Consider the following 115,343-nt stretch of genomic DNA (forward strand, 5'->3'; position numbering starts at 1 on the left):
ATTCCGGCCAAAGTCAACGATGGAGCTCAACAGCTCATGCCACGAATTCATGGAGGTTGGGAGGCCCCACCGGGCCATGTGTTCCGGCATGTGGGACTCGAACTCATCTTGAAACTCCGTCAACCGCATCTCGACCGGGAGTGGGGCAAACACCGTGTTGAGCAGATCCGAATACCGGGTGATAAAGTCCCGGCGAAACTCCAGATTTGACAGCATGCGTCTCAACAGCAGGGTCGCTTCCGGAGTATTCTTTGCCTCCGGAACGTCGGCCGCCGGGCCAGTGACAACCGTCGAGTTGATGTTCGCGAGGCCTGTATTGAACTGGAGCATGTCACGGTTTGGACCTGCAAAGCTCCTGTAGTTCATGCCTTTGTCCAGATCGCGCAGAAACCATCGCCAGCGGCCGTCCGCAAGCGGGTTCGCAGGATCCACTGTTCGGGAGCGCCAGAAACGGATGTTTGGACCGCCAGGCTGGTCCGTATTCGCAACGTAACTCTGCGCAATGTAGTAATCCCTGAAATCCTCAACATCCATCCGGGACCTGACCCAGTCGTATCGCCCCGGGGCATTCAGATCCTCGGTGGAGAGATAATCAATCAACTCCAGATAATGAGTGTTTGTTCCAGTAACCACGGTGCTGATGGACTCAAGGATGTCCGCCTGCTCCACACCAAACTGGACCCTCAAATAGTTGTCATCATAGCGGTCCCGGAACTGCTGAATCCCCCAGTACTCGCCGTTGATGAACACTATTGCCGAACGATGGTGCTGAATGGAGATATCAGTCACTCCCTTGAGCAGCGACTGCGCAAAGGCGTCGCGGAACGCCACCCCACCCCAGTCTGTGCCTCCCGAGCGCAAAATCAGACGCTCATGGGTGTTGTTGCGATGCCCGGGAAACAAGGGATATGTAATGGCATCCGGTCCATATTGGGAGCGGGCATAAAGCCGGAGCGACTTGAGTCGAGCATTCCTGCTGAACGCGCCATGGATCCGGATGCCAAGTTCTTGATGAAAACCCAAGCTGCCGTTCTCGAAATACTCGATATGCGCCGCCCGTTCCCAAGCGATACCCTCCCGCCGGTAATTGGGAGGAATAAATATTCCGCGCGCCGGATCGAAAAGGGATTCGTAATCCGTCATGATGGACACGAGAGGAAGTTCGTACCGTGAAATCCCGTCCGGATCCACAACGTAGGTACCCGAGGTCGCTTTGCTGGGCACATGATTCACCTTGAATGCCCTCACCCGGAACGTGTTGATCTTGTATGTCTCCGCCTCGGGAGGGCCATCCCATCCCCATTTGCCCGGCGATCCCGGACTTTCATTCGAGGCCGTTGGGATATGCGCCCAAAGGTTGGGTTCGCCTGCCCGGCTCTGGAACAGCACCGGGGCGGCCAGAACCGGAGAGTTCTCGGTGGGTTCGTCCCCGTTGGTGGTGTAGCGCAGCGTGGCTCCGTCATAACCCTCCAGAATGGCACCCACCGGGACCGGCCCGGTGTAATACCCCGGTGTTGCCGTCAGTCGCGGGGCCGGCACCACCCCCACATACCCCGGCCCGGTGTTGGGCGCCCTTGGAGTCGCCGGCTGCAGGTAGCGCAACTCCGCCCCCCCCGCTCCCAGCCGCCCGTAGGAAACATCCCGCGGCAGTGCCGGCACCACCATCTGGTCCACCAAGCCGCCTCCGGGGGCGCTGAGCACCAACGTCTCCCCGTCGGCACTGATCTTGAAGTTGGTGTGCAATACGAGCCTAGTTGACGGCTCCCGCAAATCCTTCCCCGAGGCGAAAACCACCAGATGCTCCCCCCCCAGCATCACCGCCTCGGGAAACACCCACTTGTAGGGCTGGGATGCATTATCGCTCAGGCCGTAGCCGGTCAGTCGCACCGGCACCGAATTCGGATTATATATCTCGATCCAATCCTCTGGCTCTCCCTCGAAGTCCCACAGCGTCTCCACCGTCGCCGACATCGCCTCATTGATCCGCAGCGGTTGGGCTGCGACCAGCGGGATCCATCGCCCATGCACCGTGAGGTTGTCGAAGCGGTGACTTCCGCCCGTGCCGCCGGAACCGGTCTGGAACGTGATCCGGATCCCAAACAGCGGATTGTTGTCCACCGCGGCAATGCCCGAGAAATCGAGTGAAACCACCACCGGGGTGGCGTCCGGCACGGTCACCGTCTGGAACGGCACGTAGGTGACTCCATCCGTGGTGTACGCGATCTGTTGCACCCCGGCCGAAACCCCCACCCGGCGGGTCTCGTACCGCACCTGCACCCCGCGAAATCCCGTCGTCGGCAGCCTCCCCCTCACTGTGTACTGCAGCGGATTGTCCACGCGCAAATGCGTGCGGGCGCCGTCGGTGCCCGGGGCATTGGCTGCGACAAATCCCTGGCCGGATCCCGAGCGGAAGTCCGTGGTTGACGCCGGGGTGATCTCCAGGGTCCCTGGCAACGCCGGGGCGGTGAATGTCGGTGCCAGAAGGCTCGCGGGCACCGCGCTCACATCGTTGAAATTCCAAAAGTGCAGCAGGGTCCAGTGCACCGACGTCACCGTCACGGTGAAGCTCCCCGAATCGCTCAAAGGTGGTTCCCCACCATCCGTGACCTTCACGGTCACCGGGTATTCTCCCGGCCCCTGCGCCTCCGTCGGCGTCCAGCTCAGCAATCCCTGCGGTGTCACGGTCATGCCCTCCGGTCCACTGACCAGTTCAAAACTCAGCGCCTGCGCCGGCAGATCCCCATCGGTTGCTCCCAGGGACAAGATCAGCGGCGTGAGGATCTCCACGCTCTGATCGCCCACCGCCCCCAGCACCGGCGCGGTGTTCCCGGCCTCCACCCGCACCTCCAGACGTCCCAGCGTGCTCAGCGACGGCACAAACCCGTCCCGCACCCGCACCAGAACCCCCTGCGTCGTCCCCGCCAGCTCTGCCGGAGGCGTCCATTCCAGCAGCCCCCCCGCGCTCAGCGCCATTCCCGCCGGCCCCTTCACCAGCTCAAACTGCAGCTCCGATGAGGGACCATCGGCATCCGTCCCCTCCAGAATTACCGCCAGCGCCTCCCCTGCCCACCCGTTCACCAACCCCGGCGGCACCAACTCCGGCCGTGCCCCAACCGCTTCCCCGGGCAGCGTCCGTCCCTCCAGCGTCAGGTTGTCAAAGCGGTTGTTCCCGCCCGTGCCCCCGCCGCCCTGCTCCACGGCGATCCGGATTCCAAAGTGCGGATTGTCCGACACCCCGGCCACCGCACTGAAATCCAGCCGCACCACGGCCGGAGCCGCATCCGCCACCGTCACCGTCTGGAAGGCCTGGTAGTGCTCCCCGTCCGTCGTGTAGCTCACCTCCTGCGTTCCCGCCCCCTGTCCCGACCGGCGCGTCTCATACTGCACCACCACCGAATCCAATCCCGTCGTCGGCAATCCCGCCTTCAACACCGCCCCGACCGGATTGTTCACCCGAAGGTGGGTTCCCGCCCCGGCATCCCCCTGCGCATTGATCCCCGCAAACCCCTGGCCGCTGTCCGCCACAATCGCCGTGGTCGGCCCCGGCTCCACCTCCAGGCCCATGGCCCCCGCCCCCCACTGCGCCTCCAGCAGGCCCTCCACCTCGTTGAAACTCCAATATTGCCGCACCACCCGCTCCCCCACTGGTTCCCCCAAGTCCTCAACCCCGTGGACGGTCAGGTTGTCCAACCGCTGGTTGCCCTCGACGCCCCCGGCACCCTGTTGAAACGTGATTCGAAGTCCAAAGTCCGGATTATCCCGCGCCCCACCAATCCCCGAGAAATCCAGGGTGACCACCGCCGGATTGGCATCCGCAACGACCACCGTTTGAAACTCCGCGTAGTCCGTCCCGTTGGTGGTGTACTCCACCTTTTGAAGCCCCGCACCCTGTCCCGATCGGCGTGTCTCGTACCGAACCGCAACGTCGCGGTATCCCGAAGTCGGCAGCGCCGCCACCACCGTGTAGAGCAGCGGGAAGTTGATCCGCAGGTGGTTTCCAGAGCCGTCCAGGCCGATCGCATTGGCCCCGCTGAAGCCCTGCCCTGTTCCCGCCACGACGTCCGTTGTCGAAGCCGGGGTCACCGTCAGGCTCGCCGGGTGCTCCGCCAAGGTTGAGGAGACGTCCAGCAATCCCGTCCCGTTGAAGTTCCAGTGGTGCAGCAGGGTCGCGGCATGCACGGTGCCCGCCATCCACAGGACCACGAGGCACGCCCATCGCATGAGGGCCCGACTGGGGACTTGGATCGGCTGCTGGGAGAATGCGTGAACGCAAGCGGATGAGGAGAGCATGGCTTCGCCAGATGTTTGGGAATCGCGGCGAAACCGTTGCCACCAACCAGGAATTCACTTCCTGCAGGGGCAAACCAGACAAGGATCCGGCACGCGAAACCCGAGTCTGGTACACACGCGAGTCCCGCTTCTCAAGCGCAAACTCACTCCTGCATTAATAGTTAACCACGCACCAAGTTGCATGCCACCTTCCGGAGGCGACGCCGCAGATTATACGTACACGTATCGGATGGCGTACAATGCGTCGGTATCCGCCATCTTCCGAGCGTACGAGGATCGTTCCGCTCAACGATCGAGCCGGTTCCAGTAGTCGCGGTCCGCGGCGAGGAAGTGACCGTTCACCATGTAGGAACCGCCGAGGATGTTCTTGAGAGGAAATCCGGTGGGAATGGTCTGGTTGAACCGCACGTTCAAGTAGAAGCGGCCCCAGGCAAAATCGGGGTCCGAGATGAACCGCGATTGCATCGGCTGGTCGGCCCAGAACGGCGAGAGATAGACCGCGCGTACGGGGCGCCTCGCCTCGGAGAACACAAAGAAGTCCTCGCGCCGGTTGTTGATGTTCGCCTCGGCGGTGTCCTCAACCCGCAGCGTCGCCCACAGGCAGTCCCGGGGGCCATACCAGGCAACCGCCCACGGAACGTCGCTCATGAAGAGGGTGTCCGGCGGTGTAAAGTTGGCGAACTCGCGGATGACGCCCGGCCGGTACGGCGGGTCCACAAGGGCCACCGAGCGCGGCGGCATGCAGCTGAGCAGAAACGGGATGCTCAGGGCCAGCAGGACCACGTTCAGCGTGAGCGTCCGGAACAGCAGGGCGGGCCACTCGATCTGATCCAGGAGCATCACCACCAATCCGGCGCCAAACACGAAGGCCAGCGGCGCCAGCGTGACCAGCAGGTTTTCCCCGGTGACCGGTCCGAACGCTCCGGTGACGGACGTCCGCACTGCCGCCTGAACCACGGTCAGCAACGCCAGCGACGCCACCACGAACCATCGGATCCGGTTGCGGGTCGGGTCGTGGAACGGCACCAGCAGTCCGACCAGGAAGAAGGCGGCCAGCCAGCTGCCGCCGAGCCGGGGAATCTCGTCGCGCAGGATGGCACCCGTGTTTTGGATCAGTTTGCGAACCGGAGCCAGCCGCTCGTTGGGATCCATCTGGGGGTGCTGCGAACGCTCCAACCGGTCGCCCGGGAACGCCGCGGTGTCCGCCAGCACGGCATAAATCGCCGTGCCGAAGGGATTCCCGCTCAGGCGCCAGGTCCGCACCAGCCACGGGGCCGCCATCATGGCCATCGTCAACACCACGGTGAGGGCCAGCGGGACGCGCCAGCGTCCGCCCCGCCATAGGAAGAACCCGACCACCGGAACCGCCAGCCAGCCAAAGGCGTAACGGGTCATGAAGGCAATGCCGGTCAGCAGCCCCGCCGCAAGGGCAAACCCTTCCAGCCGCCCCCCCCGAGGGGACGGCTGGGAGGCCTCATGATCCAAGCCCACCAGCACGTGGGCCAGCATGAGCACCAAGGCCATCAGCAGAACGGTCGGCAGCCCGGCATTGGCAAACTGCCAGAAGGTCTCCGTGACAAGAGTCGCCCCCGCGGCAAGGAAGCCCACCGTGTTGTCGAACAGCCGGCGTCCCAGGCTCCCGGCCAGCAGGACCACCCCGGCGAGCAGGACGAGATTGGCGGCGCTGATGGCCGTCTCCGCGTAGGGACGGCGAAAGAACGGGTCCGCAGGAAGGCCATAACGGTAGGACTCGGGAAGCGCCCGGAGCACGCCGGCCACCAGGGCAGGGAACACCGGGGGATTCTCGATGTCCGGATGCGGCTGCGTGAGCACGGATCGCGGGTCGCCGCCCGCGGTGACGGCCCTCGACTGGAGGAGGCTCAGGCTGAGCGGACGGAGGAAGCCGGTGACGTAACCCCGGCCCTCGGCGAGGTTTCGCCCGAGCTGCGCCATGTCCATGGCATCCGGGGCGGAAAAATTCCGCGCCTCGCTCACCTGATAGCGGATGCCGAGGAGCAGGACGACCACCAGGGCCACGAGCCGGCGCAGCCAGACCTGGCCCGATCCAACCTCCAGATAGTGGACCAGCGTTTGAATTCCGTGCCGCGGCGGTGGGGGGTTCATCTTGAAGGGGAGCAGCCTGCCCCGGACCGGGCGCCGAGGGAAGGTGTTCCACACCTCCCCGGGGGCCCCCCGATGGGTCCGGCGGACGGCGCGGATTCAATCGGAGGTGAAGCCCTCCAGTGAGAACTCGTGCAGGCGGCGATGCAGGGTTCGGCGGCTGATGCCGAGCTTCTTTGCCGCCAGGGACCGGTTGCCATTCGTCTCCTGCAAGGCGTGGATCAGCAGCTGCCGCTCGGCATCCTTCAGGGTGAGCTTCCCACCCGCCAACTGCTCGCGGGTCCGCTGCTCGGTGTAGTCCGCCTGCGGCATCCGCACCGCTGCGGGGAGGTCCCGGGGGGCGACGAGGGACTCGCGGCAGAGCACGACGGCATGCTCCACCGCCGCCCGCAGCTCCCGCACGTTGCCGGGCCAGTGATAGCGCAGGAGCAGGTTCATGGCGTCGGTGCTGAAGCCCGTCACCGCCTTGCCATTCTCGGAGGCGAACTCCTTCAGGAACGCGCCCGCAAGGGCCGGGATGTCCACGACCCGCTCCCGCAGCGGCGGCAGGGGGATCGGGACCACCGCAAGGCGGTAATAAAGGTCTTCCCGGAACCGCCCCGCCTTCACCAGTGCCTGAAGGTCCTTGTTCGTGGCGGCGATGAGGCGGACGTCGGCGGTGAGCGTCTTGTTGGATCCCAGGCGTTCGTAGGTGCGCTCGCCGAGGAATCTCAGGATCTTCACCTGGGTGGCCGGGTCGAGCTCCCCGATCTCGTCGAGGAAAAGCGTCCCGCCCTGGGCCTGCTCAATGCGGCCGATGCGCCGTTCGTGGGCTCCGGTATAGGCGCCCCGCTCGGCGCCGAACAGCTCGCTCTCCAGCAGCGTGGCCGGAAGTGCCGCGCAGTTGGTGGTGATCATCGGCCCGCGGGCCCGCGGGCTGTTCTGGTGGATCGCCTTGGCCACGAGCTCCTTGCCGGTGCCGCTCTCTCCCGTGATGAGGACCGTGGCCCGGGTCGGCGCAACCGCCCGGAGCGTCTCGAAGACCTGCTGCATCGCCGGCGATTCGCCCAGGATCTGGCTGATCCCAAACTTCTGGTCCAGTCGCTGGTGCAACTGGGTGTTCTCGCTCTCCAGGGTCTGCCGTTTCAGGGCGCGCTGAATGCGCAGCTCCAGTTCGTCAATTTGCAGCCGGCCCTTTGAGATGTAGTCGTCGGCCCCCGCCTTCATCGCCTCCACCGCCAGATCCTCGGAGCCGTAGGCGGTCATCAGGATGCACACCGGCGAACGCGGCAGGGCCTTCGCCCGTCGGATCAACTGGAGCCCGTCGTCTCCCGCCATCCGCAGGTCGGTGAGCAGCACGGCGAAGGCCTCGCGCTCCAGCAGTTGAAGCGCCGACGCGGCGTCCTCGGCGACATAGACATCGAACTTCTCCTCGAGCGCCGCCCGCAAGCCCTCGCGGGTGGGCTTTTCATCGTCAACAATGAGGAGGGTCGGTGAGGTCATGCAGGAGCGGACGCCGAAGTCTGGAAGCGCCGGTTCAAAGATCAAGAGCCCGGAGGACTGTCCCCCGCCGCCGGAAGCGCCAGGGCCCCGCGCCGGAGCCGCGGCAGCCGCAGCTTGAAGGTCGAGCCCCGCCCGGCCGCACTCTCCACATCAATCCGGCCGCCGTGGTCGCGGAGGATGCGCTGGACGGTCATCAGCCCCAGCCCGGAGCCGCGTTCCTTGGTGGTGTAGAACGGCTCGAACAGACGACCCAACTGGTCGGCGGCGATTCCCGCACCCGTGTCGGTCACCGCAATCCACACGTCCTCGGAGGTGCCCCCGGTCGCCAGTGTCAGGGTGCCCCCCCGGGTCATGGCCTGCATGGAGTTCTTCACGAGATTCAGGAGCGCCTGCTTGATCTGCGCCGGATCCATCCGCACCTCCGGCAGGCCCCGGCCGAGGCGGGTGACCACCTCCAGACCCCGGTTTGCCAGCTCGGGACCGAGCAGCGCCATCGTCTGCTGCACCACGTCGTTGACCCGGCCGTCGCGAAACTGGGGCGTCGAGGGACGCATCGCCTGAAGAAAATCCGTCAGGATGTAATCGAGCCGGCCCACCTCCCCCTTGGCCACGTCCAAAAACTCCTGGAGACGGTCTGCCACGCGCTCGGCAGACGGCCCGGCGCCGCTCAGCTTGCGGACCTCGCGCTCCATGAGCTGGAGATGGATGTGGAGTGCGTTGAGCGGATTGCCGATCTCGTGGGCCACGCTGGCCGCCATGAGGGTCAGCGCGTGCCCGCGCTCAGCCTCAACCGCCTCCCGGGTCCGGTGCCGGTGCTCGGTGGCGTCGTGCAGCACGAGCACCACCCCGGCTTCGGGATCGTCCTCGATCGGTGCCGCATAAAGCCGGAGAAACCGCGGACGCGGAAACTGGATCTCCAGCTCGCGACGCACCACGCGGCCGCCGGCGACCGGCCGGAGCAGGGCGGGATCCAACTCGGGCAGCACCTGCTCCAGCGGCCGGCCTGCCGTCCCGTCGGCGGCGACACTCATCAACCGGGCGGCCGCCTGGTTCAGGTACGCCACGTTCCCCACGCGGTCGAGGACCACGATGCCATCCTCAATGGTGTTGAAGAGCGTGCCCAGCATCGCCCGTTCGCGCTGGAGTCGCTGGACGACGCTCTGCACCCCCTCGGGATCCAGCCGGTTGAGCCGGTTGAGGACCTTGTCGAGGAATCCCGACTTGGGACCTGCGGACCGCTTCAGAGCCATTTTTTGCGGCGAAAGTAGAGAAAGGTGAGCACCGTGCTGATGAGCGTGATCAGAATCGCGTACAGGTAGCCGTAGCGCCACTTCAGCTCCGGCATGCTGGCCTCGAAATTCATGCCGTACCAGGTGCCCACCAGCATGAGCGGGGTGGTGATCACGGTGATCATGGTCAGCAGCTTGACCACCTCGCTGGTCTGATTGGACGAGATGTTGAGGTAGATCTGCAGGATGTTCGACAGGGAGTCGGCGTAGTTCTGGGCGAGCTCGCTGATCCGGTAGAGGCCGTCGTAGACGTTGCGGTAGTAGGGCACCAGGTGGGCCCGGACGAGCTTGAACTCGCCCCGCGCGAACCGGGCCATGACTTCGCGCTGCGGGCCGATGATCTGCTTCAGGTGGATCAGCTCCTTTTTGAGGCGCAATATCGTCTCGATCACCGCGGGGTCCGGCTGCCGCAGCACGCTGTCCTCCACCTCCGCGATCTGCAGGCTCAATTGCTCGAGCGCCGGCTTGTAGTTGTCCACCAGCGAGTCCAGCAGGGCATGGGCCACCCGGTCGGGCGCGCGGGCCACATGAACCGTGCTTCGCAAACAGCGTTCCTCCGTTTCCTGAATGCAGCGCAGCGGGACCATGTGATAGGTCACCAGGAAATTGCGTCCGAGGAAGAAGTTGAGTTCCCGCGTGTCAAACAGCCCGTTTTGACGGTTGAAGTCCACGGCATGGATGACCAGGAACAGGTACGGTGCAAACCGGTCGTCCTCCTTCGGTTCGTAGCTCTCGACCTTGGGCGAGGGACTCTCCCCGAGACAGTCCTCAACCGACAGCGGATGGAAGTGGAAGACCCCCTCGAGGACCTGCCGCGCCTCGTCCGGCGACGCCGCCTCGATATCCACCCAGAGGAAGAGATTGGTGTCTGCAAGCAGCGTGGGCATCAGGAACATCTCGATGTCCCGCGAATGAAGCCTCCCGGTGGTGGTGAAGGAAAAGGAGCGGATCATGGCCCGGGAACAGGTTAGGAGAGTGCGACCGGGAAGGAAGCCGGAAGAACAGACCGGAATCGCCTTCCAGTGAGCGCGATCGCGGAACGCGCAGCCCTCCACCGGGCCCCGGGGCGCCATTGCCCGGGAGAGACCGCTCCGTTTGCGGCGACCGCGCCTGGCGTCGGCCGGACCACCAGGCCCGAATTTTGAAAAATCCTCCGTGATTCCGCACCCGGATTCCGCGAGCCTCCCCGAAATGCCTTTCTCCGGGCTGGGACTCGATCCCAGGATCCTTCAGGCCGTCCGAGAGGCCGGCTACACCGAGCCGACCCCGATCCAGTTGGCGGCCATTCCACCGGCGCTCGAGGGCGCCGATCTCATCGGCATCGCCCAAACCGGCACGGGCAAAACGGCGGCGTTCACCCTGCCCATCCTCCATCGCCTGGCCAACGCGGGCCCCGGCCCGGGCCGACCGGGAACGCGAACCCTGATCCTGGCACCCACCCGGGAGCTCGCGGTCCAGATCGAGGAAAACATCCGCATTTACGGCAAGCATCTGCCCTTCCGGACGGCCACGGTCTTCGGCGGGGTGGGCGAGGGACCTCAGAAGGCGGCCTTGAGGTCCGGACGGCCCATCATCGTCGCCTGTCCGGGACGGCTTCTGGACCTGATGGGCCAGGGCTGCGGCCATTTGGGCGACGTGGAACATCTGGTCCTGGACGAAGCGGACCGGATGCTCGACATGGGCTTCCTGCCATCCATCCGCCGCATCCTCGCGGCGCTGCCGAAACGACGTCAGACCCTGCTCTTCTCGGCGACCCTGTCCGCCGAGATCGAACAGATCAGCCGCGAGTTCCAGCATCACCCGCGGAAGATCCAGATCGGGAGGCGATCCAACCCGGCGGAGACGGTGACCCAGTTCGTGTACGAGGTGCCGTCCCACCTCAAGCCGGCGCTGCTGCTCCATCTGCTCCGGGACCCCGGATACAACATGGTGCTGGTGTTCTCCCGGATGAAGCACGGCGCCGATCGGATCGCGCGCCGCCTCGAGCAGGGGGGCATTGCGACCGCCACCCTGCACTCCAACCGCTCCCAGAGCCAGCGGCTGCGGGCCCTTGCCGACTTCAAGTCCGGAGCAGCGCGCGTCCTTGTGGCCACCGACATCGCCGCCCGGGGGATTGATGTGGACGGCATCTCACACGTGGTGAACTACGACTTCCCGATGCACCCGGAGGATTACGTCCACCGGATTGGTCGCACCGGTCGTGCCCTGGCGATCGGGGATGCCGTGAGCTTTGTGACCCCGGAGGATCAGACCGCGCTGCGGCAACTGGAGCGCTTCATCGGCCGCGGCATCGTGCGCAAGCGGGCCGAGGGCTTCGACATCAACCGCCCTCCGGAGCGCCCCACCGACCGCCAACCGCCGCCCCCGCATTCGCAAGGAGCCCGCAGCGCACCCCGGCCGCCATCCCGCAGTCCATCCCGTTTCCAGAGGTTTCGCCCAGGAACCCGGCGATAGCGGGGGATTTCGCGCTCGCCACATCCCCGCAGCCGGGCTACTGCCGATGGGAATGCATCCCGCCCCATGAACGGCTCGCCGTGTTCCCCACGATTCGAAGGGATGTGATTGCACCGATGATCACCAGCGCCCCATTCGGTCCCGAACTTGTGGAGGCCGGCGCATGAACAGCGGTGGCATCCTGCGGTGGTGGACACTTGCGGCCGTCCTTGCAGGCTCCGCCCAGACGGCACCAGATTTTGCCCGGGAAGTGCACCCGATCCTCCAACGCAGTTGCTTCGGCTGCCACGGACCCGAACGGCAAAAGAGCGGGTACCGGCTCGACATCCGGGAGACGGCCCTCAGGGGCGGCGACAGCGGGATCCCCGCCATCGTGGCGCACGCAGCAGATCGCAGCCCGCTGATCCGCTACGTGAGTGGCGACGACGAGGGACATCCGATGCCGCCCGCGAAAAGTGACGTCCCACCGCTGACGCCCGGGGAAGTCGCCACGCTGCGCGCCTGGATTGATGCCGGACCCGCCTGGCCGGAGGAACTGGCCGGCACGCCGCCCAAGACCCCGCCCCACTGGTCCCTGCAACCCCTGATCCGGCCCGACGTTCCGGTTGGCGGCCACAACCCGATTGACGGGTTCATCCGCGCCGCCCTGGCCACCCGCTCCCTGGAGGCCTCGTCTGAAGCCGACCGCCGGACCCTCATCCGGCGGGTCACCTACGATCTCACGGGGCTGCCGCCCAGTCCGGATGCGGTGGACGCCTTCGTTTCGGATCCCGATCCGAAGGCCTACGAAACCCTGGTCAACCGCCTGCTGGCGTCACCCCGGCATGGAGAACACTGGGCGCGTCATTGGCTGGATGCGGTCCACTATGCCGACACCCACGGAAACGACCACGACCACGCGCGACCCAACGCGTGGCCCTATCGCGACTACGTCATCCGCGCGTTCAATGAAGACCGGCCCTACACACGGTTCGTGCAGGAGCAGGTGGCGGGCGATGCGTTGTTCCCCGACGACCCCCAGGCCACGGTGGCCCTGGGATTCCTGGCGGCAGGTCCTTGGGATGACACGCTGATGGTCGGTGTGCGTGAGGACACCTACGATCACCAACTCGCCCGGGTCCTGGATCGTGATGACATGGTGACCACGGTCATGAGCACCTTCCAGAGCCTCACCGTCCATTGCGCCCGGTGTCACCACCACAAGTTCGATCCCGTTTCGCAACGGGAGTATTACGCGCTTCAGGCCGTGTTTGCAGGCGTGGATCGCGCCGATCGTCCGTTCGATACCGACGGCACGATCCATCGGCGACGGCGCGGACTGTTGTCCCGCAAGGCCTCGCTGGAGCGGCGGGACCCGGAGGCGATGCAAGCCCTCGTCGCGCCGGAGACCCGGCGCAAGGTGGCGGCCCTCGGGGAATCCACCGCGAAACGAGAGGCGTCGTGGGAACCGCTCGACGTCCTGAGCGTCACGAGTGCCAGCGGCGCCGAAACCACGTTCGCCTTGCAGCCCGACGGCTCATGGAGGGTGAACGGTGCTCTGCCGGAAAAGGACACCTTCATCATCACCGCCCGGACCCACCGGACGGATATCCGGGCCCTGCGTCTCGAGGCGCTGCCGGATGACTCCCTGCCGGGACGCGGCCCCGGCCGGTATGATCCCGCGGGCAATTTCCATCTGACAGAATTCCGTGCAGAGGCGCTGCCGTCGGGGGACGCCTCCCGGGGGGCGACACGCCTCGCGTTTTCACGGGCCACCGCCGACCACTCCGACCGCGGGGATGTCATCGCCCATGCGATTGATGGCAGGCCCGAAACCTTCTGGAGCATCCATCCCCGCTATGGAGAACCCCACGAGGCGGTCTTCGAGCTGGAGCAACCTCTCGGTTACGAAACCGGAACCACGCTGATTCTCCGGCTGGAGCAGGCGGGGACGTCCGGCCATCAGTTGGGACGGTTCCGCGTGACCTTTTGCACCGGGAACCTTCCCGAGGACCAGCGTCCTCCCTTGCCAGCTTCCCTGGGCGTCCGGTTTCGCAAACCGGAAGCAGAGCGGACGAAGGAAGAGCAACAAGCGCTGGCGCAGCAGGTTCTCCTGGACGAGATCGAGCGGGAACTCGCCACCCTTCCGGCGCCGCAGATGGTGTACGCCGTCACCCGGGATTTTCCGCCCCGGGGCAGCTTCAAGCCTGCGCCAACACCCCGCCCGATTCATCTGCTCCACCGCGGGGATCTGAACCAGCCGGGGGAGCGGGTCGGTCCGGGCGCGCTCTCCTGTGTGCCGGGCCTGCCGGGTGAACTGGCGGTGGCCGAAGGGGCGGAGGAGTCCAACCGCCGGGCCGCGCTGGCCCTCTGGCTGACCGATGGGCGGAACCTCCTGACCTGGCGCAGCATCGTCAACCGGGTCTGGTACCACCACTTCGGCCGCGGCCTGTGCGACACTCCAAACGATTTCGGCCGGATGGGGGGCACTCCAAGTCACCCGGAATTGCTCGACTGGCTGGCGGTCTGGTTTCGCGACGAAGCCCAGGGCTCCCTCAAGGCATTGCATCGGCTCATCGTCACCAGTGACACGTATCGCCAGGGGGCCGCCCACCGTTCCGATGCCGCCGAAGTGGATCCCGACAACCGTCTGCTGTGGCGCATGCATCCGGGCCGACTGACCGCCGAACAGATCCGGGACAGCCTGCTGCAGTTCAGCGGCCAGCTCGATCTGACGACGGGTGGACCGGCCGTGGTGCAGTTCGTGCATCGTGGGAAGGCGACCTTCGAGCCCGACGGCGGCGCGCCCGCGTTCCTCGACTACGACACCTTTCCCCCGGATGCGCCGGAGAATCGCCGGCGCGCCATCTATCGCTTCGTCTTTCGCACCGTTCCCGATCCGCTCATGGATGCCCTCGATGCTCCCGATGGCGGCACGTTGACACCAGTCCGGAGCGTTTCGACCACCGCGCTTCAGGCCCTCGCCCTGCTCAACAATCCGTTCGTCATCCGACAGTGCGAACACCTGGCTGCGCGTCTGACCGGCGTGGACAACGGTCCGGACGAACAGACCGCCGCCGCCTTCCGTCTGATCCTGCAGCGCCCGCCCACCCCGGAGGAACATGCGCGACTGACCGCGTATGCCCGGCAGCACGGCCTTGCCAACGCGTGCCAGATGCTCCTGAACAGCAACGAGTTTCTCCACCTCGACTGAGCGATGCACCCGGCCCACAACCGACGCGCGTTTCTGAACCGGCTGGGCAACGGCCTCGGAGGCATCGCGCTGACCTCGCTCTGGCAACGCGAGGCGGAGGCGGCGACGGAACCGCGGCATCGGCCGGCTGCGAAACGCGTCATCCAGCTCTTCATGAACGGGGGCGCGAGCCAGTGCGACCTCTTTGATTTCAAACCGCAGCTGATCGCCTCTCACGGGAAGCCCTTTGATCCCGGAACCGGGGCACGAGTCGAAGCCAGCATCAGCATCCCGGGCGCGGTGATGAAGAGTCCCTTCGAATGGGCGCAATACGGGGAGTCCGGTCGCTGGGTGAGCAGTGCGCTGCCCCATCTGGCGAAACAGGTGGACCACTTGGCGTTTCTCATGGCGATGCAGTCGGCGTCGAACGTCCATGGACCGGCGGCCTATCTGCAGACCAGCGGCTTTTTGCTGCCGGGATTCCCCTGTGCGGGTGCCTGGATTTCGTACGCGCTGGGCAGCCTCGCCGACAACGTTCCCGCCTTCGTCGTTCTGCCCGATGTGCGCGGCCTGCCGTACAACGGACGCAGCGCGTTCACCTCCGGCTTCCTCCCGGCCAACCACCAGGGAACCGTCATCCAGGCCACCGCGGCGCACCCCATCACCCACCTCCGGCCCCCGGCGGACGCGACACACATCACCCCGGCCAGCCGGGCCGACGGACTGGCCCTGCTCCGCCAGATGAACCTCGGCCATGCCGCCGTGCATCCCGGCGATTCCCGACTCAACGCACGTATCGAAAGCTACGAGCTTGCGGCACGTCTCCAGCTCTCCGCTCCGGAACTGCTCGATCTGACCGGCGAGACGGCCGCCACGAAGCGGCTCTACGGTCTGGACCAACCGGAAACCGCCGACTTCGGACACCGCTGTTTGCTGGCCCGGCGCCTGGTGGAACGTGGCGTTCGCTTCGTCCAGGTGTGGAGCGGACAGGGCGGCGGCTCCGACAACTGGGACAATCATACGAACATCGCCAGCGAACTGAGCGTCGCCGCACGGCGGATGGATCAGCCGGCGGCGGCGTTGCTTATGGATCTTGGGGCGCGGGGCCTGCTGGACGACACGCTGCTGGTCTGGACCACCGAGTTTGGCCGGATGCCCTTCAGTCAGGGCAGCGTGGGTCGCGACCACAATGGCGGAACATTCGTCTCCTGGCTTGCCGGGGCCGGGGTTCGGCCCGGTGTGGCTTACGGCCAGAGCGACGAATGGTCCTGGAAAGCCGTCGAGGGCGTAACCACCGCCCATGATTTTCACGCCACCCTCCTCCACCTCCTCGGACTCGACCACGAACAGCTCACCTGGCGTCACAGCGGCATTGACCGGCGCCTGACCGACGTCCACGGGCAGGTCATCCGCGAGATTCTCGCGTAGACCTCATGGCACATTCCGATCAGCCATTCGCCATTTCCTTGACCAATTTTCCGGGGTTCTTGGCGCAGTCCCGCGGGGAACATCCCTCGACCGGCCGCCAGGTGCACCGGGCCGGGCGCGCATTCGGCCGCCGTCCCGCAACCTCACCGATCGCCTTGCCCTGAACAGCCCGTTCACCCCGAAACCACGATCCCGCAACCATGTCCGTTCAACTCATCCCCGCCCGTCCCGAGCACCTCGACGATCTCGCCCGGATCTGCCACCGCGCCTTCAACACGCTCCACGAGCGACACCGCGTCCACGCCGATGTTCCCAATGAGGAGCTTGGAAGGCTCATCATCGGCGGCGTCCTCCATCGCCAGGACTACACGGGCGTGGCCGCGGTCACGGACGGCCGCCTCATCGGCTCGAACTTCCTCCTGCTGGCCGATGAGGTGTGCGGGGTCGGACCCATCACCGTGGATCCGACGGTGCAGTCCCGGGGCGTCGGCCGCAGCCTGATGCAATGGGTCATCGAGGAGGCGCGGCGTCGGCGCGGCCCCGATGCCGATGTCCGCCTCTTCCAGGAAGCCATCAACACCACGTCCCTCTCCCTCTACTCACGCCTCGGCTTCCGGTGGCGGGACACCGCCGCGCTCATGCTGCCCCGACCCGCAGCCGCAGACGATCCCTCGTTCCGCCCTGTCACCGCCGGCGATCTTCCCGAAATCGCGGCGCTTTCGGGCCGGCGCTACGTATCCTCGCGCGCCAGCGATGCCGCGGCCCTGATCGCCGCCGGCCTTCCGGGATTTGTCCGCGAGCGCGACGGCCAGATCGTCGCCTACCAGATCGCCACACTCTTCGGCCATGGCTCCGCGGACTCCGTGATGGATCTGCTCGCCATCGCCAGCCATACCGCGCGGCACGTTCCAGAGCCGATGTCAGCCGTCATCGTTCCGATAAGCCATCCCGAGCTGTTTCACGCCGCGCTCGCCGCGGGCTTCCGTACCGTCAAGCTCCTCAACCTCATGTCACTCGGCACCTTCCGCCCCCCGCCCGGCCCAACGTTCCCCTCCATCCAGTGCTGACTCGCACGGGACCAACCCTCCTCGACTGCCGGTGAACGCGCGGATTCCGCACAGGAGAAGACTGAGAACCTGCTGGAAAGGAGCCGGGGGTCGCCGCTATTTTCGCCAAAGGGGTTCAAGCCATGGCCACGCCGTCGCCAGATCTTGCAACGGACGCACCAAGGATCTTCGCCACCACACTCTGGGGCATGGTGCGGTCGGCAGGCGAGGGACACGATGCCTCCACGCGTCCGGCACTGGAGGATCTATGCCGGGTGTATTGGCGTCCGATTTACATCTATGTCCGGCGCAAGGGGCATGGCCCGGAAGATGCCCAGGACCTCACCCAGCAGTTCCTTTCCCAACTGATCACCGGCGACCAACTGCGGCAGGCCGACCCGGCAAAAGGCCGGTTCCGGACGTTCCTGCTGTCCCGGCTCGACTCCTTTCTCGCACGGGAATGGCAACGTGCCCGTCGCCAGAAGCGCGGCGGACAGTTCACCTTCATTCCGCTGAACACGACGCATGTGGACGACCACCTTGCCCGGCAGTCGGCCCGCGCCGACGACGCCGGGACCTCCTACCTCCGGGAGTGGGCGCTCACCTTGCTGAAGCAGGCACTGGACGCCTTGCGGCAAGAATACGAGATGGCCGGCAAACGCGAGTTCTTCCAGGCCGCCCGAAGCCTCCTGTCCGGGCAGGAGGCACCGGCTTATCCCGGTCTCAGCCGGCAGTTGAAAATGTCCGAAGGTGCGCTGCGGGTGGCGGTGCACCGGCTGCGGCGGCGCTACGGAGAACTGCTGCGCGTGGAAGTCACCCGAACGGTGGCCTCGCCGCGCGAGGTGGATGAGGAGATGCGGTGTCTGATGCGGGCGTTGGGCGAACCGTGACTTCCGTGTCCCCGGCCCGCTTCCGCGCCCTGTGGAGGAACATCCGCCACGCTTTGGAAAACAGTCCCGGTTGGCAGGCTCGAACCCCGCGGCTTGATGGAGAGCACTCAACAGTGTCCGGCGTGCGGCTCGCCGATTTCGGGCTGGCTGGAGGGCAACTGTCCCTCCTGCCTGATCCGGCTCGGAGTCCGCAATAACCCGGCGGAACGCGATGACTGTCCGCCGGAGGACCTGCCCCGGCGCTGGGGACGGTACGAACTGCTCGCCGAGATCGCCCGTGGCGGCATGGGGGTGGTTTATCGCGCGCGACAACCGGGCTTGAACCGGCTGGTGGCGTTGAAGGTCCTGATCGGGGGAACTCTCGCGGGCTCCAGACTTCGCGCCCGTTTCCGTCGGGAAGCCGGGGCCGCGGCCGGGCTGAGGCATCCCCACATCGTGGCCGTTCACGAAGCAGGCGAATTCGAAGGTCAGCCCTATTTCTCGATGGAGTTGATCGCCGGCCGCAGCCTGGCCGAATTGACACGCGATCAGCCGCTGCCCGGCCGGGAGGCGGCCCGGTTGCTCCGGCTCATCGCCGCCGCGGTGCATTTTGCACATGAGCAGGGCGTGCTGCATCGCGACCTCAAGCCCTCCAACATCCTGGTGGACGACGCCGGCATCCCCCACATCACCGATTTCGGCCTTGCCAAGCGATTCGACGCACCACCATCCGGCGGGCCCGCCGATCCGACCGGGGAGACGTCCCTGGTTGGCCTGACGGAGGGTGACCTGACCCAGACGGGCCAGGTGATCGGCACACCCAATTACATGCCGCCGGAACAGGCGGATCCCCGGTTGGGGCCGGCCACGCGGGCCAGCGACGTCTATTCCCTGGGCGCAATCCTGTACCACGCGCTCACGGGGCGGGCGCCCTTCATGGCCGCCAGTGTGCCCGCCACGCTGCGGCAGGTGATCGAGGATGAGGTGATGCCGCCCCGCCGGCTGAACCCGGGCGTGCCACGCGACCTGGAAACCATCTGTCTGAAATGCCTGGAAAAGGAGCCGCTCCGCCGTTACCCGACCGCCCGCGATCTCGAAGAGGATTTGAACCGGGTGCTGGCCGGCAAGCGGGTTGTCGCGCGACCCATGAACGCGCCCGCGCGGCTGGCGCGCTGGTGCCGGCGCCGGCCCGCCCTCGCCGGAATCCTGTCGGTGCTGGCCCTGCTCCTCCTGACGGTGGCCGTTGGTTCTCCGCTGGCGGTCTGGCGCATTGATCGCGAACGCCGGCAGGCGGAGGCGGCCCGGTTGGAGGAATCCCGCATGCGAATGCGGGCCGAGATGGCCGAACTGGAAACGGAGCAGCAACTCTACGCCGCGCTGGTGGGGCAGGCTCGCGGCCTGGTGCGCAGCGGCGAAATCGGTCAGCGGGTGCTCACCCTGGATGCGCTCCGACGGGCCGCGGCAATTTCCAATTCGGTGGAGCTGCGCCCGATCGCTCTGGCAGCGCTGGCTCTCCCCGACCTTCGCCCCGGGCGGCAGCTGCCCTTCGACTCCCGCGTGACCGGCCGGCAGCTGGATCCGGACTTCTTGCGCTTCGCCATCTGCCGGGATCGGGGACCGGTGGAGATTCACGCCGTGGAGGGCGGGCATCTGACGGCCTCGTTACCGGCCGCCGAGGCGCTGACGGCGGACCTGATGCTATGGAGTCCTGACGGTGGTTACCTTGCGGTGAAACGCGACCGTGACGCGGGTGGGGCCGAGGCCGACCTGGAGGTGTGGCACGTTGCATCCATCCAACGCGTGTTGCATGCCCGGGCCGCGCTCACCGGCAACGCGCTGTCGTTTCACCCTCGCCACCCCCGCCTCATGGCCGGTGATGAGCGGGGCCGTATCCGGCTGTGGAACGTGGAACATGGTACGGTCATCGGCGAATTCCGGCTTCCCGGGCCGGCGGACCCCGCGTCGCTGCGATTCTCACCGGACGGCGATCGTTTCGCGGTCGCCTACGAGACGGGCGGGGAGGCGTTTGTTTCCATCCATGATTCCATCTCGGGGAAACCGCTCCTGACCGTTCCGCGTCCGGCCTACGTCGGGGTGGTTGCATGGCATCCGGGCGGCCATCTGCTGGCCATCCCGGATTTTGCGGGCACCGTCTGGCTGCTGGACGTGTCCACCGGGGAGCTCCTGGAGCTGGGCCGGCATCAGGCCCAGGCGGTCGAGGCGGCCTTCAGCCCATCGGGGGAGCTCCTCATCACCGGCGGGTGGGAGAACGAACTGATTTGCTGGGATCTGCGCGGCCGGCGACGCGCCCTGACCCTCGGGGTCAACTCCTTCCGTATCCAGTTCCGTCGGGATGGCCGGCAATGCGCCCTGCGCACCCCGCAGGGCATTTCCCTGTTCGAATTCCTGACCCGGACGGAATGTCGCGAACTGGCGGACCCGCTGGGCCGGGGACTTTGGTGGGCCGCCTTCTCCCCCGATGGACGCTGGTTGGCGGCGGATGGCGACCTGCACCTGGGCGTCTGGGATCTGGCCCAGCCCGGCCCGGCCGCACGGGCACCCGGGGACCAGACGCATGTGCCGGCATTTTCGGCGGACAGCGATGAGCTCTTCGCCTGGTGGGAAGGGACGCTGAATCGTTGGCGAGTCCAGCCGGGTCCGCCCGGAGGTCCGCCCCAACTGGAACCGCTGCCCGTGATTCACAGTCCGGATTTGCTCACCGTCAACGTGCTCTCAAACCATCTGGTGTTGACCGGACGGGACGACACCCGGGTGATCAGACGCAACGGCGGGGACGCCGGTATCGAAGTCCGGCACCCGGCGGTGGCCGGCTGGGCCTACGCCTCCGCAGACGAGCGCTGGCTCGGCCTGCTCCGAAACCGCGCCTCAAGCCTGCGCCTGTTCCGGTTGCCGAACCTGGAACCTCTGCGTGTCCTGGACCTTCGCGACGAGGTGCTGAGCCTGTCCTTCGCTCCCGACGGGAGCGAACTGGCGGTGGTGACGTCCGCAGGCCTCCGAATTCACGAGACGGAATCCTGGCGGCAGACCCGGGCCCTGGATCTCCCCAGCGTGCGCCGCTCGCGCGTTCTGTATGCGCAGGATGGCCGGAGCCTGTGGGTCACCAGTGATGTGCGCACCTCGGGTTTGCGCGACGCCCGTACGCTGGAACCGCTGCTGCCCCTGCCCCCTGGGACGATGCCTTTGGCGGTGAGCCCGGACGGACGGCAGCTTGCGGTGCTGGTCGGCTCGGAACGACTGCAACTCTGGGATCTGTCCGGCATGCGCGCACAGCTTGGCGCCCTGGGACTGGACTGGCGGGACGGCGGCGCAGATCAGCGCTGACCACCACCGCGTTCGGCCGGCGGGACGCCCCGCCCTGGCCGCAGTCGGTGAGGCGGTCCTTGCGGGCGGTGGATTGGGGAAAGTCCCGGGTGGCCGTCGCCACCCGCACTTTCCCTGTAACAACCGCCGCGTTTCGGAGGAAAGCGGGGTGGGCGGCAGTCGGCGTCCAATCGGACGCCAAGCCGAAAGGGTCTCGGGCAATACGCCGGGCACCGCTCCTGCAATGCACCGGCCGCGATCCACCGGAATCCCATGAATCCATCTCCTCTCCTGAAGCAGGCGCGTTGCGCACTCCTCCTCGCGGGCAGCCTGGCGATGACACCCGCCACGCAGGCGTGGGTGACGCCCGTCTTCACCAACCACTTCAGCCAGAATCCCCAGCCCTATCCCATCCCGGTCACGGGGTATCCGGATGGCACGGGCGCGCGATTTGGCGAGGTCCTCGCGGCGTTGGGTGGGGGACGGTTCGCCGTGAGCGCCCCGCGGATGGACGTGTTGCGCAGCCCGGCGATGGCCAGGGGATTCGTCGGTGATGCCGGCTTCGTCTGGATTTACAACGAGAGCAATGGGTTCGGCGGCTCCGCAGCGGTGGCGGTCCATGACCTGCGCCGCTGGCATGGCCTGGCTCTTGCCGCGTTTCCGGACGGGCGCTTGCTGGTGGGCGCGGCCAACGCCGCCGTCACCCCGGCGGGAATCACCAACGAGCTTGTCGGAGTGGTTCATCTCCATGACACGGACGGGACGCTGCTGGGCACCTGGCCGAACCCCGATGGTCCGGCCAATGCCTCCGGCGCCTTCGGATGGCGCGTCACGGCGCTGCCGGGAGACCGGTTCGCGGCCAGTTCGATGTCCGGTTCCGGAAAGGTTTTTCTCTTCGAGGCGACGGCCGTGGCGCCTCCGCTGGTGGTCATCCCCAATCCCACCCCGGATCCCATGGGGGAAAACTTTGGCCAGACCCTGGCCGCCTTCGGTCCGGATCGCCTGCTGATCGGTGACCCGGGCGATCGGGCGGTGGCGGGCAGGCGGGGCAGCGTGATGATCTACGATCTGAACGGCGAACTGCATTCGACCATCGCCAACCCGGTGACCACCGAACCGCGCACCGAGGCGGACCAACTGGGCGCGGCCCTGCTGGCGGTGGACGACCGGCGGTTCCTGGCGTCGGCACCGGCCGCCAGGACCATCAGCTACTCACAAAGACTCCAACAATGGACCACCAACGAGAATGCGGGAGCGGTGTATCTCCTCGATGATGCCGGCGCGGTGCTCGCCACCTTGGTCGCGCCCGACGTTGCCCGCTCGCAGTTCTTTGGCACATCCCTTGCCCTGCTGGGCACAAACCATGTGCTCATCGGTTGTGCCAGCGAGAAGATCAACGAGGTGCCGGCAGGAGCCGTGCACCTGTTCACCCTGTCCGGCGTGCATCTTGGGACGGTGGACAATCCGGCTCCGTCCTTGAATGACGAATTCGGGCACGCGATCGCGGTGGTGGACGATCGGCGGTTCGTCGTCGGAGCCCCCGGCGACGACGCCCTCCGAACCGACGCGGGCAGCATGTACGGCTACCAGGTGGACGACAGCTTCTTCACGCCGCCCCTTCTGACCGGTGGCGTCACGATTTCGATCGAGCCTCCGGAGGCCGTGGCGGACGGCGCCATGTGGGCACTGGCGGACGGCCCGTTCCAGCAGTCGGGGGCCTCCCGGCCGGTGGATCCGGGCCGATACCCACTCCGGTTCAGCGAACTGGCGGACTGGCGCGGGCCGTCGGAGATGGAGGTGTATGTCGTCGGGGGAAACATGACCGAGGTTGCGGTCCTTTTCACGCGGCCACCCACGTACGACTTCCGGGAGGTGCCGGAACAGCACGTCCGCCAGGGCGAGACCTTGAAACTCTTGGTGAGCGGCATGGACCCCGGCCAGCCGGCTCAACTCCTGGCGGAACCGCCACCCGCCGGCGCCCTCACGTTTGACCCATCCACCGGCCGGCTGACCTATACTCCGGGGGAGGCGGACCGGCTGCCCTTCACGCTGACGTTTTCCGTGGACGGCGTGCCGGCTGGCCGCACGGTCGTCACGCCACTACCCGATCTGGCCACCGAGGCAACGCTGATCCGTTATCACCGCCCCCTGCCGGATCCGACCAGCCGTGACTACATCAGCATCAGCGAAACCGGGAACGCTCCGGCGTTGTTCAACGATGAGATCCGAACGACGCTCAACGTGAGCATCTCCGGCATGTCGCTCGTGTTCGATGCGGCCCATGCCGCGCAGCTCCACCAGCAATACAGCGGCCGGCATAACATCCGGGAGTTCCACCTGTTCGCCGACCGCGTGATCATCCGGAGCCCGCTCCTGCTGCCACAAACCCGGGTGGCGATTCACGCGCGGGAACTGCGCTTCGAGGGGGACGGCGTGATCAACACCACCCCTCGGGCACGCACGAGAATCCCCGCGGGCGCGGTGTGGGACGACAACCGGGTTGCCGGGCTCAACGGCGATCCCGGACATCCGGGCGGCGATGTGGACGTCCTTGTGGAGCGGTTCTACGCCGACCCGACCCTCCCGATCCGGTTCGTGCTGAAGGGCGGCACGGGCGGAAGGCCGGGTGAGGGACGGAATGGCATGTTTGAGGGCACTGCGGCCCTTTTTTCGCCGGGTCTCACCACCAACGAAACGCACGTCAACTGGACCAATCTGATGCATCGCGCGGGCAACGTGATCTGCGGGGTGGACAACGGTGGAATCCACTTCTGGGAGCAGGTGTCAACGACCGCCGCGGGCTCGACGGTGTTGAGCACCTGCGGCAGCCAGGTGCCGGCTCGCGGTGAGCCCGCCGTCCCTTCGGGCATTCCCGGGCCCGGCGGCAACGGTGGGACGCTGCGTTCCACGGTGATGAACCTGCTGGCCTACACCCAACGGTCGGGCGGGGACCCGGGAGCGCGCGGGAACAGCTATGTCGGGGGCGACCTGTTTTTCCCGCACTTTTTTCGGACCTCCACCTTCACCACCAATCCGCGCACCGGGGAGGTGACGCTCCGTAACGGGGATACGCCCGCGCCCAGGGTCCGTGGAGCCGACGCCCCGGCACCGCCGGGCGCCCCCGGAGAGGCCGGAGCACTGGCCTTGGCGGATCCGTCCGCGTGGCTGCACTCCTTCAGCGTGCGGGGCGTGATGCAATTTGCCAGGGACGCCTACCTCAACGGCCATGACGCGGCGGCCCGCGGGCTCCTGGCGGATTACCGTGACAGCATCCGCACGCTCCATCCCGATGCGGTGCCCATCGCCGGTCTCGACGACGCGGCAGCGGCCGAGGCGACCCGGCTGGATCAGGCGGCGCTGGAGGTGGACACGCTCCTTCACCGCATGGACTCAAACCTCGACTACTTCGGCAACCCAGGCGGCTGGGTGCCGATGCTTTCGTTCGAGGCGAACCTCGTCGCCTTCGAGCGCGAGGTGGAGCAATCCATCCGCATCCTTTATCTCGCCTACTGGCTCAACCGGGCCGCAACCAACCTCCAGGATTCCCTTGCCGCGTCGCAGTCCGCCGTCGCCCGCCTGGCGACCGAGCTGGAGGATCTGGCGGCCGCGTACAACGAGGCCCAGCTGGCGATCCCGCAGCTCAAGTCGGAATCCACCTCCCTGAACGCCCGGATCGAGGCGATGCAAACCCGCCTGCTGGTGCTCGAATTCGAGCTGCTCGCCCGGGCGCAGCAGAACGTCGAGGAGCGTCACAAGGTGCCCTTCTGGAAGAAATCGCTGGGCGTCCTCGCCGTGCTGGCGGATCTGATGCCGGTCGGACAGCCCACCCTGGGCCGGATCGGCAACGGGCTGGAACGGCTCAGCCAGGTGGATCCAGGAGCACCCCTGGCCAGCCTCCGCGCGAACAGCACCAACGTGTTCGCCCTCTTTTCGGGCAAGGACATTTCCGTTTGCTTCGCGAACCCGGCCACGAACGCGCCCGGCACAAACTCCGCGGCGGCGCGCAAGGCACAAACGGAATGCGCCAAGTTCCTTGGCGATCAGCTCAAGGAAATGGCCAAAATCTTCAAGGAGGTCCAGGTGGACACCAAGGAGGTCGCCGCCGAACTGGAGAAACTCAAGGCCTCCGACCCGGTCTTCCGGGACGTTTCGGAGGAACTGGTCCGATTGAACGCGGACAAGGAGCGCTTCGCCCAGAAACTCGCCGAAACCCTGCAGGCGCTGGCCACATTGACCGGCGCCATGACAGAGAACGTTCTCGCCACGCATCATCTGGAAGACCGGGTGGCGAAGACGTTGACCACGCTCGACCACGGCGCCCTGCTGCATGTCCGGGAGATGGAGGCGCGCGCCAAAAACCGGCTGCTGCAGTTTCAGTACTACGTGGCCAAGTCCTATCAATACCGGGTGCTGCAGCCGTACAGCGGAAACCTCCAGTTGAACCGCCTGTTCGACCGCTTCCAGGCCCTCGTCGAGGACGGCGGCGGGCATGTACTGAGCGCCGCCGAGTTCACCAGCCTCAAGTCGCTCTATCTCGCGGAGCTGCGGGAAACGGTGGCCCAAACGCTCCAGCACCTGAACGCCAACGCGCCGGAGCGGTCGCTGCCCATCCAGTTCCAGCTGAACGCCCGGGAGCTCCAGCAGCTCAATGCCGAAGGATCGGTCGTCATCAACCTCCGAAGGCGCGGCCTGTTTCCAAGCAGCCACGAAAACATTCGCATTGCCGACCTCCGCACGGAGGCGATCAGCGCACGGGCCGTTGGTGGCACCATCGGCACGTTCGCGCTGCTGTTCCTGGATCTCGAGCACCGGGGCGTTTCTCATCTGACCACCGGCGGCCAGACCTTTCTGTTCCGCCACTATCAGTCCGCAACGGTGAATCCCATCACCTGGAACACCGTCTTCGACGGTCTCGCCAACGCCTTCAGCAACAGCATGCTCAGTCCGACGACACAATCCCTGCTGAGCGTCCTCCTCGACCAGCCCACCGCGGGCAACCTGCTGCTGCTCTCACGGCCCGCGGCGGACGCCGACATTCTGCTGCGCAAGCAGGTGCAGAGCGACAACGGCATTGATCTCGCGATGGACAGCCTGACGCTCCGGCTCGAATACGACTTCTCGACGGCTGGCGGCGCCCGGTCCCGGCTGGACGTCGCGGTGACCGACAACCTCGAACCCGTCATTACCGTCAGCCAGCCGGACATCAACGGACGGCGCGACGGCAAGGGAGACTTCCACCGCATCTTCCCAACCGGCACCACGGTCACGCTCCAGTCCCCGCCCAGCTATGGCGCCCGCGCCTTTGACCGCTGGGTCGTGAACGGACAAGCCCGTCCTGTCGGCGAGACATTGCTGGCGCTGGCGCTAACATCTTCTGCCGTGGCCGAAGCGCGATTTGCGCCCGCGTCGGTCTCCGAGCCGGGACCGGACATCGTGCCCCCGATCCTGTCCCTGTCCGCCGGCGGGGCGGGATTGCTGGGCGTTGACCTGACCACTGCGATCGGACTGCGCTACACCCTGGAGGAGTCTCCACGTCTCATGAACCCGGTCTGGACACCGGTGGAGGTTTTTATTGGCGACGGCGGCCGCCGGGCTCTCCTCCGACCGATCAGCACCGACCCCGAGGTCTTCTACCGGATGTTCGTGGATGTTCCATAGGGCCGTGCGGGTCTTCCAGTCACGACCAACGGCGGCTTCGTGAAGTTTGATGGCGCGGCGGGGTACGGTCCGCCGGTGCATGGAGGCGGCTCCCTGTGAGGACGCTCCTCGTTCCCGAATTTGTCTCCAAGGTTGCCTCCTGAGGTATTTCCCGATTACCACAGTCTGATGAAAGCCGCCTGCAGCCTCCTCGCCGCCGCCCTGGGTCCATGCAACGGACTCTTTGCCGCAGAGACGGCCCCGGTGCTCCCGCCTTCCGGACCAGTGCCCGACGGGTACCGGTTGGTCTATGAGCAGCATTTCGATGCCCCGGGCAGCCTCGCGGGATTCGCCATGAGCGATCCCGCTGCCTGGCAGCACGCCGCGGACGGTTCGAGCTTCACCCTCGAACTGGCCCGACAGAGTGCGTATCAGCCGGCGGTTCGATCCCCGTTCAACATTGCCCTCATCCGCGACCGGGTTTTTGGCGACTTCATCCTCGAGGCCGACCTGATTCAGACCGGCAAGGAATACGGCCACCGCGACATGTGCCTGTTCTTTGGTTTCCAGGATCCCGCCCACTTCTACTACGCGCATCTGGCAACCCAGACAGATGACCACGCTCACAATGTATTCATCGTCAACGACGCGCCCCGGAGGAAGATTTCCACAACGACAACTCCCGGCGTCAACTGGGGTCTGAACATCTGGCACCGGGTTCGCCTGGAACGTCGTGGTTCTGACATCCGGGTGTTCTTCGATGATCTGAGCCAGCCGGTGATGACCGCCGACGACGCCATGTTTGGCGCAGGGTGGGTCGGGTTCGGTTCATTTGATGACACCGGGAAGGTGGACAACATCCGGATCTGGGCGCCGGAACCGGCCGGAGTCCGGATCGTCCCGTTTTTCCAGCCGGGCGGGCCCTGAGCGGACGTTCGCCACGCCAGCCTCGACCTCCATGATTTGGCCAGGCAGATGCAGGTGATCGCAACCCGCCATCGCCGGTGTGACTTCCAGGATATCGGAATCGTCAGGATCGAATGCCCTGATCTTCTCCACGCCCTTGTTCGAAGACGCCCTCGAGAAACTGCCAGGATCCTTCGGAAGGCCGGCAGGCGTCGGCGAACTCCCGGCTTGCCTGCCCGTGCACGTTCCGGTCAGGTAACGGGACTGCGCGCCCATGAATCTCGGTGACATCCTGACAGCAAAGCAGATCGTACCGGAGCTCCGGGCCACGGACCGGTGGTCCACCATTGACGAGCTGATCGGGGTGCTGGTGGACGCCGGGAAGATTGATCCGGCGGATCGCGAGGCCGTCACGGCCGTCGTCAAGAAGCGGGAGCAGTCCATGAGCACCGGGATCGGCTTTGGCATTGGGATTCCGCATGCCTCGACGGATCTGATTCAGGAGGTGGTTGCCGCGTTTGGACGATCCAAGGAGGGGGTGAACTTTGACGCGCTCGACAACCAACCGGTCCATCTGGTCACCCTGTTCCTCGTGCCGCAGGGCCAGTTCCAGAAGCACCTGCACACGCTCGCCGGAATCGCCAAGGTCCTGCGCAAGGAGGAATTCCTGAAGGCGCTCGAGGATTCGGAAACCGCCGAGGCCATCATGGATGTGGTGCGGCACTATTCGGCACAGCGGTGACGGCGCGATGCCGCACCTGCGCCGCCCCGGCCCGCTGAGCACCGGGCACCGGCGGCTCCCACCCGGAGGCAACCTTTCGTGGAATCCCAACTCCCCCATGCCGTTTTCGAGCGCCGGTTGCGCGCCGTGATCGCCCGTGTCCTGCCGGAGGCGGATCCCGCAACCGTGCAGGTGCGCGCGTGTCCGGATCCGCGGCATGGCGACTATCAATGCCCGGGGTTCATCGCGATGGCGCGCGAACTGCGGCGCAATCCCCGCGAACTCGCCACGGCGGTGGCCGTGGCCTATGCCGCACTCCGGGAGGAGGACGGCGGCCTCCCGGTGGAATCCGGGCTCCAAGTCGAGGTTGCCGGTCCCGGATTCCTAAACATTCGTTTATCACCCGGGGCCGTTGTCGCGGCGGTTCATGAGGCCGCAGCCGGGACTTTCTTCGAGCGGACCGCGAAGTCCCGCACGGTCGTCGTGGATTTCAGCTCGCCAAACATTGCCAAGCCGATGCACGTGGGCCACATCCGGTCCACGGTCCTGGGGGACTGCCTGAGCCGCGTGTTCCGCGCGCTGGGCCACCGGGTGATCACCGACAATCACCTGGGCGACTGGGGCACGCAGTTCGGCAAGCTGCTGGTGGCCTGGAAACATCAACTCGATGCCGGGGCCCTCGAACGCGACCCGATCGCGGAGCTCGAGCGCCTGTATCGTGCCGAAAACAGCGCCGGCGAGGCCGATCCGTCGCGACTGGATCTGGCCCGGCGCGAGCTGGTCGCCCTGCAATCAGGGGATCCCGAGAACCTGGCGATCTGGCGGGAAATGATCCGCCGGTCCCAGGATCAGTTTGATTTGATCTACGGCCGTCTCGGAGTGCGGTTCGACCACACCCTTGGCGAGAGCTACTACAATCCGCAACTGCCCGGCATCGTGGAGGCGCTGCTCGCCGCGGGCATCGCCCGGGAAAGCGACGGTGCCGTGGCCGTGTTCAGCGACGGTTCGCCGCCTCCGAAGGAGGATCCGTTTCTCGTGAATCGTGACGGGGAATGGGTGGCCGACCCGGCACTCGTGCGGAAGCGCGATGGCGGATTCAACTACACCACCACCGATCTCGCCACGCTCGACCACCGGGTGCGCACCTGGGCGCCGGACGAAATCCTCTATGTCGTGGACGACCGACAGGCACCGCATTTCCGCAAGCTGTTCCGGGTCTTCGAACGCTGGCAGCCGGAGGCGGCGGCCCGGACCTCCCTGCGTCACATCGGCTTTGGCAAGATTCTCGGAGACGACGGCCGCCCGTTCCGCACACGTTCGGGCGACACGATCCGGCTGGGCGATCTGCTCGACGAGGCCGAGGATCGGGCGCGACGACTGGTGGATGGGAAACGCCCCGATCTGCCGGAAGCCACCCGGCGCGAGATTGCGCGGATCGTCGGCATCGGTGCGGTCAAATACCAGGACCTGCTGCCCAACCGTCAGAGCGATTACGTGTTTTCGTGGGACAAGATGCTGTCCCTCACGGGCAACACGGCCCCGTATCTTCAATATCAGTGCACCCGGGCACGGAAGGTGGTTGCCGATGGAGGCGCGGCCGATCCGGGTCGTTGGCTCCACGCGGTGCCGACGGCGCCCGGGGAGCTCGCCCTGCTCAAACACCTGCTGCTCTACGGCCCCACCTTGGAGGCGGTGGCCGCAGAATGTCGTCCGAATTATCTCTGCAACCATCTTTACGAGCTCGCGGGGCATTACTCGCGGTTTTATGAGAGCTGTCCGGTGCTGCGCGCGGAGGAGCCGTCGCGAAGCCTGCGATTGTCCCTGTGCGACCACACGGCCCGCGTGCTGTCTCATGGACTCCAGTTGCTGGGCATCGAGTCCCCGACGGTCATGTGACCGACCGCGGCGCGGTCCACGGGTCAGGCGATGGCTGCGGACGGACGCGGCCGGAAGAGGTAGTGCGAGACGAACCATTCGTTGCCGTCCCGAAACCCCCAGAGCTCGGCGCACGCCATGAAGAACACCCGCCAGTACACCCACCACCGGGTGACCTCGGCCTGTCCATAGGTCTCCCCCAGGAGGGGTCTCAGCTCGACCTCATGGGCATCCATGTTGCGCAGCCAGTCCTCTGCGGTCCGCTGATAATGGCGCCCGTTGACACACCAGTGCTCCAGCAGCTCGACATCCCGCTGGAAGTACAGCAGGAGGCCGTCGCTGGGCATCATCCCGCCGGTGAAGAAATGGCGGGCCATCCAGTCCGAGGCCTCCCGGGCCTCGAACGGGTAGGCGTATTCGCGGTGGGTGAAAATGTGGACGAACAGCCTTCCGTCCGGCCGCAGCCAGCGCGCGATCCGGGCCAGCAGCACCTCGTAGTTCCTCATGTGCTCAAACATCTCGACGGAGACCACCCGGTCGAACCGTCCCCTGCAGTGCCGCGGGTGCGCGGATGCCGCGGAACTTGCGGACACCTCCGCCTCCGGCTCAAACCCGTTCATGTCGCAGGTCACGATCTCCACGTTGCCCAATCCCCGCCGCGCTGCCTCGGCCACGATGTGCTCGCGCTGGCTGCGGGAATTGGAGACGGCGGTGATCCGTGAGTTGGGGTAGCGCGCGGCCATCCAGAGCGTCAACGAGCCCCAGCCGCATCCGAGCTCCAACACCTCCTGACCGTCCGCAAGCTGAGCCCGTTCGCAGGTCAATGCCAGCATGAGCTCCTCCGCCTCGGCGAGGGTCTCATTTCCGGTCGGATACAGGCAGGCGCTGTACTTGAGCCGCGGGCCGAGGCAGCGCTCAAAAAAGCGGGTGGGGACCTCATAGTGCTGTTCGTTGGCGGCCGCCGTCTGGATGGCGACCGGGGCCTCCCTCAACCCGGCTATGAGCTGCATCTGGTGCGCCCGTTGCGCCGCGATGTCCCCCCGATGCTCCTGCCGCAGGCGTTGCCGGAGCAGGTGGCGGATGCCCGCGCGCAGCACGAAGTCGGGGAAGACGTCCCGGGTCAACAGATTGTCCATCATGGCGCAGGGAGGAAGGGCCGGGCTTCAGCGGCCGGGTGCGGAGGCCGTGGTCCGGCCCGCAGCGGCGCGCCTGGGGAACCACGGGATGAACGCGCTGGTGGTGCGCTGGTATTCCCGGTAGGCCTCACCCTTGGATTTTAGGGACAGGGCCTCGGTCATCGGGATGCCCGTGACATTGATGAGGAAATGGGCCATCAGCATTGGCGCGACCATGCCGACCCAGCCCCAAGGCGTTCCGAGGGCGAACACGCCGTATCCCAGCCAGATCAGCCATTCGAAGAAATAGTTGGGGTGCCGCGAGTACCGCCAGAGACCCGACTGGCAGACCTTCCCCCGGTTCGCCGGATCCGATCGGAACCGCGACAATTGCCGGTCGGCGAGGCTCTCTCCAACCCATCCGGCCGTCCACAGCCCGAGTCCCGCCCACGCGGCGGCTCCAGGCGCCGCCGCGGCGCCCCCCGGGTTCGCATATACCAGCAGCCAGGGGGTTGCCAGAACCGCCTGCAACACCCCTTGGAGTTGATAGAATCCGAACATGCGCTGGGAAACTGCGGCACCCCACTCGGACCGCAGTTGTGCGTACCGGACGTCTTCGACCGGATGATGCGACCGGATCCGGACCGCCAGATGAAGTGCCAGACGGAGGCTCCAGAGGACCACCATGGCGGTCAGCAGGCTGTGCGAGGATCGAAGGGCGGCCGGCAGATCGGAAAGGTTCACCCAAGTGAACGCGAGCAGCGCGATGACGGCGAATCCGCCCGACCATACGGCATCCACGATGCCGTAGTTCCGCCACCGTTCCGCGAGAAGGAACGTGGCACTCATCTCGACGACGGCAAAGGCCAACGACAGGCCGAGCAGGATCCAAAACAGGCTGTTCATGGCTTGGCTTCACGCGGTCCCGTTGCGCCGGGAAACCAGCTGATCCAGTGAAGCAGACGGTGGCAGGAGGGCGAGTTGACGGAGCAGGTAGACGGCCATGGCGATGTTGCCGAGCAGGAGGATCGCCACCAGCCACGAGAGCCGGGACGCCCACGTTCGCTCCTTGTAGGCCAGCCACAGCCAGAAGGTGAGGAATGCGAAGTAGGTGTCGAACAAGGTGGCGATGAACCAGGGATGTCCGCCCACGGACGCCGGGATGTTCCAGAGTGCGACCCGCGACGAGGCCCAACCGGTCACCGCCAGCATGGCCACCAGCACACCGCCAAACACCCAGCGCAGCGCAATGATCATGATCTCCTCCTCATGCGGCGCGATCGGGCCGTCACCAGTCCGACTGCCGCCCTCGTGCCTTCACCGTCCTGCCGCGGGCACGCCGGGCCGCCCCCAGGTGGCCTGCACGACGCTGATGTTCCTCCACTCGAAGGCCGCCTCGCAGTAAGCCAGATAGTAGTTCCAAGTTCGCAGAAACCGCTCGTCAAACCCCTGGGCCAGAATCTCATCCCGGCGCGAATTGAAGCGGTCGCGCCAGCATCTGAGGGTTCGGGCGTAATCCCTGCCAAAGTCATGAAGATCCTCCAGCCAGAGGTCGCCGGTCCGCTGGATGGCCTGCCCGACGCGGTTCATTGAAAGCAGCAGGGAGCCGGGGAAAATGTGCTTCTGGATCCAGTCCACACCCCGGCGCAGTTCGGCGTGTCGCGCATCCGGGCAGGTGATGAACTGGGCGGCGAAGCGCCCGTGCCGGTGCAGCAGGGACTGGACCTTGCCGAAGTAGGTCTCCAGGAAACGGTCGCCCACCGCCTCCAGCATCTCGATGCTGACGACGTGGTCGAAACGTCCCGAGAGGTGCCGGTAATCCTGCAGCCGGACACGGGCCCGTTCGGCGACGCCTTCGCGGACAAAGCGATCGGCGGCGTACGCCGCCTGCGCCTCGGAGATGGTGACCGTGGTCACGCGGCACCCGTGGTGCCGCACGGCGTGGCAGGCAAACCCGCCCCAGCCGCCACCGATTTCCAGAACGTGATCCTGCGGACGCAAACGCAGCTGCCGGCACAGCCGCTCATACTTGGCCGCCTGGGCGGCCGCGAGATCCTGCTCCGGGGATTCGAACAAGGCCGCGGAATAAGTCATCGTGGGGTCGAGCCAGAGCGCGTAAAAATCGTTCCCCAGGTCGTAGTGGGCGCGGATGTTGCGGCGGGACCCCGGAAGCGAATTGCGGTTCAGCAGGTGGCGGAGGCGGTTGGCCTTCGCCAGGAAGCCGAGGCGGCGATCGTGCCCGGCGGATCCGGACATGCAGGGCGCTACGTCCACATTGGCGCAGAACCAGCCGACCACGGCCGCGAGGTCCGAAGTCTCCCAGTCTCCATCCTGGTAGGCCTCGCCAAATCCGATGTCTCCGTGAAACACGCCGCGGCGGAAAAACCGCGGCCTCCGGAGGATCATTTCGGCCTCGGGTCCCGGACGGCTCCCGCCAAAGACGCGCGTCGTGCCATTGGGAAGGCGCAACGAAAGCCGCCCCCGGGGCATGCGCGCGAAGGCGTCGAGCACCCGCGCCTCGCACCAGCGGTCGAGCCACCCGGGCGCCGGGGCTGTGGACCCGGAGATCGAATCGGAATCAGAATCGGCCGCGGTGGAGGTGGCGAAAGCCAGCGGGTTGGAATCGAGTTCGTTCACGGGAGCAGGAGGCGGTTCACGGGGCGTGTTCCACGGGCGCGACACGAACCCGGGCCGTCCGAAGCAGAGGGGTGTGATCGTTGCAATCTGGAGCTGCCGGACACGGTCTCATGGGCGTGAAACGGATTCAGGGATTTGCGGTGGACGCCGCCGGTGGGCGGTGACCCTCGCGAAGGCTCCCGTGGGGGCGGAACACCCCGCGCTGAGCTTCCAATCCATCCGCCTTGCGGTGCCATGGAAGCTTCTTTCGCCAGAGCTGCAAGGCCTGCCAGTGGATCAGCGTCATCACGCGGAGCGTCACCAGGGGATGGCGAAGCGTCAGGCGCAACAACTGCCCGTCGGTCAGCGGAATCCGGTCCCCGCGGAGCGTGCTGACCAGCAGCGTCCGCCCCCCGGACGTCACATCGTTGATCACGATCGCCAGGCGTTCACCCGGGCGACGCAACCGGAAGTCGAATCGCACCTCCAGGTCGCTGAAGGGCGACACGTAGAACTGTTTGGGAACGACCCGGGAAAAGCGGCCGTCGCCCCGGGGGTCCGACGGGATGAAATACGGCTTCAGTTCGCCGAACGTGTTGCCCACCTCAGCCACCGCCCCGATCGGTTCGCCGCCTCGCGTTTCCAGAAAAAAGAAGCTGACCGGATTGAAGACGTAGCCCGCGATCCTCGGCAGGGTGACCAGCGTCATTCGCGCATCTTCCGGCACCGCCACCGACTCCGAGGCCAGCCATGCTCGAACGGAGTTCTTGAGGCCGCGCGCCGAGGGCGGCTCCGGGTACTCGAGGTGATCCCGGTCCCGCAGCTCGTAGAGATTCCTCCGGTTCCAACCCAGGAATCGGAGCCGTCGGGACAGTACCGGCAGTTCATCCAGGTCCACCGACAGCAGGAAGAGCCCGTATTCAAACCGGTGGGACCGGGGCGACAGCCGATGGTGCATCACCCGGCAGTCGTAAAGGCACGACCGGGCTTCAGGATCGGCAGGCACTGCGGTGGACAAACCCATCGGGCAAAATTCTTGGTTGGAACTCCTTGGAAGCCGATCGTCGCACAAGTTCCCGAATTCGCCACAAGAGCGCCTGAATTTCCAGGTGAGCCCGACGGCCGGATCCGCCAGCCACCCCGGAAGACCTCCGGACCGGAAGCCGACCGGCCCAAGCCGCGAATCTCCTGCGAACGGGGCTGCACGAAATGTTGTCGCCTTGCGACCCCGAATCCACATCCTCGACCACGTTCGCCGCAGTAATTCCGACTCCATGAGTTCCCAGACCGTCCAGTTCCTCCAGTCCTGTCGCTCCGACGAGGAGATTGACATCATGAAACTCGTGGACCACGTGATCGTGGACGCGGTCCGCTCCGGGGCGTCCGACATCCACATCGAGCCCTGGGAGAGCTCGGTGGCGGTCCGGATTCGCTTGAGCGGGGTCCTGAACGAACTGATCCACCTGCCCAGCGACCTGCTGCCCAAGATCGTGGGCCGGCTCAAGATCATGTCCAACCTGATCGGCCATGAGACCACGCTGCCACAGGAAGGTCGGGCCAACACGTTTGAGGAGGCCGGCAATGTCGTGCTCCGCGTGTCCACCTTCCCGACAATCCGCGGGGAGAAGGTGGTCATCCGGATTTTCGATCCGCGCGGACGCAGCTTTGAACTCGACGGGCTCGGCATCGAACTCGACACGTTGGAAACCCTCAAGGAGCTGCTGGCAAAGCCGACCGGGCTGATCCTTCTCACCGGTCCCACCGGCTCCGGAAAGACCACCGCCATCTACGCGGCGTTGCATCATTTGATCGAGCGCGCAGGCCCCAGCATCAGCATCGCCACGGTCGAGGATCCGGTGGAGTTCAACCTGCCGTTGATTGCCCAGTCCCAGTGCAATCCGGCACGCGAATACACCTACCCGATCGCCTTGCGTTCGCTCATGCGGCAGGACCCCCAGGTGATCATGATCGGCGAGATCCGGGACCCCGAGACGGCGAATATCGCCGTGCAGGCCGGGCTCACCGGGCACCTGGTGCTCAGCACCATCCACGCGGCAAGCACCCCCGGGGTGTTCGCCCGGCTGATCAACATGGGCATCGAGCCCTTCCTGCTCGCGTCGTCCATTGCCGGGGTCATGGGCGTGCGACTCGTCCGGCGGAACTGTCCGGTCTGCGCCGAGGCTTATGCGCCGGAGGACGCGCTCCTGCGGCGGTTGCCGGAGGCGGTGGTTGCCGCAAGCCAGTTCCAGCGCGGCGCCGGTTGCACCGCCTGCGCCCACACGGGATTCAGCGGCCGCGTCGCCGTGACCGAGATGCTCACGATGGGCGAGAATCTCCGGGATGCCATTCTCGAACGGCGCCCGACCCGGCACCTGGAACAGATTGCGGTTGCCGACGGGCTTCAGACCCTCTGGAACAAGGGGCTGCGCCGCGTGGTTTCCGGGGAGACAACCCTCGAGGAGCTGATGCGCGTGATCGGTATGGACGGGTTTTGAGCCGGTTCAGAACTGGGCTTCGAACCGCCCCTCGACAATCAACAGATCGCCCGGCGTGGGACCGCCGCTGACTGCGGAGTATCCGGCGTTCAACTGCCACCGGATGTAGCGATTCCAGTACCAGTTGAGACCACCCATGATGATGCGCATCCGGCCGCCCTCCACCGCTCCATCGTTGAGGCCGAGCAGCGAAAGGCGTCCCGCCACTTCCCATGCGCCCCATCCGCTGTCCGGCCCCCACAGCGGGTGGGCAGGCTCCACCCGCGTGGGCAATCCGGTGAACCGGTTGTAGGGACGTGCTTCCCCGGTGAGCATCCACCCGGCCGACAGGTACCCCCCGTCAAAGTGCGTGCTCTGCCCATCGCGAAACACGCCAGCGTGGACATACTCCGCTTGGAGGAGGATGGGGCCCATCGCATGGACCGCCTCCAGTCCGCCGATCACCGAGGTCCGGGAATCAATGGTCCCGGTGTTGACCAGGAATGGTGCGATCCGGCTTTCCGGGCGGGCCTGGAACTGAATGTCTGCATCGCTCGAGAAGACAAAGGCCGCGCTGGCGCCCAAATGCAGCCAGTGATTCCGCCCGGCCAGGGGCAGACCCGTCAGGCGGACGATCGGCTGCGCGAGGGCCTGCGAGGCATTGCCGAAGTCCAGATCCGGGTTCTGTCCGATGGAGAAGAGGCCCGCCGTGGCCGTCATCCGCTCCCCCAGATAGGCGTCGTGCCACTCGATGCCCAGCCGGTTGCCCGGGCTGAACGCCGCAGTGCCCGCGGAGGGCTCCATGAAGGTGCGATTGCCGAAGCCCTCGAGGTTCCCCAAGGTCTGCGGCCCCGTAAGATATCCGATGGTGAGGTCTCCGAAGTGCGGCAGGTCCACGAACCGCCAGTAGGCCTTGTTGAGAAAGAATTCCCCGCCGATCAACCCCAGCTGCAGGTCGAACTGGTTGGTCAGCCACACGCCGAATTCCCCCTGTGTCAGCACTTGGAAGGTCCGGAGTTGGACTCCGCCCGGCACGTCCAGGTCCCCCGAGGTGATCGCGAAATCCGCGGCGTCCACGGCCAGCCTCGCACCAATGCGGCCGCGAAGCCCAAAACGGGAATCCACCCAGGTGGCGTCGGCAACCATCGGATCGTTCAGGACGATGCGGGTGGAGAACTCGTAGCGAAGCCGGCCGTCCCAGTAGGTGCGCGCGACGAAATTCGTGCCCTTGGGCAGGGTGGGCCGCGGTGACAGCGGCAGCAGATCCGGGACCGGCGGCGGCCGGGTCAACGGGGTGGGGATGCTCGTCTCAAACAAGGACTCCAGGTCCTGACGATCCGAGTCCTCCGGGTGGAGGGGGCCGTCTTGCCGTTCATCGCGGGTGACGGTCGCCACCGACGCCATGGGAATCGTCAAGCGGCCGTGATCGGTCGAGTCGAGCACCAGCTCCAGGGTCCCTTCCCGCACCACCGTTCCTTCAAACCGCTCGCCAGTCTTGAGGACCACGGTATCGGCCATGCCAACGGATGCCAGGAGCAGGGCGGCTGCCAGCCATCGGACGGCGGGCCACCGCATCACACCGAGGGGTAAGGGATGGGGAAGCCGCATGCAGGACCTGCGGCGAGCCTGAGGCCATCGGAGCCTCCGGGGCAACCCATCGGACGGTGCGCCCGCGTCCCACTGACGGAGGGTGTGGGGCGCAGCGTCAGGCCGTTGGGGGAGGATCCTCGGGGATCTGCGGCAGCGGCCTGCCCTGCAGCAGATGCACCTTCCAAACCAGTTTCAGGATGAGATTCACCAGTTCTTGTAGGAGGGACCACTGGAGATCCGAGGACGGCACGACGCCCTGAGACCGGGCAAGCCGGAGCTTTTCGAGAAGGCTCCGGAGCTCTGCGACCGTGCGGGATCAAGCACGCCGCCGCATGCCGAGCACCCGACGTCCTGCGGAGGACGAGGCACTCGGCGCAGGCCGGTCGTTGACGGTGTCCGGGTCGGCGGTACGATTCCTGCGTGAAGCTGAAGACCGCATTTTTGACCGGGTTGGTGGGCTTGCCGGCGGTCGCGATCGCCCTGGCAGGCGACTGGCCGTTCTTCCGCGGACCCTCACACAACGGAATCTCGGAAGAGAAGAACTGGCTGGGGGCATGGCCCAGTGGAGAGCCGAAGCGGCTCTGGAAGCAATCGGTCGGCACTGGCTACTCGACGGTGAGCGTCTCCGGCGGCCGGGTGTACACGCTGGGCAACGCGGCCAATACGGACACGCTGTACTGTTTTGATGCCGGCACCGGAAAGGAGATCTGGAAGTTTTCCTACCCCCAGAAGCTGGATCCGAAATACTACGAGGGGGGACCCAGCGCGACGCCAACCGTTGCGGACGACGTTGTGTATTCCATCAGCAAGCAGGGCGATGTGTTCTGCCTGGACGCCGCGACCGGACGCGAGATCTGGCGCCGCAACGTGAAGCAGGAGTTTGGGTTGACCGATTCGGAATGGGGATTTTCCGGTTCTCCGTTTGTGGACGGCGAGGCGGTGCTGTTCAATGCCGGGTCCCACGGACTGTCCCTGAACCGACGGACCGGGGAGCGCCTCTGGGTTTCCGGGACGGCGGCCTCCGGCTACTCCAGCTTCACCCCGGTGACGTTCGCCGGAAACCGGGCACTGGCGGTGTTCGCAGCGAAGTCGCTGGTCATTCTGGATCCGGCCGACGGACGATCCCTCGCCAGCTTCCCGTGGGAGACCCAGTATGACGTCAATGCCCCGGATCCCGTCGCCGTCGGCAACGATCTCCTCATCACCAGCGGCTACAAATTCCAGGAGAAGCCGGGAACCGGCGCCTCCGCCGCGCTGGTGCGCGCCGACGGTTCCGGTCTGCGAAAGGTCTGGCAGACACGGGACTTGGCGAGCCAGTTGTCCACGCCTGTGTATTACAACGGCTACATCTATGGCGTGACGGGCAACGGGGATGACCCGAGCTACCTCCGCTGTCTGGACCCCGGAACGGGTGCCCTGAAGTGGAGCTCGCCCAAGGCGTCCATGGGCAACCTCATGGCTGCGGACGGCAAGTTGATCTGGGTGGCCGGCAATGGTGAATTGATCATCGTTGCGGCAAACCCGGAGGCCTATCAGGAACTGGCCCGGGCACAGGTCTCGGGCGGGCGGGTCTGGTCGGCTCCGGTGCTGGCCAACGGACGACTCTACACCCGCAACTCCAAAGGGGAGGTCAGCTGCGTGGATGTGAAGGGCAGCGGCACCGTCAACTGACGGGAGGGTACAGCGGCTTGTGGTGCAGACGCTCATGGGCGGCCGTGATGAATCCCCGGAACAACGGGTGGGGCAGGTTGGGCTTGCTCAGGAATTCGGGGTGAAACTGGCAGGCGACGAAGAACGGATGGTCGGTGACCTCAATGATCTCGACCAACTGCTGGTCCGGGGTGGTGCCGCTGATGGCGAACCCCGCCGCCTCGAACCTCGGGCGATAGGCATTGTTGAACTCATACCGGTGCCGGTGGCGTTCGCTGATGGTGAAGGCCCCGTAAAGCCGCTGCGCCAGCGAACCCATCCGCAGCTGGCATTCCTGCGCCCCCAGGCGCATCGAGCCGCCCTTGCGCTTCACATGGCGCTGCGTTTCCTGGAGGTGGATCACCGGGTGCGGCGTTAGCGGGTCGAACTCGGTGGAGTGCGCACCGGCGAGACCCAGGACGTTTCGGGCGAACTCGATCGTGGCGATCTGCATGCCCAGGCAGAGGCCCAAGTAGGGCAACCGCGCCTCCCGGGCGAACTGCGCCGCCTTGATCTTTCCCTCGATGCCCCGCTCACCAAATCCCCCCGGCACCAGGATGCCCCCCAGATCCTTGAAGAGCTTCTCACCACCCGGTTTCTCGACGTCCTCGGCCTCGATGTGCTCGATCTGCACGCCGCAATCATTGGCGACCCCGCCGTGCTTGAGCGCCTCATACACCGACTTGTAGGCATCCTGCAGCTCGATGTACTTGCCCACCACGCCGATCCGCACCCGGTGCTGCGGGGCAATCAGGCGGCGGATGATGTCCTGCCAGTGCGCCATGTTCGCAGGGGGGGTGTCGAGTTGCAGGTGGCGGCAGACCAGGTCGTCCATCCGTTCCCGCTGCAACATCAGGGGCACCTCGTAGATGGAGTGATCCACGTCCTTCTCCTCGATCACCGCCTCGAAGGGCACGTTGCAGAACAGGCTCAGCTTCTGCCGGATCTCCTTGTTCAACGGCTGTTCACACCGGCACACCAGCAGGTTTGGGGCGAGACCGATTTCGCGGAGCTTGGCGACGCTCTGCTGGGTGGGCTTGGTCTTGAGCTCGCCGGCCGCCTTGATGAACGGGACGTAGGTGACATGGATGAAGCACACGTTGTGCGGGCCGACATCAAGGGCGAACTCGCGAATGGCCTCCAGGAACGGCAGGCCCTCGATGTCGCCCACCGTGCCGCCGATCTCGGTGATGATCACGTCCGCCTTCGCCTCGTCGGCCAGCAGCGTGATCCGGCGCTGGATCTCGTCGGTCACATGGGGGATCACCTGGACGGTCTTGCCCAGATACACCCCCTCGCGCTCGTTATCGAGGACCTGCTGGTACACCTGGCCGCTGGTGGTGGAGTTGCGGCGGCTGAGCTTGGTGCTGGTGAACCGCTCGTAGTGGCCCAGATCGAGATCGGTCTCCGCCCCGTCGTCGAGCACGTACACTTCTCCGTGCTGGTAGGGGCTCATCGTGCCGGGATCCACGTTGAGATACGGATCGAACTTCTGCAGCGTCACCTTGAGCCCGCGGTTCTCCAGCAGCGTTCCCAGCGATGCGGCGGTCAACCCCTTGCCCAGGGAGCTCACCACACCGCCGGTGACGAAGATGTACTTCATGGGCTCTCAGGCTCCCGGGGGTGCCCCGCGCCGGGAAGGAAAAAATGACCGCCGCCGGACGGCAGACCGCCGGCTTGACGTGCGGATACCTTTGGCCCGAGCGTGGCCACTGTCCCCGCAGCACGATTCGAAGGCCATGAACGCCCCCCACCGCCCCCTCGTGGTGGTCACCGGCGCCAGCACCGGACTCGGCCTCGCGATCGCGCGGCGGCTGGCGACCCGGGCATGCCGCCTGGTTCTGACCGCCCGGAGCGAGTCGTTCCCACGGTTCGCCCGTGCCGGGCTGGAGGAATCCGACACACTCGCCCTCAGGCCCCTGGACGTGGCCGTGGCGTCGGAGCGCGAGGCACTGATGGAGGAACTCCACCGCCGCTGGGGCGGTGTGGACGCCCTCGTGAACAACGCCGGCATCGCCTACCGCACGGTGGTCGAACATTGGGACACGGCAGCCTGGGAGGAGATCATGGAGGTGGATGTCCGCGCTCCGATGGAGCTCACCCGGCTCGCCCTGCCCGCAATGCGGGCCCGGCGGTCCGGCCGGATCGTCAACATCTCGTCGGTCGGTGGCATGATGGCCATGCCGACGATGTCACTGTACAGCGCCGCCAAGTTTGCCCTCGAGGGCGCCACGGAGGCGCTCTGGTATGAGGTGCGGCCCTGGAACATCTCGGCCACCCTGGTTGAACCGGGGTTCATCCGTTCCGACTCCTTTCGCGCAACCCGGTTCACCCGGCACAGCTTCCGGGGTGCCATGGACGCCGGGGACCCGTACCATGAGCACTATCTGAGCATGGCGGACTTCATCGAGTGGATGATGGAACGGGCCCCATCCACGCCGGAACGGGTCGCCCGCTGCGTCGAGCGCACGTTGTGGCGGAGGCGTCCGCCACTCCGCGTGTACGCCACGCCCGATGCCCATGTGTTTGCCCTCCTCCGGCGTCTCCTGCCGCGGGTCTTGTACCATGGCATTCTCTACCGCGCGCTGCCGCACATCCGGGCGTGGGGGTCCGGCACGGGGTGACCGGCCGCCAACCGCGGCGTCGCCTGGCCGTATAGCGTGGTGCGTTGCCAGGGACTTCTGCGGGCACCGCGGATGGCGGATTCAATCTGTTCGGGCGTCAGGCATTCCCCGTGGGGTCCGCCGCTTTCGCGGGTGATGCTCTCCTCGTAAAGCGTGCCGCCGAAGTCGTTGCATCCCCGGTGGAGCATCATCGCCGCCACCTCGGGTCCGAGTTTCACCCAACTCGTCTGCAGGTTGGGGATCTCCTCCCTGAAAAACAGTCGGGCCAGCGGGTACAGTACGGACAGCCGCGCACGTCCCGACGCCGCCACCGACCCGCGGTCGCCCCCCTGCTCCCGGGCCAGTTCGACCCCGAGCCGGTTGCGTTGGGGCACAAATGCCAGGGGCACAAACTCGGTGAATCCCCCGGTCTGCCGCTGGAGGTGCCGCAGGAGATCCAGGTGACGCACCAGGTCGCTCCAGGACTCCCGATGGCCAAACATCACCGTCGCCGTTGAGCGCAGGCCGCAACGGTGGGCGGCGGTGATGATCTCGACCCAGTCCGCGGTGCGCAGCTTGTCGGGCGACAGCTGGTCCCGCAGCGAGTCGTCGAGGATTTCGGCCGCGGTTCCGGGAACGGATCCAAGGCCGGCTTCGATCAATTTCCCGAAGATCCGCTCGAGGCTCCATCCGGTCTTCCGGCGCAGGGAATGAATCTCCATGGGCGAATACGCATGCAGATGCATCCAGGGGAAGGCGCGCTTGATGGCAGTCAGAAGGTCCCGGTAGTAGTCGAACCCGAGGTCCGGATGGATCCCTCCCTGCAGGCAGACCTCCGTCACCCACGGAGTTGCCGCAATCCGCTCCACCACGGCCTCAAGGCTTCGTGTGTAGGCCTCCGGATGCCCTGGGGGACGGTAAAAGCCGCAAAAGCTGCAGTGGGTGATGCAGACGTTCGTAAAGTTGGCGTTGCGATTGACCACGTAGCTCACCCGGTCGCCATGGAGCCGCTGATTCAACGCGGCGGCCGCGGCAGCCAGTTCCTCGGGTCCCGCACCGTCCCGTGTGGCGAGCTGGAGCGCTTCGCCAACACTCAGGGAACCGCCCTGAAGCGGCTTGGACAGGAGTTCGCACGGTCTCCGTCGCACCCCGGTCTCCCGGATTGGCTCCGGGACGGTCCGCAGGTCAGGATTTCGGGCGGCGCGTTCCCGCAACACCGCGAGCACACGTTCGTGAATCCAGCCACGCTCGAGGAACCGGTCATAAACCGGCCACCGATGCCGGAGAGCGAGGCCCTGATCCCGGCAGGTCTCCACGTAGGCTGCGGGCGGTTCCCAAGGGTTGCGGGGATTGACGAGATCGCCGTCCGAGGAAATGCCGCCGAGATCATCCGTGACCGGCAGCAGCTCGCGCCAGAAGGGATTGATGTTGGGCGGGATCTGGATCGGGACATCCGGGGCGATCCGACGCCAGTGCGCGATGAGGTCGCGGTAATCGTCCAGGCGGGGTGGGGGCGCCTGCGGCAGGGTGGATCCAGCGTTGGGCACGTAGTTTTGAAGGATGATCTCCTGGAGGTGCCCGTGCCGGGCATGCGACTCGGCCAGGGCGTCCAGGGACCGCAGGCGCGATGCATGGGATTCGCCGAGTCCGATGAGGATGCCGCTGGTGAAGGGGATCCGGGCCCTGCCGGCCGCCTCCAGCGTGCGAAGCCGGCCGGCGGTGGTCTTCTCGGGGGCGACGCGGCGGTTGAAGGCGTCATCCACGTTCTCGAGCATCAACCCGAGGGAGGCGTTGACCCCGGCCAGCCGTTCGAGCTGACGGGCGGACAGCGCCCCAAGGTTCGAGTGCGGCAGGAGTCCGCGATCCAGGGCCCGCTCGCAGGCGTGGCGGGCAAACTCGATGAAGTTGGGGAACCCCCGGGTCCGGACCTCCTCGTGGATCCATGGCAGGCTGTCCGGGATCTCCCCGGAAAGGAACAGGATCTCGGTGGCTCCCTGGCGAACCGCCAGGTCGAGCAGGCGCTCGAACTCCACCTCCGGGATCAGGCCGTCGTGGTCCGAGCGGTAGCCGCAGTACCGGCATCGCCACGGACAATCGTGGGTCAACGGGATCGTGAGCGATGGCGAGTACGTGAGCGTTCGGCGCACGGTCGGAGGATGGGCGTGCCTTCGGACCCGGTGAAGCGGGAAGGCATGGCGGGCAGGCGGGGGGACGGCATTGTCATTGCCGGGCCGGGGTGGTCTGTCTACCGTCCCCATCGGTTTTGCGCACGGGTAGCTCAATTGGATAGAGCGTCGGTCTCCGAAGCCGAAGGTTGTGGGTTCGACCCCCGCCCCGTGCACCAATTATTTCTCCATGATAGTCAAAGACTTAGGTGGCTTTTGACGTTTCCTACTCGCCTCGTTAGGGACAGATTTGGGACAAATTGCCCCATGGTTCTGTCCCCAACTCGCTCCGCTCGCAAAGGCGACAAGTTCCCGATTTCAATCCGCGATGGCAGTGCGGAGGTGAAGATCTACCACACACCGACGAAGGTTAAAGGCAAGGACTACGACCAGTTCACGGTTGCCTACTACCTCGGCAACGAGCGCATCCGCCGTCGCTTTTCCGACCTCGACCAGGCTCGGACCGAAGCCCAGGCCGCCGTCGTGAAGCTCGCCAATGCCGAGCACGAATCCCTCAAGCTCACCCCGGCCGACCGCGCGGTTTACGTCCAATGCCTTGAACTCGTCCGCGACCTCGGCAAGCCCCTCAACCTCGCCGTCGCCGAGTATGCCGACGCCTGCCGACGCCTGCCCGCCGGCGTTTCTCTGGCCGCCGCGGTGGACGACTACGTGCGCCGACGGGGTGCCGTGAGCGGTGACGCCGCCGTGGAGCAACTGATCGGTGAATTCATCGCGGCCAAGGCCAAGGCCGGCATGAGCGAGCGCCACCTCAAGGACCTCCGCTTCCGCCTCGGCCGGTTCGCCCAAGCCTTTCAATGCCCCGTTGGCACCATTACCACCGCCCTCTTTGAGCGCTTTCTGGACACCCTCGGCGTGTCCGCCCGGTCCCGGGTCAACGAAATCACCTGCATCGGCTCCTTTATTCGCTACTGCGTGAAGCTCCGGAAGGCGCCGCGCGACCTGCTCGACGAAATCGCCGCCGTGCAACGGCCCAAGGCCGAACCGCCCGCGACGCTGACCTGGACCCCGGCGGAATTCCGCGAACTGCTGGAGCATGCCCCGGCCGAATTTGTGCCGTTCCTCGTGCTCGCCGGCTTCTGCGGCATGCGGACCAGCGAGGTCACCCGGGCCGACTGGAGCCACGTCACGCCCGAGGGCAACCACCTCGCCGTCATCACGCGCAAGGGGCGCACCCCGTCGCGGCGACTGGTGCCCCTGTGCGCCGCGGCGAAGGCATGGATGGCCCCACACTGGCGCGCCGCTGGCCCGATCTGCCCGACCGACCGGGAGGACATCATTACCCGCCGGATACTTGCGCCGGTGAATGCCGCCCGGGTGGCCCGGGGTGAGGCGGCCACAGTCCGGTGGCGGGAGAATGGGCTCCGGCACAGCTTCGGCACCTTTCGCGTCGCTTTGACCGGTGACATCCCCCGCGTGTCGCTCGAAATGGGCAACAGCCCGCAGATGATCGTGAAACACTACCTCCAGCTTGCCACCCGCGAACAGGCCGAGGCGTGGTTCAGCCTCCTGCCGCCGGTTCCCGCCGACAACGTCATCCCGCTGCCGGTCAAAGCCGCTTGACCCCGGCGGTCGCGTTGGCAGAACAGCTTCGTGGAAGGTGAGCCAGGTCAAAGCCTCGGCGAAGCAACCGGGCCTTACGTGCCCGACACGCCGCCCGCCAAGCTGTGGGAACTTCTGCGGCGCAATTCGCGGTTCCAGCGCGCGGCGAAATTCCTCATGTCATTGGAGTCCGTCCGCCAGGGTGGCGACCCCAAGCAGTGGAACCGGGCGACCGGCTGCGCTCACCGGGTTCTGTCCCGCGTAGAACGACACAATCCTTGTTCCGAAACTGCCCTGCGTTGGCTGGCGTTTCCGCCCCTGTTCATTCGCCGCGTGATCGCCTGCGAACCCGGACGGGAAGCCGAGCTTGCCGCGGGGAAGGTGGTCCCGATTGATACCGTCGGAATCGGTTGGGGCCGCCATCCTCAAGAGTCCCCGGAAACACCCTGGATCTTCTTTGCGTCGCAAATCCCGACTGCGTCCGACGGCATGGACCCGGCCGAGAGCCGGGCCAACGCCCACGGCTGGCCGATCTGTTTGGGACCAGAGATCGAGACGCTCACCTCGGACGAGCCCCGCCTGCAACCCTCCTGCCGCGATGAAATCGCGGAGTGGACGGCCTACCACACCGCCGGGCGGCGCTTCACCCTCGACACCCCCTGGCCGGACACGCCGGTTGGCTTCCGGCGGACCTTCGGTGCGCAATGGGCTCGCCTTTGTGGGGAGGGGCGAGTCGCCGAAACCGACTTTTTCCGTGACTGGAATCTCGCCACCCTTGCGGCCCGTGCCTCCAAGGCGGTCAAGGCTGCCAACCGGCTCGTGGGCGATTTGGTCGGCGACTTGGACCGTGTTCGACGAGGCGAGAGCGAGACGGTTTGTCCGCCCGTTCCCACTCGGGGCGGAAACTCATTTCGCAGCGTCCCGCAGGTCGGGTTCAGCCTGACCGAAGCGGAGGAGCATCGGCTCTTCCTGTTCGACGATCTGGCCCGCCATCGCGTGTTCGCGTTGCCCCACCTGCTGACGCGGGAAGACGTGGGGCCTGTCCTCGCCCACCTCAAACGGCAGCTTTTGGCCGGATTGCCCGAAGCTCGCGATTTGCTGGGCACGCCTCGCTGTTGGGAAGTCTTCCTGGGCGTCGAAGCCCGCCGGCTTCCTGGTGCCACGGGCCGCGGCCAAGCGATCAGCGACTACCTCCGGTCCAACATTTCCGCCACACGGTTCGCCGCGGCCAGCTTTACCGACGCCGACCGAGCCCGGTGGCTTCGCAACGGCCAATTGATCCCGCCACCCGCAACCGCTCCACCGTCGGACCATGAGGCGTTTGAGCACGCAAAGCGGAACTTCAACCACGCCTACAAAGCGGAACAGAATTCCAGCCGCCATATTCCTCGCTGGGTTGCCTACGTTGATACTCTCATTCAGGCCACTTTCCCGCGGATGGACATGCAGGCACTCATCCAGCCGACTCCATCCTAATTCGGAAGGTAGGGGGGAGAGGTGCCTTCCAAATCCCCCTACGACCGCGGCGGCGTCATCGTGCATATAGCACCCGAAAGGCACCTACATGCACGACATAGACACGAATCCGCCAACTGCGCCGGCGGTCACCAGTGGCGCGGACGACCTCCTCAGCAAGCCGGAAGCGGCCCATCTGCTCGGCATCTCGGTGCGGACCCTCGACGGCCTCATGGCCCGTCGCGCGGTCCCTTACCTCAAGCTGGGGCGCAAGCTGGTGCGGTTCCAGCGCGGCGACCTCCTGGCTCACATCCGGGAGCGCTACCGCATCGCTGCTCGGTAGCCCGTCCCCGGCTTTTGACTTCCCGTCGTGGAATGCCGCCCATGCACCCGTCCGCGATCTTGGCCCAGCAGTTGGCCGCTGAACTCGGCGCCGTGATCTTCCCCGTCCGCCGGGACAAGACGCCCGTGCTGACCGGATGGCGCAAGCTAACCCGCGCGCAGACCGATTCGCCGAAATTCCGCCGCCGGTTCTCCGACGCCAGCCCCAGCTTAGGCGTCCTGCTCGGCCCCACCTCAAATCACCTTTGCTCGGTCGATCTCGACTCCGACGAATGGCTGGAACGCTTCCTGGCGGCGAACCCCGCCCTCACGGGCACCCTGATTTCCCGCGGCGCCCGTGGCGGCAACGTCTGGGTGCGTCTCCGCGGCGACTATCCCCCGCTCGGCCGGCTGGTCCGCGGCAAGGAAGCGGTCGGCGAATGGCGCGCCACCGGGGGCTATACCATCATCGCCGGGCTTCACCCCTCGGGTTGCAAATACCGCCGGACCGGCGGCCCGCCCGTTGAACTCGCCTTCGAGGACATCCACTGGCCGGCCGGTGTGCAGCTTAAACGACTGAAGGGCGGGAGAACTCCCCAACCACCTCCACATTCGTCTGCCGCTCTGCCGGAGTGCACCTCTGCACCTCTGCCTGTCTGCACTTCTGCACCTCTGCACAACATGGACGACGAATCACAAGGGGAAGGGGATCGCCCAACTTCTCTGGCTCCCGCGCTGGCTCCGCAGGCGGCTCCGCCTCGCGTGACCGCGGCCCAACTGTTGGAGCACCAGCAGGCTGAAAGCTCCGCCCGTGCCCGCCTGGAGCGCAAGTCGCCCGGCTTGGCCCAGCTCTACGCGCAGATGCTCGACCGCCATTACGAAGCCCGGCCCCATGAGCGCAACGCGGTCATTGTCGAGGCCGTGCCCTTTCTCTACCGCGCCGTCGCCCGGCAGTTCGTCGTGCCGCTCGTGTGCCATTTCTACGAACGCCACGCGCCGCTCTACCGTGATTCGCTGGCCCAACACCGGCAGCAGGCCGAAGCCATGCTGGCCGGCGTCCGGGAGACGTATCTCGCCTCCCTGCCTGCCGACGAGGCCGCGCTCTACCGGAGCCTCCCCGAAGACCAGCGCGACACCTACCGCATCTGCCGCGATCTCGCCGCGCGGTCGGAACCACCTGCCGAGCGGGCCACCTTCTTCCTCAGTTCCGATCAGTTGGCCCTTCGGCTGGATGTTCGCTCCATGGAGGCTCACCGCCTGCTCGACAAACTGCGGAAGCTGGCCGTGCTGGAAGTGGCCGTTCCCGGCACCAAACGCGCCGCCGGCAAGCCCGGTCGTGCGACCACCTACCGCTGGCTCCTGCCCCTGGCGTGATGGCCGCGCCAGGACACCCAGCGCGGCGCCGTGGAGGCCCTTCGGCCCTATTTGTGAACGGTTTCTCCCGCCGGCAACCCATTGCCGCCGGCCCGCCGCTTGGTTTCACCCCGGCGTTTCGCCCCCGCGCGTGTTTAAGTGGGGGTAACTTTCCTCGCCTTGCTTTGGTTGGCTCCAACTTTTCTCCCGTCACCCTTTTAAGCGGTCGCATTCGGCGAGCTATTGCCGGCGGCCTCCCGTAGTTGGGCCAAGGCCGCCTCTACTTCCTTGCCCTTGCTGGCGATGAATTCCAGCAATTCGCCGGGCGTGCGTGTGTCCGCCATGCTCTTGGCGTTGGGGTTCACGGCCTTCAGGTCAAAGGCGGCATCCTCCACCGCTTGCGCCTTGCCGTTCAGCTCGTTGACCTCGCGCGCGAGCACGCCGGCCCGTTCCTTCAGGGCCGCCAGCTCCGGCTCGGACCGCTTGGCCTTCTTCGCCGCCTTGAGTTCATCCTCCAGCCTCGCCAGTTCGGCCGCCGGCTTGGCGGCCTGCGCCCGGATTGCGTCGGCGTCGACCTTGGCCTGTTGCCGGCGGGCGGCGATGTCCACGGTCCAGCTTCGTTCGCTGTCGCCGCGGGACGGAAGCAGCCGGAAAAAGTCCGCGAACTTCTCCAGCGTGAACGGCGTCTTCTTGCCCGTCTTCTGGTCCGACAGGTCGAAATACCAGATGCGCTCCGTGGATTTGCCCCGCGTAAAGAAAAGCAGGTTCGTCTTCACGCCGGCACCCGCGGCGGAGAACACCCCGCCCGGCAGGCTCACGATGCACCACAGGTCGCATTCGTTGAGCAGCTTCCGCTTCGTGTCCACGAAGGCCCGCTCGTTGGTGCGGAACAGCACGCCTTCGTCGATCACCAACCCGCAGCGCCCCGTCGGCGCCATTGAGTTCAGGATGTGCTGAAGAAAAAGCACCTGCGTCGCTCCGGTCCGGTAGGCAAAGCGGGTCTGCGCACCGGCTCCTTCCTTGCCGCCGAAAGGCGGGTTCGACATCACCACGTCAAACAGGGCCGGGCTGCTCTCGAACAGTCCGCCGTAAGTCTCCTGCCCGGTGAGCGTGTTCCCGTGCCAGATGTGCGGCTCGTCGATGCCATGCAGCACCAAGTTCGCCAGCGCGATGGGATACACCGCATTGTCCTTCTCCCGTCCGTAAAACGTCCGCTGCCTCAGCGTCTCCAACTGCTCACCCGTCTGGATGCGCTCATTGTTCGGCCCCGCCATGTGCTCGAAGGACTGCGCCAGGAAACCGCCCGTCCCGCAGCCGGGGTCGTAAATCGTTTCGCCGATCTGCGGGTCAATCACGCGGATCATCGCCCGGATCACCTCGCGCGGCGTGAAGAACTGCCCGCCGTCATTGCCCCGCTCACCCATCTTCAGCAGCAACCCCTCGTAAACCTGCGACAGCGTGAAGACGTGCGTTGTGTCCACCGCCTCGGCGCGGATTTCATCCACCTTGTCCAGCACGTCGCGGAAGTTGCGCTCCGTATCAATCCGCGTGCGCTCCACGCCCGACATCAGCTCGCTGACCACCCGTTGCCGGGAAGTCGCGCCCGGTTGGTCCCGGAGCTTCCGGAGGTGCGGCAGCAACTCGCCGTTCAGGAAGTTGAACAGATCGCCCAGCTTGCCGTCCTCCAGCGCCTTGCGTTTCGCCCCGCCCGGCGCGGCCCAATCCTGCCAGCGGTAGGGTGCGCCCAGGGTCGGGACAAATTCCGCGCCCACCGCTTCGGCCGCCTCCGCCTCGTGCGCCTCCCGCTCGTCGAGAATCCGCAGGAACAGGATCCACGTCAGCTCCGGCACGTATTGCAGCGCCCCGGCGCAGTTCGAGCGCCGCATTATGTCGCAGATGCCCTTCACCGCCGCGTTCAGCGATTGCGGCGTGGCGTGGCGTTTGTTGCCCTTGGAAGCCGGCATTTCGGCGGAACTCATGGCTGGAAAAGAAAGTCGGTCCCAAGCTGTCGGCGCAAGCTCTCTAAGTTTGAGTCCGCTGCGGTGAGACAATCTTCCGGCCGTCCGGTGGTCGCCGGGGAAAGAATGCTCGCGAGCCGTTTATCCGAGCAGTTCAAACCGCCAAAACGCTCGGCCACCGCCCCGGCTCCGTCCGCCGCAATCAGCAGCCTCGTGACCGCCTCGACGCAGATGACCTTGCCCGCAACCGCCGCGCGGATCGCTGTCAGCCGGGGATCGGTCGCCACCGCCACCATCGCCTGTTTGTCGTTGGAGGCCAGATAGTGCAGCGGTAGCTCGGCGGCTAGGCCGTATAGCAAGGCTTCCCCGTCGTCCATGTTCGGAACCTCGGCGAACTGGGCCAAGACCGTGACGGCCGGCCGTTCGTTGAGGCCGGGCACCCGGCTACATTGCTCCAAGGCGCGATTGCGGACTTCGGCGAAATACTTCAGCAGACACTTGGCCTGCTTGCGGAGCATGAATTCCAATGAGTCCAGGCGGCGGGCGTCCTCGAAGGCAAATCCCAGCACCTCGACGCCGGTTTGAAGATAGCCGGCCCCGGCCAGTAGGATGAAGGCGTCGTTGTCGATGAGCAGACGCCGCTGGCTCATGGCTACGCGGGGCAGTCGAGGCCGAACAGGGGCAGCAATTCCACCACGGCTCCGGGCAAGTCGGCCGCGGCGGTGGTGGCGTCGTTCCCATACAGGCGTCGCCCCAGCGCCCCGGCGATGATCGCTCGCGCTCCCGCGTTCATGTTCATCAGCTTCAGCGCATTCACCGCCACGGGCATCCGCTCGGCCGTCTTGCCGTAAATCAGCGCCAACGTTCCGGCATGAATCCCCGAGCGTTTCCCCTCGCGCAGCGCTTCCGCTTTCAACTTGGGCGCGGTCAGGCCGTAGATCGGGTTCAATTGCGGGTTCCGGCGTCCGGTGAGCAGTTCCAGGGCATCGCCATCCGCCTCCCGCTCGTCCTCGTCTTCGTTCGCTCCCTCAAAGCTGGCCTCGCAGAGGATCGCGCCGCCCGGCTTGACGTGCCCGCGGATGACGTGGGCGACCTCGTGCGCCAGGTGGAATGCCAGCCGTGCCGGCTCGTCGTAGCCGGAGGCCAGCACGATCACCGGCCGGTCGCCTTCGTAATACGCCATGCCGGCAAACTTCTTGGCCTCAGTGGGCAACGGAGCGAAATGAAACACGGCGATGCCGTGCGCCCAGCACGCCTCCAGCAGGCCGCCCAAGTCCACCGTGGGATTGCGCTCCAGCACCCACTTGCGCAGCGCGGCGGCGGTCAGGTTGGCCGGCAGCGGGGAGAGATTTTGCAGGTGCGGCACCACCAACCGAACCGCGTTACGGGCCGCCACCATGCCGGCCGCCAAATCCTCGCGGGCGGTTCCCCTCTTCGCCCGCTTCAGGCGGATGCCGCTGACGTCCGGCAGCGACAATGCCTTGGAAGCGTCCACCAGGTCGCCCAGCGGCAGGCTCAGGCGTTGGGCAATCCGAAGCTGAATTTGCGCCCACGAAGCGGGGTTATCCGCCAGCGAATCATCCCACCAGTCGGGCAACACCGCGCGCCGGAGAAACGCGTCATCGTAGCCCACCCGTTTCAGCCGGTGAAACAGGCCCGGAAGCGGGCTGGCTGGGCCGGTGGCGGGCATGGGGGCAGAGCGTTTTGCAGCGTTGATGTTGACGCCGGGAAGTTACACCGCCGGGGATGCTTCACCAAAGGGAAATCCGGGGCGGAAGCGACCTCACACCTCCCCGGCGAAGGCGCGGCGGAGCAGGGCGGCGGGCAGGCGCTCCACGGCTGCCAGTTGGTCCGCCAGGGCCAGGCGCAGGCGCGTGACCGTTGCGAGGTCGGTGGCGAGACGGGCGGCGATGGCGCGTTGCTCGCCCGATGGCGGGTAGGGCACGGGCTCGCTCTCAATCTGGCTGCGGGTAATCTTCTTCATCGAACCGCTCGCGCCGCCGGCTCGCTCCTTCCAGTAGCCGCTGAGGTAGAGGAAAGACAGATACCGGGTCAGGAACTGGCCGAAGTCGGCGTCTGCCGGCCAGATGCGAATCGTCAGGTCGGAGGCCACGATGCCGGCCTCTTCTCCGGTGAACATCGCTACTCGCCCGACTAAATCCGGGGTGTTGCTGCGAGCCACCAGCACTTCGCCGGGTTTGACGGTGCTGGCTGCGACATCATCGCGACGCATTCGTGAAGTCTTGATGCCGCCCGCCCGGAAACCTGTCTCGGTCAAGCAGGCGGTCGTTATGGCACGAACTTCCGTGTCCCCATCTGAAGCAACAGACTTGGACGGCAGCAATTCCGCCACTTCTTCCAACCGCTTCCGAGGCCAGCGTTGGGCTTGGGGGCTTTGGAAAACGGCGCAGAGGTGGGCGGCGGGCAGGGCTTCGGCGGCGGCCAGTTGGGCTTCCAATGCGGCCCGCGCCCGCGCCACCGCCCCCATCTGCTCCCGCAACACCCCCGCAATTCGCCGCTGCTCCGCCGGCGGTGGAACTGGAACCTCAAGCGCGGCGACTTTGCCCGTGCTCAACGTGTAAAGCCCGGTAGTGGTCTGCGCCTTTTCCAACAGCAATGCCCGGCCTGCGTTGCTGCTCAGGAAGTGGCTGATGAACTCCGGTGAGAACGACTCCGCCGGCAGGCGGACCCGGATGATGTGGTTTTGGTGAATCCACTCGCCATCTTCTTGGAAGACCGCGTTTCGGCCGATGTGGTCTTTGCTGCCGTTGCCTTCAACGAGAAGCAAGTCGCCTGCTTGCAACCGGCACCGTTCAAATTCCTTTGGCGTGACCTCGAAGCGTTCAACCACCGACAAATCGAGTGAACCGTGCCGGACGTTCCGCACTGTGAGGAACGACTTGTGGAGCTTTACGGGCGCGCGTTCGGGCGTCTTCTGGATTCCGCCCGTGATGCCGGCAACCTCGCCTAGCCTCACCCACCGCCACCCCTTCGGCAGTTCCCGCGTTGTCGTCGTGTCGTTCAAAACCAAATCTCCATCCGCAAGCCGCGTTCATCCCGCGGCGGGTTCCCGGGCAAACAGGTTGCCCGCGCCGGATTGGTGGCCAGCCGGTGCCCCAAGTCCAGCCCCACCAGCGCATCCAGCAGGTCATCTTCCTTGAGGGCGCTGCCGGCCCGCTTGCGCCATGCGGTCAATTCCTCGCGTCCAGCAACCAGAGAACGGAGCAAGTCCCATCGGGCTTCACGTCCTTCACGTTCCCTCTTCTTCGGCAGCGGTCGCCCGGCGAGCCGTTGCCACACCAGCTCGGGGTGGAACTCACGCACCCGAGTTTGCCACGCCGGGGTCATCACCACCTCCAACTCGCGCAGCTTCTCCACGAGGCCGAACGCCTGTATCGAAATGCCATCGCCGTTGAACTGCCCCCTGTGCCGGTCGCTGAAGTCCTTGTGCGTTGTTGAGGTCAACAAGCTGCGAGGTGGCGCGTAGAAGACGCTCGACGCTTTCGCGCCGAGTTCCTGCTTCGCCCGTTCGTCGCAAGTGCGGCTCTGACCGTCGGCCGGCAGGCCGATGGGGATGTCCACCACCACGACGGCACAGCCAGCCGTCACCGCGAGCACCGTCGCGAAGTCGCGGCAAACCGCGAGGTGAGGCGGCGCGAGGGCGGGCCAATGTTCCGTTATCGCCACCACCCAACCAGCCGGGCATCCGTCCGCGCTCGCAATCATGCGGCGAACATCCGTTCCTTGGCGTCGAGCAACACCGCCGACGGTTTGCCCAGCGTCCGCAGGGCGGCCAGGCCGCCTTCCCGGCGCACTTCGGGCAGTTCCCACAGCTCGCGACTTTCCAGTCCGTCGGTGCCGGCGCGGGCGAACTGCTGGGCCACGGCACGGAGCGTGCCAGCGGCGGGCGGCGGCAGGCTGCGCAGCCAGGCGGCGTGCTTGAAGTTGAATGCGTCGGCCCGCTCGACGCGCGTGCGCGGGGCCAGCCCGTAACCGACCTCCGCCAGCACGTCGAACAGGTCGTAAGCCAGCATATCGTCCAACGTCTGGAGCACGATTGCGGAGCGGCCCGCTTCGGGCAGCGCGGCGATCAGGTCGCGCCGTTCCGCTGGCTGCACCCACCGGCTCCGGAACACGTCGAGCGACGGGGCGGCCCGGACCAGTTTCGCCGCCATCCGTTCGCGGTATTCCTCCACCGTCACCGGCATGGCCCGTCCGTCCACCTGCGTCAGGATGAAACGCCCGGCCGGTCTCACCTCCACCTCGATGCCCTCGACCTGCACCACGGGGTCCGGTGGGGGCGGCGGATTATCCGGTCCGTCGCTGTCGCGCGGCTTGACCTTGGTGATGAACGCCTCGCCGAAGAGCCGGGTGGCGTCGGTGTAGTCATACACGCGGAACATCAGCTTGTCGGTGGCGGGGTCCAGCCGGGTGCCACGCCCGACCATCTGGTAGAACGTGATCGGCGAACGGACGTATCTGACGAAGACGATGTTTCGGACGCACGGCACGTCCACGCCGTATTCCAGCAGGTTCACCGTGGTCGCAATGAAGTGCGATTTCTGCGAGCCGGCCAGGTCGGGGAGCGTGTCCGCGCCGCCGGCACTGCCGGTGCATTTGAAGGCGTAATGGTCCAGCCGGAGCTTGCCGTTGGCCGCGCACCATTTCGCGTAAAGGTTGTTCATCGCCGTCGCCACGGCGTCGGCGTGGCGGTCGCGGGCGCAGAACAGGATGGTCTTCTGCTCCGGCCCGCCGGTGGCGAGCAGGTGGTTGAAGAGGTCCTGCGTCATGGTCGCGACGCGTTCGGGGAGGGTGATGCGCTCCTCGATGTCGGGTGCGCCGTAGGCATCCCGCATGGAGTCGGCTGACACGGGCGCGCCGGTGTCGGCGTAGGTCAGCGTCTTGGTGGCGAGTTCGGCGTTGGTGATTGGTGTGTCGCGTTCGTTGACGGCCTTGTTGTCGTGGAACAGGTCGAAGCGGAAGATTTCGCAGGCCGCCAGGTAGCCGTCTTCGATGCCCTGCCCGATGCCGTATTCGTAAACGGGTTCGCCGAAATACTTGAGGTTGTCGGCGAGCATTCGGGCGTCGCCCTCCTCCGATTCGCCGGGATCGCCGAAGCCGGGCTTGGTGGTGCGCCCGGTCAGCTCTTGCAGCCGGCGGGGCGTGGCCGTCAGGCCAATGTGGGCGGCCTTCGGATTGCGCTTCAGCACCTCAAACCACTTGGTCCACGCGGAGCGGTGGCATTCATCAATGATGATGTGGGAGAAGTAGTTCTCCGGGTAGAACTCGGCGAGGAGGTTCGCGCCGCCCGCGCCGTCCTGGTCGAGCGTCTGGTAGGTGGCGACATGGATGCGGGCATTGCGAGCGTGGTTTTTGCCGTCCTTGTCCCGATAGACTTCGGCGGCATCGGAGCCAAACACGTTCATCATCGCCCCGAGTCCCTGCCCGCGGAGCGCATCCCGGTCGCAGACGAACAGCGCCCGCTGAAGCTGGCCCGCGTCGGCCAGCCGGCGGAGCAGATGGACGGCGATGAACGTCTTGCCCGCACCCGTGGCGAGCGACAGCAGGGCGCGCTTGTCGGCTGCCTCCAACTCGCAGCGCGCCAGCTTTTCTAGCACGGCCCGCAGCGCGGCGTCCTGGTAGTAGCGTCGGGATGTTTCGCCGCCTTGGTAGGGAGTCAGCAGCGGCTTGGCGACGGCATCGGTCAGCTTGAACCCGCGGCCGGCCTCGTAGCGGGCGCGCAGTTCGTCGGTCGTGGGAAACTCCGACAGCGGCCGCGGCGCGGTGGTGAGGCCGGTGAAGCTGTCGAACTCGACGAACAGATGCCCGTTGCTGGCGAAGGCGAACGCGACGTTCAGCCGCTTGCAGGCGTCCAGATAGCCCTTGGCCTGCTGCAAGCCGTGGGCGGGCGGGTGGTTCTCGGCTTTGGCCTCCAAGACCGCGACGGCGAGCGGCTGGATGAAGCCCTCGACCTTCAGGCGCAGCGTGTAGTCCATGCGGCCCTGCCGTTTTCTCCGCGGCTTGCCGTTCACGATGACCACCGTGCCGGCGGTCACCTCACGCTTGAGATGATCCTCCGTCCAACCCCGTTCGCGAATTTTGGGGTCAATCAGTTTGGCTCGGGTGTCGGCTTCACCGAGGGACATGCCGCGACGATTGCGGACGGATGGGGTCGAGGTAAAGCGCAACGCGCCGCTCGTCGTCGAACAACCGGCAGTTTTCGACCGTGCGACGTCGTCGGCGCAATCTTCGACTGGCTCGCGGTTCCGCCAGGCTTGAAGGCGGAGGCACCGCGGTGCCCTGCAGCTGCATCTACGCCGCAGATTGCGGTGATCCGCGGGGGCCAATCCTTGGGGGCTTTTGCTGAAATAATTGCCCAGCCCAAATCCATCGACCCGCGGTGTCCCGCCACGGAAACCCGATCCCCCCCCGGGGGGGGGCTCCCTCCGCGTTCGGTTCGCCGTGAAAGTTGGTGACAATTTGGGACAGGGAACGCGCCAAAATCTGCACGAACCTGCTTCCACCCCATCGGAAGGCGCGACTTTCAAAAGCGCAGAATCGCCAACAATGACGGCCCATTCATGCACCATCGCGCACCACGGCCCACCTTCCCAGAACCCCCTTCCGTGGTTTCGACCCCCGCCCCGTGCACCAGCTCCCTTCATCCCCGGATTCCTCGCCCGTACTGCGATACCCATCCCCTGCCGGCTCGATGCGGCCGCGCCCCGGGTCCGGCAAATCCGCGAGCCAGGAAGACCGTCCGGATCTGGCTCAACGCCCCCATCCGGAACCGGATGGAGCAACGTCGCTGGATCCCATATTGGACGGCAGGGCATTTGCGGTGAGTCGCCCCCTGGGAAAGGCCCGGCAAGGAGCGCCGCTCCAATGCTGTCGCCAACCGCCCCCGGTACCGCCCTCGCTCGAATCAACCGGGTTGTCGTCCGCGGGCCGTGGAGCCGACCACGCTTCGCCCCTTTACGTCCCGCCCGTGATCCGGCACAACCGCGGGCCACGCATGGAACGTACGTTGATCCTCTGCAAACCGGACTGCATGGAAAAGAACCTCGCCGGTGAGGTGATCGCCCGATTCGAGAAGGCCGGCCTGCGACTGGTCGCCGCCAAGATGCTCCGGCTGACCCCGGCGGTGCTCGACGAACACTACGCGCACCTCAAGGACAAGTCGTTCTTCCCGGAGATCGTGGCGTTCATGGCCTCGCGTCCCGTCCTGGCCCTGATTCTGGAGGGCGACCACGCCATCACGCGGGTCCGGGATCTCCTGGGCCCGACCGACTCCCGAAAGGCGCCCCCCGGCACCATCCGCGGGGACCTCGGCACCACCAATATGCTCAACATCGCACATGCCTCGGACTCTACGGACAATGCGGTCATCGAGATGAGGCGGTTCTTCCGACCCGACGAGATTCCGTCTTGAGCCATCCCGGCGGCTCCCCGGTCCAGAACGGATTCAGGGTGGTGTGGGCCGCCACGCGGACACTTTGGGCAATGGCCTGGGTGATGTGGTTCTTGGCCATCTCGACCGCCGCGGGCAACGGCAGACCAAGGGCCAGGTAGCCGGCGATGGCGGCGGAATACGTGCAACCGGTTCCGTGGGTGGCCACGCGCCGGACGAACGGCGCGGCAAGCACCAGCTCGACGGTGCCGTCGAAATACACGTCCGTCGCCTGTGCCAGCTCGCGCAGATGCCCTCCCTTGACCAGGGCGGCACAGCCGAAGCGCCGATGCAATGCCCGGGCGGCGTCCCGCAGATCTTCCAGGCCCCGCAGTCGGCGTCCGGTCAACAGGGTGGTTTCGTCCGCATTCGGAGTCATCAGGCAGGCCAGCGGCAGCAACCGCGCGGTCAAGGCCCGGACGGCCGAAGGCTGCAGCAGCCGGGCGCCGCTGGTGGCGACCATCACGGGATCCACCACCAATGGCGGTCGCCCCGGCTGATCGAACCATCGGGCGACCTCGGCGATGATGGACGCGCTGTACAGCATGCCGGTCTTCACCGCCCGCGGCGGCAGCTCGATGGTCACGGCCTCAAGTTGCTGGCGCACAAACCGCGCCGGCGGCGCGTGAACTGCGGTCACCGCCCCGGGATTCTGCGCCGTCAGACAGGTCACTGCCGTGGTGCCGTGAACTCCGAGAGCCGCCCACGTCTTCAGATCCGCCTGCAGGCCGGCGCCTCCCCCGGAGTCGGATCCGGCAATGGTCAACGCCACCGGCTGGGTCGCTCGCTGCATGGGCGGAGTTCACCAGAACCCATCGCCAGAGGGCAGCCCGGAGACGGATGGATCACCGAGTCACATTGCGCAACAAGACGACCGGACCACCGTGAACTCCCACCACCAGGTCGGGGCGGCCGTCGCCGTCAAGATCACCGGTCAGGACGGCTCGTTGCTCCCCCAGGAGACGGGCACCCGCCGCAGCCGACGAAACCGCACGCAGGCGCCCTTCCCCTTGGGCCAGTAGGAAGACCCCTTCCCCGGCGTCATCACGGGTGCCGCCAAAGCCCTGTCCGAAAAAACCCTGAGCCCCGTAAAGATCCATCCGCCCATCGCCGTCAAAGTCGGCGGCGGCCAGGGCGAAAATAGGACCGAGCTGGGCCTCCCCGGGAAACGGCACAAGCTCGAAATGGTCACCCCGGTTCAGAAGCAGCACGGAAGCCAGCCAGCGGCATTCGCGCTGGCGGACGTGATCCATCCGATCCCCAAGAATTCCGGCCATTGAGGCGGTGGCGAACGCCCGATGGGTCGGAAACTGCTCCAGCAGCCACGGCAGATGCGGTCCGAGTCGAGTTCTGCTGCGCACCGGGCGCACCACGCCATCGGCATCGGTATAGGCCTCAAGACATTCACCACCAGGTCCTGAAGGCTCCAGGTTCCAGTAGATCGCCAGGGGTCGCACGGGACCGCCCGCCACCGGGGCGGTCCCGGTGTAAAGGGCCTCGGCAGAGTTCAAGCCCCAGTTGCCCAGGGCAAGATCCGGAACCCCGTCGCCGTCGAAATCTCCGGAAGTCACGCATTGCCACCATCCCGTCAACGCGGCCAGCGATGTGAGGGCCCCGCCGTCCGCACCGCGGACCCCCAGATTCCAGACCACCCAACCGGACGCCTCCTGCCGAAGAACGAGGGGTGCCCCCCACTCGATGGCCACCACCAACTCTTCGCGGCCGTCCCCATCGAGATCCACAAACTGCGCCGCTCGGGCCATCCCAAGCTCGAGTGGGGTGCTGAACTCGGCGCCGGCATCGGCGTCAATCCGTCGGACCTCGCTCAGGGCGCTTTCCGGATATCGGCCGGGCACCGGCCCACCCCCGATAAACAGCCATCGGCCCCCGGCTGTTGGACGCGACACCGCCAGCACGACGGGCACGGTGACCGGCGTGGGCATGGCCTCGCGCCCGCCGGTTCCCGGATCCAAAAGGACCAATGACCCGCGTGGCGGCCCCCCTCCGGGTCGGGCCGCTTCCGCCACCCACAGGCGGCCGTCCACCGGAAGCACGGCTGCGGAGGGACCCGGGTGATTGAACTCCCGGACCGCGGAAAGGTGTATTCCCGTGAGCGAGACCTCGCGGACCGGCTGGCCGCTGGCACCCCCGATCCAGAAGGATGCCCGCCCCTCCGCCGGCGCCTGGTTCCATGCCAGCACCGGGGTGCGCGTGGTCTGACGCCGTGGCAGCAGTGGCTGAAGGGCGAACTCATCCTCAACCGGCGCCGCGCTCGACACCGGCATCGGTAATGCCTGAAATCGAAGCCCGACTTCCGGGGCGGGCGGTGCCCCCGGCATCGCTCCGACCGATTCCCCGGGTTCCACCAGATCGCACCGCTGTCCCGCCTCCAATTCGCGCACCACCGATCTGCCCCCCGAGGGCCACCAAACCTCGAGGACGCCGCGACCGGGTCCCGGACAGGCAAACGTGCGCTCCGGGGCGTCCGATGAAAGGTAGCGGCCCCCGCCAAAAACCTGCGCCGTTTGCGGTTGAAGGCGGAGCGCCGACTCCGGGTCCGGTCCCCAGCCAAATCGCAACCGGGCGCCCACCGCCCCGGTATTGGGCGGCCGGCCTCTCAGGCGGACTTGCAGTCGCGGCCCGGGGGCTTCGTTCCGGTAGATTCCCGCCGTCTCGCCCAGATGGTTCACCACCACATCGAGATCGCCGTCGCCATCGAGATCCCCAAGCGCCATGCCATGGCTCACTCCGAGAAACTCAAAGCCCCACACCCCCCCCACCTCCTCGAAGACGGGAACGTCGCCTGGTCCGCTCACGCCGCGATTGCGGAAGGCTTGCAGGCGGACCTCCTGCCGCGGGAACTTCAGACGCTCCCGGAAAATCTGAGCGTCGGTGCGCAGCCCGGTGCGGCGAAACGTCTTCAGCTGCTCCGCCACGTCGAGATCCCGGGAGCCGCGCTCCTGCCCGGCGGTCACCAGCAGGTCGGGCCAGCCGTCCAGATCCACATCCAGAAACGCCGGTGTCCAGGACCAGTCCGTCGCCAACAGGCCGGCAAACGCCGCCACCTCGGCAAACGAGCCGTCGGGACGCTGCAGGAACAGGGTGTTGGCATCCGTCTGCGGACGCTCCAGCGGGTCGGCCATGGCCACCGGCACGGTCGGCGTGCCATCCAGCATCGTCAGTCGGCGCACCGGATCCGGACTGAGCATGTCGAGAACCAGAAAATCCGGGAGCCCATCCCGGTTGACATCGGCGAAGTCCACCCCCATCGAGAACAGGCTCGTATGCCGAAGCGCCGCCCGCGGAATCATCCGGAACCGCACCGTGCCCGGGGAACTCTCATTGATCCAAAACCGGTCCGGGGACTGGAAGTCATTGCAGACGTAGAGGTCTGGACGTCCGTCGCCATTCACGTCGCAAAACTGCGCCGCGAGCCCCCAGTCACGGGGCGGTTCCGTCAGCGGGCGGCCCGCCTCGTCCAGAAAGGCGCCGCCGGTCCAGGGCACCTCAACGAAATTGGTGCCTCCCAGATTGCGGTACAGCACGTCCACCTCGCCCAGTTCGTCAATGCCCCCGGCGGCGTTGATGACAAACCGGTTGGTCAGGTCGGGCGCTGTCGTCGGCCGGCCGTCGAGCGTGGCAACCGAACGCGAAGCCCCCGATCCCGAAAACGTCGCGCGCGCGCCCGGCATGTCCATCAATGCATGCTGCCGGTAATTGCACACGTACAGGTCCACCCAGCCATCCCCGTCCACATCCGCCAGCGCCAGCGAATGGCCGCCACGGGCGGACACCTGCCGAAAACCCAGGCGACGAAACGTTCCGCGTCCGTCGTTCACCAGCACCCGCACTCCGTGACCATGGGAATTCAGGACGAGGTCCACCGCCCCGTCGCCGGTGAGGTCGGTGAAGGCGGCCGCCGTGACGTCCGCTGCCAGGGCATCGCCGGCGCCAGCGAAGGCCGTCGCGGTGATGTCGCGAAACGTCCAGCCGCCGTCATTGCGCCACAACTGGCTGCCCCCGTCGGTGGCGGCGAGGAACATGTCGGGACGCCCGTCGCCGTCCACATCCCCAAGCGCCACCCCGGCGCCATCCAGAAGCATCTGATTGGTCAGATGCCGGGAGACGGGGATCCGATGCGCAAACGTGATTCCGGTCTGTGCGGGATCGAGGCGGTGAAATCCGGCGCGTTGGGACGCCGGTTCCGGGGCCGATAGGCGTGTCAGGGTCGCGCCGCGCAAGCCCAGCGTCCCGGCAACCAGCGCCGCCGCCGCCACCACCCACCCGCCCGCCCACTGTCGGTTCATCCCCATGCGGTGTGCCGACCATGCGGAGCGTCGGCGGTTGTGGCAAGGCACCCGGGCGGATCCGCCGGTCCCATCCCCGGCTCCGAAGCCGTTACGGACCGCGACGCCCCCATCGCGGGGTCCTGTCCCGTCGCCTCCCCGAATGCCTGCGAATCCGGGCGGGAGATCGGTGCGGATCCCGGGTCCCCGGCAGGGGCTCCAATTTTCTGGTCCGTACGCGGAGCCCCCGGCAGGATGCCGTTGTGTTTGCGCTCATGCAGCGGCGGCCGGCTCTCACGCTGATGCTGGCGTCCTGGTTCCTGCCGATCCTGGTGGTCCTGTTGGCGGATCCCCCGCTGGACAAGGCGATTTCGGCGGGAACCTGGGTGCTGATCGCGACCTGCATCGCCGCGGCGACGCTTGGGTTGCTGGTCACACCCCGCCCCCTCGTGGACCCACCCCGTCCTGCAAGCATCCTGCTGGTCCTTGGCCTTGCCGCATTCGGGGCGGCCGCGGGATTCCTGTTCTGGATCCTGACCCGGAACACGTCGTACTCGCTGGAAGAGGTCCGCAACCTGCTGCACGAGAAGGCGATTACCATGACCCGCCTTCAGGGCTACCTGTTCCACGCCGGGGGCGCGAGTTCCCTCATCGCGATCGTCTTGGCGGCCCAGACGCGACGACCCCTGCTGTGGATCGCCATCGCGGTGGTGGCGGCCATCGTGGGATGGGCGGGATTCATGATCAACTTCGGTGCCCGCGTCTATGCGATGATCGCCATCGCGCTCGGGATGTGCGGCGTGCTGACCCGGTTTCCCCGTCAGATTTTCTCCCTGCGCGGACTGGTGCTGGGCACGGCGTTTCTGATTCCCCTCTACGTGGTCAACGTGTTGTTCGTCGAGAAGCGAATGGAGAGCAATTTTGCGAATCCGGTCTTCGGGGAATCCATCGCGGCCAAGGCCTCGACACTGATCCGGGTTCAGGATGGCGGCATCGCCGGACATCCGTTTGTCGTCTCGGCGGCATGGCTCCTTCTGCAGTTTTCCAGCGATCCGGTTTACTATCTGGATTACTACCGGGGGCTGAACTTCCCCCACCACTACGGCCTCTACCAGTTTTCGCTCATTGCCCAGCGCATTCCCGACTACGACTGGCAGGAGAAGCGCGATCAGATTGACATCATGTACGAGGCGATCGGCACCTACACCAACGTCTGGGGCACGTCCATCCGGGATGCCGCGATTGACTTTGGCGAAATCGGCGCGGTTGTGATGTTCTTCGTCATGGGGTGGGCGACCGGATGGATGGGAGCGACCACCACGTTGGGCGGGCGGTCCCTGCATCTGTGCCTGATGATGTGGCTGTTTTACAGTCCCTACAACAGCCCGATCACCATGCGCCCCTACCAACTGAGCCTCTTTGTCCTGCTGGCCTGGCACATCGTGGAAGCCCACCGGCACCGATTCCTGGAGGCCGGTGCGGGGGAACGCCCGGGCCGGCCATCGGCGCTTCCAGACGGCACCCCCGCCGAAGCGTCGTCCGCGGCCTCCCGGACCGCTTAGCCGGCTTCCGACGTTGGAGCCCCTTGCGGACGGGTCCCGGGTTCGTTCATGGGCGGGGGCGCCCCGGCCACGGCGGGTTCGTAGTTGAGCCAGGGACCCAGCCAGCGCTCCATGTCCGCCAGCGGACGCCCCTTGCGGTTCGCCAAATCTGCCACCTGATCGCGATCCAGTTTTCCCACGGCGAAGTATTTCGCTTCGGGATGGGCGAAATAGAGGCCACTGACACTGCTGCCCGGCCACATCGCGAAGTTCTCGGTGAGTCGGATTCCGGTGTGCCGCTCCACGTCGAGCAATTCCCAGAGGATCCCCTTTTCGGTGTGATCCGGGCACGCCGGATAGCCCGGTGCCGGGCGGATACCCCGATACTTCTCTTCGATCAGATCCTCGGGCGTCAGGTTTTCCTCCCGCCCGAAACCCCATGCCTCGCGAACCCTGCGGTGGAGATATTCGGCAAACGCCTCGGCGAGCCGGTCGGCAAGGGCCTCCGCCATGATGGCGTTGAAGTCGTCGTGCTCGGCTCGGAACCGCTTCACCAGCGCCTCAAGCCCCTCGCCAACGGTCACGGCAAAGGCACCCAGATGATCCGCTGCAGGCCTCGGGGCCACATAATCCGCCAGGGACCAGTTCGGGGAGTTGTCCCCCTTCTCCATCTGCTGCCGGAGAAAATGAAACCGGGTCAACACCTGCGCCCGCGAGTCGTCCGTATAGAGCTCGACGTCCTCCCCGGTCCGGTTGGCGGGGAAGATCCCGAAGACGCCCCGGGCACGCAGCTGCCTTCCGGCAATGATCTCGTCCAGCAGCGTCTGCGCCGACGCAAAAAGCCGCGTGGCCTCGGCCCCGTACTTCGCGTTGGTCAGGATGGCGGGATGGCGTCCGCGCAGTTCCCAGGTATGAAAGAACGGGGACCAGTCTATGTAGGGCCGGAGCACTTCGAGCGGAAGGTCGTTGACAACCTGGATGCCGGGACATTCCGGCTGCGGCAGGTCGTCAAATCGGAGCCGTGCCGCGTTGGCGCGCGCCTGTCCGATGGTCTTGAGTTTCTGCACCTGTCCGGAATGCGCGGCACGGGCCCGCTCGTAGTCGGCGCGCAAGCGCTCGACGAATCCGGGTTTCTGGTCCGGGGACAGCAGGCTGCTGACCACCGGAACGGCGCGCGAGGCGTCGAGGACATGCACGACGGGCTCGCTGTAGCCCGGGGCGATCTTGACGGCCGTGTGGGCCCGGCTGGTGGTCGCGCCGCCGATCAACAACGGCACTTTGAACCCGGTCCGCTCCATCTCGCGGGCAACGTGCTGCATCTCGTCGAGCGACGGCGTGATCAGGCCGCTGAGTCCGATGACATCCACCCGGTGCTCCTGTGCCGCCGCCAGGATCTTCTCGCAGGACACCATGACGCCCAGGTCAATGACCTCGAAGTTGTTGCAGCCAAGCACCACCCCGACAATGTTCTTGCCGATGTCGTGGACATCACCCTTCACGGTGGCCATGAGGACGCGTCCCTGGGCGCGCGTGGCGCGGCCGGCCGCCGCTTCGGCGGCTTTTTCCGCCTCCATGAACGGGGTGAGATAGGCAACGGCCTTCTTCATCACGCGCGCCGATTTCACCACCTGTGGCAGAAACATCTTGCCTGCGCCGAACAGGTCCCCGACGACGTTCATCCCGTCCATGAGCGGGCCTTCGATCACCTTGAGGGGTTGCCCCAGCTTTTGTCGTGCCTCCTCGACATCCTCGTTGACGAACGCGTCGAGGCCCTTCACCAGCGAGTGCTTCAGGCGCTCCTCGACCGGCGCACTGCGCCATGCCTCATCGGCACGGGATTCGGCGGTGATGCCCGAGTTCCGTCGCTTGACCTCATCGCCGTAGGCGACCAGCCGCTCGGTGGCGTCGGGACGACGGTTGAGGAGCACGTCCTCGACGCGGGTCAGCAGCGCGTCCGGGATCTCTTCGTACACCTCCAGCAGGCCGGCGTTGACGATCCCCATGTCCAGGCCGGCGCGGATCGCGTGATACAGGAACGCGCTGTGCATGGCCTCGCGGACCTGGTTGTTGCCCCGGAAACTGAAGCTGATATTGGAAATGCCACCACTGACTTTGGCGAGCGGGAGGTGCTCTTTGATCCAGCGGGTGGCTTCGATAAAATCAACCGCGTACGGGTTGTGCTCCTCGATCCCGGTGGCCACGGTGAGAACGTTGGGATCAAAGATGATGTCTTCCGCCGGGAATCCCGCCTGATGCACCAGCAGGTCGTAGGTGCGCCGACAGATCGCGGTTTTTCGCTCAAGGGTGTCGGCCTGCCCCTGCTCGTCGAAGGCCATCACCACCACGGCGGCGCCATAACGGCGGACCCGGCGGGCCTGCTCCAGGAACCGTGCCTCGCCCTCCTTGAGGGAGATGGAATTGACGATGCCCTTGCCCTGGAGGCAGCGGAGTCCCGCCTCGATCACCGACCACTTGGACGAGTCCACCATGATCGGGACGCGCGCAATATCCGGCTCGGCCGCAACCAGATTGAGAAAGCGGGTCATGGCGGCGGCACCGTCGAGCATCCCCTCGTCCATGTTCACATCAATGATCTGGGCGCCGGTTTCGACCTGTTGCTTGCAGATGGCGAGGGCGTCTTCAAACTGCCCGGCAAGGATCAGCTTCGCGAACTTCGGTGATCCGGTGACGTTGGCCCGCTCGCCGATGTTGATGAAATTCGTCTCCGGAGTCTGGGTGAAGGCCTCCATTCCCGAAAGGCGGAGCCGCTTGGGCAGCGACGGGGCGACGCGGGGTGCCAGACCCCGCACCGCGTCGGCGATGGCCCGGATGTGTTGGGGCGTGGTGCCGCAGCACCCGCCGACAATGTTCAGCCAGCCCGCTTCAGCCCACGGGCGGATCTGGGGTGCCAGGGACTCGGGGGTTTCCGGGAACCCCGTGGGCGACAGCGGATCCGGGAGTCCGGCATTGGGGTAGACGCAGATCGCCGTATCGGCGATGCGGTGGAGTTCCTCGACGTAGGCCCGCATCTCCTTCGGCCCAAGGGCGCAATTGAACCCGATGGTCACCGGCTGCGCGTGGCGAACGGAATGCCAGAAAGCCTCCACCGTCTGGCCGGTCAGGGTGCGGCCGGAGAGGTCCGTGATGGTCCCCGAGATCATCACCGGCAGACGAAACCCCCGGGTCTCGAAGACCTCTTCAAGCGTGAACAACGCCGCCTTCGCGTTGAGCGTGTCAAAGATGGTCTCGACCAACAGCACGTCCACACCGCCGTCCAGCAACGCCTCAATCTGCTCCCGATACGCGACGCAGAGCTGGGAAAACGTAACCGCGCGAAATCCCGGGTCGTTGACATCCGGCGAGAGCGAGGTGGTGACAGGCAGGGGCCCGATCGCCCCGGCGACGAACCGCGGGGTTCCGGTCGCCGCGGCCACTTCATCGGCCGCCTCACGGGCAAGCCTGGCTCCGGCCAGGTTCATCTCCCTCGCAAGACCCGCCAGGAACGGATCACGGATGACGTCGTCAAAAAACGCCGGATCCTTGCGGCCCTCCGGATCCCGGAAAAAGAAATCGTGCTGGCCGATCGTCGTGGCGCCGAAGGTGTTCGTTTCGATGAGGTCGGCACCCGCTTCAAGGTACTGCCGGTGAATCTCACGGATCACCTGCGGCTGGGTGATCTGAAGCAGTTCGTTGTCGCCCTTGAGATCTTTGCCCTTCCACCCGGCAAACCGCTCGCCGCGGAACTGGGCCTCCCCCAGCCGATAGCGCTGGATCACCGTCCCCATCGCCCCGTCAATCAAGACAATACGCTGTGCCATCAAGGGGATCAGGCCCCCGCCCCGCGCATAGGAGACTGCCCCAAGATCGCCGCTGACCATGACCTCAGCGTATCGCTCACCCACTGGAGCTCAAGTTTCAAATCAACGCATCTGGATGCGGTGATATCTATCCAGGATCAACTTGGCGGGAAGAAGTCACCCCGGTGTCACGGATCTGTCACAAGGAGGGTGGCAGGATCACTTCCATGAGATCGCTTCGGTCAGACGCTGCGGATGCGTTACCCAGGTTCCCGCCCGATCTCGCGGAAACGGTGGGGGCGGTCCGGCTGATGCAGCTCGCCCTGGAGGCCGTCGCGGCCGAGGAGATCCAGGCGCGTGAATTTCGTGGCGCGGATGGAACTCCCGCCTGCTCCTACCGCATGCTGGCGACGCTGATGAGTTACGCCTACGCCCGGGGACTGCTGAGCTCCGAGGACATTGAGAATCAGGTCAGGACGGATGCGGATCTTCGCTACCTCTGTGCCCGCGAGTTGCCGGATGCGCAGGCGCTCCGGCAGTTCCGCCGGCGGGAATGGGCCTGCCTGAACCGTGTGCTCGTCCGTCTCCTTGCCTCCGCGGCCGCACAGGGAGCATCCAATCCGCCGAGGGATCCCGAGGGCGAGGCGGCGGGGCGCATGGAGCGGGCGGCGGCGGCCGACAGCCTGGCGCTCGACTATTGAGCATTGAGCAGGCGCCTCGCGGGGCTCGAGGTGGGGCGCCGTCCCGACAAACGCTTGATGGGAACCGGGGCCGTTCCTAGGTTGGCTCCGGATGAAAAGAACTGCCGCAGTCACCCTCGTTGCCACCGCGCTCCTTCTTTTCATTCCGGCCCGCGCACAGGTGGATGCCGAGGATCTCCGACGCCTCAACGGGACCGTGGAGGCGCTGACGGAGGGACAGGAAAGCCTTCGCCGACAGATCCAGGAACTACGGGAGCAGTTGGAGCGCGTCCGGTCGGAAAACGCCCAGCTTCGCGTCGAGCTGGCGGGACAGCGTGACCAGGTAACCCGCGACCAGCTCAAGCAGGTGGTGGACCAGCTTCAGGAAGTGGACCGCCGTCGTGCCGCGGATGCCGAGTACGTCAAGACCCAGCTCGCAGACATTGCCCGCGAAGCCAGCAAGGCGGTCGCGGCGGCCGCCAAGGAGCCGCCGAGAACCCGTCCCGGAACGCGCCCCGGCGATTCCGTTTCCTCACAGGGCCCGTCCTCCGAGCTGCGGCTTCCCGAATACATGTACGAGCACGTTGTGCGCCCGGGCGAAACGGTGAGCACCATCATCGCGGCCTACAATCAGGCGAAGGGGCTGAAGGTCACCCTGGCCCACGTGCTGGCCGCCAACCCGGAGCTCAAGGATCCAAAACGACTCCGGGCGGGACAAAAACTGAACATCCCCGAAGTCCGGTGATCGTCGTGCCCGGGAAATTCCGTTCCTGGCGTCAGCGCACCCGCACCACGCGAGTCCGGGCCAGCACGTCGTGAAGTGCCCGTTTTTCGGGGGGTATGGCCGCCAGCAGGTAGCCGATCCCAAAGGAGGCACTGCTCAGGAGGGCGGCGGCGTAGCGGAGACACGCCCGCGGAAACCCCAGTGCGCTGCCATCTTCCCGGACCACCCGCAACCCCAGGATCTGCTTTCCGGGCGTGGCGCCCAGCGCCCCATGAAACCCGGCGAAGTACGCGAGCCCCAGCGGCAGGTGAATCGCCAGAGACACCAGCAGATAGCGGATCATCACCTGCGAGTCCGGGGTCGCCGATTTCCACTGGGCAAAAAACTCGGCCTGAAGGCGGGCCAGTGGTTCCGCCCAAGGCAGGGTGACCAGGCCCGTGATCGTCGTCAGCACCACCCAGTCCACAAGATAGGCGGCGACACGAACCCAGAATCCCGCCGCCACCAGGGCGGCCGCCGGGAGGGGTGGAGCCGGTGCGTCCGATGCCTGCGCGGGCACCGCCGGGGTCTGGAGATCCCACTTCAATTCGTCCCAGCCCCCCGCCGGACGCCACCGCGCCTCATCACTCCGCCAGACCGGCGTGCCATGGGACAAACGGCCCTCCTCGCACCACTGCCGAAGCTCCTCCAGCGTGGCGGGACCATACTCCCGGCCATCACCACCGATCATCTTGTACTGGGTGCCCATCCGTGTGGCGGCTGAATAGGGGGATGTGCCGGGGTCTGCAATGATTTTGGCTCCGGAATGGACGTCGGGTGCCCCCCGGAGCCAACGACTTCGTTCCGCAGGCCGGATTCCGGGTATCGCCTTTGCCCTCCAACAGCGGCACGCTGTCGGCATGCCATCCGAGTCGGGAATCCCTGAGGCCGCCCATGGCAACGCCCGACCGGCGGCGGGCCACCACCTGGTGTTGGGCCTTGTCCTCCTGGCGTTGGCCGCCTGGTTTGGAACGCGCTTTGGCCACCAATTGCCGGCGCTCGAGTCCTGGGTGGCTCAACAAGGAGCCCTGGGATGGCTGATCTTCGTCGCGGCCGCCATCGTCGGCACCTCCCTCTTCATTCCCGACACCGTCTTCGCCGTGGCGGCAGGGGCGCTCTTCGGGTTCGCAGGGGGGGCGGCGCTGATGACCACTGCGGTGTTGCTGACGGCGACGCTGAACTTCACCCTCGCCAGACGATGGCTGCGCGGCCCGGTCCGACGCTGGATCGAACATCAACCGCGCCTCGCGGCCGTAGAGCGCGCCGTCGGTCGCGAGGGCCTCCGCTTCCTGTTCCTGCTGCGACTGACCCCGCTGAGCCCGGTCGCGGTCAGCTATTTGCTGGGAACCACGTCCACGCGCTTCGGACCGTTCCTCGCCACCAGCCTCGGCATCCTTCCAACCCTGTGGGTCGAGGTCTATCTGGGCCACGTGGCCGGACACATCGTCCGGGTTGCCGCGAACCCGGGGGCCCATCGGCACCTCCACACCCTCCTGACCGTTTCCGGGCTGGTCGTCGCCGTTCTATTCCTCGCCTACGTCACCCGGATCGCGCGGAAGGCAATCGCCGAAGCCGAGGCGGCCATACCCGCAGAACCCGCCGGGCGCTGAGGGAATCAACGCCGCGGCGCCAGCGGATCACGGCCCATCATGCGGACACGATTGGTCGGGACTTCGCGCGGCGGGCGGGGTTTGTGAAGGATTCCAAATCGCGCGATGTTGCTGGAGACAATTGCGAGGTTGGTCAACGCGCTGCCCAACTGGAGCCGCAGGTCCTCGTCGCTGAGCAACGCCCCCGCGACACCGCGGCCCTGCCGAAGGTCGGTCGTGATCGCCTTGAGATCGGCAGTCGCCGCGCCCGCGGTGGATACGAGGGACTGCAACGCCGGACGCTGTTCGGTCACAAAGGCGTCCAGCTGGTCCGTCGTCCCCTTCAGGGTGCCTGAAATCACCGCCAGATTGCTGAGCGCCCCGGACACCACCGGTGCGTTGGTGCGGATCAGTCCCCGGGCGTCGGACAGGGTCAGCACCGCCTCTTCCGTCGCACGGCGCAGGTTCTCCGCCGAAGCCGTCAGGTTGGTCAGGGCCTCCGGAGTGATCAGTTGCTCGTCCAGACGCCTGGCAGCCCCATTGATGCGGTCCAGTGCCAGGTCGAGCTTCCCGAGCAGCGTGGTCGCCGACCGTGCGGTTTCCTGGAGATCAAAGGGGCGCTCCGCCTCGATCGCCTCCGCATCGGCAAGGAATGGGGCGTCTTCACCCTGCGGCACGATGGCAATGTACTGGTCACCCAGGAACCCGGACTGGGCGATGGATACCCGGGCGTCCCGGCGGATCGGATACCGGCTGAGAATCCGCGCCGAAATGGCCACCGCACGCCGGTCTTCGGTCAGCTCGATCCGGGTCACGCTGCCCACCGGCACCCCGGAAATCGCCACCGGAGCCCCGACCTTCAATCCGCCCACCTCGACACTCAGCACGCGGATCGTGTACGTCCGGGCAAACAGCCCCCGGCCCTTGCTGAAGTTGAGGATCATCCCCGCGATGATCGCGAGGGTCACGAACACGAAGATACCGACTTTTCGGGCGGAGGACATGAAACTCAGGATCGGACCGGCAGGGCCGGCGCGGGTTCGGTGGCAATGCCATTGACGAAATTGAAAACGACCGGGTCCCCGGAGCCGAGGATGTCGGCCGTGGGTCCGTCGGCGTGAATGACCCCGTCGTGCAGCATGAGGATGCGATCGCTGATCCTCCGGGCCGACGCCATGTCATGGGTGACTGCGATGCTCGTCACTCCGAGCTGGCTCCAGACCCGCCGGATGACGGCATCAATCCGGGCGCCCGCGATCGGATCGAGCCCGGTGGTGGGCTCGTCGTACAGGAGGATCTGCGGCCGGTACACGATGGCCCGGGCGAGACCGACCCGCTTCCGCATGCCGCCGGAAAGCTCCGCGGGCTTCTTGTCCTCGGTTCCGGGGAGCTCGACCATCTCGAGCGCTTCCGCCACCAATCGCCGCACCTCGCCCGCGGTGTGACGTCCTTCGCGCCTCAGGACAAATCCCACGTTCTCCAGCACGTTCAACGAATCAAACAGGGCCGCCCCCTGAAACAACATTCCAAACTTTCGTCGCACCGGAAGCAGCGCCCGTTCGTCGAGTGAGCAGAGGTTGGTGCCGTCCACCACCACGCGTCCCCGGTCGGGCTGCAACAGCGCCACCAGATGCTTGAGCAGCACGCTCTTCCCGCCGCCGCTCCGCCCGATGATCACCACGGACTCCCCACGTTCCACCCGCAGCGAAACCCCGCGGAGCACGGAGGTGTCCCCAAACCCCTTCCAGACTTCCAGGACCTCAATCATGCGCGGGCTGGATCCGGCTCAAACGAGCAGCCGGGTGAGCAGCAGGGTGAGGAAGAAGTTGCTGACCAGGATGGTGATGCTGGCGGCGACGACCGCCTCGGTGGTGGCCCGGCCAACACCCTCGGCGCCCTGCGGACACGTCAGGCCCCGGTGGCAACAGATCAGGGCGATGGCCAGCCCGAAGAGCACCGCCTTGATGAGCCCCATGACGATATCGGAAGGGGCGGTGTAGCGGTTGATGTAGGCGAGATAGTACGCACCCTCGATGCCCAGCAGTTTGACCCCGACCAGGTAGCTGGCGGCGATGCCAACCAGCACCGCCTCCGCGGTGAGCAGCGGCGCCGCAACCGTCAGGGCCAGCAGTCTGGGCACGACCAGATAGTCCACCGGATGGGTGGCGAGGGTGCGGAGCGCATCAATCTGCTCGGTGACCCGCATGGTGCCCAGTTCAGCCGCCATCGAGGCGCCCACCCGCGCCGTGAGCATCAGGCCCGCCAGCACCGGACCCAGCTCGCTGGCCATGCCGACGCTGACCACCGCACCCGTGGCGGTGTCGAGGCGCACCTTGTGAAACTGAAAGTAGGTCTGCGCCGTGAGCACCATGCCGGTGGCCGCACCCGTGGTCAGCACGACACTCTGGGATTTCACCCCCACCTGGTACAGCTGCTCGATGAAATCCGGCCACGACGGTCGCCGGTGACGCACCGACCGGATCGCCTCGCCCAGCAGCTGGGCAAGCGCTCCCAGGGTGTCGAGCAGCCCGGAGATTCGGTTTTGGAGGACAAGGAACATCCGTGGGCCGGGAGGTTAATGCGCCGGGCCCGAACGCCAATCCCCGAAATGTTCCCGAATTGTTCCTTGGGCCGCCCCGGCGGTTTCAGGGGCGCCGGACTCCCTGGAAGCGGGCCCGCGCGAACGCGAGCAACTCCTCCGCCTGCGGGATCCCCAGCGCCAGCGCCACGCCGAGGTACGCGGCCGAGGCTCCGGCAATGGCGCCAAACACGGTGACGCCCCTGGACAGCCACCCGTTCAACCCGAGCCAGTGTTGAAATCCCGCACAAAGCAACGCCGCCACCCCGGCGGCGGCAGCCGCGGCGGCGAGCAGGGATCCCGGATGCCCCACGGCCTCCCCATATCCGAACCGAGGCAACACCCGCTTCAAGGCGTACATCAGCAGCAGCGTGTTGCAGGCCGCACTCAGCGTGTTGGCAAGCCCCATGCCCGCCTGGTGAAGCCGCGGGATCAGGAATAGCGCAAACACGAGGTTGACGGCGAGGGCGGCAACGCTGATCCGCATCGGCGTCCGGGTGTCGCCCAGTGCATAAAATGCCCGTGCATAAATGCTGTTCAACGAGAAGAACACCAGACCCAGGGCCAGCGACCACAAGGCCTGCGCGGCGAGGCCGGTGTCCGCGGCGGTGAATTTTCCGTGTTCGAACAGCAGCCGGATGATCGGACGCGCCAGGACCAGCAGGATCACGGTCGCCAGGGTATTGATGAACACGAGCTGGCGCAGCCCGTCCCGCAGGGCTGTGCGGAATTCCGGCAGCCGCTTTCCGGCGGCGAGCCCGCTCAACTCGGCGAGCAGATAGGTGGCCAGGGAGACCCCGACGACCCCCTGGGGCAGTTCCATGAGGCGGACGGCATAGTTGAAGGCGGACAAAACGTTCTGCGCCTCGGACACCGCCAGCGTCTGGGTGACCACGACATTGAGCTGGTACGCCGCCACCCCGAGGGTGGCGGGACCCATCCTGCGGGCGACCTCGCGCACGGTGGGGTTTCCGAAAGGGTTGACCCAGGCGAATCGAAACCCGTCGCGATGCAGCATCGGCCACTGGGCCGCCGCCTGCAGAAACCCGGCGATCACCACCCCCACCGCAAGGCCGAAGACCTGCTGCTCCAGCGTCGCGCCGAAACGCGGTGCCAGCAGATACACCGAGGCGATCATCACCACGTTCAGCAGCGCCGCACCCAGCGCCGGCATGAAGTAACGCCCGCGGGCATTGAGCAGTCCGATGAACACCGCCGCAAAGCAGACAAAGCCCACGTACGGAAACATCACCAGCATGAGGCGCGCACTCAGCGCCGCCCGCATCGGGAGGGGTACCCACAGGACGATGCCCGCAAGCCCCCCCATCGCCAGCAGCACGACCGCTCCCAGCAGCAGCCCCAGTGCGCACAGGACCGCGTTCACCGAGCGCCACAGGGCGGCGGCATCCGAACCCTGCTCGCGTTCCTTGAAGACCGGGATGAAGGCGGCGGTCAGGGCTCCCTCGCCCAGAAGCCGGCGCAAGAGGTTCGGCAGCGAATAGGCGTAGTAAAAGGCGTCCGCGACCGGACCGATGCCCATGAACCCGGCGTAAACCGCCTCGCGCAGAAATCCCAGGAACCGGCTGATGAGGGTCGCCGCCCCCGCCGCTCCGGACGATTTCAACATGCGCGACATGAAGCCGGAACCATCCCGGAACTCCGCCGCCCGGTGCAAGCAGCGCCCCGAACCCGCGCTCCCGGAGTCCCCTCCTCCGCGAACAGGCCTCCGCGGTGCGATCACGACGACCGCCGAATTCAGGCCCGCTTCGGTTGCGCGGAACGGTCGGATGAATAATCCATGATCCATGGAGTCCGGACTTCTGGCGCGCATGCGAAACTTCATCCCCAGAGGGTGGCAATGGCTGCCGGTCGCCCTGACGGGCGTGCTGCCGCCGGCCGCCACGGCCGCCGGGGACTTTCAGGAGGTCGCCCTGCCATTCCTTGAGGTGCATTGCCATGACTGCCATGGGGGCCGGAAAACCAAGGCGGACCTCGACCTCAAGCAGATCCGGGACGACCGGCGCATCCTTCCCGAACTCAAGCTGTGGAGGAACGTGCTCCAGCAGGTGACCAGCGGTGAAATGCCGCCGTCCACCGTGGCCGTCCGCCCCACCGCCGGGGAGATCGCCGACTTCAACCGCGCGGTGCTCGACGCCATCGCGGCCGCCGAGTCGAAACTGCCCCCCGATCCGGGACGGGTCACCGCACGCCGGCTCAACCGCACGGAGTACAACAACACGGTGAGGGATCTGCTCGATGTGGACTTTGATGCAGCCGAGAACTTCCCGGCGGACGACATCGGCCACGGATTCGACAACATCGGCGATGTGCTCACCATGTCGCCGGTCCATCTGGAGCGGTATCTGGACGCCGCCGACGGGCTGGTGGAGCGGGCCATCCTGTTGAAGCTGCCCAAGCCCCCCGAGCGGACCACGTTTTCCATCTTCCTGGAACCGGGAGGGTACGGTTCGGAGGACGGCACGCGCCCGGTGACCAACAGCGTTCCGGAGCTGTTTGTCCGCCATACGTTGAAGGAGGCCGGGGCCTACCGGTTCAGGGTCCGCGCCGGGGCCTCCAATGCCCCGCCGGAGCCCCCGGTGCGGATGGCACTGCTGGTGGACGACGCCCCGGTCCTGGAAACAACGGTCACGAACTCGCCGAAGCAATGGCAATGGTTTGAGGTGGAGCTGGAGCTGCCGCCAGGCGAGCACCGGTTCAGCGCCCGATGGGAAAACCGGGACACCAATGTCCTGGGCCAGACGCTGTACATCAATGAGTTCAAAGTCATCGGCCCCGGCGACACACGAACGCCGTTCATGAAGCGCCTTGCCGCGGTCGCCCCGGACCGGCCGGAGGACGAACGCGCGCGGCTCGCCGCGGCGTGGTTGCTCACCCGCGCGTTCCGCCGGACACCGACGGACGAAGAACTGGTCCGCTACGGGCGCGTATTTGATGCAGGCCGCGAAGCGGCCAACGGTCAGTTCGAGGGCGGCCTGCAGGAGCTGGTCCGCGCCGCGCTGGTGTCGCCCAAGTTCCTTTTCCGGGTGGAGCTGGATGACCAGCCTCGCGCCGAGACCCCGCAGCCGCTGGACGCGTTCCACCTCGCATCGCGACTGAGCTACTTCCTGTGGAGCACCATGCCGGATGACGAACTCCTCGACCTGGCAGGCAGAAATGCCCTCGGCGACCAGTTGGAGGCGCAGGTGCGTCGGATGCTCAGGGATCCGAAGTCCGAAGCCCTCGTTCGCAACTTCGGGCTGCAATGGCTCCAGTTGCAGCGCCTGTCCAGCTTCCAGCCCGACAAGAACCTCTTCCCTGATTTCGACGAGCGGCTCCGGCGCGCAATGCTGCGGGAAACTGAGTTGTTTCTTGATGAAATCATCCGCGAGGACCGCAGCCTCCTTGACCTGGTGGATGCGGACTTCACCTACGTCAACCGCGCTCTGGCCCGGCACTACGGCGTGGAATCCCAGGCATTTCCCGAGGGCGGACCGCGGGGCGGTCGGAGACGCTCCGACGAATTCGTCCGGGTAAACCTTCCGGAACGTCAGCGGGGTGGCCTGCTCACCCAGGCCAGCATTCTCACCGCCACCTCAAATCCGACCCGAACATCGCCGGTCAAGCGCGGGAAATGGGTCCTCGAGCAGATTCTCGGCACGCCGCCACCACCACCGCCTCCGGATGTTCCCGAACTGGACGACCAGGAGGAGCTCGCCGGCACGCTCCGCCAGCGGATGGAGCAGCACCGTGCCAATCCGGCGTGTGCCAGCTGCCACCACCAGATGGATGCCCTCGGTTTTGCCCTTGAGAATTTCGACGCCATCGGGCGCTTCCGGCAGGCCGATGCCGACGGCCCCATTGACCCCTCGGGAACGCTGCCTGATGGGAAGTCCTTCCAAGGCGCCGCCGATCTGCGAACGATCCTGAGGGAAAAGCAGGAGCTGGTTGCCCGCAATCTGGCTGAGAAACTGACCACCTATGCCCTGGGCCGCGGCCTGGAGTATTACGACGAGCGCGCTCTGCGAAAGATGCTCGCCGAAGTGGCGGAATCGGACTATCGGTTTTCAGCGCTGGTGATCGCCATCGTGAAGAGCGACCCGTTCCGCCTCCGTCGCGGTCTGGGCGCGGTGACGGGTCCGGCGCCGCCACCGGCAGGTGGTTCCTGAGCGCAGCCCTTGTACGGCACAGGATCAAGACAGACATTTTATCGAACGAAGCACAACGCCATGAGCACCCCGATCACACTGTCCCGTCGCACCTTGCTGCGAGGTCTTGGCACCACGTTGGCCCTCCCGTGGCTCGAAGCCATGGGCCCCCTGACCGCCTGGGGCGACGGCACCGTTCCCTCGGCCCAGGCTGCACCCAACCGCATGGCGTTCCTGTACGTCCCAAACGGCATCAACATGGCGGACTGGAAGCCCTCGGCGGAGGGGGAACTGTCCGCAGAACTCCCGGCCATCCTTCAACCGCTGGCGCCCCACCGTTCGGACTTCTCGGTGCTGACCGGCCTCACGGCCGACAAGGCGCGCGCCAACGGCGATGGGGGCGGAGATCACGCGCGGGCGCTCTCGGCCTTCCTGACCGGAGCCCAGCCCAGGAAAACCGACGGGACCGACATTCGCGCCGGCATTTCGGTGGACCAGGTCGCGGCCGCCCGGCTGGCGGACCGGACCCGGTTGGCCTCCCTCGAAATCGGCACCGAGGCGGGCTCGATGGCTGGCAACTGCGATTCCGGTTACAGCTGCGTTTACTCCTCCACCATGGCGTGGCGGTCCGCCACACAGCCGCTGCCCAAGGAGGTCAATCCGAAGCTCGTCTTCGAACGGCTCTTCAGCTCCGGCTCCCGTGAGGAACGCCTCCGGCGCGATGCCCGTCGCAAGAGCGTGCTGGACCTGGTCCGGGATGATTTCGCCGATCTCAACGGGCGGCTGGGGCGCGGAGACCAGCGCAAACTCGACGAATATTTCACGGCGGTCCGCGACCTGGAATTGCGGATTGAACGGGCGGCCCGGTTCCCGGACCCGACGGTGCCGGAAGGCGTCACCGCCCCCGAGGGCATCCCCGGAAGCTACGAGGAGCACATCCGCCTGATGGCCGACCTGCTGGTGCTCGCATTCCAGACCGACACCACCCGGGTATGCACCTTCGTGCTGGCCAACGAGGGCAGTGGCAAGCCGTATCCGTTCATCGGTGTCAGCGAGGGGCACCACGACCTGTCGCATCACGGCAACAACGCCGAGAAAAAGGAGAAGATCGCAAAGATCAACCGGTTCCATGCCACCCAGCTCGCCTATCTGCTGGACCGGATGAAATCGGTCAGGGAAGGCGACGGGACGCTGCTGGACCACTGCATGATCGCCTACGGCAGCGGCAACTCCGACGGCAACGCCCACAATCACGATGACCTCCCGATCCTCCTCGCGGGACGCGGCTGCGGCACACTGCACCCCGGCCGGCACACGGTCTACCCCGACGAGACCCCGCTGAACAACCTGTGGCTGGCCCTGCTCAATCGCATGGAGATTTCCGTGCACCAGCTCGGGGACAGTACCGGAGAACTGAAGCAGATCTGACCCGGCCTTCCTGGGCTCACCGGCGGAGGAGCCACCAAAGCAGCACCGCGAGGAGCACGACGGCAACCCCCGCCCATGCCGGGTGAGGACCCCGCCGTCCGGAGGTTCCAAATTCCTCCCGACGAAACTCCTCGGCATCGAAGTCATCCTCATCCGGGATCCCGAGGCCCTGCACCACCGCCCGGTCGTTCCACCCGGTGGATTCATCCGCACCGCACTCGGGACACGCCGCCGCACCGGGGGGGACTTCAGCACCGCAGTTGGGGCAGATTTCCGGCGTCTCCATGTCATTGCCCTCCCCGGTGGTCGCCCGGAGTGATTCCACCCCGGAAAAGCCGGAACTCCTCGACCAGAGCAACGACCAATCCACGGAGAATCCCGAGTTCCGTCCGAACCGTCCTCACCACGTCCAAGAATCCGTCATCACGCGCCGCCATCCGCTCGGCCGCCTCGCCGGCGGCTTCCAGGTGCCGCAGGGATCGCTTCAAACAGGCGACGATGAACGGAGGCCCGCACCGGTGCCGTCCGTAGGCCAGGGGGTTCAACGCCCCGGAGAGTCGCGCCCCCGTCAGGTGCAATTGGCAGATCAGGTCGGTTACATCCGGAGCACTTCGGGCCTCCGGTCGCGACCGGTCCACCGCATCCCGTGTGGAGCGTCCGAGTTGCTGGCATCGCAGATAGACCGGATGAACCGCCGTTCCGTTTTCGTCCCGGACCCAGTCCACCCCCTCGGTCGCCGGATCCGGGTGCCCGCAGGCCGCGGGATCCATCCGTTGGATGCCGCCGGTGAGTTCGGTGCCCGCGTCCAAAGCAGTCCAGCCCATCTCACGGGCGATGATGCGCTCGGCATCCGGATGCCCCTCGTACCGGTCCAACAACGCCATCAACTTCTCCGTCCGGGCGTCGGATTCGCGCAGGAACTGCTCGCAATCGAATTCGTCCCAGGAGCCGGTGTCCTTCCCGTCCGGCAGCTTGCCATGCTCCCGCTCCACGGCGTCGGTCAAGGTCCGCAGAAACGACTCCCAGCCCCGCGCCGTCGTCCTCTGACGCTCCCGTTCGTCCCCGGAACTCAGGTGCCATTCGTGTGCAGAAAGCGTGAGCTCGTACTCGGCGCTCTCGACGACCACGCGACCATTCGCCGTCGAGAACCACTCGAGGTAGAGGCAATTGGCCAGGTGCTCGGACGGGGTGATTCCGGATTTCAACAGCTCCATGGCCTCCTCCATGGGCACGTCGAAGACCCGCACCTTTCGCGAGGCGGTCATGTCACCCACCCCGCCCCGCTGGACCGGGGCCAGTCGCCTTCCGGGCCGCAGGGGCACCGTGAGTCCCGGATTCCTGAACCGGAGATGACAGCCCGCGAGGTCGGCGCAGGGGTTGCCCTCCAGTTCCAGGCGAATCGGCGCCGTTTCCCCGTGGAGCCAGAGGGATCCGCGCACGACGCCGCGGGTGCGGCTGTCGAGTTCGCCACGAACCACCGAATCATGGATCCGCCACGCCATGCGCGAAGCAAAACGGCCCCGTCACCCGCAGACAAGCCGCGGGATTTGGGGAGGGCGGTCCCCCCGGAGCCCGCACAGTTCCGTCGAAACCAACTCATCCGCCGGATCGCGCCGCATCCGGCCGCTCATCGCGCAGGATCCAGCCGGACCCTCTCCATCAACACGGCGCCGGTCTTCCACGCATTCGTCCACTCGCGGGTGGGCGCCTCAAACGCCATGATGTAGAGGCTGCCCGTGCGATCGTTGGCAATCAGTTGATAGGAGACCGTCCACCCCTCGCGTCCCGGTCCGGAGTCCTCGAAGCGAAAGGTGGTCCGTGAGATCGCCCCGGGCTTCCCGTCGGCCCGCTCGACCAGTTTGTGGTTCTTCGCGGCGGCGTCGGCCACGCCTGCGGCGTATTGGGACGGCGCCATGCCCGCCTGCTTGGGAACGTCGGGCACCCAGTTGATGTCCATCGCCGGTCCGTTGGTGCGTCCCGGCCCTGGTGCGCTCAGGCGATAGGTTTCCGAAGTCCCCTTGCGCTCACGGCTGAGCTTCCACCCCGCGGGCTGAAGCAGGTCTGCCCGGATCTCCCGCAGGCGGACCCAGGAGAAGCCTTCCGGCGCCGCCGGCAACCCCCCGGCCGCCTGTGCCATCACGGCAGCCAGCCAGGTCACGATCGCGAAATGCCGCCAGCCCATGGGAGAAAATGTTTTTCAAGTCAGACGCCGCCGCAAGTCCCCAGTGGCGGTCAGCAGCGAACAGGGCGGAGCGAAAGGACGAACCGATGGCCTCCCCGCCCCGCCGGAAAGGGTCAATTTTTTCGCCGAACCACCGCCATCCAAAGGTCACCCGTCCGCCACCGGGCTTTCACCCCGTCTTCGCCGGAGGCCCACCTGGTTGTGACCTGGGCAGCCTTCGCTGGAGGCCGATGAAGTTGCCCACAATGCTCTGCCGGTTGCCCGTTCTTGCCTCGCTTGGCCTCGTCTCCGCCCTGGCCCAGCCGTCCATCACCGTGACCTCACCCCCGGACGGCGTCACCGCGACCGCGCCGGCCGTCTGGGAGCTCGCGGTGGCCGCTGTGGAGGATGGTTCGCCCGTGGTGCAGGTGGAGTACTTCGCCGACGGAACCCGGGTCGCGGTGGCGACCAACGCGCCCTTCGCGGTCACGCTCAACCCCGCGCCCGTCGGGGGCTATGCGCTGCGGGCGCGCGTGACCGACGCCCTTGCCCGCACCGCGGATTCCGCGCCGGTCCATGTTTCCGTTGCGCGCGCCACCTCCGCGCCGCTCACGCTTCAGATCTTCCACGCGTCGGATCTCGAGGCGGGCATCCCGGCGCTCACCGATGCGCTGAATTTCTCCCGGGTGCTCAACGGCCTCCGTGCCGGGACCACGCTGCCCACGCTCACGCTCAGTTCGGGCGACAATTACATCCCCGGCCCCTTCTTCACCGCCAGCGCCGATCCCGCCGCCGGTTACAACGGCGTGAAGGGCCGCGGTGACATCGCCCTTTGCAACGCCCTCGGCTTCCAAGCCGCCGCCGCCGGGAACCACGAGTTCGACGACAACACGCCCCAGTTTGCCTCCATGCTCCGCGCCGACGCCGCGGTGGGCTACCCCGGCACGCTGTTCCCCTATCTGTCCGCCAACCTGGACTGGAACTCGGACGCCAGCACTCGGGGCCTCATTATTGCCGACGGCGCAGACTGGCGCGCCGGCAGCAACCGGGTGGCCCACGCCTGCACCATCACCGTGGAGGGCCAGATCATCGGCATCGTGGGTGCGACCACCGTGGAACTCCGTCAGATCAGCTCGCCCGGCACGCTCGTTGTGAAGACCAACCTCGCGGCCAAGGTCCAGCCCGCCGTGGACCACCTGCTCGCCCTCGGCTGCAACAAGGTCGTCCTCATCGCCCACCTCCAGCAGTACGCGAACGAGTTTACGCTCGCGACCCAGCTGCGGGACGTGGACGTGATCGTCGCCGGCGGCTCGCACGCCATCTTCGCCGCGCCCGGCAACCGCCTCCGCGCCGGCCATACCGCCGCCGAAGCGTATCCGGTGGCCTTCACCTCGCCCGTTGGCGAGCCGGTGTTTGTGGTCAATGCCGGCTCCAACTTCGAGTACGTCGGCCGGCTGATCGTCAGTTTCGACGAAGCCGGCCGCCGGCCGCACGTTTGACACCCCCGGCACCGAGCAGCGCGCGTTTGCCGACCACCTGGCGTCTCTCGGCGACTACGCCGACGCCGAGACGCCAACGGGGCTGGACACGCGCATCCAGCACCTCGGCTTCAGGACCGACACCGTGCTTGCGCCGGCCTGGGTGGGCACGCGCCGGCTGGCGGTTGGCGTGGAATGGCTGCTGCAGACGCTCCCCGGAAAGCTCTATCAGATCGAGATGGCCGTCGCTGCCGGCGGCCCATGGGTCAACGCCGGCCAACCGGTCAACGGCACCGGCGCCACGGCCCCCGTTGAATCCCCGGCCGACGGCGACGCGGGCTTCGCGCGTGCGCGGAAGCTGAACTGAGGCACCGCCGGCCACTCCCCGGACCTCAGTTGCCGGCGACAGCCGGTGCCGACCCTGAAGATCGAGCCGAGCCGAACGCGGGAAACCCCGTCGCATCCCCTCCACAGGTCGCCTCGTCGCCATGATTCCTGGCCGGGGACCATGAAGTCAGCCGCCAATGACGGTTGAATCTCGTACGGACCTTCCTGGAACGGGACATGTCCCAGCTGCGCGTCCAGATCCCGGGTCTCGGGCGTCAACCCACCCGGAGTCGGATTGGCGGTCACTCCGGGGAATCCACCCAGGCACGGAAGAAGACCGCGGCCCCGGTCAGGGGAAGTGTTGCGGGACTGGTCGCGTCGGGGACCGGCCGCCAGGGACCGCCGGGATCGGACGCATGTTGCAGTTCGCCCAGGGGCCAGCTCAGGCGCACCTGATCGGGAAACCTCTCCAGCTCCAGGCGTGCCGTGATGTCGGCAATGGACCATTCGCGAACGCGATCGGCTCCGGTCAGGATGCGGGTTCCGTCGGCGCTGAAGGCCAGCGCGCTGACCCCCCACTGGTGCCCGGCGAACGTGCGAACCCGCCGGCGGGATGCGAGATCCCAGAGGGTGGCGGTGAAGAGCGGCCAGCCCTCACCGGTGAGCAGGTGCCGTCCATCGGGTGAATACATGGCGGATTCGAGGAATGCGGCTGCCGGGATGAGTTCGCCACGCCGCTGGAAGGTGATGGTGTCGTGGAAGTGCACCAGGCCCTCGTTCCAAGCCACCATCAGGGTCGCGCCGTCCGGTGCGAAGGCGAGGGCGGTTACCGGACCGGCGTTCCCGGATGGGAGGGTGTGGAGGCGCCGTCCGCTTTCGAGGTCGAACAGGTCGGCCCCGAATTCGGTGGAGGCCGCGGCCAGCAGCGACGCCTTGGGAGCGAAGGCCATGGGGCCGCCAAAGGCCCCGCTGGGCAGGGTCCGCAGGCGGGCTCCGGTGTCCGCATTGAAAAGGAGAATCTCCCCGCCTTGGGAACGGGTGGCGATCATCGTTCCATCCGGGGAGAAGACGGCCCCCATCGGCCAGCTCCCGGCCCACAGGATCTCGCGTTCGAGCTCCCCGGTTTCCGTTCTCCAGAGGCGCGCCCCGGGGCTGGGAAGTCCGATCGTCGTCAACACCCGGGAGCCGTCCGGCGAAAACGCCGCCGCCAGGGTTCCCCCCGGCGACCCGACGAACTCGCGGACCGGCTTCCCGGTCCGCCGGTCCCAGAGCCGGGTCGCGCCTTCGGTGCCGCCGCTCAGGACGAAGCGGCCGTCCGGCGAATAGGCGACGCCGGAATGCACCGATGTCGTGTGCCCCCGGAGCGTCTGCAGCGTGTCCCCGCCCGGCAATTGGCGGACCCGGAGCGCGCAGTCCAGCGATGCCGCAATCGTGAGGAACTGACCGGGGATCCCACACGTCGCCACGACCGGCTCACCGGGAACCACGTGAAGCAGCTCGGCGGTCCGGATGTTCCAGAGATAAACGGCTCCGTCCGTGCAGGCGGCCGCCAGGGTGTCCTCGTCCGGCGCCCATAGGGTGATCACCAGCGTGGTGGCGCCCGTGATTCCCGGAAAGGATCGGATCAGCCCGGCGGTCTCCGGATCCCACAGCAGGACGCTTCGATCCGCACCAGTGATGACCAGCCCGTCCTGCGGCAGGAACAGACACCGCTGGGCGGGCCAGTTCGTCGTCGGCAGGGCCCGGAGCTGGGTCCCGGTCTCGACGTCCCAGATCTTGACGCTGTTGGTCAGGAACGAATCCACCGTCGCCAGCAACCGGCCGTCGGGGGAGATCGCCGCTTCGGTAATGGGAGAACCGGGAGTGCGGAGGGACCGCAGCTCGCTTCCGGTTTCCACCGACCAGATTCGCACGGAATTGTCCGAGCTGGCCGACAGAAGTTGACGTCCGTCGGGAGAGAAAAGAATTCGGTGGATTTCACCACCATGTCCCGTGAATTCCCGGACCGGTTCGCGCGTTGCAAGGTCCCACGCAACCAGATTTCCATGGCTGGCCACCACCAGGAGCCGGTGATCCGGCGAAAAGGCGAGCGCCGTGGCCGACCAACCCACGTCGAGGTGCTTGGTGAGTGCGGCTGCCGTCAGGTCCCAGAGAAAGGCGCCACCCTGGCCTCCGCTGGCCAGATACCTCTGGTCGGCGGATGCGGCGATGAGGCGCACATCACCCAGGCCAAAGTATTGATCGGGAACCGGGACCACGTCCGCTCCATGGCCTGCGGCGATCGAAACCACCCATGCCAGAGTGATCCATCCTCGAAGACGCTCTCCCATAGTTGCGCGTCAGGGTATCCTCCGCAGCCCGGGGAAACAAACGACTCCTGGCAGGGGACAGCGAGTTGCTGCCGCAAACCACGGTCGGACGCGGGATCGCGCCCGCGCCTGCAAGCCCCAAACCCAAGGACGGCGCAAGCCTCCTGGCGGCACTCTCAAGCCCGGGAGGCCGAAGAGCCGCTTCGCCGCACCGCAGGAACCAGACGCCCCAATGATGAGCCTGTCTCGTGAACCAAGGGTGTCCGCACCGGGAGGGGGTCGTGTTCGTCCACAAGGACGAACGTGTACCCTTCCATTCCGAAATATTCTGGATGCCCCGACACCCCGCACCCGGGATCCGGGGCACTCACTCATGGATGCACATCGCTTTCCTCAATTGATGCAAGAACCAGTTTTGGACATTGGAAGATTGCTACAGCATCGTTGTGGAATGAGAACGACGTTGACGTTGGATGATGATGTTGCCGAACTGGCCGCCCGCCAGGCCAAGCTGCGGGGCGTTTCGCTCGGCAAGACCGTGTCGGATCTGCTGCGCAGGGGGCTGAACGCCCCCACTCCCGCCCGGGACAAGGGCGGCCTCGTGGTGTTCGAGCTTCCCGCAGATTCGCCCAAGGTGACCACGGACGACGTGCGCCGGATCGAGGCCGAGGGCATATGAAGGGCTATCTGCTCGATACGAATCTGCTGATCGCGCTGCTCTGGCCCAGCCATGAGCAGCATGACGCCGCCCTGAATTGGTTCACCCGCCATCGCGGGAAGGGCTGGGCGACGTGTCCGGTAACCCAGGCCGGTTTCGTCCGCATCGTGTCGAATCCCGCGTTCTCGCGCGACGCAGTCCAACCGCGCGAAGCGACTCAAATCCTTTCCGCCAACGCCGCCGCCAAGGATCACGCATTTTGGCCCGATGAACTGCCGTTCGCCGAGGCGGTCGCCTTTGCCGGAGTACGGCTGTTGGGCCATCAGCAGGTCACCGACGCCTATTTGCTCGGCCTGGCGATCCGCCGGGGCGGCGTGCTGGCCACGTTGGACCGACGCATCGCCGCGCTCACCGGGCCAAGATCGGCCGAACGGAAGGCGCTGGAGATGGTCGCCTGACCCGGGCTGCCCGCGGCAGCGCGTATCGCCGCGGGCTTCCTCGGAGCCGGGAGGAAGTGGAACACTTCGTGGCCCGCACCCACTCACTCCGATTTGCCCTCCGTCATCCCCGGACCGCCGAAACCAAACGGAGCCAGTTTCACCTCAATATCCCAAAGATTTAGCGACGATCCGTCGTTCTCAGAAGATGGCGTGGATCGTCCAGGCGGCCTTGCCTTCAGACAGGGGTTGCACAGCGTCACCTGTCCGGTGGCCGACGAGTTGCCGGCCCAAGGGCGACTGCGGGGTGATCACCGTGACTTCGTGTCCGTCCTCCTCGACCTCTGTGCCGCCGGCGCCGGGACCGAGGAAATACCACTGGGATTGGCGGCGGGAACGAAGTTCCACAAGGGCGCCGATGTCTGCGGGCCGGCCGTCGGGCCAGCTGCTGCCGGAAAGCCTTTGGAACTGCTGCACGGCCAGTTCCAGTTCCGCGGCCTGGCGGGACTGTCCGCGCGCCAGGTAGGACGCCTCGAGGCCCCGGGTGTCGTACTTGTTCTCCGCCTTGCTCTGCTCATGGGTGGCCTCGAAGTGGGCCGCCCGCGCCGCTTTCAGGTACAACTCAAGGTCCGACGTGAGACATTCGACGATTTTTCGGAGCACGGCTGCCTTGTTCATGCGGGCGAGAACTTCGTAATGCCGCCGAAGGTCCTCCAGCAAAATGGAGACCAAGTTGGGGGCGTTCCTGGCGGGCCTTCCCGCATTCCTGAATCCGGAGGTGGGCCGTCAGGCCCGAGATCCCGCGGACTGCTGAATCCGGCTTTGACGCTTCGATGGGGGCCACCATCCGCCACAGCAACCCGCCGGCGCCTGATAATGCTCAAAATGGGACCGATTCATCAAGAAACGCCACGAATTTAGGTGCAACCCCATCGTCCCCCTCGGCGAAGACGGCGGTTGAAGTCCTGCGCATCGAAGCGCGAGCCGATCGGCCCGAACCCCCGGAAATCACGGCAGGTTTGCCGGGTTGAATCCGCGTTGTCCGTTCCCAGCCTGGACGGGGATGAAGTCCACCCCGTACTCGTTCAAGGGCAGCCACAGACCGCGCCGGACATCGCCGTCCGCATGCTTCAACGGGTACCACAGGCATCCCTTGGGGGCTCCGGTCCCCAGAGGACGAAGCATTTCCGGATTGCTGGCATCGAAGAGGGAAATCTGGCGGTCCTGTTGCGCGACGAGGAGCGAGCCCAATACCTCCAACTCGTGGACGGAACGTTCCAACACGGTCGCGTGGAGCAACCCGAATCGCCCGGTGTCCGCCAGCGTCCAGACTTCAAGGACGGCCGGGGTTCTATCGGTCGGCCCGCGGCCCAGAACGACGTGCCCGTCGTGGACCCGCAACGGATGGGGCCATTCCCGAAGCGGCATGGAATGGATGAGGGATGCGGAGACGCCGTCGTAGGCGCTGGCGGCCAGCCACTCGTTCCAGTCGGTCGTCCAGTCGGAACGCCACTGCACGCCCACGGTGTAGAGCACCGCGCCGTCATGCGAGAGGCCGCGCAGGGTGCCTGGGATGTTGACCGGTTTGCGCACGGTGGGGCTGGCGGGATCGGCATAGTCCACCACGTCGAGATAATGGCGGGTCGCCCAAACCCCCGGCCGTCCGGGCACGGGAACTTCCTTGCCGGCGTCGCGATCCAGCGCGGTCGTCGAGGGGCCGGTGGTGGTTTGACCCGGGACGATCACGCCCTCGAGAAATTCCGACGCCTGGTGGCTGAGATAGACCATTCCGTCGGCCTCAAACGCATCGCTGAAGGACCACCAGTTGCCGCCATCCACACGCGTTGTGCTGACAAAGCGCGGCGCGGCGGCCGCCGCGACGTCCGCCGCCAGCAACAGTCCGCTGCCACTGCCGCCCCACGGCCGCCAGAGGGTATCGCCCACGATGCCGCGGCCGGGCATCCCGATATCCCAGAACCCGTAGTGACCGCCGCCGCCGGACCAGACGATCAGGTCGGGTTTCGGCCAGAGCGCCTGGAATTCGCCGTGGAACGTTTCCCCGGTTTCCTGACGGGTCGTGCCCAGCGGACTCACCGTCGGCAGACGGGCAAGATCGAAGGCGCTTAGGATCAAGCGGCCGTTGTGCAGGACGAGGGTGGCCTCTCCCTCCCCGGCCGCGGGTGCGACCCATTGCTGCCACGCGGACCTGCCTTGGAGCAGAAACAATTTGTTGTCGCGGACCGTGCTGCCCAGGATGGGATCGTCCGATTCCAACTTGATCTGATCCATCGTTGCGTCCGGAGCCTCGGCGCGCGCCACCCGGATGGCATTCTTGACGGTGCCACCAAACCAGCCGCCCGTGTCCTGCGAGATTTCGAGCAGGTAATCTCCGCTCAGGAGGACCTTGTTGATGGGCCAGGCCAGTTCGAGTTGTGCCTTCACCACGGGCTGGTCCCGGTGGGTGGCATCCACCACGACCAGTTCATGGGCGTCCACCGAGACGATGCGGTCGCCCAGAACGGTCGCACGCCGGGGTTGCATCCGGTGCTCGATCGTGCCGCGCGCCTGGAGGGTTGTGGCCCCCAGGTCAATGATCTGCACCCGGCTGGCGTATCCGCCGCTTTGGTCGCCCTGGTAGGGGACGAGGATCGTGCCGGCGTCGGGCAGGACGGCGAATGCCTTCTCATCGTAGTTGGCTTCGCTCCAGGAATGGCTTTCGCCCAGGGCCACCTTGTCGAGGAGGGCCGGTCTGGCCGGATCCTTCACATCAAAGAGCGAAACGGCCACCTTCCAGCCATTCGCGTCATCAATGCCGATGCTCACGAGCCGGTCGCCCAACGGATGAATGTAGGTGGACCAGCCGGGGACGTGCAGCTCGCCCAAAACGCGCGGCTCGCGCGGATCGGAAAGATCAACAATCCAAAGCGGATCAATCCGGAAGAAGGTGACCACGTACACCCGGTCGCCATCAAAACGCGTGGCGTGAAGCTGTTCGCCGCGCGCCAGCGTCAGCTGTCCGAGGCGCTCCGGCGCTGCCGGGTTTTCCAGCGAAAAGGTCTCAAGGGACGTAAACACCCCGCGACCACTGGTGTTCCAGTTCTCGGAAATGATCGTCAGCACGTCGCCCCGAACGTTGATCTTGAACTTGTCCGGCACACGGCCGTCGGACCTGATCGAAGCCAGCGCCTTCATCGTGCCGTCGGACGAGGACACATCAACGCAGTGAACGACCGATCGCCACCAATGGCCGGGGTCCTGCGTGGCGACGAACAGAAACCGGTCGGTGGCCGTGACCACGTTCCCCCAGCCGGGGTGCCAGAGGGAGGATCTGGCCTGCGGCTGCGCCGGATTCGACAAGTCATACGAGGAAACAACCGACCCCCACTCGTACACGTCCTGACCATTCGCCCGGCGCAGGCGGTACTGTTGGGAAACGACATACAGCGCGTCCCCCACCATGCGGCTCTCCTGAATGGTGCCCTCCACGGGCACCGAGGCCGCGATGGACGGCATGCCGTCCTCCACGTTGACCACGTGGATCTCGCTCGTGGCCTGCCCCGCAGCGGAATACGCGCAGTCATTGCGGACCAGCAACACCGCCTGCCCCGTCGGCAACACGTACATCTGCTCGCCGACCGCGGGCAAATCAAGCTGGCCCCGGAGGACCGGATCATCCGGCTGGCTCAGATCAATGATCTGCAGGCCCCGGGATTGATTGAAAAAATAGAGGGTGCTTCCCCGGAGCTGCCAGATGTCGGATTCAGCGACACCCCGGGAAGCATCCGTGGAACCCTGGTTGCGATCGGGTGTGGTCGCATCCGTGGTGGGGTAAGGGAACCCGCCGGTCTCGGCCCCACCTCCACCTCCCAAACCGGCGAAAGAATTTGTGCCCTGGTAGAACGAGGCGGGGAGCCGCTCGGTGGGGTCGCCCCGCACGCGCAACAACTCGATCGCCGCCGAGGCGGGCAGGCGGAACGACAGCCGGCCACCCGAGCCATCCAACCGTTGCACGGCCTTGGGCTCCCACGCGCCCGCGCCCAGGCGAGGACGGCCCTCCAGCGTCACCTTGCTCACGCCGCCGGGCACATCCACGATCACAATGACTTCGGTCCTTTCGATCCGGATCGAGGCGATGCTCGGACGATCCAGCCCGGCCGCCGGAGCCGGCACGGCCCACAGGAACAAACTGAGCAATACCCCCAATGGCCCGATCCGGGCGAAGCGATCAGGTGTCCACATATTGACTGATGGCTGTGAATTGGTTTTGACGCTGCACCGGGAGATGGAGCCTTGGTTTCACTGCCCCTCCATATTCGATCATGGAATTGCGCCCTGGAAGCCGCGTCAACCTCAATCCGCTGCGGACTCGAATCCCCGGTGTCGGCAAGAACCATCTGGCCGGGGTCCCGGGCCACCGGGCCATCAACGCCGGTCACTTCGTCCTTCACGTCTCCACCTCCGACCTGGTCCGCACCCTCCCCGCCGACACCACCGCCGGCGGGGCCCGGTGCCCCCTCACCCGCTGGCTCAAACCCGACCTCCTCGTCCCGGACGACTTCGGCATCAAAACCCCCCCGCCCCAGGCTGGCGAATGGCTGCCGGAGATCGCACTGCGCGACACGAAACCCGTCCACCGCCATGACGTCCAACGGCCCCTCTTCAAGAAATGGGGGAGACGGCTCCACGACATCCCCGCCGTCACCGCCATCATTGACCGCTTCCACCCCCGCGCCGAAATCATCCAGACCACCGGCCGCAGCTTCCGCCTCAAGGACGCCGCCCTCCGTCGGTCCCAGAATGCCGGATCGGCTCCCGCACCGAACCCCGGCCCTCTCCGATTACGCTAGATTGTGGTCGGTGAGTTTCTCGGCGCGCTCGCGGACCAGACGGACCACCAGGGATGTCCAGCCGGTCTGGTGACTGGCGCCCAGGCCTTCGCCGGTTTCGGCATGGAAATACTCATGGAACAACACGAGGTTCCTCCAGGTGGGGTTGTCGTCGTAGCGCCGGGCGATGCCACCACCGAAGCAGGGCCGGTAACCCTGCGCATCCTTCTGGAAGATGGAGATCAGTCGTTCACTGATGAGGTCGGCCACTTGATCCAGGGCCAGTTCGTGACCCGAGCCGGCGGGAGCCTCGATCTTGAACGAGTCGCCGTAGAAATGGTGATAACGCTCGAGGGCCTCGACGATGAGGTAGTTTACGGGAAACCACACCGGGCCACGCCAGTTCGAATTGCCACCGAACATCCAACTGTCGCTCTCGCCCGGAACATAACGAACTTCGTGGTCCTCATCCCCGTGCCGGAACCGGAAGGGAGCCTGCCCGTGGATCTTGCTGAGGGAGCGAATGCCGAAGCGGCTGAGAAATTCGTCCTCGTCCACGAGGCGCTCGAGACAGCGGCGGAGCCGTTGTCGGGAGGGGATGGCCAGCAGGCGCAGGGAGCGGTTGTCTTCGGTGCCGATGCCCCGGTCCCCGTAGCTGACGTACTTGGCCAACTCGGGTCGGTTCTCCAGGAACCAGTTCATCCGCTTTTTGAAGCCGGGCAGGGCGTCTATGGTCTCCTGATCGAGGACGGCCACCGCGATCATCGGAAGCAGGCCCACCAGGGATCGGACCTTGAGGGGGATGGGTTGCTGATGGTCAATGATGAGCTGGTCGTAGTAGAAGCCGTCCTCCTCATCCCAGAGTCCGTGACCGCCAAGCGCATTGATCGCGTCCGTGATGTTGACGAAATGCTCGAAGAACTTCGAGGCAATATCCTCGTAGGGGGGGCGATGACGGGCCAGTTCGATGGACATCGAAAGCATGAGCAGGCAATAGGAGGCCATCCAGGCGGTGCCGTCGGCCTGATGCAGGCGCCCGCCGCCGGGGAGCGGACGGGAACGGTCGAACACGCCAATATTGTCGAGCCCAAGGAATCCGCCGCCGAAAACATGGCGCCCTTCCACATCCTTGCGGTTCACCCACCAGGTGAAATTGAGCAGCAGCTTTTGAAAGGCCTTCTCGAGAAAATCGAGATCCCGGCGGCCCTTGGGATCGGCCATCTTATAGACCCGCCAGACGGCCCAGGCATGCACGGGGGGATTGACGTCGGAGAAATTCCACTCGTAGGCGGGGAGCTGCCCGTTGGGGTGCATGTACCATTCGCGCAGGAGGAGCAGCAGCTGGCTCTTGGCAAAGTCCGGATCAATCCGGACGAACGGCACCATGTGAAAGGCCGTGTCCCAGGCGGCGAACCACGGGTATTCCCACTTGTCCGGCATGGAGAGGACATCGCGGGCGAAGAAGTGGCCCCAATCGTGATTGCGTCCGTGCAGGCGGGACTCATGCCGGGAGGGCTCGTCGGAGTGGCCATGAATCCAATCATGGACAATGAATTCGTAGTATTGCTTGGTCCAAAGCAGGCCGGCGTAACCCTGCCGGCAGATCATGGCGTCCTCCGTGTTGATCAGGTCGGGAAGGACCTCCTTGTAGAATTCGTTGCACTCCGCGATCCGCGCCAACAGGGTCTCCTCGAAGCGGGCGAGTCCCCCGATGGCATTGTCCTCCTCCACGGGATGCAGGCGGCACCGCACCACCACGCTGGCTCCGGGCGGGATCTCGAACATCCAATGGGCCGCGCCCTTGGTCCCGCGTCGGCCGGGGTTCACCGCATCGGCTTCGTGATCCACGAGATGACGGTGAAAGGCGTCCTTGGTGTAGGGTGAGGCGTCTTCCGATCCGAAGATGCGTGCCCGGTTGGTCTCATTCTCGGTGAACAGCCAGTCGCCCCCGGAGGAAGCTCCCTCGGCCTCGCTGTGGAACAGCAGCTCACCCAATTCCTCATGATGAAGCCGGATCGCCCCGACAGCCGGATCGAACTCCAGCGTCGGGCGCCGCTGGCTCCCCTTGTGGACGCCGGGCCAGCTCCAGACGTTGCGAAACCAGATGCTCGGCAGCACATGAAGCGGGGCGGTCTCCCGGCCGTGATTGGTGATGGTGATCTTCCAGAGCAGGTCGTTGGGGCTCCGCTTGGCAACCTCCTGGAGGACGTCGAAGTAGGCGTCATCCTGGAAAAGGCCAAGGTCCGCCAATTCCACTTCACCCAGACCCTTGTCGCGCCCGGCATTCGCGTTTCCGAGTTCGGTGTAGGGGTAACGCGCGTGCGGATATTTGTAGAGCCCCTTGGTGTAGGAATGGGTTGGCGTGGCGTCGAGGTAGTAGTAGCACTCCTTCACGTCCTCCCCGTGGCTGCCCTCCCGGCCGCTGAGTCCGAAAAGCCGCTCTTTGAGAATCGCGTCCCGGCCGTTCCACAGGACCGGGGCAAAACAGAGGCGGCATTCGCGGTCGGTCCAGCCCATCAAGCCGTCTTCGCCCCAGCGGTAGGCGCGGCTGCGCGATTGATCATGGGTGAAGGCCTCCCAGCTGTCCTGATGGGCCGAATAGTCCTCGCGCACCGTGCCCCACTGGCGCTCGGAAAGGTAGGTCCCCCAGCGCTTCCAGTTCTTCTCCCGCGCCCTGTCCTCTGCCAAACGTCGCTGCTCAGATCCCGCCATGCCCGGCCATTGAGCCGCGAACGGGCAGGTCGGGCAAGCGCCCCAGGTCCGGTCGCGGCAAAATCAAGGGGGCTGAATCCGGAAGCGATGGACAGGACTGCATTCGGCGCGCCCGGTCGAGTCCGTTGGGCACATCCAAAGGAAACGAATGGGACAGGCGACCCATCGTCTGTCGGCTCAGTGACGAACTGGAATCACATTCTTGCAAATTCCCTCCGGACGCAGGGCGGCGGTCGGCAGCCCGGCTTTGCGGCACTTGGGACACCGGAGGCGATTGGTATTCCACGGTTGCCGGATGCAGTCCCCCATTTGCGGATGGGACGCTCGACCGGCGGCGGAGCATGGGGGGCCGTCCGGGGGCGGCAGACCGGGGGCGGCAGACCGGAGGCGGGAGGCGCTTACGGATGGCGCCGGGAGGGTCGCAGGCCGTTGAGAACCTTCGAGGATTCCACTGGCACCGTTTCCTCCATGGCCGGTAGCCTTCGCGCCGGATGAAACGCGGGACCCGGACATCTGCCATCACCGTTCCCGCCTTCGATCCCCCGCTGCGTCCCGGTGGCCGGCCCACCTTTCGGAGCGTCTTTGCCGGTGATTTCTGACCACCTGGTTTCCCGATGAACGTCGAGACGCTGTCCCGGATCCAGTTTGCCCTGACGATCTCGTTTCACTTCGTATTCCCGCCGATGACCATCGGTCTGGGACTCGTGCTGGTGGTGCTTCAAACCCTGCGCGTGCGCACCGGGAATCCGCTGTACCTGGATCTTGCGAGGTTCTGGACGCGCGTGTTCGGGCTGATCTTTGCCATTGGGGTGGCGACGGGCATCCCGATGGAGTTTCAGTTCGGGACCAATTGGGCCAGTTACGCGCGTTTTGTCGGGGACATCTTCGGCAGTCCGCTGGCAATCGAGGGACTGTACGCCTTCTTCATGGAGTCGGGTTTCCTGGCGCTGCTGTTGTTCGGGTGGGACCGCATCGGCCCGCGGATGCATTTGTTCTCCACCTGCATGGTGGCCCTGGGAGCGCATTTCAGCGCCATCTGGATTCTTGTCGCCAATTCATGGATGCAGACCCCGGCCGGCTATCACCTCGCCCGGATGATGAAGGTGACCGCCGACGGCGGGCAGTTCCCCGTCGCCACCGATCTTGGCGCTGTTCCGTTCGAGCTTCGGGAGATCCGCCTGCCGCCGGACTATGTGGTGCAACCGGAAGACCTCGGCCATGTGCGAGCCGTGGTTGACAATTTCCGGGAGGCGATTCTCAACCCCTCAACCCTGGACCGCCTTGCGCACACGGTGATTGGTTGCTGGATCACCGGGGCGTTCGTCGTGGTCGCCATCAGCGCCTGGTGGTGCCTGCGGGGACGTCACCCGGAGCATGCCCGCATCTCCCTGAAAATCGGCGTTGTCCTCGCGACCGTGGCCTGTGTGCTCCAATGGATTGCCGCAGATTCGACGGCCCGCGGTGTCGCGCGAAACCAGCCGACCAAGCTCGCCGCCATGGAGGGTCTTGCGACCACCGGCCCCGACGCTTCCCTCGGGTTGGTGGGTTGGGTGAGCTGGCGTCGCGATGCCTCGGGGGAGATCACCGGCATCGAGGAACGGTCCCTTCGCATACCCGGCATGCTGAGCGTCCTGGTTTCGGGTGACTTCCTGCATCCGCTGCGCGCCCGGGACACCGTGGTCACGGGGCTTCAAGACTTGCCCTCCGACGCCCTGCTGCGCGCCCGGCATCCCGGGGCCTCGGACGCCGAGATTGCGCGGCTGCGTCCGCGCTACTGGCCCAACGCGCCGGTGCTCTTCCAGACCTACCACCTCATGATCGCCCTCGGTTCGGTGCTGACGGGGCAGGCGCTGCTGGCCTGTCTGTGGTGGCGCACCGGGCGGCTCTGGGCGGTGGAACGTCCGGAAGTGCGCTGGTTCCTGATCTCGTTGCTGGCGGCGCCGCTGATGGCCCAACTGGCCCTGCAGGCCGGATGGTTCACCGCCGAGATGGGCCGTCAGCCGTGGGTGGTGTACGAAGTCCTGAAGACCGGAGATGCCGTGTCCCCCGTGGTCCGGGCACCGCAGGTCCTCACCTCCATCCTCCTCTTCCTGGCGATCTATGCCGTGCTCTCGATCCTCTTCGTGACACTGCTGCTGAAGAAGATCCGCGAGGGTCCGGTCCCGTCGGGCGGGGGTCCGCCGACGGGGCCCCTGCCGCTGTCGCATCGCTCCGGACGCCAGACCGGCATTTGACGCCATGGACTTAAACACCATCTGGTTTGTGCTCGTGGGCGTTCTCCTCACGGGCTACGCCGTGCTCGACGGATTCGACCTGGGTACCGGTCCGCTGCTGTGGTGTGTTCCTGACGACCGCGACCGCCGGATCCTGTTGAATGCGATCGGCCCGATCTGGAACGGAAACGAAGTGTGGCTGGTCACCGGGGGGGGCGCTCTTTTTGCGGCATTCCCGAACGTCTATGCGTCGGTGTTTTCGGGGTTTTACGACGCCTTCATGCTGCTGCTCTTCGCCCTCATCTTCCGGGCGGCGGCGATCGAGTTCCGCAGCCAGCGCCCCGGGCGTCGCTGGCGCCGCTTCTGGGACGCGGCGTTTGCCGTGAGCAGCGTCACCTCCGCCCTGCTCATCGGCGTCGCGGTCGGCAACCTGGTCTGGGGGATTTCCCTCGACGCAACGGGCAACTTCGACGGCGGTCTGATCGCCCTGCTGCATCCCTATGCGCTGCTGGTGGGGCTCACCACCGTGGCCCTCATGGTCATGCACGGGAACCTGTACCTGATTCTGAAGACGGAGGGCGAACTGCAGGAGCGGTTGAGGGAATGGGCCCAGCGGACCGTTCCCGCCTACCTCGCGTGCTTCTTGGTGCTCAATGTGACGACCGTCCTCACCTGTCTGCACCTGCGGGAGGTCCTCGTCCAACGCATGCCGTATCTGTCCCTGCTCATGGCGGCCTCGATCCTGATCACCCTGGGCATTCCCCGCGCCCTGCGCCGTGGTCGGGAGGGATCCGCATTCCTTGCCTCCTGCCTCTCCATTGTCTCCCTGATGCTCCTGTTCGGAGCCACGATGTACCCCAACCTGGTGATCTCCCGTCCGGACGCCGCGAACAGCCTGAACATCCACAACGGCGCCGCCACGGCGAAGTCCCTGAATTTCATGTTCTACGTGGCCCTGGTGGGTGTCCCCATCGTGCTCGCGTACACGGCATCCATCTACTACGTGTTCCGGGGCAAGGTGGTGCTCACCGAGGAGTCCTATTGAGCCGGCGATGAAGTCCCCCGCGATGCGCTTTCTGGTACAGGCCTTTCTGGGCCTGGTGGTTCTCCTGCTGCTGGGGCTGGTCCTGGGGCTTGGCCGCGCCGCATGGGTGTTCCGGGACCGGTTTCCCGGGCATTCCCTGGATCTCCGGCGTGATCCCGGCGCGACGCAGCCTCTGCGTGCGGGATTTGGCCGCGTGAACATCACGCCTCCAGTCGGCAGCAACCAGCCGCCCGTCTGGCTGGCGGGCTTCGACCAGGGACGCGCCGCGACCGGGGTCCATGACGACCTTTTCGTGGTGGCCTTGGTCCTGGACGACGGCAACACGCGGCTGGGCATCGTCGCCCTGGATTCCATCGGCATTTTCCACGACGACGTGTTGCGCATCCGTGAGCGGCTGCCGGAATCCCTGGGGCTGCACTACACGGTGGTCTGCGCCACCCACAACCATGCGACCCCGGACCTCATGGGCCTGTGGGGGCCCGACATGCTCCACAGCGGCGTGAACCCGGAGTACCGGGAGCGCGTGCTCACGGCCGCGGTCACCAGCCTGACCCAGGCGGTGGGAGCCCTGCAGCCGGCAACCCTCGGCCTGTACGAAATTCCCCTCGATCCGGAGGGCCTGCTGACCGACACCCGCACGCCCCTGGTGTATGATCCCGACCTGAGGCTGATGCTCTTCCGTGCGGCCGGAACGGAAACCGTGCTCGGCTCCCTGGTGGGATGGGCCAATCACCCCGAGACCCCGTGGTCGGGAAACACCGAAATCACCGCCGATTTCTGCGGCGTGCTCCGCGACGGACTGGAGCATGGCATCCGCTACGGCACAACGGTCCACGCCCCCGGACTTGGAGGCACCCATCTGTTCGTCAACGGCGCCGTCGGCGGGCTCATGACGACCTCGCCGTCGGTCACGGTACGGGATCCGTTCCTCGAGGCGGATTTCAAGGCCCCCTCCCACGAGAAGACCCGGGCGCTGGGCAGCCAACTGGTTCGTCGTCTGCTCCGGGCCGTGGCCTCCTCAAATGCCGCACCGACCGCCGAGGTGCCGATCGCGGTCCAGGCCCGCACCGTTCACCTGCCGCTGGACAACCGGAATTTCGTGCTGGCCGGGATGCTCGGGTTGCTGGACCGCGGACACAGCCCATGGATGCACATCCGATCCGAGGTCGCCGCGATCCGGGTGGGGGACGCGACCATCGCCTGCATTCCCGGTGAAATCTATCCCGAGCTGGTGAACGGGGGGATCGTCCGCGCACCCGGAGGGGATTTCGACATCGAGCCCCTGGAGGTGCCGCCGATCCGGGACCTCATGCCGGGCCGGGTGAAGTTCGTGTTCGGGCTCGCGAATGATGAGCTGGGCTACATCATCCCCAAGTCCCAGTGGGATACCCGCCCCCCATTCCTGTATGGCGCGGAGCGGGCTCCCTACGGGGAGATCAACTCCGTGGGCCCCGAGACGGCCTTCCTCCTGCACGGCGCCTTCCGCGAGCTGCTGGAGGCGCTGCGCTGAAGGCGTGACCGGTCTGAAATCGGCGCCCACGGAATCGGGCCATCCATCCTATTGAAGCTGGGCCAGCGCGGCCTTGACCGCCTCAAAATTCGGAAGGTCCTTCGGCGTCGGGGTTTGCTCCGCATATTTCACCACCCCGGAACGGTCAATGACGAACGCCGCGCGTGCGGAGGTGTCGCCGACCCCGGCGAGGTTGGGGAACACCACGTCGTAGGCGCGGGTGACCGTCTTGTTGAGGTCGCTGACGATCGGAATGGAAATGCTGTGCTGTTTTGCCCACGCCTCCTGCGCAAACGGGCTGTCCACGCTGATGGCAATCACCTCGGCATTGAGCGACTGATACTGCGAGAGGCCGGCGGTGATGTCGCACATTTCCTGGGTGCAGACCCCAGTGAAGGCCAGGGGGAAAAACAGCAGCACCGTGTTCTTCTTCCCGAAATTCTCGGAAAGCTTGACGTCCACGAGGGCGTCTCCGGTCTTGCGCTTGAGGGTGAAATCGGGGGCTTGAGATCCAACGGCGATGGGCATGGTATTGAGGTTTTCTGTAATGGACTGCGAACGGGGCAGGATAGGAACGAATGGCACCGGGTGTCAAAGTCGGGACGGCACCAAATTGGACGGCGATCCCGACACGCCGGTGGACCGCCGGAGCGCCCTCACCAAGCGCCGGGAGGACGGCTTCACGGGCCGCCCAGGGCCTCAAGCACCTCGGTGGGGTGGTCCTCCGGCTTCACCTTCGGCCAGATCTTCACGATCCGGCCGTCCGCGCCGATCAGGAAGGTGACCCGGTGGGTGCCGTGATACTTGCGCCCCATGAACAATTTCTCCCCCCAAACCCCGTAGGCCGAAACCATCCGGTGATCGGTGTCGGCCAGAAGGGGAAACGGCAGCTGGAATTTATCGGTGAACTTCTGGTGGGACTTCACCGGGTCCACGCTCACGCCGAGGACCACGGCGCCCCGCTTCTGGATCTGCCGGTAAATGTCCCGGAACCCGCAGGCCTCCTTGGTGCATCCCGGAGTGTCATCCTTGGGGTAGAAATAGAGGACGACCGATTTCCCGGTGAAATCGGACAAGGACACCTGCGTCCCGTCCGTCGCGGTGGCGGTGAAGGCCGGCGCGGGGTCGCCGGGCTTCAGCGCGAGTTCCAGTTCCTTTGCCATGGCGCCGCAGGCTACCTCGTGGCCCGTCCGGCGCAACCCGCCTGAAACGAACATTCTCCCCGCCGCCGCCGTCGAACCCTCATGAAGACGGCTGCATGCCATGGCCGGATTTTCCGGGCCCGCCCCAACCACCCGCGCGAAACCCGCCGGGTGAGACCACTGGTGTCTGACCCACCCCCCGAGAGTGGGGCCATGAGAAACGTCCTGCTGCCCGCGGAATCCTCCCGGCCCGCCGTGACCTCCGCAGTGCGGTCCGGTCGCGGCGAATCCCAATTGAATCTCGGTCTCGTGGTGCCCCCGCCCGCCTCATCGGCCCCCCGGCGGCCACAGGTCCGGACTGCCGTCCCGCCCGCGGGGAGCCGGAGCCGGGCTCAATGGTGGTTCCGGCAGATGCGCCAGATCGTCGCCGAGGGGCGCGACTTCGACGCCCCCGGCGTCTTCTGAAAGGCCTGCCTCCGGGGTCAGAGCAGCGGCAGCACGTAAACGTCGTCGCGGCGCACCCAGCCGAAGCGACCCGACCCGGGCTCTTCCACCATCACCCAGTCGCCCCGCCGGTTCCGGCTCCGGAGTTCTGATGCCTCTGGAAGCAGGAAGGCGGTCCGCGCTTCCTCCAGCGGACTCACCCGGATCGGGACATCCGCACGGAGCAGGATGGCGTCCGGTTCGCGCCAGCGGCTCCAGAGGGCGGCCAGCATCAGGACGGACAGGCCCACCGCCACGGTCCCGGCGACCCAGACGGTGCGCCTCCAGCGATCCCGCCAGACGGGACGCGACAATCCACAGATCAGGAGCAGGCCCCACACCCACATCGCGGCCAGGGCAAGGACGGCCCACTCATTGAGGGTGAGCCGATGGAGCACGCCGGCAGAGGCGGCGCGATCGGATCCCGAAGGCACGCGCGTGGCGATCTGCGCGAGAGCCCGCCGGATGGACGGATCCCGCGGATCCATTCGCCCGGCCAGCCGGGCATGCGCCCAGGCTCTACCGGTTTGGCCGAGCTTCCATCGGGCCTGCGCGCGGTTGTATTCGAGCGCCGCCGAGGTGCGTCCACCCGCGGTCAATGCGTCGTAGGCGGCGGCACCCTCGGCGTAGCGCCCCTCCGCCGTCAGCTGGTTGGCCATATCCGGGGAATCGGTGGAGCCCGGGGCTGGCGCGGCACTCGCACCCAGATTCCCGATGCCGAGCAGGGCGATCGCCATCAGGATCCCGAATCTCATCCGATGGAAAACGGCGGGACCGCAGTGCCCATCGCCCGGTGCAACGGACGCGGGGTCGTTGAGCTTGAGACGCCTCACGGTGACTCCTCCAGGTGTTCGAGCGCTGCAAGGACCTCGGCGGCGTCGCGGGCGTTCTCCACCAATTCACCCGAAGCAGCCCCCGGCGCGAATCGGGCCTGCGCCATGGCCGCGAACAGGCGGCGCAACCTTGCGGCATCGGTTCCCGAAAATCCCCGCGCCTCCAGCGGACCCTCAAGGACCTCCTCCGTGAAGTGGCCAGGCACGCCCCCGAGAAGCAGCGCCAGTTGCTCCTGCAGCGCCGCGTTCAGCGCCGCGTAGAAGTCCGCGACCCGCCCGGCAGCGGCATGGGCGGCCAGGGCGGTGGTCGCTTCGGCGATTGCCTGCCGGGCGCGGCGGCGCGCCAGTCCGACCGTGTCGGCCGTCCGCCGCCGCCGCCACCAGATCGCAAGCCCGGCAGTGGCATAGGCAAGGAGCGGAAAGCTCCAGGCACACCAATAGGCGGCCCGGGACACCATCAGCGCGCCGGGCCGACGCAGCGGCCCCACGTCCGCGAATAGCGCCAGATCCGCGGCGGAATCGGCCGGACGACTGGACGATCCCGGCGCCGGCCCGACATGACTGCCGGAGGGCTGGGCCTGGGCGGTTGCGCCCTGTCGGACTTCGATCCTTAGGGGACCCGGGGCGTCGGTCAGGTACCGCCGGGTATCGGGATCCCACGAGGACCAGACGGGCCAGTTCAACGTCTGGAGTCCCGACTCCTCCGGAACCAGCACGAGTTCGAAGGTCTTGGTGCCGGTCAACCCGAGCGGATCGCCCTCGGCGAACGAATTCGTGCCCGGGTACACTTGGAACGGGGCGCTGGAGGGCAGGGGGGGCAGGCGGAGGGCATCAAAGTTTCCGGCACCGGACACGCGGACGCGGACGGTCACCGGGTCGCCCACCGCTACATTGGTTGCCGACAGCCGCACCTCGGAGCGGAAGCGTCCCACAGCCCCCTCGTATCCGGCAGGACGGCCCGCGGGGGGCGGATTGAGCACGCGGAGGGGCAGCGGTTCGCTGTTAAAGGTGATCTGGCGTTGTTCCGTGCCGCCAAAGAAACCGCGGCCGGTGTCGAACCGGTAGAGCGTTTGCAGCTCTGCGGGGCCGACCTCGAATTCACCGGGCTTGATGGCCGTGACCGCCAGGGTCCAGCGCACCACCCCATGATCGTGCCCGTTCAGCTTCTCCGGAGGCAGATTCTCCATGCGCTGACGCCCCTTGAGGAATCCCTCCATGGCAAGCGTGGGCGGCGCCTGCTGGGCCGGGCTGACCCGGAACAGAAACCGGACCTCCACCGGGAAGGTTTCGCCGACGTAAACTTCGGAGCGCGGCGCCGAGAGCTGGAGGACCCCAAGGCGTGACAGGTCGCGTCCGGCCCCCACGCGGAGGATCAGCGGCTGGGTCTGGTACGGGCGCCCCCCCACCTCCACGGTGATCGCCGGGATGCTCACGGCACCCTGTGCCTTGGGGGTGACGACGTATTGATGGGTGACCGACGACGACTGCTTGAAGTTGATGAACGAAAAATTTCTGGAACTGCCCCGGTACTGGATCGTTGCGCCGGTGACCTCGGGCGTCGGGGGTGCGGGCACCTCTCCCAGGTCGGTAAACACCAGGTTCAGGGTTGCAGAATCACCCAGTGGAATCTCCTGCGGTTCCAGTTGGGCGATGAGCGACGGCTCGGCAAGAAGCCGCAGCCCGGTGATGCAGGCCATCATCGCCATCACCCAGCCTCTGAGGCATCCGGAGGCCGCGAAGGGAGTCCGCAACGATCCGGCAGCCGGAAGTCTGTGCGTTGCGTTCACCATGGCTTGCGAACCCTTGCGGCCCGTTCCGCCTGCTTGTCGCCGCCCGGAGCCCGCAACATCAGGGCCTTCTCATCGTCCTTCTGCCCCTCCAGGATCTGAATGGCTTGTGCCGGGGTCATTGCCCCGGATGGATCCTCCTGGGCGGCCATGGCCGCCCGGCCGTCGTCGCCCTCGGATCCTTCCTGAGTCCCCGCATGGGACCCATTCCGCGAGTCTCCCTGGCCGTTCTCAGACTCCCCCGGATTTCCCACGGGCGAGCCCTCCTGTTGTTCTTTCCCGTCCTTTCCGGGTTCCGGCTCCCCGTCCTTCCCGGCACCCGGTTGCGGTTGCCCCGGCTTTTCGCGCTCCTGTCCGCCCGGATTGTCGGAGCCCTGCCCCGGGTCTTTGGACGGATCGGACCGGTCCCCGGAGTTGTCCTGCCCATCCTTTGGCTTCTGCCGCCCCTTGGCATCCTTCGACTCGTCGGGATCCTGCGATTTGTCCTTGGAGTCGTCGTTCGAAGCATTGTCCTGCGGGGGCGGCGGCATTTGCTGCTGGAGTTCCTCCAATCGCTGACGGACGTAGGCGAGATTGCCGGCGGCATTGGTGTCGGAGGCATCCAGCTTGGTCGCGGCCGTGAAGTTGGTCAGGGCTTCCTGCCAGAGGCGCTGGCGGCTCTGGGGATCCTGGAGGCTTTCCCCAAGCCGATACCGGGTGTTGCCCAGGTTGTAATAGGCCTGTTGCTGAAGCCGCAGGTCCGGGGCGCCCACCACCGACTCGAACCACCGGATGGCATTGGTCAGATCATTCTGGCGGTAGGCGGCCGTGCCGGCGTTGAAGCGCAGCCTCGGGTCGTCGGGACGCTCCCGGGCCAGGGTGGCATATTGTTCCTGGGACGGAGCGAACCGACCCCGGCGGTAGTTGCGGAGTGCCTCCTCCGGCGACGGTGACGACGATGAAGCGCCAAACGCCGCTGGAGCCAGCAGCGCGGCAGCCAGTGACAAGGACCCGACCGCACGCAGGAACGTCCGTCGCCTTCCGGATGGATGGAGAGATTGGTTCATGCCGAAATCCGACTGCCTTCAAGTGCCGGCGGTTCTCGCATCCTGCAAGGTCGGCGGCAACGACGGACCCGCGGCAACCCGACGATGCTCGGGCACCAGAATCTCCAGGAGCAGCAGGAGGACGGCCAGCGCCAGCGGCCATTGGAAGCGCTCGAACCACTGGCGCGACTTGCCCGCCCGGGTCGCCGTCCGCGGAATCGGCTCCAGACCGCGTTCATACAGGGTCTGGATCGTCTGCCGGTTCTGCAAGGGCAGGTAGAATCCGCCGCCCGCCTCCGCGATCTCGCGAAGCAGGGTTTCGTTGAGCTGCGATTTCACGGCATTGCCGTCCGCATCCTTCACAAACACGGAATTGCCGTACGGATCGGTCATGCGCAACACCGCACCGCCAAGGGTGCCAACCCCCAGGGTGAAGACCCGAATGCCCTCACGCGCCGCGAGGCGCGCGGCCTCGATCGCCCCGGGTTCGTGGTCCTCGCCGTCCGTGATCAGCAGGATGGCTCGCGCGCCGGTGCTGTCCTTGTCAAAGGCGGCGACCGCCTCCCGGATCGCCGGGGCAATCTCGCTGCCCTGGACCGGCAGGATGTCGCAGTCGAGCCCCTGAACCGTCTGCCGCAGGGCCTCGTCATCGAGGGTCAGGGGCGCCTGGAGGAAGGCCTCGCCGGCGAACGCGACCACGCCGATGCGGTCGGCCCGTGCGAGCCCGAGCAGGTCAAACACGGCACGCTTGGCCTTTGACAGCCGGTTGGGGGCGGCATCGTTGGCCAGCATCGAGCGCGAGACATCGAACACGACCAGGATGTCGAGTCCCGAGGCGAGCGTCTCCTCATCGCGATAGCCCCACCGCGGGCGGGCCAGCGCGAGCAGGGTCAACGTAATCGCCAGGGCCAGAAGGACCCGCTTGAGGATCTGAAGGCCCGGGGAAACGCCGACGGTCAGGGCGCCAAACAACCGGGCCCGGATGAACGCCCGTGCCGCCGCCTGCTTCCGGCCCCAGGTCCACCAAAGAAACCACCCCAGCAGGGGCACCACCACTGCGGACATCCACAGATAGGCCGGACTGGCGAAATTCATGGCAGCTTCCTCCACACGGTCTGCCCGAGGAGCACCTCCAGGAGCAGAAGCCCGAGACCGGGCAGGACAAACCACTCCATGACTTCCTCGACGAACGCAAATTTGTTGAGGGTCGCCTCCGTCTTCTCCAGGGAATCAATTTCGGCGTAGATCCGGCGCAGCGTCTCGGTGCTGTCGGCCCGGTAGTACTTGCCCCCGGTGAGGTCCGCGATCTTGCGGAGGGTGTCCTCGTCAATGTCCACCGGTGCCTGGCCGTACACCTTGCGTCCGAAGGCATCCGTCCCCCGAGGCACCGGTGCCAGACCCCGCGTGCCCACGCCGATGGTGTACACCTTCACCCCAAGGGCGGCCGCGGCCTCCGCGGCGGTCATCGGCGGGATCTTGCCCGCGTTGTTCTGCCCGTCGGTCAGCAGGATGACGATCCGGGACTTGGACTTGAGTCCGCGGAGCCGGTTGACCGCCGTGGCGAGTCCGGACCCGATGGCGGTCTGGTCGCCATTGATGGTGCCCAGTTCGATCCGGTCCATGACCCGGCGCAGGAAGTCGTGATCCAGCGTGGGCGGTGCGGCCACGTAGGCCTCGGTCCCAAACACCACGATCCCGATGCGGTCCGACGGCCGGTTTTCCACGAAGGTCCGCAGCGTGTCCTTGGCGATCTCCAGACGGTTCACCTGCTGCCCGCGCAGCCGGAAATCCTCGGCGATCATGGAGCCGCTGAGGTCCAGGGCGACGGCGATGTCAATGCCGCTGGCCTTGAGCGGGGCCTGTCCCCCGGCGATTTGCGGACGCGCCAGGCCCACGAACAACAGGGCCAGCGCCGCCCAGCGAAGATTCATCAGCACCGCACCCGCCCGGCTTCGGCGCAGCTCGGTAATGCCCTTCACCAGCGTCAGGCTGGAATAGACGAAGGCGCTCTCCGGCCCGCGCCGCCCCCGCAGCCACGCCAGCAGGGGAATGAGCAGCAACCCGACCAGCCACCACGGTGCCGCAAACAGGAAGTTCATCGGGCACCTCCCGCTGGTTCGGGCGTCCGCGGCGCGGCCGGAATTCGGGGCGCAGTCTCCTCGACCAGACGGACCGCCGCGGCGTGGAGCTCCTCCAGTTCCGCGGGGCCGGGCTCCAGGCGTGCAAACTTCACCAGGTCGCAGCGGGTGAGGAATTCCCCCAGCAAGGTCTTGTGGGGCGACTCCAGAGCCGCGCTCGTGGTCAACTCGGCAAGGAACTCTTCCGTCGTCCGTTCCGGCGCCTTCAATCCGAACCGTGCCTCCAGGTAGGTGCGCGCGATTTCCGAAACCCGGGTCGCGAACCGCTCCGGATCATGCCGCAGATCCAGCGCGGCGGCCAGGTCGCGAAGGGCCAGTTCCGCAGGCCCGGGCCCCGGGGCGGACGGGGCCTTCGGGCGTTGCCGCCACCACCACCAGAACGCTGCGAGCAGCGCGGTCAGCATCGCGAGCAGGGCGGCAATCCGCAGCCACGCGCCCGGGGACCGGATGTCCAGCGGGCCACGGATGTCGTGCAACTCCACCGGCACCAGCATCGTGTTCGTGGCCGCCCAACCCGCGAGCCCTCCCATGAGGCACGGCGGCAGGAAACGCCACGACGTCCACGCCATCCGGCCGGGACGCCGGACGCAAGGCGGCGAACCGGGGCGCTTCGCCTCATGGAGCGTCCGAAGGCTGGCAGGCGTCCTACCCATGACGGCGCCTCCGTTCGCGGGTGTCAAAGAACTGTTGGAGCGCGCGGTCGTAGGGCCGGTTCGTGCGCACCTGGATGGCATCCACCCGTGCCTGGCGGAAGAGCCGGTCCAACTCCCGCTGGGTCTTGTCCTGACGCAGCGCAAAGGCGGCACGGCGCCGGAGGTCTGCCGTGTTCACCTCGACCACTTCGCCGGTCTCGGCATCCTGCAGCACCAGGCGCCCCAGCGGCGGCAGCTCCAGTTCGTAGGGATCGGTGATCTGCACCGCAACGAGATCATGCCGGCGGCTCACCTGACGCAGGGTCGTTGCCGACATCCGGCCCAGCGTTTCGTTGTGGACCGCCCGCCGGCGCAGATGCGCGGCAATGGCGCTGCGGCTCGGATGGGTCTCCCCGAGGAAATCCGAGAGCACGATGACGATGGCGCGATGGGAGAGGACCCGCCGCGCAAACTCCAGTGCCCCGTTGACGGAGGTGCCGCGATATCTGGGTTCATGGTACAGAATGTCGCGAATCACCCGCAGCACGTGCCGGCGGCCTTTGCGTGGAGGGATGAACTTCTCGACCACTTCGGTGAACAGCAACAGCCCCACCCGGTCCTGGTTGCGGATGGCCGAGAACGCCAGCACGCATGCCATTTCCGCGGCCAGCTCCCGTTTCGATTGCTCCCCCGAACCAAACAGGCCCGAGCCGCTGAGATCCACCATGAGCAGCACCGTCTGCTCCCGTTCCTCCCGGAACTTTTTCACGAACGGATGGTTCATCCGCGCCGTGACGTTCCAGTCAATCGCCCGGACCTCGTCGCCCGGCTGGTACTCACGGACCTCGTCGAAGTCCATTCCCTGGCCCTTGAAGGCCGAGTGGTACTGGCCGGCGAGCGTCTCGTCCACCAGGCGGCGCGTCCGCAGCTCGATCTGGCGGATCTTCTTGAGCAGCTCCTTGGGAATCATCGGGACGATCGGACGTGGGTCAGGCACCGCCGGCAACCGCACGGTGGCGGGAGGCGTCCCGCCGCCGGGCGGACCTCACGGCACCGGCAGCTCGTCGAAGATGCGCTGGACGACATCCTCCGCCGACTTTTCCTCGGCCTCGGCCTCATAGGTCAACGTGACGCGGTGGCGCAGCACGTCGAGCCCGATGCTCTTCACGTCCTGGGGCGTCACATAGCCGCGTCCCCGCAGGAAGGCATGCGCCTTGGCGGCCAGGGTCAGCGCGATGGTGGCGCGGGGACTTGCGCCCATCTGGATGAAGTCCTTCACCCCGATCCGGTAGGCCTCGGGATCGCGCGTGGCGCAGACGACGTCCACGATGTAGTCCTTGACCTTGTCATCAATGTACAAGGTGTTGATCACCTCGCGCGCGCGCAGGATGACCGCCGCTTCGACGACCGGGGATGCGGACGGCAGGTCAGTGGTGCGCGCCATCAGGTCGAGGATCAACCGCTCCTCGTCCCGCGAGGGGTAGCTGATCTTCAATTTCAGCATGAATCGGTCCACCTGCGCCTCGGGCAGGGCGTAGGTGCCCTCCTGCTCAATGGGATTTTGTGTCGCCAGGACCAGGAACGGTTCGGCCAGAGGGAAGGTCTGGTCCCCGATGGTCACCTGACGTTCCTGCATGGCCTCGAGCAAGGCCGACTGGACCTTTGCCGGCGCCCGGTTGATCTCGTCGGCCAGCACGAGATTGGCGAAGACCGGGCCGCGCCGGATCGAGAACGTGCCCGTCTGCGGATTGAAGATCTGCGTGCCGACGACATCCGCCGGCAGCATGTCCGGGGTGAACTGGATGCGGCTGAAGCGGGTGTGCAACGCGGTGGCCAGCGTCTTGACGGAGAGCGTCTTGGCCAGGCCTGGCACGCCCTCCAGCAGCACGTGCCCGTTGGCCAGCAGCCCGATGACGAGGCGCTCCACAAGGTACTTCTGGCCCACCACGCACCGGTTGATTTCTCCAAACAACGGCTGGAGAAAGGCTCCGGCCTCCTGCACGGAGGCATTGAGATCGGCAACGGAAGTCATGTTCGCGGCAAAGGGTATGCCGACGGACCCGCGAAGCTGCAAGGTGTTCAAATTCAGGTCACCCACTTTGCCGCTGGATGCCCGGGGCCGGCCTGCGGATGCTCGGGGTGTGTTCCGCTGCCTCATCGCCACAGGCAATCCGCACAAGCTGGAGGAATTCCGGGCGCTGCTGGGCGCCGGGGTGCGGGTGGTGTCCGCACGGGAGATCCCGGGCGGTCCCGCACCTGCCGAGACCGGGCAAACCTTCGAGGCCAACGCCCGCCTCAAGGCGTTGGCGTGGGCCGTCCATCTCGCCGCGGGGGCCGGGGACCCCGTCGTGGAATGGGTGTTGGCGGACGATTCCGGGCTCGAAGTGGATGCCCTGGACGGTGCACCGGGGGTGCATTCGGCGCGGTTCGCGGCGGCAGATGGAGTCCACCCGCGCAACGCGCCGGATGCCGAGAACAACTCCAAGCTGCTGCGCCTCCTGGCCGGAGTGCCGGACGCCCAACGCGGCGCGCAGTTTCGATGCGTGCTGGCGTTGACGCCGGTGCTCCGTGGGCTGGCTTCCGGGGAGTTGGACGCCCGGACCCGGTGCTTTGAGGGGATTTGCCGGGGCCGGATCGCCCGGGAAGCCTCGGGCAAATACGGTTTCGGTTACGATCCGCTGTTCATTCCCGACGGGTTGGACCGGTCGTTCGCCGCCCTCGGGGATGCCCTGAAGTCGCGCATCAGCCACCGGGCCCGCGCTTCGGAGGCGCTGCGGGCAGGGGGCTTTCCAGGGACGACATGAGCCTCGGGATCAGGAGACTCCGCGCGCCTGGATCAGCAGCCGGTCGTACCGCGACCCGTCGTCACCCAGGGACACCAGACGCTCGGCGAGATCGTTCAAGGCCAGGCGGGTGCGGTGGAATCCAGCGGCCAGCAGGGCGAACACCTCGGCGAGTCCAAGGCGGAGCGCCCAGCGGTCATGGCTGGCCGCGGCAAAACTCGCTTCGCCCAATCCCTCGTAATAGCCGATGTCGGGAAACCCGCGACGGCGCGCCCGCTGCGCAATGCGCTCGTTGAAGAGGCCCGAGTAGTACAGCGCCTGGTTCCCGATATGGGTGCGCAGCGCAAACGCCTGCCGCTCGTCCACACGAGGCAGCGCGGCAAGCATCTCGTAAAAGTAGTCGAGCGGCTGCGGCTCGCCCGGAAGCCGCGCCCGGGTCCGCTCGGTCCACATGAATTCGGCCAGCAGCTCGGCGACATAGTCGGCCACCTCCCGGCTCTCGACGCCCGCCTCGCGGAGGGCATGCCGGACCAGTACATAGAAATAGAGGTGCGGAGAGATCGTCAGGCATCCCGCGCCCTCCAGCACCGCCCGGCAGAGATCCGGACTGTCGAGCAACTGATCCCTGGAGGTGTCGTCGGCGAGGAGTTGGCGAAGGGCCCCGGAGTCCGAGGCGCGACGGCCGATCGCAGCGAGGATGAATTCCACGTCGGCCGCGGTGAAGTGGAGGCGACAGTGGGGACGGATGACTGTCATGGCATGGGAAGGCAGCAAACGCCGCGCCACGGAACACAACTCATACGGATCTGTCTCAAAGAGAGCACATCCCAACGCCCGCAGCCAGTCCCGTGACGATTCCCATCCACGGTGGTCACATCGAGAGACCGGTCCCCGGGCCCACGACCCGCGCGCCATCCGTCAAATCGCCTGGTCGCCACGCTCCTCGGTGCGGATGCGGATGGCATCCTCGACCGACGAGACGAAGATCTTGCCGTCCCCGATCTTTCCGGTTCGGGCCGCCTTGGCGATGGCCTCCACGGCGGTCGTACAGATCGCATCGGACACCACCAGCTCGACTTTGAGTTTGGGCAGAAAATCCACGGTGTACTCCGCGCCCCGGTAGCTCTCGGTATGGCCGCGTTGGCGGCCAAACCCCTTGACCTCGCTGACGGTCATGCCGGTCAAGCCGGCCTCCTGCAGGGCGGCCTTCACGTCTTCAAGGCGGAACGGTTTGATGATGGCTTCAATGCGTTTCATTGCGAACAGCGATGCGGAGGATTCCGTTGGGAACGTGCCACCCGGCCCCATCGCGAGGCAACTCAATCCACGGGCATTCCGCGGGGCGGGGCGGACCGGGGACCCGGACGCCCGCCTTCCAATCCTATCGCGTGATGCCCCGCCAGTTGCTGGGCCCGAGGTTCTGCCAGAGCGCCTTGAACGTCCCGGTGTCCTTTCGGAAATCGTACTGGACGAGCAGCCCGATGTTGTTGGCCCCACGACCTTCGTCACGGATCGCGTTGAATCCGTAGCCGTATCCGAACAGGAGGTGCCAGGCGCCGGACGGGGAATGGTATGCGATGCCCCCGCCGAGTCCGCTGTTCCAGGGCTGCCCGAGACTCATGCCCTCCAGGTAGTTCACGCGGGCCGCGGCGCCGAGCACCCCGACCTCCCAGCGTCCGTCCCGCGTGATCGGCCACAGGAGCTGCCCTGAAATCAGCGCAAAGCTCTGGGCGCTGATTTCCTGGTAGTAGTAGCCCGGCACAACGAGCGGAAACTCCGCCCCCATGGGCAGCGCCCCCCCCAACCGGAATGCCGTGAAGCGGTCCGGGGTGATGCTCCCGCCCCCGGTCACGCTCAATTCGAAGTGGGCGCGGTTGGTGAACATGTGGGCGAACAGCAGCCGGCCCCAGTAGAGCTGCGAGGAACTGTTGAGCGCGAGCTCCTGGTCGTAGCCATAGGTCTCCTCACGGCCTCGCAGCACCAGTTCGTACCACAACGAAATCTCCACCGCCTCCGCGAAGAGCTCCGGCTCGCGGCCGCCCCACCGGAGTCCGGTCCGCAGATTGTAGGTCGGCACGGTCCCGGGCACCTGGAAGTCGGGCGATGTGTCGTCGTTGGGGGAATAGAAGGAGCCGCGGATCGAATTGCGGAAGATCCACTGGATCGGGACCTCCTTCAGGGATTCCGGACGCCGCCCCTCCGGCATCGGATTGAAGACGTGATACACCGACACGCTGCCTTCGGCGCCGGCGCCGAAGAAGGATTGGGCGTCAATGAGCTGGCCGCCCTGCATGTCGGCATAGCTGTCCGCAAAGCCGCCTCCCGCCAGCCCGAGCCCCACCGACGTACCGGGACCCAGAAGGTCCTGGAATCCCAGCTCGGAATCGAGATAGGTGGGGGCAATCGCCGCCCGCAAGGTGGCGTTGGTCCACGGATAGTTTGGCTGGTTCCAGTAGAGGTAGGCGTAGGCGGCAATGGGGCCCCGGCCTTCCAGGGGCTGGTTGTAGCCGGCCTGGACCAGCATCCGGTCCTCCGGGTCCAGCTGCGCCTGCAGCCCGGCGGAGGACATCCAGAGCGCCACCCCCATCCATCCCACCATCCGGCGGCGCATTCCAAACACGCGGACTTCACTACCGGGAGCCCTTCCCCGTCCGCAAGCGATTTGTCCGGACTCCCGACGGGCCTGCACCTCCGCCTTCCTCCCTCACAAAGTCCGACCCCGACCAAATGGCCTGCGGACGGCCACGTCACTCCCGGCCGGCCGCTTCAACGAAGGGCTTCAACCCGGCCATGAGGCGCCGGAAGGCCTCAATGGACAATTGCTGGGCGCTGTCGCTCAGCGCCTCCTTCGGGTTGGGATGCACCTCGAGGAGGAGGGCGTCGGCGCCCATGGCCACCGCCCCCTTCGACAGCGCCATCACGAGGTCGGCGCGCCCGGCCCCCTGGCTGGGATCAATGACGACCGGACAATGGGACTCCTGCTTGAGTATCGGGATCGCGGAGAGGTCGAGTGTGTTGCGGGTGTAGGTCTCAAAGGTCCGGATGCCGCGTTCGCAGAACAGGAGGCCGGCATTGCGGTTGGAGAGCACATACTCGCCGGCCAGCAGCCACTCCTCGATCTTCATGGACAGGCCGCGCTTCAGCAATACGGGCCTGCCCGTCTTCGCCGCGGCGATGAGCAACTGGAAGTTCTGGGCGTTGCGCGCCCCGATCTGGAGGATGTCGGCATGCTCGGCGACCAGGTCGGCGTGGGTTTCGGACAGCAGTTCGGTGACCACCGCCAGCCCGGTTTCCCGACGGGCCTTGGACAGCAGGCGCAGTCCCTTCTCTCCAAGGCCCTGAAATTCGTAGGGGGAGGTGCGGGGCTTGAAAGCACCGCCACGCAGCACCGAGGCGCCGGCTTCGCGGACGGCATGCGCCGTCTCGAGGATCTGACGCTCGCTCTCCACCGAACAGGGTCCCGCCATGATGACGACCCGGGGGCCGCCGATGACCACGTCGCGGGCGAGGACCGTGGAGTTTTGCGGATGCGCCTCGCGGCTCACCAGCTTGTAGCGCTTCTGGATCGGCGTGACGCTCTCCACCTGGGGCCAGGCGCGCAGCACGTCGAGAGATTGGTGCCGCCGCTCATCGCCGATCGCCCCGATGACCGTGCGGGCGACGCCATGCATGGTGTGCGGACGATACCCCAGCCGCTTGATTTCCTTGAGGACGGCCGAGGTGTCTCGCGCGGACACTCCGGGCTTGAGAACGATGATCATGGTGTCGTGGACCTCAGGCTCAGGCGGCGCCTGCCGCAAGCCTGAATGGGCCGTGGCGCACCGAGGGCTCTCGCTGTGAAGCAGGTCGGAGGCTATCGCCCGCATGCGGAGCGTCAATGGGGACCCGCCCCGGGGGCACAGCGAGTCGTTACTTGAGCCACACGGCGCTCCGGGTTAACCATTGCGCGATCTCACCAGAACCACCCCCACCACCGTATGCCTCCCTATCGAAGCAGCGAGTTTCGCCATCGAACACTGGCCATCATCATGGGCGGCGGCCAGGGCACCCGCCTGTTCCCCCTGACGCGGGACCGGGCCAAGCCGGCCGTCCCCCTCGCTGGAAAATACCGCCTGGTGGACATCCCGATCTCCAACTGTATCAACTCCGGCATTCACCGGATGTACCTGTTGACCCAGTTCAACTCCGCCTCGCTGCATCGCCACATTTCGCAGAGCTACAAGTTCGACCATTTCGGCAACGGCTTCGTCGAACTGCTGGCAGCCGAGCAGACGATGGCCTCCTCCACGTGGTACCAGGGGACCGCGGATGCGGTGCGCAAGAACCTGGTCCACTTCGAGAACACGGATTTCCAGTACGCGCTGATCCTGTCCGGGGACCAGTTGTACCAGATGGATTTTCAAAAGGTGATTGAGGCCCACGCCTCGGCGTCGGCCGACCTGACGATTGCCACCCTGCCGGTGATCGCCCGGGACGCCACGTCCCTCGGCCTCCTCCAGATCAATGGCGAACGGCGGATCACCCGGTTCGCGGAAAAGCCGAAGGATCCGGAGGTGCTCGAATCCTTCCGGCTGGATCGCGCCAGCTACGGCCCGCTGGGCATCCGGAGCGACACCGACCTCTACCTCGCCTCGATGGGCATCTATGTCTTCAACCGCGAGGTGCTGTTCGAGCTGCTCAACAACAATCTGACGGACTTCGGCAAGCACATCATCCCGGGGGCGATCGAGCGAAAGCGGGTGTTTGCCCAGGTGTTCCAGGGGTACTGGGAGGACATCGGAACCATCCGGAGCTTCTGGGAGGCCAACCTCGACCAGACCAGCGACATTCCGAAGTTCAATTTTTTCGAGCCTGCCGTGTACACCCGGCCCCGGTTCCTTCCGGCGAGCAAGGTCAACGGAGCGGCCATTGACCACGCAGTCATCTCCGACGGCTGCATCATCAGTGATGCCCGCATCCGCAACAGCGTGATCGGCATCCGGTCGGTGCTGAACGAGGGCGCCTTCCTCTCCGAAACCTTCATGATGGGGGCCGACGACTACGACACCACCGCCCGCCAGTCGCGCCCCGAGAACCA

The 115,343-nt window shown here is 66.3% G+C and carries 83 protein-coding genes and 1 tRNA gene (1 of these 84 running past the window's edge); 36 read left to right on the forward strand and 48 right to left on the reverse strand.

From position 1 onward, the window contains the following. The 5 genes from KF791_06405 to corA form a co-directional block, all read right to left on the reverse strand. A partial coding sequence (locus KF791_06405; GenBank protein MBX3732210.1) for a CotH kinase family protein occupies positions 1-4,221 on the reverse strand: 4,221 nt, incomplete at its 3' end. 354 nt (positions 4,222-4,575) lie between these two features. Next, entirely contained in the window at positions 4,576-6,414 is a 1,839-nt protein-coding gene (locus tag KF791_06410; GenBank protein MBX3732211.1) for a glycosyltransferase family 39 protein, read from the reverse strand. Between the two features lie 96 nt (positions 6,415-6,510). After that, complete coding sequence (locus KF791_06415) at positions 6,511-7,893, reverse strand: sigma-54-dependent Fis family transcriptional regulator (protein ID MBX3732212.1); 1,383 nt, start codon at positions 7,891-7,893, stop codon at positions 6,511-6,513. 41 nt (positions 7,894-7,934) lie between these two features. Then, positions 7,935-9,143, reverse strand: a complete 1,209-nt coding sequence (locus KF791_06420; protein MBX3732213.1) for a PAS domain-containing protein — start codon at positions 9,141-9,143, stop codon at positions 7,935-7,937. Next, positions 9,134-10,135 carry a magnesium/cobalt transporter CorA gene (gene corA, locus KF791_06425; protein ID MBX3732214.1) on the reverse strand — a complete coding sequence of 334 codons (1,002 nt, stop codon included), beginning with the start codon at positions 10,133-10,135 and terminating at the stop codon, positions 9,134-9,136. The genes KF791_06420 and corA overlap by 10 nt, the downstream gene beginning before the upstream one ends. A gap of 238 nt (positions 10,136-10,373) precedes the next feature. On the opposite strand from corA, the gene KF791_06430 reads away from it, so the two are divergent. The 10 genes from KF791_06430 (at position 10,374) to argS (ending at position 30,632) form a co-directional block, all read left to right on the forward strand. Next, positions 10,374-11,636 (forward strand): DEAD/DEAH box helicase, encoded by a 1,263-nt coding sequence (locus KF791_06430; protein MBX3732215.1) that lies wholly within the window; start codon positions 10,374-10,376, stop codon positions 11,634-11,636. A gap of 163 nt (positions 11,637-11,799) precedes the next feature. After that, the gene (locus KF791_06435; protein ID MBX3732216.1) at positions 11,800-14,829 is read left to right on the forward strand and encodes a PSD1 domain-containing protein; all 3,030 of its coding nucleotides are present in this window, start codon (positions 11,800-11,802) and stop codon (positions 14,827-14,829) included. A 3-nt stretch (positions 14,830-14,832) separates the two neighbouring features. After that, complete coding sequence (locus tag KF791_06440; GenBank protein MBX3732217.1) at positions 14,833-16,236, forward strand: DUF1501 domain-containing protein; 1,404 nt, start codon at positions 14,833-14,835, stop codon at positions 16,234-16,236. A 200-nt stretch (positions 16,237-16,436) separates the two neighbouring features. Then, positions 16,437-17,303 (forward strand): GNAT family N-acetyltransferase, encoded by an 867-nt coding sequence (locus tag KF791_06445; GenBank protein ID MBX3732218.1) that lies wholly within the window; start codon positions 16,437-16,439, stop codon positions 17,301-17,303. 122 nt (positions 17,304-17,425) lie between these two features. Beyond that, complete coding sequence (locus KF791_06450; GenBank protein MBX3732219.1) at positions 17,426-18,172, forward strand: sigma-70 family RNA polymerase sigma factor; 747 nt, start codon at positions 17,426-17,428, stop codon at positions 18,170-18,172. Positions 18,173-18,268: 96 nt separating this feature from the next. Further along, on the forward strand, positions 18,269-21,493 hold the full coding sequence (locus tag KF791_06455; protein MBX3732220.1) for a protein kinase: 3,225 nt from the start codon (positions 18,269-18,271) through the stop codon (positions 21,491-21,493). A 252-nt stretch (positions 21,494-21,745) separates the two neighbouring features. Further along, a complete protein-coding gene (locus KF791_06460) occupies positions 21,746-27,130 on the forward strand; it encodes a hypothetical protein (GenBank protein ID MBX3732221.1) in 5,385 nt (1,794 codons plus the stop codon). Positions 27,131-27,298: 168 nt separating this feature from the next. After that, positions 27,299-28,036 carry a hypothetical protein gene (locus KF791_06465; GenBank protein MBX3732222.1) on the forward strand — a complete coding sequence of 246 codons (738 nt, stop codon included), beginning with the start codon at positions 27,299-27,301 and terminating at the stop codon, positions 28,034-28,036. A 253-nt stretch (positions 28,037-28,289) separates the two neighbouring features. Then, positions 28,290-28,757, forward strand: a complete 468-nt coding sequence (locus KF791_06470; protein ID MBX3732223.1) for a PTS sugar transporter subunit IIA — start codon at positions 28,290-28,292, stop codon at positions 28,755-28,757. Positions 28,758-28,835: 78 nt separating this feature from the next. Further along, positions 28,836-30,632, forward strand: a complete 1,797-nt coding sequence (argS, locus tag KF791_06475; GenBank protein MBX3732224.1) for an arginine--tRNA ligase — start codon at positions 28,836-28,838, stop codon at positions 30,630-30,632. Between the two features lie 23 nt (positions 30,633-30,655). On the opposite strand, the gene KF791_06480 is transcribed toward argS, so the two are convergent. The 5 genes from KF791_06480 to KF791_06500 form a co-directional block, all read right to left on the reverse strand. Then, the gene (locus KF791_06480; protein MBX3732225.1) at positions 30,656-31,750 is read right to left on the reverse strand and encodes a class I SAM-dependent methyltransferase; all 1,095 of its coding nucleotides are present in this window, start codon (positions 31,748-31,750) and stop codon (positions 30,656-30,658) included. 24 nt (positions 31,751-31,774) lie between these two features. Further along, complete coding sequence (locus KF791_06485; protein MBX3732226.1) at positions 31,775-32,632, reverse strand: DUF1295 domain-containing protein; 858 nt, start codon at positions 32,630-32,632, stop codon at positions 31,775-31,777. 9 nt (positions 32,633-32,641) lie between these two features. Continuing rightward, positions 32,642-32,983, reverse strand: a complete 342-nt coding sequence (locus KF791_06490; protein ID MBX3732227.1) for a DUF1475 family protein — start codon at positions 32,981-32,983, stop codon at positions 32,642-32,644. Positions 32,984-33,043: 60 nt separating this feature from the next. Beyond that, a complete protein-coding gene (locus tag KF791_06495; protein ID MBX3732228.1) occupies positions 33,044-34,216 on the reverse strand; it encodes a class I SAM-dependent methyltransferase in 1,173 nt (390 codons plus the stop codon). Between the two features lie 274 nt (positions 34,217-34,490). Then, complete coding sequence (locus KF791_06500) at positions 34,491-35,366, reverse strand: DUF1365 domain-containing protein (protein MBX3732229.1); 876 nt, start codon at positions 35,364-35,366, stop codon at positions 34,491-34,493. A gap of 250 nt (positions 35,367-35,616) precedes the next feature. Between KF791_06500 and KF791_06505 the strand changes: the two genes are divergently transcribed. After that, a complete protein-coding gene (locus KF791_06505) occupies positions 35,617-36,837 on the forward strand; it encodes a type II/IV secretion system protein (GenBank protein ID MBX3732230.1) in 1,221 nt (406 codons plus the stop codon). Positions 36,838-36,843: 6 nt separating this feature from the next. On the opposite strand, the gene KF791_06510 is transcribed toward KF791_06505, so the two are convergent. Further along, positions 36,844-38,391 carry a hypothetical protein gene (locus KF791_06510; GenBank protein ID MBX3732231.1) on the reverse strand — a complete coding sequence of 516 codons (1,548 nt, stop codon included), beginning with the start codon at positions 38,389-38,391 and terminating at the stop codon, positions 36,844-36,846. 435 nt (positions 38,392-38,826) lie between these two features. On the opposite strand from KF791_06510, the gene KF791_06515 reads away from it, so the two are divergent. Continuing rightward, a complete protein-coding gene (locus tag KF791_06515; protein MBX3732232.1) occupies positions 38,827-40,077 on the forward strand; it encodes a PQQ-binding-like beta-propeller repeat protein in 1,251 nt (416 codons plus the stop codon). Here KF791_06515 and KF791_06520 read toward each other — a convergent pair. Continuing rightward, positions 40,070-41,698 (reverse strand): CTP synthase, encoded by a 1,629-nt coding sequence (locus KF791_06520; GenBank protein MBX3732233.1) that lies wholly within the window; start codon positions 41,696-41,698, stop codon positions 40,070-40,072. The two genes, KF791_06515 and KF791_06520, sit on opposite strands and share 8 nt — an antisense overlap. A 136-nt stretch (positions 41,699-41,834) precedes the next feature. Between KF791_06520 and KF791_06525 the strand changes: the two genes are divergently transcribed. Continuing rightward, positions 41,835-42,719: an SDR family NAD(P)-dependent oxidoreductase gene (locus KF791_06525; GenBank protein ID MBX3732234.1), complete on the forward strand. Its 885-nt coding sequence runs from the start codon at positions 41,835-41,837 to the stop codon at positions 42,717-42,719. Here KF791_06525 and cofH read toward each other — a convergent pair. Then, positions 42,671-44,845: a 5-amino-6-(D-ribitylamino)uracil--L-tyrosine 4-hydroxyphenyl transferase CofH gene (gene cofH / locus KF791_06530; GenBank protein ID MBX3732235.1), complete on the reverse strand. Its 2,175-nt coding sequence runs from the start codon at positions 44,843-44,845 to the stop codon at positions 42,671-42,673. The two genes, KF791_06525 and cofH, sit on opposite strands and share 49 nt — an antisense overlap. A 120-nt stretch (positions 44,846-44,965) precedes the next feature. On the opposite strand from cofH, the gene KF791_06535 reads away from it, so the two are divergent. From KF791_06535 to KF791_06555, 5 genes are all read left to right on the forward strand, one after another. Then, positions 44,966-45,042: transfer RNA gene (locus tag KF791_06535), tRNA-Arg, on the forward strand. Positions 45,043-45,130: 88 nt separating this feature from the next. Then, positions 45,131-46,444: a site-specific integrase gene (locus tag KF791_06540; GenBank protein ID MBX3732236.1), complete on the forward strand. Its 1,314-nt coding sequence runs from the start codon at positions 45,131-45,133 to the stop codon at positions 46,442-46,444. A 312-nt stretch (positions 46,445-46,756) separates the two neighbouring features. Beyond that, positions 46,757-47,899 (forward strand): hypothetical protein, encoded by a 1,143-nt coding sequence (locus tag KF791_06545; protein ID MBX3732237.1) that lies wholly within the window; start codon positions 46,757-46,759, stop codon positions 47,897-47,899. Between the two features lie 88 nt (positions 47,900-47,987). Next, positions 47,988-48,221 (forward strand): helix-turn-helix domain-containing protein, encoded by a 234-nt coding sequence (locus tag KF791_06550; GenBank protein MBX3732238.1) that lies wholly within the window; start codon positions 47,988-47,990, stop codon positions 48,219-48,221. 41 nt (positions 48,222-48,262) lie between these two features. After that, on the forward strand, positions 48,263-49,573 hold the full coding sequence (locus KF791_06555; protein MBX3732239.1) for a bifunctional DNA primase/polymerase: 1,311 nt from the start codon (positions 48,263-48,265) through the stop codon (positions 49,571-49,573). A gap of 197 nt (positions 49,574-49,770) precedes the next feature. Here the strand turns inward: KF791_06555 and KF791_06560 are convergent, their stop codons facing one another. The 6 genes from KF791_06560 to KF791_06585 all read right to left on the reverse strand — a co-directional run bounded on the left by KF791_06560 (position 49,771) and on the right by KF791_06585 (position 57,566). Further along, complete coding sequence (locus tag KF791_06560; GenBank protein ID MBX3732240.1) at positions 49,771-51,516, reverse strand: N-6 DNA methylase; 1,746 nt, start codon at positions 51,514-51,516, stop codon at positions 49,771-49,773. Between the two features lie 11 nt (positions 51,517-51,527). Next, entirely contained in the window at positions 51,528-52,160 is a 633-nt protein-coding gene (locus tag KF791_06565; GenBank protein MBX3732241.1) for a hypothetical protein, read from the reverse strand. 2 nt (positions 52,161-52,162) lie between these two features. Beyond that, positions 52,163-53,200 (reverse strand): ImmA/IrrE family metallo-endopeptidase, encoded by a 1,038-nt coding sequence (locus KF791_06570; protein ID MBX3732242.1) that lies wholly within the window; start codon positions 53,198-53,200, stop codon positions 52,163-52,165. A gap of 93 nt (positions 53,201-53,293) precedes the next feature. After that, on the reverse strand, positions 53,294-54,535 hold the full coding sequence (locus KF791_06575; protein MBX3732243.1) for a restriction endonuclease subunit S: 1,242 nt from the start codon (positions 54,533-54,535) through the stop codon (positions 53,294-53,296). Continuing rightward, on the reverse strand, positions 54,532-55,236 hold the full coding sequence (locus KF791_06580; GenBank protein ID MBX3732244.1) for a DUF429 domain-containing protein: 705 nt from the start codon (positions 55,234-55,236) through the stop codon (positions 54,532-54,534). The genes KF791_06575 and KF791_06580 overlap by 4 nt, the downstream gene beginning before the upstream one ends. Continuing rightward, positions 55,233-57,566 carry a DEAD/DEAH box helicase family protein gene (locus KF791_06585; GenBank protein ID MBX3732245.1) on the reverse strand — a complete coding sequence of 778 codons (2,334 nt, stop codon included), beginning with the start codon at positions 57,564-57,566 and terminating at the stop codon, positions 55,233-55,235. The genes KF791_06580 and KF791_06585 overlap by 4 nt, the downstream gene beginning before the upstream one ends. 959 nt (positions 57,567-58,525) lie before the next feature. Between KF791_06585 and ndk the strand changes: the two genes are divergently transcribed. Continuing rightward, the gene (gene ndk, locus KF791_06590) at positions 58,526-58,942 is read left to right on the forward strand and encodes a nucleoside-diphosphate kinase (GenBank protein MBX3732246.1); all 417 of its coding nucleotides are present in this window, start codon (positions 58,526-58,528) and stop codon (positions 58,940-58,942) included. Here ndk and thiD read toward each other — a convergent pair. Together thiD and KF791_06600 are read right to left on the reverse strand one after the other, a co-directional pair. After that, complete coding sequence (thiD, locus tag KF791_06595; GenBank protein ID MBX3732247.1) at positions 58,896-59,753, reverse strand: bifunctional hydroxymethylpyrimidine kinase/phosphomethylpyrimidine kinase; 858 nt, start codon at positions 59,751-59,753, stop codon at positions 58,896-58,898. The genes ndk and thiD overlap by 47 nt on opposite strands. A 52-nt stretch (positions 59,754-59,805) precedes the next feature. Further along, positions 59,806-63,267, reverse strand: coding sequence for a VCBS repeat-containing protein (locus KF791_06600; GenBank protein MBX3732248.1), 3,462 nt, complete (start codon positions 63,265-63,267; stop codon positions 59,806-59,808). A gap of 242 nt (positions 63,268-63,509) precedes the next feature. On the opposite strand from KF791_06600, the gene KF791_06605 reads away from it, so the two are divergent. Beyond that, positions 63,510-64,808, forward strand: a complete 1,299-nt coding sequence (locus KF791_06605) for an oligosaccharide repeat unit polymerase (GenBank protein MBX3732249.1) — start codon at positions 63,510-63,512, stop codon at positions 64,806-64,808. Here KF791_06605 and metH read toward each other — a convergent pair. Beyond that, positions 64,805-68,665 carry a methionine synthase gene (gene metH, locus KF791_06610; GenBank protein ID MBX3732250.1) on the reverse strand — a complete coding sequence of 1,287 codons (3,861 nt, stop codon included), beginning with the start codon at positions 68,663-68,665 and terminating at the stop codon, positions 64,805-64,807. The genes KF791_06605 and metH overlap by 4 nt on opposite strands. 146 nt (positions 68,666-68,811) lie before the next feature. On the opposite strand from metH, the gene KF791_06615 reads away from it, so the two are divergent. Beyond that, entirely contained in the window at positions 68,812-69,285 is a 474-nt protein-coding gene (locus tag KF791_06615; protein MBX3732251.1) for a transposase, read from the forward strand. 91 nt (positions 69,286-69,376) lie between these two features. Then, positions 69,377-70,009, forward strand: coding sequence for a LysM peptidoglycan-binding domain-containing protein (locus tag KF791_06620; GenBank protein MBX3732252.1), 633 nt, complete (start codon positions 69,377-69,379; stop codon positions 70,007-70,009). A gap of 31 nt (positions 70,010-70,040) precedes the next feature. Here KF791_06620 and KF791_06625 read toward each other — a convergent pair whose 3' ends face one another. Then, a complete protein-coding gene (locus KF791_06625) occupies positions 70,041-70,736 on the reverse strand; it encodes an RDD family protein (GenBank protein MBX3732253.1) in 696 nt (231 codons plus the stop codon). A 151-nt stretch (positions 70,737-70,887) separates the two neighbouring features. Between KF791_06625 and KF791_06630 the strand changes: the two genes are divergently transcribed. Beyond that, positions 70,888-71,637 carry a VTT domain-containing protein gene (locus KF791_06630; protein ID MBX3732254.1) on the forward strand — a complete coding sequence of 250 codons (750 nt, stop codon included), beginning with the start codon at positions 70,888-70,890 and terminating at the stop codon, positions 71,635-71,637. Positions 71,638-71,642: 5 nt separating this feature from the next. Here the strand turns inward: KF791_06630 and KF791_06635 are convergent, their stop codons facing one another. From KF791_06635 to murJ, 4 genes are all read right to left on the reverse strand, one after another. Beyond that, positions 71,643-72,620, reverse strand: a complete 978-nt coding sequence (locus tag KF791_06635; GenBank protein ID MBX3732255.1) for an MCE family protein — start codon at positions 72,618-72,620, stop codon at positions 71,643-71,645. A 5-nt stretch (positions 72,621-72,625) separates the two neighbouring features. Beyond that, the gene (locus KF791_06640; GenBank protein MBX3732256.1) at positions 72,626-73,384 is read right to left on the reverse strand and encodes an ATP-binding cassette domain-containing protein; all 759 of its coding nucleotides are present in this window, start codon (positions 73,382-73,384) and stop codon (positions 72,626-72,628) included. An 18-nt stretch (positions 73,385-73,402) separates the two neighbouring features. After that, entirely contained in the window at positions 73,403-74,176 is a 774-nt protein-coding gene (locus KF791_06645; GenBank protein MBX3732257.1) for an ABC transporter permease, read from the reverse strand. Positions 74,177-74,261: 85 nt separating this feature from the next. Beyond that, positions 74,262-75,830 carry a murein biosynthesis integral membrane protein MurJ gene (gene murJ / locus KF791_06650; GenBank protein MBX3732258.1) on the reverse strand — a complete coding sequence of 523 codons (1,569 nt, stop codon included), beginning with the start codon at positions 75,828-75,830 and terminating at the stop codon, positions 74,262-74,264. A gap of 169 nt (positions 75,831-75,999) precedes the next feature. On the opposite strand from murJ, the gene KF791_06655 reads away from it, so the two are divergent. Continuing rightward, positions 76,000-78,360 (forward strand): DUF1592 domain-containing protein, encoded by a 2,361-nt coding sequence (locus KF791_06655; protein ID MBX3732259.1) that lies wholly within the window; start codon positions 76,000-76,002, stop codon positions 78,358-78,360. A gap of 60 nt (positions 78,361-78,420) precedes the next feature. Beyond that, positions 78,421-79,767: a DUF1552 domain-containing protein gene (locus KF791_06660; protein MBX3732260.1), complete on the forward strand. Its 1,347-nt coding sequence runs from the start codon at positions 78,421-78,423 to the stop codon at positions 79,765-79,767. 16 nt (positions 79,768-79,783) lie between these two features. Here KF791_06660 and KF791_06665 read toward each other — a convergent pair whose 3' ends face one another. The 3 genes from KF791_06665 to KF791_06675 form a co-directional block, all read right to left on the reverse strand. Further along, positions 79,784-80,053, reverse strand: coding sequence for a zinc-ribbon domain-containing protein (locus tag KF791_06665; protein MBX3732261.1), 270 nt, complete (start codon positions 80,051-80,053; stop codon positions 79,784-79,786). 1 nt (position 80,054) lies between these two features. After that, positions 80,055-81,269, reverse strand: a complete 1,215-nt coding sequence (locus KF791_06670; GenBank protein ID MBX3732262.1) for a hypothetical protein — start codon at positions 81,267-81,269, stop codon at positions 80,055-80,057. Positions 81,270-81,394: 125 nt separating this feature from the next. Next, the gene (locus tag KF791_06675) at positions 81,395-81,949 is read right to left on the reverse strand and encodes a hypothetical protein (protein ID MBX3732263.1); all 555 of its coding nucleotides are present in this window, start codon (positions 81,947-81,949) and stop codon (positions 81,395-81,397) included. 230 nt (positions 81,950-82,179) lie between these two features. Between KF791_06675 and KF791_06680 the strand changes: the two genes are divergently transcribed. Continuing rightward, positions 82,180-83,427, forward strand: coding sequence for a hypothetical protein (locus tag KF791_06680; protein MBX3732264.1), 1,248 nt, complete (start codon positions 82,180-82,182; stop codon positions 83,425-83,427). Positions 83,428-83,551: 124 nt separating this feature from the next. Further along, entirely contained in the window at positions 83,552-83,773 is a 222-nt protein-coding gene (locus KF791_06685; protein MBX3732265.1) for a hypothetical protein, read from the forward strand. Positions 83,774-84,035: 262 nt separating this feature from the next. On the opposite strand, the gene KF791_06690 is transcribed toward KF791_06685, so the two are convergent. Next, a complete protein-coding gene (locus tag KF791_06690) occupies positions 84,036-86,063 on the reverse strand; it encodes a WD40 repeat domain-containing protein (GenBank protein MBX3732266.1) in 2,028 nt (675 codons plus the stop codon). A 430-nt stretch (positions 86,064-86,493) separates the two neighbouring features. Here KF791_06690 and KF791_06695 point away from each other — a divergent pair, with 430 nt between their 5' ends. After that, positions 86,494-86,721, forward strand: coding sequence for an antitoxin (locus tag KF791_06695; GenBank protein ID MBX3732267.1), 228 nt, complete (start codon positions 86,494-86,496; stop codon positions 86,719-86,721). Next, positions 86,718-87,158 (forward strand): PIN domain-containing protein, encoded by a 441-nt coding sequence (locus KF791_06700; protein MBX3732268.1) that lies wholly within the window; start codon positions 86,718-86,720, stop codon positions 87,156-87,158. The genes KF791_06695 and KF791_06700 overlap by 4 nt, the downstream gene beginning before the upstream one ends. Positions 87,159-87,338: 180 nt before the next feature. On the opposite strand, the gene KF791_06705 is transcribed toward KF791_06700, so the two are convergent. Together KF791_06705 and KF791_06710 are read right to left on the reverse strand one after the other, a co-directional pair. Next, positions 87,339-87,815 carry a transcription elongation factor GreAB gene (locus tag KF791_06705; protein ID MBX3732269.1) on the reverse strand — a complete coding sequence of 159 codons (477 nt, stop codon included), beginning with the start codon at positions 87,813-87,815 and terminating at the stop codon, positions 87,339-87,341. Positions 87,816-88,145: 330 nt separating this feature from the next. Continuing rightward, positions 88,146-91,376, reverse strand: coding sequence for a beta-propeller domain-containing protein (locus KF791_06710; protein ID MBX3732270.1), 3,231 nt, complete (start codon positions 91,374-91,376; stop codon positions 88,146-88,148). Between the two features lie 80 nt (positions 91,377-91,456). Here KF791_06710 and KF791_06715 point away from each other — a divergent pair, with 80 nt between their 5' ends. After that, a complete protein-coding gene (locus KF791_06715) occupies positions 91,457-91,984 on the forward strand; it encodes an ATP-binding protein (GenBank protein ID MBX3732271.1) in 528 nt (175 codons plus the stop codon). On the opposite strand, the gene KF791_06720 is transcribed toward KF791_06715, so the two are convergent. Next, positions 91,976-94,675 carry a glucosidase gene (locus KF791_06720; protein MBX3732272.1) on the reverse strand — a complete coding sequence of 900 codons (2,700 nt, stop codon included), beginning with the start codon at positions 94,673-94,675 and terminating at the stop codon, positions 91,976-91,978. The two genes, KF791_06715 and KF791_06720, sit on opposite strands and share 9 nt — an antisense overlap. A 614-nt stretch (positions 94,676-95,289) precedes the next feature. Here KF791_06720 and KF791_06725 point away from each other — a divergent pair. Genes KF791_06725 through KF791_06735 form a run of 3 tightly spaced genes read left to right on the forward strand, consistent with a single transcriptional unit; the run spans position 95,290 to position 99,443 of the window. Continuing rightward, positions 95,290-96,909 (forward strand): cytochrome ubiquinol oxidase subunit I, encoded by a 1,620-nt coding sequence (locus KF791_06725; protein MBX3732273.1) that lies wholly within the window; start codon positions 95,290-95,292, stop codon positions 96,907-96,909. A 4-nt stretch (positions 96,910-96,913) separates the two neighbouring features. After that, positions 96,914-97,933, forward strand: coding sequence for a cytochrome d ubiquinol oxidase subunit II (gene cydB / locus KF791_06730; protein ID MBX3732274.1), 1,020 nt, complete (start codon positions 96,914-96,916; stop codon positions 97,931-97,933). A 7-nt stretch (positions 97,934-97,940) separates the two neighbouring features. Beyond that, positions 97,941-99,443 (forward strand): hypothetical protein, encoded by a 1,503-nt coding sequence (locus KF791_06735; GenBank protein ID MBX3732275.1) that lies wholly within the window; start codon positions 97,941-97,943, stop codon positions 99,441-99,443. A gap of 48 nt (positions 99,444-99,491) precedes the next feature. On the opposite strand, the gene KF791_06740 is transcribed toward KF791_06735, so the two are convergent. Continuing rightward, positions 99,492-99,971: a redoxin domain-containing protein gene (locus tag KF791_06740; protein ID MBX3732276.1), complete on the reverse strand. Its 480-nt coding sequence runs from the start codon at positions 99,969-99,971 to the stop codon at positions 99,492-99,494. Positions 99,972-100,123: 152 nt separating this feature from the next. Next, positions 100,124-100,606, reverse strand: a complete 483-nt coding sequence (bcp, locus tag KF791_06745) for a thioredoxin-dependent thiol peroxidase (protein MBX3732277.1) — start codon at positions 100,604-100,606, stop codon at positions 100,124-100,126. Between the two features lie 192 nt (positions 100,607-100,798). Between bcp and KF791_06750 the strand changes: the two genes are divergently transcribed. Next, on the forward strand, positions 100,799-101,050 hold the full coding sequence (locus KF791_06750) for a hypothetical protein (protein MBX3732278.1): 252 nt from the start codon (positions 100,799-100,801) through the stop codon (positions 101,048-101,050). Between the two features lie 17 nt (positions 101,051-101,067). On the opposite strand, the gene KF791_06755 is transcribed toward KF791_06750, so the two are convergent. The 8 genes from KF791_06755 to KF791_06790 form a co-directional block, all read right to left on the reverse strand. After that, positions 101,068-101,823 carry a hypothetical protein gene (locus KF791_06755; protein ID MBX3732279.1) on the reverse strand — a complete coding sequence of 252 codons (756 nt, stop codon included), beginning with the start codon at positions 101,821-101,823 and terminating at the stop codon, positions 101,068-101,070. A gap of 74 nt (positions 101,824-101,897) precedes the next feature. After that, complete coding sequence (locus KF791_06760) at positions 101,898-103,601, reverse strand: protein BatD (protein ID MBX3732280.1); 1,704 nt, start codon at positions 103,599-103,601, stop codon at positions 101,898-101,900. A gap of 83 nt (positions 103,602-103,684) precedes the next feature. Beyond that, a complete protein-coding gene (locus tag KF791_06765; protein ID MBX3732281.1) occupies positions 103,685-104,734 on the reverse strand; it encodes a hypothetical protein in 1,050 nt (349 codons plus the stop codon). 18 nt (positions 104,735-104,752) lie between these two features. Beyond that, positions 104,753-105,808 carry a VWA domain-containing protein gene (locus KF791_06770; protein ID MBX3732282.1) on the reverse strand — a complete coding sequence of 352 codons (1,056 nt, stop codon included), beginning with the start codon at positions 105,806-105,808 and terminating at the stop codon, positions 104,753-104,755. Beyond that, a complete protein-coding gene (locus KF791_06775) occupies positions 105,805-106,812 on the reverse strand; it encodes a VWA domain-containing protein (GenBank protein MBX3732283.1) in 1,008 nt (335 codons plus the stop codon). The genes KF791_06770 and KF791_06775 overlap by 4 nt, the downstream gene beginning before the upstream one ends. Beyond that, on the reverse strand, positions 106,809-107,504 hold the full coding sequence (locus KF791_06780) for a DUF4381 family protein (protein MBX3732284.1): 696 nt from the start codon (positions 107,502-107,504) through the stop codon (positions 106,809-106,811). Before KF791_06780 ends, KF791_06775 begins: the two co-directional genes overlap by 4 nt. After that, positions 107,497-108,453 (reverse strand): DUF58 domain-containing protein, encoded by a 957-nt coding sequence (locus KF791_06785; protein MBX3732285.1) that lies wholly within the window; start codon positions 108,451-108,453, stop codon positions 107,497-107,499. The genes KF791_06780 and KF791_06785 overlap by 8 nt, the downstream gene beginning before the upstream one ends. A gap of 75 nt (positions 108,454-108,528) precedes the next feature. Beyond that, complete coding sequence (locus KF791_06790; GenBank protein MBX3732286.1) at positions 108,529-109,515, reverse strand: AAA family ATPase; 987 nt, start codon at positions 109,513-109,515, stop codon at positions 108,529-108,531. Positions 109,516-109,531: 16 nt separating this feature from the next. Here KF791_06790 and KF791_06795 point away from each other — a divergent pair, with 16 nt between their 5' ends. After that, a complete protein-coding gene (locus tag KF791_06795) occupies positions 109,532-110,287 on the forward strand; it encodes a non-canonical purine NTP pyrophosphatase (protein MBX3732287.1) in 756 nt (251 codons plus the stop codon). A 9-nt stretch (positions 110,288-110,296) separates the two neighbouring features. Here the strand turns inward: KF791_06795 and KF791_06800 are convergent, their stop codons facing one another. The 4 genes from KF791_06800 to aroF all read right to left on the reverse strand — a co-directional run bounded on the left by KF791_06800 (position 110,297) and on the right by aroF (position 114,027). After that, the gene (locus KF791_06800) at positions 110,297-111,022 is read right to left on the reverse strand and encodes a hypothetical protein (GenBank protein MBX3732288.1); all 726 of its coding nucleotides are present in this window, start codon (positions 111,020-111,022) and stop codon (positions 110,297-110,299) included. Positions 111,023-111,184: 162 nt separating this feature from the next. After that, on the reverse strand, positions 111,185-111,523 hold the full coding sequence (locus KF791_06805; GenBank protein MBX3732289.1) for a P-II family nitrogen regulator: 339 nt from the start codon (positions 111,521-111,523) through the stop codon (positions 111,185-111,187). Positions 111,524-111,647: 124 nt separating this feature from the next. Beyond that, entirely contained in the window at positions 111,648-112,886 is a 1,239-nt protein-coding gene (locus tag KF791_06810; GenBank protein MBX3732290.1) for a hypothetical protein, read from the reverse strand. Between the two features lie 127 nt (positions 112,887-113,013). Continuing rightward, complete coding sequence (gene aroF, locus KF791_06815) at positions 113,014-114,027, reverse strand: 3-deoxy-7-phosphoheptulonate synthase (protein ID MBX3732291.1); 1,014 nt, start codon at positions 114,025-114,027, stop codon at positions 113,014-113,016. 216 nt (positions 114,028-114,243) lie between these two features. Here aroF and KF791_06820 point away from each other — a divergent pair, with 216 nt between their 5' ends. Continuing rightward, positions 114,244-115,343: the 5' portion of a glucose-1-phosphate adenylyltransferase gene (locus KF791_06820; GenBank protein ID MBX3732292.1), read on the forward strand. 196 nt of this gene lie beyond the right edge of the window; the window shows 1,100 of its 1,296 coding nt (coding positions 1-1,100); it begins with the start codon at positions 114,244-114,246; the stop codon falls past the right edge of the window.

This window comes from Verrucomicrobiia bacterium, from assembly GCA_019634635.1.
In the GTDB taxonomy this organism is placed as follows: Bacteria; Verrucomicrobiota; Verrucomicrobiia; order Limisphaerales; family UBA9464; genus UBA9464.

Coding starts and splice junctions, on each gene's coding strand:
- KF791_06410 (MBX3732211.1), bottom strand. CDS start 6,414: ATGAACCCCCCACCGCCGCGGCACGGAATTCAAACGCTGGTCCACTAT.
- KF791_06415 (MBX3732212.1), bottom strand. CDS start 7,893: ATGACCTCACCGACCCTCCTCATTGTTGACGATGAAAAGCCCACCCGC.
- KF791_06420 (MBX3732213.1), bottom strand. CDS start 9,143: ATGGCTCTGAAGCGGTCCGCAGGTCCCAAGTCGGGATTCCTCGACAAG.
- corA (MBX3732214.1), bottom strand. CDS start 10,135: ATGATCCGCTCCTTTTCCTTCACCACCACCGGGAGGCTTCATTCGCGG.
- KF791_06430 (MBX3732215.1), top strand. CDS start 10,374: ATGCCTTTCTCCGGGCTGGGACTCGATCCCAGGATCCTTCAGGCCGTC.
- KF791_06435 (MBX3732216.1), top strand. CDS start 11,800: ATGAACAGCGGTGGCATCCTGCGGTGGTGGACACTTGCGGCCGTCCTT.
- KF791_06440 (MBX3732217.1), top strand. CDS start 14,833: ATGCACCCGGCCCACAACCGACGCGCGTTTCTGAACCGGCTGGGCAAC.
- KF791_06445 (MBX3732218.1), top strand. CDS start 16,437: ATGTCCGTTCAACTCATCCCCGCCCGTCCCGAGCACCTCGACGATCTC.
- KF791_06450 (MBX3732219.1), top strand. CDS start 17,426: ATGGCCACGCCGTCGCCAGATCTTGCAACGGACGCACCAAGGATCTTC.
- KF791_06455 (MBX3732220.1), top strand. CDS start 18,269: ATGGAGAGCACTCAACAGTGTCCGGCGTGCGGCTCGCCGATTTCGGGC.
- KF791_06460 (MBX3732221.1), top strand. CDS start 21,746: ATGAATCCATCTCCTCTCCTGAAGCAGGCGCGTTGCGCACTCCTCCTC.
- KF791_06465 (MBX3732222.1), top strand. CDS start 27,299: ATGAAAGCCGCCTGCAGCCTCCTCGCCGCCGCCCTGGGTCCATGCAAC.
- KF791_06470 (MBX3732223.1), top strand. CDS start 28,290: ATGAATCTCGGTGACATCCTGACAGCAAAGCAGATCGTACCGGAGCTC.
- KF791_06480 (MBX3732225.1), bottom strand. CDS start 31,750: ATGATGGACAATCTGTTGACCCGGGACGTCTTCCCCGACTTCGTGCTG.
- KF791_06485 (MBX3732226.1), bottom strand. CDS start 32,632: ATGAACAGCCTGTTTTGGATCCTGCTCGGCCTGTCGTTGGCCTTTGCC.
- KF791_06490 (MBX3732227.1), bottom strand. CDS start 32,983: ATGATCATTGCGCTGCGCTGGGTGTTTGGCGGTGTGCTGGTGGCCATG.
- KF791_06495 (MBX3732228.1), bottom strand. CDS start 34,216: ATGCCCCGGGGGCGGCTTTCGTTGCGCCTTCCCAATGGCACGACGCGC.
- KF791_06500 (MBX3732229.1), bottom strand. CDS start 35,366: ATGGGTTTGTCCACCGCAGTGCCTGCCGATCCTGAAGCCCGGTCGTGC.
- KF791_06505 (MBX3732230.1), top strand. CDS start 35,617: ATGAGTTCCCAGACCGTCCAGTTCCTCCAGTCCTGTCGCTCCGACGAG.
- KF791_06510 (MBX3732231.1), bottom strand. CDS start 38,391: ATGCGGTGGCCCGCCGTCCGATGGCTGGCAGCCGCCCTGCTCCTGGCA.
- KF791_06520 (MBX3732233.1), bottom strand. CDS start 41,698: ATGAAGTACATCTTCGTCACCGGCGGTGTGGTGAGCTCCCTGGGCAAG.
- KF791_06525 (MBX3732234.1), top strand. CDS start 41,835: ATGAACGCCCCCCACCGCCCCCTCGTGGTGGTCACCGGCGCCAGCACC.
- KF791_06540 (MBX3732236.1), top strand. CDS start 45,131: ATGGTTCTGTCCCCAACTCGCTCCGCTCGCAAAGGCGACAAGTTCCCG.
- KF791_06550 (MBX3732238.1), top strand. CDS start 47,988: ATGCACGACATAGACACGAATCCGCCAACTGCGCCGGCGGTCACCAGT.
- KF791_06555 (MBX3732239.1), top strand. CDS start 48,263: ATGCACCCGTCCGCGATCTTGGCCCAGCAGTTGGCCGCTGAACTCGGC.
- KF791_06560 (MBX3732240.1), bottom strand. CDS start 51,516: ATGCCGGCTTCCAAGGGCAACAAACGCCACGCCACGCCGCAATCGCTG.
- KF791_06565 (MBX3732241.1), bottom strand. CDS start 52,160: ATGAGCCAGCGGCGTCTGCTCATCGACAACGACGCCTTCATCCTACTG.
- KF791_06570 (MBX3732242.1), bottom strand. CDS start 53,200: ATGCCCGCCACCGGCCCAGCCAGCCCGCTTCCGGGCCTGTTTCACCGG.
- KF791_06580 (MBX3732244.1), bottom strand. CDS start 55,236: ATGATTGCGAGCGCGGACGGATGCCCGGCTGGTTGGGTGGTGGCGATA.
- ndk (MBX3732246.1), top strand. CDS start 58,526: ATGGAACGTACGTTGATCCTCTGCAAACCGGACTGCATGGAAAAGAAC.
- thiD (MBX3732247.1), bottom strand. CDS start 59,753: ATGCAGCGAGCGACCCAGCCGGTGGCGTTGACCATTGCCGGATCCGAC.
- KF791_06600 (MBX3732248.1), bottom strand. CDS start 63,267: ATGAACCGACAGTGGGCGGGCGGGTGGGTGGTGGCGGCGGCGGCGCTG.
- metH (MBX3732250.1), bottom strand. CDS start 68,665: ATGGTCAGCGGCGATCTTGGGGCAGTCTCCTATGCGCGGGGCGGGGGC.
- KF791_06615 (MBX3732251.1), top strand. CDS start 68,812: ATGAGATCGCTTCGGTCAGACGCTGCGGATGCGTTACCCAGGTTCCCG.
- KF791_06620 (MBX3732252.1), top strand. CDS start 69,377: ATGAAAAGAACTGCCGCAGTCACCCTCGTTGCCACCGCGCTCCTTCTT.
- KF791_06625 (MBX3732253.1), bottom strand. CDS start 70,736: ATGGGCACCCAGTACAAGATGATCGGTGGTGATGGCCGGGAGTATGGT.
- KF791_06630 (MBX3732254.1), top strand. CDS start 70,888: ATGCCATCCGAGTCGGGAATCCCTGAGGCCGCCCATGGCAACGCCCGA.
- KF791_06635 (MBX3732255.1), bottom strand. CDS start 72,620: ATGTCCTCCGCCCGAAAAGTCGGTATCTTCGTGTTCGTGACCCTCGCG.
- KF791_06640 (MBX3732256.1), bottom strand. CDS start 73,384: ATGATTGAGGTCCTGGAAGTCTGGAAGGGGTTTGGGGACACCTCCGTG.
- KF791_06645 (MBX3732257.1), bottom strand. CDS start 74,176: ATGTTCCTTGTCCTCCAAAACCGAATCTCCGGGCTGCTCGACACCCTG.
- murJ (MBX3732258.1), bottom strand. CDS start 75,830: ATGTCGCGCATGTTGAAATCGTCCGGAGCGGCGGGGGCGGCGACCCTC.
- KF791_06655 (MBX3732259.1), top strand. CDS start 76,000: ATGGAGTCCGGACTTCTGGCGCGCATGCGAAACTTCATCCCCAGAGGG.
- KF791_06660 (MBX3732260.1), top strand. CDS start 78,421: ATGAGCACCCCGATCACACTGTCCCGTCGCACCTTGCTGCGAGGTCTT.
- KF791_06665 (MBX3732261.1), bottom strand. CDS start 80,053: ATGGAGACGCCGGAAATCTGCCCCAACTGCGGTGCTGAAGTCCCCCCC.
- KF791_06670 (MBX3732262.1), bottom strand. CDS start 81,269: ATGGCGTGGCGGATCCATGATTCGGTGGTTCGTGGCGAACTCGACAGC.
- KF791_06675 (MBX3732263.1), bottom strand. CDS start 81,949: ATGGGCTGGCGGCATTTCGCGATCGTGACCTGGCTGGCTGCCGTGATG.
- KF791_06680 (MBX3732264.1), top strand. CDS start 82,180: ATGAAGTTGCCCACAATGCTCTGCCGGTTGCCCGTTCTTGCCTCGCTT.
- KF791_06690 (MBX3732266.1), bottom strand. CDS start 86,063: ATGGGAGAGCGTCTTCGAGGATGGATCACTCTGGCATGGGTGGTTTCG.
- KF791_06695 (MBX3732267.1), top strand. CDS start 86,494: ATGAGAACGACGTTGACGTTGGATGATGATGTTGCCGAACTGGCCGCC.
- KF791_06700 (MBX3732268.1), top strand. CDS start 86,718: ATGAAGGGCTATCTGCTCGATACGAATCTGCTGATCGCGCTGCTCTGG.
- KF791_06705 (MBX3732269.1), bottom strand. CDS start 87,815: ATGAACAAGGCAGCCGTGCTCCGAAAAATCGTCGAATGTCTCACGTCG.
- KF791_06710 (MBX3732270.1), bottom strand. CDS start 91,376: ATGTGGACACCTGATCGCTTCGCCCGGATCGGGCCATTGGGGGTATTG.
- KF791_06715 (MBX3732271.1), top strand. CDS start 91,457: ATGGAATTGCGCCCTGGAAGCCGCGTCAACCTCAATCCGCTGCGGACT.
- KF791_06720 (MBX3732272.1), bottom strand. CDS start 94,675: ATGGCGGGATCTGAGCAGCGACGTTTGGCAGAGGACAGGGCGCGGGAG.
- KF791_06725 (MBX3732273.1), top strand. CDS start 95,290: ATGAACGTCGAGACGCTGTCCCGGATCCAGTTTGCCCTGACGATCTCG.
- cydB (MBX3732274.1), top strand. CDS start 96,914: ATGGACTTAAACACCATCTGGTTTGTGCTCGTGGGCGTTCTCCTCACG.
- KF791_06735 (MBX3732275.1), top strand. CDS start 97,941: ATGAAGTCCCCCGCGATGCGCTTTCTGGTACAGGCCTTTCTGGGCCTG.
- KF791_06740 (MBX3732276.1), bottom strand. CDS start 99,971: ATGCCCATCGCCGTTGGATCTCAAGCCCCCGATTTCACCCTCAAGCGC.
- bcp (MBX3732277.1), bottom strand. CDS start 100,606: ATGGCAAAGGAACTGGAACTCGCGCTGAAGCCCGGCGACCCCGCGCCG.
- KF791_06750 (MBX3732278.1), top strand. CDS start 100,799: ATGAGAAACGTCCTGCTGCCCGCGGAATCCTCCCGGCCCGCCGTGACC.
- KF791_06755 (MBX3732279.1), bottom strand. CDS start 101,823: ATGAGATTCGGGATCCTGATGGCGATCGCCCTGCTCGGCATCGGGAAT.
- KF791_06760 (MBX3732280.1), bottom strand. CDS start 103,601: ATGATGGCCTGCATCACCGGGCTGCGGCTTCTTGCCGAGCCGTCGCTC.
- KF791_06765 (MBX3732281.1), bottom strand. CDS start 104,734: ATGAACCAATCTCTCCATCCATCCGGAAGGCGACGGACGTTCCTGCGT.
- KF791_06770 (MBX3732282.1), bottom strand. CDS start 105,808: ATGAATTTCGCCAGTCCGGCCTATCTGTGGATGTCCGCAGTGGTGGTG.
- KF791_06775 (MBX3732283.1), bottom strand. CDS start 106,812: ATGAACTTCCTGTTTGCGGCACCGTGGTGGCTGGTCGGGTTGCTGCTC.
- KF791_06780 (MBX3732284.1), bottom strand. CDS start 107,504: ATGGGTAGGACGCCTGCCAGCCTTCGGACGCTCCATGAGGCGAAGCGC.
- KF791_06785 (MBX3732285.1), bottom strand. CDS start 108,453: ATGATTCCCAAGGAGCTGCTCAAGAAGATCCGCCAGATCGAGCTGCGG.
- KF791_06790 (MBX3732286.1), bottom strand. CDS start 109,515: ATGACTTCCGTTGCCGATCTCAATGCCTCCGTGCAGGAGGCCGGAGCC.
- KF791_06795 (MBX3732287.1), top strand. CDS start 109,532: ATGCCGACGGACCCGCGAAGCTGCAAGGTGTTCAAATTCAGGTCACCC.
- KF791_06800 (MBX3732288.1), bottom strand. CDS start 111,022: ATGACAGTCATCCGTCCCCACTGTCGCCTCCACTTCACCGCGGCCGAC.
- KF791_06805 (MBX3732289.1), bottom strand. CDS start 111,523: ATGAAACGCATTGAAGCCATCATCAAACCGTTCCGCCTTGAAGACGTG.
- aroF (MBX3732291.1), bottom strand. CDS start 114,027: ATGATCATCGTTCTCAAGCCCGGAGTGTCCGCGCGAGACACCTCGGCC.